Source organism: Streptomyces sp. NPDC001157, assembly GCF_053598255.1.
Genome location: NZ_JBSFJW010000021.1, coordinates 1 through 112809 on the forward strand (window position 1 = coordinate 1; position 112809 = coordinate 112809).

The following is a 112809-nucleotide window of genomic DNA, read 5'->3' on the forward strand; positions in this document are numbered from 1 at the left end:
GCTCCTCAACCGCCGGAGGGGCTGTTTTCAGCCCGTCCGGCGTTTGAGGACGAGGCCGTTCAGGCCGAAAGCGGGGGTCTGGGGGCGGCAGCCCCCAGGGACGGGACGGGTAGGGGCGGCGGGGGCGAGGAAACCCGCGGTGGCTACTCCGCCGACGTCGCCTTCAGCGCCAGCCACAGCTCCATCCGCACATCCGGATCATCCAGCGACCGCCCCAGAATCTCCTCCACCCGCCGCATCCGATACCGCAACGTATGCCGATGCACCCCCAGATCCGCAGCCGCCGCATCCCACTGCCCATGCCGCGACAACCACGCCCGAAGCGAGGCCACCAGATCCCCCCGCCCGGTCGCGTCATGCTCGTACAGCGCCCGCAGCAACCCGTCCGCGAACGCCTTCACCGCATCGTCGGCCAGCAACGGCAGCACAGACCCGGCCGCCAACTGCTCGTGGCCCACGAACACCCGCCCCCGCCGCCGGGCCACCGACAACGCCTGCTCGGCCTGCTTGTACGCCGCCGCGGCCGCGATCGGCCCCACGGGCGCCGACACCCCGACCACCAGCTCGTCCTCCTCACCGCCGGTGGCATCCCGCACCGCGTCCGCCCCACCCCGCGCAGCCTCCACCACCGCCGCGTACTCCCCGCACGCGGTGACCGCCGCACCCCCGTCCGCAGCCAGCACGACCAGCCGCTCCCCCTCGGGTACGACCAGCACCGGCTCCCCCGCCCGCGCGGCCGCCGACTCCACGATCTCGGCGAGCCCGGCCAGCGGATCGCCGCCCGCGTCGGCGGCGGCCCGCGCCGCCGACTCCGCGATGACCAAGCGGAAGGGTGCGTCCAGCAGCCCCCCGTACAGATGGCCCGCGACGGCCCGCGCATGGTCCGGCTCCCCCGCGAGCAGCATGCGCAGCACCGCCGCCCCGATGCGCTGCTCCGCGGCGTGCAGCGACCTCGACCGTTCCGTGGTCAGCGTCAGCAGCGCGATCGCCGAGTGGACGGCGTACCGCTCCGCCGTGCCGAGCGCGGCCGCCGTCCCCACCGCGAGCGCGGCCCGAGGCCGCCTCCCAGTCCCCAGCGAGTGCAGTTCGACGCGGTCCTCGTTGTCCGGCGGGCCGACCACCGAGGACGCGGGCGCGGGCCGCTCCCGCAGCCGCTCCACGTCCGCCGTGAGCCGTGCGGCCCGCCGGCCCGCCCACTCCGGTGCGGTCGCGACGACGGCGCCCGAGGCGTCGTACAGCGCGGCCCATCCGTCGACCTGCGAGGCGAGCGCGGACAGCACTCCCTCGGGTCCGCCCGTCAGCGCCTGCTTGGTCAGTTCGCGCTGGGCGGCGAAGCCCGCCGTCACCGCCCGGTACTGGTCGGCGGCGATCGCCGCGGACACGGCCTTGCTGATGGCGAGGAAGGGCGTGCGCCGCGGCACCTCAAGCAGCGGCAGGCCCTCGCCCTCCGCCGCGTCGACCAGCGCCTTCGGGATCTCCTCGTAGTTGACCCCGACGGCGAAGCCGAGTCCGACGACCCCCGCCCCCACCAGCCGCTTCACATACCGCCGCATCGCCTCCGGATCCTCCGCGTCCAGCTTCAGCGCGGTGATCAGCAGCAGCTCCCCGCCCTCCATGTACGGCACGGGGTCGGCGAGCTCACTGACGTGCGCCCAGCGGACCGGCACGTCGAGGCGGTCCTCGCCCGCGCGCACGGTGAGTTTGAGCGCGGAGTGGTGGACGAGCGAGGCGAGTGTCGGGGGCATGAGGCCTTCAGGTCAGGTTTGCGGGGATCGGGCGAACCTTTTGATCTTTTGGCCGCCAGGTATGAACGGCCTGTGCCGATTCTGCCTCACCGTACGGTCACCCGGTCCTGTGAAGTCCAGACCTAACCCCTCAGATCCACCAGCAGCGGCGGCGCATGCTCGCCCTTCACGGTCGTCAGCGACAGCACCGCATGTCCGGGCGGCACCCCGTGCGCCAGCTCGGACGCCGACCACCGCTCCCGCTCGACCTGCCGGACGGTCACGGCCCGCGCGGTGGGCGCCTTGCCGGTGATGACGCGCCGGAGCATGTGGACGGCCTTGCCGGCCGGGGTCTCGGCGATGATCTGCCGGTCGGTGACGTCCCGTGCCTCGGTCCACTCCTTGCCCCAGACCTCGGCGAAGTCCTGCCCGTCCCACGGGGTGAGCCCGGACAGCGCCATACGGCATCCGGTGGAGCCGAGCAGCGGCCCGCGCAACGGCCTCGGCACATCGTCCAGGGTCCGCAGGGTCAGTACGACACCGGCGTTCCCGGACCGCAGCCGCTGGATCCCGCGCACCGCCTCCGGGGTCACGACCCCCGTCCCGTCGTCCAGCACCAGGCAGGCGAAGAGCGAACGGTCCTCGCGTACCGCCACGCTCGCGGTGAACTGCGCGAGCACCAGCCGCGCCAGCATCCGCGAGGCGTCCGCATGCCCGCGCTCGGGCAGGTCGATACGGACCCGCACCGGGTGGTCGAGGGCCTTGAGGGAGAAGGGCTTGGACTGTCCCGAGGTGTCGAAGAACCCGGCGAAGGCGGGCCGGTCCAGCAGCGCCACCCGGTCCGCCAGCACCGCCGCCACATCCCCCGGATGCCCCAACTGCCGCTCCCGGGCGTCCAGTTCACGCAGCAGCGACTCCTGCCCCGAGCCCTGCAGCGCCGTACGCAGCTCCTCCAGCGGCCCCGGCGCACCGTCGAGCAGCTGCCGCAGCTCCGGCACTGAGGGGAAGCGGCCGTGGACGGCCCGGAAGGGGCCGAGGAGCTGGGCGAGCACGGTCGTGGACCGGCGGCTGTCGCTGCCCGGGTGCGGATCGGCGAGGTCCCCGACCAGCGCCTCGGCAAGCACGGCCGCGGCCTCGTCGGGGTCGCTCGTCCCGCCGTACAGGTCCAGGTCGTACACGGATTCCGGATTCCCGATCCGTACGACGACGTCGTACGCGTCGACCGGTCCGAGCCCGGCGCCCGCCGCGCCGACCACGACGACCGCGGCCCGTCCGGCGAGGGCGTGCAGACAGAGCGACTCGGCGAGCGGCCGCACCACGGTGCCGGTCTTGCCGGAGCCGGCCGGGCCGACGGCGAGCAGGGAGGTGCCGAGCAGATCGGGGCCGAGACCGAGCCCGGCGCCGCGGTAGACGTACGGGTTGCGGGGGTCGTCGGCGGTCGTGCCGAGCCGCACCTGACCGGTGACCAGGTCGTGCCGGGCGAGCCGGGCCGGCAGGTCGCGTTCGCCGGAGGGGTGCAGACAGGCGGCGGCGCCGTCCTTGAGCACGGCGCCGGTGAACGCGGCGAGGGTGTGCCGACCGGTCCGTACGCCCTGCCAGGCGCGCACGATCCGGGCGTGGTCGACGTCCCGCATCAGCCCGGCCCGGGCCTCCTCGGCGAGCCGCTCGGCGGCGTCGGCGGCTCCGGCGGCGCGGAGCTGGGGCCACTCGGCGGGGTCCTGTTCGGGGGTGGGCGGGCGTTCGGCGCGGGGCGCCGTCCGGTTCCAGGCGGGCGGGCCGTAGCGGCGCCAGATCTCGCCCCAGCGGCCGAGCCTCCCGACACCGATCATGATGACCAGGGCGATCAGCACGTAGTAGGCGTAGACGACCACGACCGAGGCGATGCTGTGCGGCTGGGCCCAGGAGTCCGGGATCATCGCGTAGAGCGGCAGCAGCCACCAGCCGCCGAGGTAGCCGTTCCACAGCAGCGACCAGATCAGCCAGCCGACGAGGAACGCGATCACCGCGCCGCTGACCAGCTGGCGAGCGGGGATGAGTTCGGGCTCCTCCTGCGGCCGCGGTCGGTGCCCGAACCGCCACACGCCCGGCGGCGTCTCGGGGCGCGGCGCCCGCAGCCACGCCAGGAAGGCCGAGCCGTCCGGCCGCGGCGGTACGCCGGGTGCGGTCGTGGGCCTCGGCGGTACCTCCGGCGGGCCCGCCGGACGTGGCACAGGATTCGCATGCGTACCCCGCGTGTCCTGCGTCCCGTCGCTGTCCATCACCCTCGCTCCCTGACCAGCCGTTCCGTCCACCGTCAGCGGTCAATCTAACGCCCCGGCACGGGGAGTTCACCGCTTACGCGGCCGGGCCCCGCACCGGCCGCCATGTCCACCGCGGACAAACCCGAACCCCCGACAGCGCCCACATGGAGCATGCCCACCCCCCTCTCCCGGTCCTAACCTGCGAGAAAAGAAGCCAAAAGTCCGCAAGGCCGCACACCCCCAGGAGCCCCTCATGAGTGCACTTCCGCAGGAGCGCCGGATCGTCACCGCCATCCCCGGTCCGAAGTCGCAGGAACTGCAGGCCCGCCGTACCGCCGCGGTCGCGCAGGGCGTGGGCTCCGTGCTGCCCGTGTTCACCGCCCGCGCGGGGGGCGGGATCATCGAGGACGTCGACGGCAACCGGCTGATCGACTTCGGCTCCGGCATCGCGGTGACCTCCGTCGGCGCGTCCGCCGAGGCCGTCGTACGCCGGGCCTCCGCGCAGCTCGCCGACTTCACCCACACCTGTTTCATGGTCACCCCGTACGAGGGCTACGTGGAGGTCGCCGAGGCCCTCGCCGAGCTCACGCCGGGTGACCACGCCAAGAAGTCCGCGCTGTTCAACTCCGGCGCCGAGGCCGTCGAGAACGCCGTCAAGATCGCCCGCGCGTACACCAAGCGCCAGGCCGTCGTCGTCTTCGACCACGGCTACCACGGCCGCACCAACCTGACGATGGCGCTGACGGCGAAGAACATGCCGTACAAGCACGGCTTCGGTCCCTTCGCGCCCGAGGTCTACCGCGTCCCGGTCGCCTACGGCTACCGCTGGCCGACCGGCCCGGAGAACGCCGGCCCCGAGGCCGCCGCGCAGGCCATCGACCAGATCAGCAAGCAGGTCGGCCCGGACAACGTGGCCGCGATCATCATCGAGCCGGTGCTCGGCGAGGGCGGCTTCATCGAGCCCGCCAAGGGCTTCCTGCCCGCGATCCGGAAGTTCGCCGCCGACAACGGCATCGTCTTCGTCGCCGACGAGATCCAGTCCGGCTTCTGCCGCACCGGCCAGTGGTTCGCGTGCGAGGACGAGGGCATCGTCCCGGACCTGATCACCACGGCCAAGGGCATCGCGGGCGGTCTGCCGCTGGCCGCCGTCACCGGCCGCGCCGAGATCATGGACGCCGCGCACGCGGGCGGCCTGGGCGGCACCTACGGCGGCAACCCCGTCGCCTGCGCGGGCGCGCTCGGCTCGATCGAGACGATGAAGGAGCTCGACCTCAACGCGAAGGCGAAGAACATCGAGGCGATCATGAAGGGCCGCCTCACCGCCATCGCCGAGAAGTACGACATCATCGGCGACGTCCGCGGCCGCGGCGCGATGATCGCCATCGAGCTGGTCAAGGACCGTACGACCAAGGAGCCGAACCCCGAGGCGACCGCCGCGCTGGCCAAGGCCTGCCACGCCGAGGGCCTGCTGGTCCTGACCTGTGGCACCTACGGCAACGTCCTCCGCTTCCTGCCCCCGCTGGTCATCGGCGACGACCTCCTGAACGAGGGTCTCGACATCATCGAGCAGGCCTTCGCGCGGATCTGAGCCAAGCGGAATCCCCAGCTCACGCACGGATGCGCGTCCCATGCGCACCACCCGCCCCAGCCCTGGCGTCCGCCGCGATTCCGGGGCCGGGGCGGTGGGCGTCAGGCCATGTGAAGAAGGTGTGCGAGGTGGATGGCGGGACGCGATTCCGTCTGTTTTCCGCCCACCCCCTGCCGTAGGTTCTACCCAGATGAGAGATACACCCCGCTCACAGGGGACTGTGGGCGATTTCAGGCCGTGGCCTCCCCAGCTACGACCTGGTCGTGCCCTCGCGCACACACACGGAGCTTCCGGCTCCGGATCTCCTCACCGATCGGACAGTCGCCCGCCCCAAACCCCCCGGGGTGGGCGTCGATCCGATCTGATCGGCCGCCTCGGAACTACCCCCCCTGTTCCGGGGCGGCCGACCTCCTTTCTTCTCCTTCTCGGGCTTCCCGCCCTCCTCTTTGCGCTGATCACCTGGCAGGTCGTGTCCAACGGCCTGCTGCTGCGCGTGGACCGGCGGGTCAGTGACGCCCTCGCGCACCCGGACCGCTTCTCGGAACTCCTCGCCGACCTGGGCAATGTCCAGGTCGCGGTGCCCATCCTCGTCGTCGCCCTGGTCCACGTGGCCTGGCGGGGACGTGCGGCTGGGACGTACCGCTGGTGGCTGCCGCCGCTCGCGGCCGCGCTGCTGATGGCGCTGGTCCCGGCGCTGATCGTCCCCCTCAAAGAACTGGTCGACCGGCCGGGCACCCCCCTCGTGCCCCCTGCCACCGGCTACTACCCGTCCGGCCACACCGCGACGGCCGCCGTCGCCTACGGGTCGGCGACCCTGCTGCTGCTCCCCTGGCTCCGCACGGTGTACGCCCGCCGTGCGCTGCACGGCGCCTGCGCCGTCGTCAATCTCGCCGTCGGGTACGGGCTGGTGCGGCGCGGCTATCACTGGCCCCTTGACGTCGTGGCCAGTTGGTGTCTGTGTACGGTGTTGATCGCATCGCTGTGGATGTTCCTGGTGCGCGTCGGCCGTGCGGGGGCCGACGCGAGTGCGGTGAGTGCGCGTAGTCCGTCGTGCGGACCGTCCTTGTAGCCGCCGCCTGTGTAGACCTCTGGCCATCAGTGGCCCGTCAGCTGTCCTCCTCGCGCGCCAGGCGCGCCGCCGCCTCGTGCATCGCCAGTTCGAGGAGTGCGGGGTCCGTGAGGGTGCCCGAGCCGTCGGGCGGGACCAGCCAGCGAACGCCGCCGGTCGAGCGTCCCGGGTACGGCACCACGATCCAGGTGCCCGCCCCTGCCGTACGGATACCGGTGCCGAGCCAGCGGGCCGCGGTGCCCGGCGGCACGAGAAAGCCCATGCGGGCGTCCCCGAAGTCGACGAGCACCGGGCCCGGCCGGTCGAGGAACCGGGTGAGGACGTCGAGCGTGGGATAGCCGAGCTCGGCCGGCAGGATGAGCACGTCCCAGGCCTTGCCTGCGGGCAGCAGCGCGATCCCCAGGGGATTGCGCTCCCACTCCCAGCGGCAGGCCTCGGGATCCGGAGCAACGGACGCCAGCCACTCGACCGCCGTTTTCGCCCCAGCCATGAGGAGACCTCCTGTCTCTCCTGGACGCTGGTCGCGTCACAGGAGAGAGGGAGGTCTCCTGGCAGGCATTACGCGGGTTTTCCCGACCATGTGAAGTGAGCTGGATCACAATTTCCGCGGGTCGGGTGTCTCTCAGCTGTCGAAACCGAGTCCGAGTCGGTCCATTGTCCGCAGCCAGAGGTTACGGCGGCCTCCGTGCGCATCCGCGCGGGCCAGGGACCACTTGGTGAGCGCGATGCCGGTCCAGGCGAAGGGCTCGGGCGGGAAGGGCAGCGGCTTCTTGCGGACCATCTCCAGCGAGGTCCGCTCCGTGGTCTCCCCCGCCAGCAGGTCCAGCATCACCTCGGCGCCGAAGCGGGTGGCGCCGACGCCGAGGCCCGTGTAGCCCGCCGCATAGGCGACGTTGCCGTGGTGCGCGGTGCCGAAGAACGCCGAGAAGCGCGAGCAGGTGTCGATGGCGCCGCCCCACGCATGCGTGAAGCGGACGCCCTCCAGCTGCGGGAAGCAGGTGAAGAAGTGCCCGGCGAGCTTGGCGTACGTCTCCGGACGGTCGTCGTACTCGCGGCGCACCCGGCCGCCGTAGTGGTGGACCGCGTCGTAACCGCCCCACAGGATCCGGTTGTCGGCGGAGAGGCGGAAGTAGTGGAACTGGTTGGCGCTGTCCCCAAGTCCCTGGCGGTTCTTCCAGCCGATCGACGTCAGCTGCTCCTCGCTGAGCGGCTCGGTCATCAGCGCGTAGTCGTAGACCGGGACGGTGTACGCCCGTACGCGCTTGATCAGGTTCGGGAAGATGTTGGTGCCGAGCGCGACCTTGCGGGCGCGGACGGAGCCGTAGGGGGTGCGTACGGCCATGCCGGCGCCGTACGGCTTCAGGGTGAGCGCGGGGGTGTGCTCGTAGACGCGGACGCCGAGGGCGAGGCAGGCGCGCTTGAGGCCCCAGGCGAGCCTCGCCGGGTTGAGCATGGCGACGCCACGGCGGTCCCAGAGCCCGGCCTGGAATGTCGGAGAGGCGACTTGTTCCCGTACCGCTTCGGCGTCCAGGAACTCGACGCCCTCGGCGAGGCCCTCACGCTCCATCTCCTCGTACCAGTCGCGCAGTTCCCACGCCTGGTACGTCTCGGTCGCCACGTCGATCTCGCCGGTGCGTTCGAAGTCGCAGTCCAGGGAGTGCCGGGCGACCGCCTTCTCGATCTCGTCGAGATTGCGGGCGCCCAGTTCCTGGAGCTTGTGGATCTCGTCCGGCCAGCGGGCCAGGCCGTTGGGCAGGCCGTGGGTGAGGGAGGCGGCACAGAAGCCGCCGTTGCGGCCCGAGGCGGCCCAGCCCGCCTCGCGGCCTTCCAGCAGGACGACATCCCGCCCGGGGTCGCGCTCCTTGGCGATGAGCGCGGTCCACAGTCCGCTGTAGCCGCCGCCGACGACCAGCAGATCGCAGGTCTCGGCGCCGGTGAGCGCGGGCTCGGGGTGGGGCTTGCCGGGGTCTTCCAGCCAGTACGGGACCGGCTGTGCGTCGGAGAGAGACTTTGTCCAGGTGTTGCCACGGCTCATGGCGCTTGGGGCCATGATTTCAACTCCCTACAGGGTTTCTGCGATTACGCCTTTTGCTTGTTGCGGCGATTTCCGATGAGCATCGAAGAAAGCACCAACAATACGGCGACGAGGAACATCGCCGTACCGATGACATTGATCTGGACGGGCGTTCCGCGCTGTGCCGAACCCCAGACGAACATGGGGAAGGTGACGGTCGAGCCCGCATTGAAATTGGTGATGATGAAATCGTCGAAGGAGAGCGCGAAGGACAGCAGCGCGCCGGCGGCGATTCCGGGAGCGGCAATGGGCAGGGTGACGCGGAGGAAGGTCTGCGCGGGGCCGGCGTAGAGGTCCTGCGCGGCCTGTTCCAGGCGCGGGTCCATGGACATCACGCGTGCCTTGACCGCGACGACGACGAAGCTGAGGCAGAACATGATGTGGGCGATCAGGATCGTCCAGAAGCCCAGCTGGGCACCCAGGTTGAGGAACAGGGTGAGCAGCGAGGCCGCCATGACGACCTCGGGCATCGCCATCGGCAGGAAGATCAGCGAGTTCACGGTGGACCGCGCGCGGAACCGGTAGCGGACCAGCGCGAAGGCGATCATCGTGCCGAGAACGGTGGCGCCGATCGTCGCCCACAGGGCGATCTGGAGGCTGATCGACAGCGAGCCGCACATGTCGGCGACGCCGCACGGGTCCTTCCACGCGTCCGTGGAGAACTGCTGCCACTGGTAGTTGAAGCGCCCCTTCGGTTTGTTGAAGGAGAACACCGTGACGACGATGTTCGGGAGCAGGAGATATCCGAGTGTCAGCAGTCCCGCGATGACGACGAGATGCCGCTTGAGCCAGTTGAGGACGGACATTTAAACCAGATCCTCCGTCCCGGACTTGCGAATGTAGATGGTGACCATGAGGAGAATCGCGGCCATGAGGATGAAGGAGAGGGCCGCTGCGGTCGGATAGTCCAGAATCCGCAGGAACTGCGTCTGGATGACGTTTCCGATCATGCGGGTGTCGGTCGAGCCGAGGAGTTCGGCGTTGACGTAGTCGCCGGCCGCCGGGATGAAGGTCAGCAGCGTCCCGGAGACCACACCGGGCATCGACAGCGGAAAGGTGACCTTGCGGAAGGTGGTCCAGGGCTTGGCGTACAGATCACCGGCCGCCTCGTGCAGCCGCCCGTCGATGCGCTCCAGCGAGGTGTAGAGCGGCAGGATCATGAACGGCAGGAAGTTGTACGTCAGTCCGCAGACCACCGCGAGCGGGGTGGCCAGGACGCGGTCGCCGGAGGTCCAGCCGAGCCAGTTGGTGACGTCCAGGACGTGCAGCGTGTGGAGGGTGCTCACCACCGGGCCGCTGTCGGCGAGGATCGTCTTCCAGGCGAGGGTGCGGATCAGGAAGCTGGTGAAGAACGGCGCGATCACCAGCACCATGATCAGGTTCCGCCAGCGGCCCGCGCGGAAGGCGATCAGATACGCCAGCGGGTAGCCAAGGAGCAGGCACAGGACGGTCGCGGCGGCCGCGTACGCGACCGAGCGCAGGAACTGCGGCCAGTACTCGGACAGCGCGTCCCAGTAGGTGGCGAAGTGCCAGGTGACCTTGTAGCCCTCCTCCAGGGAGCCCGTCTGTACGGAGGTGGAGGCCTGGTAGATCATCGGCAGCGCGAAGAAGACGATCAGCCAGAGGATGCCGGGGAGCAGGAGCCAGTACGGCACCAGGCGGCCGCGTTTGCGCGGAGGCTTGGTCTCGGGGGCGGGCGCCAGGGGTGGCGCCTCGGTGACGGCGGCCATCAGGCGGCGTCCTCCTCGACCTCGGCGACACCCGCGTCGATGTCCTGGGCGGCGTCGAGGCCGAAGGTGTGGGCCGGGTTCCAGTGCAGGACGACCTCGGCTCCGGGCACCAGGCGGGCGTCGCGGTCGATGTTCTGGGCGTAGACCTCGAACTCCGGGCAGACCGGGCTGTCGATGACGTACTGCGTGGAGACGCCGATGAACGAGGAGTCGGCGATCCTGCCGGTGATGCGGTTGCGGCCCTCGGCGATCTCGCCCGCCTCGTCGGCGTGGGTGAGGGAGATCTTCTCGGGGCGGACACCCACCAGGACCTTGCCGCCGGTGGTCGTGGGCGCGGAACATCGCGCCTCGGGCAGCACCAGCTTGCCGCCGCCCGCCTTGAGGACGATGTCGTCGCCGTTCTTCGTGTCGACCTCGGCCTCGATCAGGTTGGAGGTGCCGAGGAAGTTGGCGACGAACGTCGTCTGCGGGTTCTCGTAGAGGTCGGTGGGCGAGCCGAGTTGTTCGACGCGGCCCGCGTTCATCACGGCGACCGTGTCGGCCATGGTCATGGCCTCCTCCTGGTCGTGCGTGACATGGATGAAGGTGATGCCGACCTCGGTCTGGATGCGCTTGAGCTCCAGCTGCATCTGGCGGCGCAGCTTGAGGTCGAGGGCGCCGAGCGGCTCGTCGAGGAGGAGCACCTTGGGCGTGTTGATCAGCGCGCGGGCCACGGCCACGCGCTGCTGCTGGCCGCCGGAGAGCTGGTGCGGCTTCTTGCGCGCCTGCTCGCCGAGCTGGACCAGCTCCAGCATCTCCTCGACCTGCTTCTTCACCGACTTGATGCCGCGCCTGCGCAGACCGAAGGCCACGTTCTCGAAGATGTCGAGGTGCGGGAAGAGGGCGTAGGACTGGAAGACCGTGTTCACCGGCCGCTTGTACGGCGGCAGGTGGGTGACCTCCTGGTCGCCGAGGTGGACGGTGCCGCTGCTGGGCTCCTCCAGTCCGGCGATCATGCGCAGGGTGGTCGTCTTGCCGCAGCCGGAGGCGCCGAGCAGGGCGAAGAAGGAGCCCTGCGGCACGGTCAGGTCGAGCGGGTGTACGGCGGTGAAGGCGCCGTAGGTCTTGCTGATCCCGGAGAGGCGGACGTCGCCGCTGTTGTCTGTCGTCGTCATCTTCGTCACGCCCCTGTGAGCTTCGCGAACTTCTGCTGGTAGGCCGTCTCTTCCTTCGAGCTCAGCGAGCGGAAGGCATGGGACTTCGCCTGCATGGCCTGGTCGGGGAGGATCAACGGGTTGCTCGCCGCCGACTTGTCGATCTTGGCAAGGTACGGCTTCACTCCCGCGACCGGGCTCACGTAGTTGATGTACGCGGCGAGCTCGGCGGCCGGCTCCGGCTCGTAGTAGTAGTCGATGAGCCGCTCGGCGTTCGTCTTGTGGCGTGCCTTGTTGGGGATCAGCAGGTTGTCGGTGGACGTCATGTAGCCGCTGTCGGGGATGACATAGCCGACGTCCGGGTTGTCCGCCTGCAGCTGGACGACGTCGCCGCCCCAGGCGACACAGGCGGCGAAGTCGCCCTTGGTGAGGTCGGACGTGTAGTCGTTGCCCGTGAAGCGGCGGATCTGGCCCTTGTCGACGGCCTTCTGCAGGCGGGCGATCACCGCGTCGTAGTCGTCGTCGGTGAACTTCGCCGGGTCCTTGCCCATGTCGAGCATCGTCATGCCGACGCTGTCGCGCATCTCGGTCAGGAAGCCGACCCGGCCCTTGAGCTTGGGGTTGTCGAGCAGATCGGAGATCGACTTCACCTCGACGCCGTCGAGCGCCTTCTTGTTGTACGCGATGACGGTGGAGATGCCCTGCCACACGTACGAGTAGGCGCGACCCGGATCCCAGTCGGGGCTGCGGAACTGCTCCGAGAGGTTGGCGTAGGCGTGCGGCAGGTTGGACGCGTCCAGTTTCTGGACGTAGCCCAGGCGGATCATCCGGGCGGCCAGCCAGTCGGTGAGGACGATGAGGTCGCGCCCGGTGTCCTGGCCCGCGGCGAGCTGCGGCTGGATCTTGCCGAAGAACTCGTCGTTGTCGTTGATGTCCTCGGTGTACTTGACCGTGATCCCGGTCCGTTTGCGGAACGCGTCCAGCGTCGGGTGGTGCTTCTCGCTGTCGTCCACGTCCATGTACTCGGTCCAGTTGGAGAAGTTGATCTCCTTCTCCTTGGCCGAGTGGTCGTCGGCGGACTGGCCTCCCTGCGTCTTGCCGGCCGCGGGGATGCCGCATCCGCTCAGCGTCGCGAGGCCACCGAGGGCGAGCGCGCCACCGGTGGAGGCGCGCATCAGGGACCGGCGGGTCATCGCCGCCCGGCCGCTCTGCATGCTGCGCCGCATCGCGGCCGCCACGACCGGTGACAGGCGCTCGGGCTCGTACTGCTCCATGCTCGTGATGCCCTTTCGGGAGGGTTCGAGCCGACCGTGGTCGGCGGCCGGTGGTCGCTAGCGGTCCCCGAAGATCGTGCGGTGCCAGTCCTTCCTCGCCACCGCCGTATTGTCGAACATGACGTGCTTGATCTGCGTGTACTCCTCGAACGAGTACGCGGACATGTCCTTGCCGAAGCCGGACGCCCGGTAGCCGCCGTGCGGCATCTCGCTGATGATCGGGATGTGATCGTTGATCCACACGCAGCCCGCCTTGATCTCGCGGGTGGCGCGGTTCGCCCGGTAGACGTCGCGGCTCCAGGCGGAGGCGGCGAGGCCGTACGGGGTGTCGTTGGCGAGCCTGATTCCCTCGTCATCGCCGTCGAAGGGCAGGACCACCAGAACCGGTCCGAAGATCTCCGACTGGACGATCTCGCTGTCCTGGGCGGCGTCCGCGACCAGGGTGGGCCGGTAGTAGGCGCCGTTCTCGAGCTCCCCCTTGGGAGCCTCGCCACCGGTCACCACGCGCGCGTAGGAGCGCGCCCGGTCGACGAAACCGGCGACGCGGTCGCGCTGGACGTGCGAGATCAGCGGGCCGAGATCGGTGCCGGCGGCGAAGGGGTCGCCGAGCCGGACGGTCTCCATCAGGGCCGCGGTCCGCTCGACGAACGCCTCGTAGAGCGGGCGTTGCACATACGCGCGCGTGGCGGCCGTGCAGTCCTGCCCGGTGTTGATGAGCGCGCCCGCGACCGCGCCGTTCACCGCTGCATCGAGGTCGGCGTCGTCGAAGACGAGGAAGGGTGCCTTTCCGCCCAGCTCCAGGTGGAGGCGCTTGACGGTGGCGGTGGCGATCTCGGCCACGCGCTTGCCGACGGCGGTGGAGCCGGTGAACGAGGTCATGGCCACGTCGGGGTGCCCGACGAGATGCTCACCGGCCTCCTTGCCGGTACCGGTGACGATGTTGATGACACCGTCCGGGATGCCTGCGTCGGTGGCGGCCTGCGCGAACAGCAGTGAGGTGAGCGGGGTCAGCTCGGCGGGCTTGAGCACGATGGTGTTGCCCGCGGCGATCGCCGGAAGGATCTTCCAGGCGGCCATTTGGAGGGGGTAGTTCCAGGGCGCGATCGACCCGACGACACCAATGGGCTCACGGCGTACGTACGAGGTGTGGTCCCCGGAGTACTCGCCGGCGGACTGCCCCTGCAGATGCCGGGCGGCGCCCGCGAAGAAGGCGGTGTTGTCGATGGTGCCCGGGACGTCGAACTCGCGCGTCAGCTTCAGCGGCTTGCCGCACTGCAGGCTCTCCGCGCGGGCGAATTCCTCGGCGCGGTCGGCGAGCACGGCGGCGAAGCGGTGCAGTGCGTCGGAGCGCTCGCCGGGGGTGGCGGCGGCCCAGCCGGGGAAGGCCTCGCGCGCTGCGGCCACGGCCGCGTCGACGTCGTCGGGGCCTGCCAGTTCGTACGTGTACACCTCCTCGCCCGTCGCCGGGTCGACGACCGCGTGCGTACGGCCGGAGGTGCCCTTCGTCAGGCGGCCCGCGATGAACTGCGCGCCGTCCGCGAGGCGGTCCTGCGCGGGGAATCGTTCCGGGGTGGCGGTGCCCGGGTTCTGCATGTCGCTCTCCTCCGCCGTCGCCCCGCGGCTCCACGGGGGCGGGTGGCGTAGCTCCAGCTCGATTTGAGTGCCGATCCTGACAGAGCTATGCCACTCCTACAAGGGATTCCGTTGTTGCCTTTCGGTTACGCGACGGAATCTGTCGACCAGGTGTCGAGTGAGCCCCGAAAAGGGGGGACGGAGTGTCAGTGGTGGCTGCGAGACTCGCATGCATGGAAAGGATCACGGGGCGGATCGACTCGCGGGAAGCACTGGTCAAGGCGGTCCGCGAGGGCGAGAAGGTGAAGTACCTGCATTTCTGGGGGCACCGCGCGCGGGCTGACGGCAGGGTGGGGCAGAGCTGTCTGAGTCAGTGGTGGCCGTCGCCGTTCACGGTCGACGGGGTGACGTACGGGACGGCGGAGCACTGGATGATGGCCGCCAAGGCACGGCTGTTCTCCGACGCGGAGGCCGAGCGCCGGATTCTCGCGGCCGGGCACCCCTCGCAGGCCAAGAAGGCGGGGCGGCTCGTGCGCGGCTTCGACGAGGAGATATGGGAGCGCGAGCGCTTCGGGATCGTGGTGGACGGCAGCGTCCACAAGTTCGCCGCCCACGCGGATCTGCGGGAGTTCCTGGTGAACACCGGGGACCGGGTGCTCGTCGAGGCGAGCCCCGTGGACCGGGTGTGGGGCATCGGCCTTGCGGCGGACGACGAGGCCGCGGCCGATCCGGAGCGGTGGCGCGGGCCGAATCTATTGGGGTTCGCGCTGATGGCGGCGCGGGAGCGGTTGCGGGAGGAGTGAGCGGCCCGCCCGTGCGGCGCGGGCCGCGCGGCCGGCGTCAGCCGCCGGCCACCAGCGGTGCCGCCACCCTGGGGGCGGAGTTGTAGGAGGGGCCGTCGTCGACGTTGTCGTTGTTCCTCTCGTCGTGCACGGTTGCCACGATCGCGAAGACCAGCAGGGCGATCGTGGCGATGCCGAGGACGATGCCGACGATGCCCGTGATGAAGCCCGCCTGGGCCTGACCGCGGTTGTTGGCCTCGCCACGGTCCGCCCGCTGCTTCCCCTTGATACCGAAGACCACCGCGAGGACACCGAGGACGACGGAGACGATGCCGTAGATGCAGAACATGCAGCAGGACAGGATGCCCAGCACCAGCGCCGCGGTGCCCATGCCGTTCTGCGGGTACGGCTGCATACCGGGCCAGCCGTAGCCCTGCGGGTAGGCGGGGTAGCCGTATCCGCCGGGTGCCCCCGGGCCCTGCGGGCCGATGCCGGGGCCGGTGGGCGCTATCGGCGGGGGCGGTACGGCGGACTCGGACCAGCCGTCGGGGGCGGGGGGCGCGCCGGGCGGGGCGTAGCCGGGGGCGCCGAATGCGGGCGGGGCGAAGCCGTCGGACGGCACGGACGTCACCGTGGCCTGGTCATGTACCTGAGGCGGCTGCACCGGGGGCTGCTCGGGTGCGGGCTGCTGCCCGCCCTTCTCCAGCGACGTCTTGCGCTCCGGCGGCGCCCACGGGTCGTGTTCCGCTCCTGCGCCCCCGCGCGGCTGTGTCTGGTCCCCCACGTCCCCGTCCCCCTCGTTCGATCGTCACGCCATCGTAAAGCCTTGTCCCGGCGGCTTTGCCGCCCGGCCTACGATGATCCCGACCCACCGATCAGCCGATCACCCGCGTCCCGCCCGGCCCAGCCGCCCGGGGCGCCGTTCCGGGGAGGAACCCTTGACCCAGCACCTGGGCGCTTTCGCCGCCGCGCCGCGTGACCTGCACGCCTTCATCGCCGGACTGCCCAAGGCCGAACTGCATGTGCACCACGTCGGCTCCGCCTCCCCCCGGATCGTCGCGGAGCTCGCCGCCCGGCACCCCGACTCCAAGGTGCCCACCGACCCCGAGGCCCTGGTCGACTACTTCACCTTCACGGACTTCGCGCACTTCATCGACGTGTACCTGTCCGTCGTGGACCTCATCCGCACCCCGGAGGACGTACGGCTGCTGACGTACGAGGTGGCCCGGGATCTGGCCCGGCAGCAGGTGCGCTACGCCGAGCTGACCATCACCCCGTGGTCCTCGACCCGCCGCAACATCGACGAGCGGGCCTTCATGGACGCCATCGAGGACGCGCGGAAGGCGGCGGAGGCCGAGTTCGGGACGGTGCTGCGCTGGTGCTTCGACATTCCCGGCGAGGCGGGCCTCGAGGCCGCCGAGGAGACGACGCGGCTCGCCACCGACGACCGGCTGCGGCCGGAGGGACTGGTGTCGTTCGGGCTCGGCGGGCCCGAGATCGGGGTGGAGCGGCCGCAGTTCAAGCCGTATTTCGACCGGGCGATCGCGGCGGGGCTGCGCTCCGTGCCGCACGCCGGCGAGACCACCGGCCCTCAGACGGTGTGGGACGCGCTCACCCATCTGCGGGCCGAGCGCATCGGGCACGGCACCCACTCCTTCCAGGACCCCGAGCTCCTCGCGCACCTCGCCGAGCACCGGATCCCGCTGGAGGTCTGCCCGACCTCCAACATCGCCACGCGCGCGGTCCGCAGCCTCGACGAGCACCCGATCAAGGAGTTCGTGAAGGCCGGGATCGTCGTCACGATCAACTCCGACGATCCGCCGATGTTCGGCACCGACCTCAACAACGAGTACGCCGTCGCCGCGCGCCTGTTGAACCTCGACGCACAGGGGCTGGCCGCGCTGGCCAAGAGCGCCGTCGACGCCTCCTTCCTGGACGAGGCCGGCAAGGCCGGGATCAGGGACGAGATCGACTCCTACACCTCGGCGTGGCTCGCCCCCTGACGCCCTCCAGAAGGACGACCTCCACAATGGGGCCATGCAGAACGTGACCGCCGTGGCCCATCGCGGCGACCCCTACCGCGTCCGCGAGAACACGATCGACTCGCTGCGTTCCGCGCTCCGACAGGGCGCGGACGCGGTCGAGATCGACGTACGGCTGACCAAGGACGGCGTCCCCGTGCTGCTGCACGACGAGACGCTGAAACGGCTGTGGGAGCACGAGCGGCCGCTCCGCTCGCTGTCCGCGGCCGAGGTGCGCGGTCTCACGGACGGCGGGGTGCCGACGCTGGCGGAGGCGCTGGCCGCCGTCGACGGCACCCGGCTGATGCTGGACCTGCCCGGGACGCGCGACGTCCGGGAGGCGCGCCGCATCGTGGACGCCGTACGGGAGGTCGGGGCGGCGGACCGTGTCTACTACTGCGCCGACGCCGCCGCGATGCTCGCCGTCCGCGCCGCCGACACCTCCGCCGAGATCGCCCTGACCTGCACCAGCCTGGCACCGCCGCGCCCCGCGCTGCTCGATGCGGTGAAGCCGCGCTGGCTCAACTACCGCTTCTCGCTGGTGGACCGCGACCTGGCCGCCCGCGTCCACCACGACGGGTACCTGCTGTCCGTCTGGACGCCGGACACCCGCCGTTCGATGCGCCGTCTCATCGCTCTCGGGGTCGACTCGATCACGACCAACCGCGTCGACGTCCTGTGCGCCCTCCGGGGCGGCGGCTGAGCGGCTACACCCGTGAGCGCTGGGCCACCGTCGCCGGGTCGGAAGGGGTCGCGCGGGTGACGTACTGCGGGACCGGGGTGTCGTCCTTGCCGGTGTCGCGGACCAGGCCGTAGCGGATTGCGTCCCGGCCCGGGCCCGTCGTGACGTCGTTCTCCACCGCGTCCCAGGTGGTCGGGGAGACGAACAGGTTGTAGTCGGCGCCGCGTTCGTTCAGGGTGAGGGTGACGCGGCCGTCGACGTAGAAGTACTCGTTCTGCCACATCTGCTGGGTGCCGGGCGGCAGGACGTCGAAGCCGGTCGCCTTGCTGCCCATGCCGGTGGCCGTCGGGTCGGTGCTGCTGACGCGGTCGTCCATACGGCGGCCGCCGCCCGAGGCCACATGGAAGAGCCTGCCTTTCAGGCCGGTCCAGGTCGGCGGGACCAGGTTGCCGGGCCGGTACTGCGGTTCGAGCTGCCAGACGACCAGGACATAGCCCTGGCCGGTGAGCGTCACGCCGTCGCCGCGGTGGGTCATCATGGCGTGCGCACCGCCGGTGCTGGTGATGCCGGACGCGGGCCGGTGCGGGAGGGCGGCGGGCGGTTTGTCCGGGGCGGGCGCCTTGTCGACGGCGTCGACGACGCTGCCGTAGAGCTCGGTCTTCTGCTTCGTCACCGATGGGGACGGGGACGGAGACACGGACGGGGACGGGGAGGGCCTGGGCGAAGCGGAGGGGGGCGGCGGGCGGTGGGTGCTCGACGCCGTGGGGGTGCTGGACGCGCGCGCGGGCGGGGGGTGCGGAGTGTGTGTGACGACATAAGCGCCGCCCGCGACGATGGTCGCGCTCGCCGCGACGGCGACGGCGGGCTTGGTCAGGACGCCGAGCACCTTGGCGGACCAGCCGACGGAGCCGGCGGCCACGGCCGTCTTGCCCCCGAGGGCCAGCGAGAGCGTGAAGCCGACCGGGACCGGTACGAGCGCGATCCCGACCAGGAGCCTCTCCGCCGGTACGACGGACTCGCGCGCGTCGCCGCAGTAGGCGCAGCCCCTGATGTGCCGGGCCAGCCGCTTGCGCCAGACCGAGTCGGGCCGCCCGTCCCAGCGGCCGGTCAGCTCCCGCAGTTCCGGGCACGCCCCGTCCAGTGCGCGCACGATGCCGCGCGAGGTCTCCAGGCGCTCCTTCATCCGCTGGACGCGTACGGCGGCGTGCTGTCGGCTGATGCCGACGGCCGCGGCCAGCTCGCGCCGGGTCAGCTCGCCCGCGACCTCCAGCCACCACAGCGACAGCAGCTGCCGGTCCTCGTCGTCCAGCCAGCGCACCGCCTCCGCGACCTCGCGCCGCTGCCCCTCCAACTGCAGCCGCAGCACGGTGAGCTCGGCGAAGTCGGTGGCCTCCTGGGCGGCGCTCTCGTCCAGCTGCTGAGGGGACCTGCGGCGCGCCCGGTCCCGTATCTGCCGCATGGCGATCGCGATCAGCCAGGACCGGAAGCTGTCCGGGTCGCGCAGCGAGCCGAGGTTGTCGACGGCGCGCAGCATGGTCTCCTGGACGACGTCGTCCACGTCGGCATGGCCGTTCAGGGCACGGCCGACGACGTTGTAGACCAGCGGCAGCCACCCCGCGACGAGGTCGTCCAGTGCCTGCCGGTCACCGGCCTGTGCAGCCGCGATGGTGGAGCGCCACTGATGCCCGGCCCTCTCGTCCACGTGCGTCCTCTCCCGGGTCATATGCCGTTCGACCGCACCTTCTCAGCCATACCGGGGGTGGTGGCTATGTCGGGGGTCACAGTGGGCGCCGGGTGCGGGCGGGGCATGTGGGGGCTCCCGGGTGTGGGGGGAATGGGGGACGCGAGGGGAGACGCGGTGGAGACGGGCGGGATAACACTTTTTCGCCGAGCCGCGGCCGACGATCGGCGACGGCCGGTGCCCGTAGGGGCGATCCCCCACAACGTCCGCACACCGTAAGGGACTTGCTCCGGGACCGGTCAGGGGGCCATGCCCTCCTCACCGACGATCCGCACCGCCTCCCCCACCCCGAGGATGATCTACGACCCCTGCCACCGAGTCCTCAGGAGCAGCCGATGCGTGCCCGCACCTCGACGATCCTCGCCGCTTCCCTCGTCCTCGCCCTGGCCGCCGGCCCGCTGGCCGCGCCCGCGTTCGCCGCCCCCGCGACCGCCTCCGTGTCCACCCCCGCCGTCACCGGGCCCGACACCGACGCCCTGCGTGCCGCCATGGCGGGGCTCCCCGACTCGGACGCGACCTCCGCAGCCATCCGCGTCGGCGGCAACGGGACGTGGCAGGGTACGGCCGGAGTACGCGACGTGCGGACCGGGGCTCCGGCGCTGGAGAACGGACGCTTCCGGGCCGGTTCCGTGACGAAGGTGGTCACCGCGGCGATCGTGCTGCAGCTGGCCGCGGAGGGCCGTATCGACCTGGACGGCACCGTGCAGCAGTATTTGCCCGGCCTCCTCACCGAGGAGTTCGAGCCCGTCACCGTACGGGAGTTGCTGAACTACACCAGCGGCCTGCGGTCGGGGGCCTCCCTCGGTGACACGGTCGAGGACGGGTACCCGCACCGTTTCGAGACGCTGACCCCGCGGCAGGTCGTGGCGGCCTCCGTCGCCAAGGGCCCGGCGTACGCGCCCGGCACCCGGCAGGACTACGACAACATCCACTACACGGTCCTCGGCCTGCTCATCGAGAAGGTGACGGGCGACTCGTACGCGCACCAGGCCGAGGTACGGATCTTCCGGCCGCTCGGCATGCGGGACAGCTCGTTCCCCGTCGGCGCCGACCCCCGCATCCACGGTCCGCACAACCGCGGGTACGACTGGATCGACGGCAGGCTGGTGGACGTGACCGACTGGAACATGTCCGACCGCCGGGCGGCGGGCGATCTGATCTCCACCACGGCCGATCTGCAGCGACTGCTGGTGGGGCTGTTCCGTGGCAGGGTCGTGCCCGAGCCGCAGCTGAGGGAGATGTTCACGCTTCCCGACGTGCCCGGCGCGCGGTACGCGGCGGCGCTGGAGCGGTTCGAGCTGAACGGCAAGGTGATCTGGGGCAAGACCGGCTCGCGGCCCGGCTATGCCACGGTGATCGCCGCCACTCCCGACCTCTCCCGCACCCTGGTCTACTCGGTCACCTCGACCGACGCCAAGGGCGACGGCCAGGCGACCGCCGAACGTTTCGCCTACCCGGCCTTCAACCGCTGACCCACCCCCTCGACCAGCCCCTGGCCCAGCCCCTCCAGCCGCTTGATCTTCTTCCGTACGACGTACAGCGGAACGACCCCGAAGACTCCGAACGACATGTCGATCACCGACCACCAGAAGGGGATTCCCCGAAGCGGCCCGCAGATCAGGGCGAGCGGGATGATCCCGGCGCAGGCGATCATCGCGAACTCGACGACCCAGATGTTGCGGACCGGATCGCGGTAGGGGCCGTAGAAGGCGACGGCGATGACGAGGTGGGCGAAGGCGAGCCAGTCCGTGCCGTAGAGCAGGAAGGGGTAGTCGGCGTCGGCGGTGTCGAGTCCGCGCCGGACGCGCTCGATCCAGTCCATGAGGGCGTCCGGAGCGGGGAGGTGCCCGAGCAGGTCCTCGGTCCAGCGCAGTTCGTGGACCAGGGGGAAGGCCGTGGCGCCGCTGAGCACCAGGCAGACGACGAAGAAGGCCAGCCAGGCGCGGATGCCCTTCAGCAGGGCGGCTCTGTCGCTCATGGCGGCAGCGTACGCCCCTTATTGAACGTGTTCAAAACTGTTGTCGTTCACCTGCTGGAGGGGATTGCCCTTCCGGTACGGGCCGACTGGGCGACCGTAGGCACGGACCTTGCCGACGGTTCGGCGGTGCGCGGGGCCGACGGACGGTTCGGGACCATGGAGGGACTGGCGCTGGGAGTGGGGGTGACCGGGCCGGGCGCCCTGGTCGACGGCGGCAGCGTCGAGGGGCTGCTCGCGGGCGGCGGGGCGAGAGGGACCACCGGGGAGGCCGGGCCGTCGGATGCGGTCAGATGCAGGGGTAGGACGACGAGTGCGGCGACACCGCAGGTCAGGGCCGCTCCGGCGGCCGCGCGCAGGAGACGGCGGCGGGAGGCGCCACGGCGGATCTCCTCGTAGCGGCCGGGGGGCGCGCCGAGGTATTCGGCCGGGGGTCGCAGGAGGACGGTGAGCGGGTCGTCGGGGTCGCGGTCCGGGCCCTCGTCAGAGTGTGTGATCAAGGCTTCTCCTCAGGTGGGCGCGGAGCAGTTCGCGGGCCGTGTGGAGGTCGGCCTTGACGGTTCCTTCCTTGCGTCCGGTCAGCACGGACACCTCCCGGATCGGCATGTCAGCGTAGTAGTGCAGCAGGATCGGCACGCGCAGTCGTTCCGGGAGGGACTGCACGAGCAGCCGTACCGAGGGGTCCGTCTGTTCGGGATGCGGGGTCACCGCGGCCTCCGTGGTCGCCCGGCGCACGGCTCTGCGTTCGCGCTCCAGCTTGCGCCAGTGGTCCCGGACGAGGTTGGCCGCGGTGACGTAGAGGAAGCCGCGGGGCTCCGCGACGGACGTCCAGCGGGCCCAGAGCCGGGTGAAGGCCTCCGAGGCGATCTCGTGGGCCGTCTCGTCGTCGTCGACCAGCCGGCGGCACCAGCCGGCGAGACGCGGATAGAGGGCGGCGAACAGCTCGGACGCGGCCTTCTCGCGGGACCGTTTCAACGTTCTCCAGGGTCGTGGGGCACTCGTGGGGGGCGCTTGTGGAGGAAGAGCCCGGGCCGACGGCGTACGTTCCGCCGGCCCGGATTCCGAGTGCTCGGGTCAGGGACCGGCGGAGCTCAGCACCGCGAAGACGATCACGTTGTCGAGGTAGCCGTCACCGGTCCGTTTGCCGCCGCAGGTGATGAGCCGCAACTCCGGCCGGTTCACGTTCCCGTAGACCTCGTTCGACGGGAAGTGGGCCTTGGCCACCGTGCGGACGTCGGTCACGGCGAACACCGCAGCCGTGCCGTTCTCCAGGCGCGTCACGATCTTCTCGCCCCGGTGCAGCTCCCCCAGGCGCCGGAAGACTCCGTCCCCGTAGGCGCCGACCGTGACATGGCCGAGGATCACCGACGGTCCCCTCTGGCCCGGCGTCGGCGAGTGTTCGTACCAGCCCGCCCGGTCGTGCGCCGCGATCGGCGGCACCTGCACGCTGCCGTCCGCGGCCAGGCCCAGCCTCATCACCGGGGTGTCGACCCCGATGGCCGGTATCCGGAGCCCGACCGGGACCGATCGCCCCACCGCGGACACCGACTTGGCGGGGGGCGGCGAGGAGGACGGCGTGCTCGCAGGGGTGTTGCCCGCAGAGCTCCCCGTCGTGGCACCCGGGCCGCCGCAGGCGACGAGCAGGGCGGCCAGAGCCATGGCGGCGAGGGCGCGCCCGGAGCGCGGGCTCATGCCCCGTTCGCCTGCCGGCGGCGTACGAGGAAGACGGCTCCGCCACCGAGGACGACGGCCGCGGCGGCGCCCCCGCCGATCAGGGCGCCCGTGTCCGAGGAGTCCGAAGCGGGCGGCACCACACCGGTGTTCGGCGCACCGCTCGGCACGACGGGCACCTGGCGCGAGGACGGCACCCGGCTCGGGGCCGCGCTCGGCACGGCACTCGGAGCGGTGGAGGCGCTGGGCCTGGTGCTGGGGGGCGAGGTGGGTGCCTGGGTGGCGCTGGGGACGGGGCTCGGGGCCGTCTTCGCTCCGTCGGCGAACGCGGGCAGCGCGCCCGCCAGCACGGCGGTGCACGCAAGTGCCATGGCACTGAGGCCGGTTCGGCGCATAAGTCGCTCTCTTTCGTCGGTCCGCCCGGTGGTCGACCGGCGGACTGTGTGACTGATCGAGCGGAGAGACGAGACAGCGGAAGGCCGGGTTGTAAAGAGTCGGCAAAGTCAGCCGGGCGGCGGGATCCGGCCATGGATCGGGGAATTGGTGACGACCGTGTGCGCGGGTCTTGAAGGTGGCTTGCGGCTGTTCTTGTCATGACGTAAGTACGTGAATCATGAACCTGTTCACCCGTGCTGCGTCTCAGCGCCGCCCGGCTCCCCCCACCGCCCCGCAACGCCCCCTCGAACCACCGGCGTTCGCCCCCACGGCGAACCGTCCGGACCCCGCGCTCGCGGCGCTGACCGGAGAGTGGCTGATCGACCCGGCACACAGCCGTATCGGCTTCTCCGTCCGCCATGCCCTGGTGACGACCGTGCGCGGGGCTTTCACCCAGTACCAGAGCCGGCTCTACTTCGACGGCCGCGATCCCTCCCGCTCACGGGCGGAGATCGTCATGTCCACCGCGTCCGTCGACACCGGCGTGGAACAGCGCGACGCGCACCTGATCGGCCGAGACTTCCTGGACGCGGCGAACCATCCGCGGATGCGCTTCGTCAGTACGACGGTGCAGCTCGTGGACAGCGACGTCTATCGCATGACCGGGGACCTCACCATCAAGAACACCACCCGTCCCGTCGACCTGGAGCTCACCTACATCGGGCACGTCATCGACGCGTTCGGGGACGAGCGGGTGGGCTTCGACGGCACGACCACCATCAACCGTTCCGAATGGGGCCTGACGTACAGCCAGAAGCTGGCGGAGGGCGGCGCCATGGTGAGCGAGAAGGTCCGCCTCCAGTTCGACATCGCGGCCATCCGCACCCTGCCCGCCTGACCTGCCCCAGGCACAAGCAGGTTCGGCAACCGGACCCGGTTGTGAGGCGTCGGCTTCAGAGCAACGCCTCGGCCGTGGCGGGCAGCTGACGGAACCGGCGGCCGGCTGCGTCGAACACCGTGACGCCGAGCAGGTTGCGCCGCGGGGGTGGGAGCGGCCGCCCCGGACCGGCAGGCTCTTGTACGTCTCCCCGCTGTGACCAGGATCGGTAGTTGGCATCAGGCAACGCCCGTGACCTGCGCTGATGCCAACTAGGTTCACCGACTGGAGGTCCGGAATCAGAGACATGGTCGGCACTTTGGTACAGCGCCGGTGAGGCAGGGTGTCCCTCGTCGCAGGAGCGTCCATACGCCCAGCACTCTCTGTAAGTGACGCGGAGTTTCGCCTCGGTCTGCCATGTGTGCGGCATCCGGTCCGCGGGCAATGGGCGTCACGCCCCGCTACAGCCAACCCGTTGATGATCTGCACGGTGATACATCCAGAGCACCACGTCACAGACCCGCAGAGCACTGACGGTCTCGGGGAGATCGGCAGCCTGCCGTAGGGCCATTACTGAGGTTGAACGGGTGGTGTCGTGTAACTGCTCAGGCGGGCCTGATGGTCAGGCCAGTCTCGGCAAGGCAGCCGTCTATGAGGTGGCTGCGGTACTGGATGTGCCGTAAGCCGCGTCGGATGTTGGCCCGCCCCATCCTCAGGCTGGCAACAATGCTCCGCCGAGTCATCGGCGCTGGACCCGTTGGAACAGGTACCGTCGCCCGGTCAAGTCTCGAATGGCCTGCCTCGTACGCCGGGTGTCCGAATGCAAGGAACCCAGAACGGACGTCTGACCGGACAGAAGAACCGAATACTCGGTCAGGGCTTCTTCTGTTCTGCCGGTCGCCGCGAGGAGTTGGGCAAGGCTCTCGCGAGTTTGTAATGTCGCCGGGTGCAGGGCACCAAGCACTCGGGCTCGGTCGACCAGGACCTCGCGATATGCGCCTTCAGCGGCCTGGTGTTCACCCTTCTCCGCCAACACCCGGGCGATGTTGTGGCGGGTCGACAGGGTGACCGGGTGATCGGCACCCAGGCTGTCGACCTCCGCACGCAGTGCGATGTTGAACTCATGTGCTGCGTCCTCAAGTTGACCACGACTACGTAAGACTCCCGCCAGGTTGTGACGGGTCACCATGGTCGCTTCATGGCCTGCGCCCAGAACGCGCTGGCGAGCCGTCAGTACGGCTCTGTATTCCTGCTCTGCTTCTTCCAGCCTTCCGAGATCCCACAGGGACCCTGCGAGATTCCCCCGGGTGGCCAGAGTTTCCATGTGTTCGAGACCGTACACGCTCTCCCTGCCTGCCAATGCCTCACGATATTCAACGAAGGCTTCCTCCGGGCGCTGCATCTCACGGAGAACACCGCCGAGGCAGTGGTGCGCAGCAAGGACGTCGGGGTGGAGTGATCCGAGTTCGTCTCCCACGGCAATGGCACGCCGTAGGACATCCTCGGCAATGGAGTAGTCGCCGCTTTCACACAGAGCCCAGGCCAGTTGGTTCACCGAGTCGATCAGGGTGGCACGTATCTCGTTCTCGGCCGCCTGATCGAGAAGCGTGCCCAGATGCGGGGCCATGGCCCGCCACAGCGGCCAGGTCTCCGGTTCCTGTGGCTGGAGTCCTCCGATCAGTGCCGCCGTGGACTGCGCGGCGCGGGCCAGAACAACCTGCAATTCGGCTACCGACATCTTGCGAAGTGTCGTCTCTGCCACCAAGGGGTGTATGAGCAAAGTCCTCATTCTCTCCTCGCCGGTTGCGGGGAGGGAGTCAAGGTCGATCAGTCCCACCGAGCGTAATCCTCGAATGCTTTCGTCGAGCACCTCTCTCCTGGTCGCGTCGTCCGCGAGTTGGACCTGGTCCGAGATGATGTCCTCGGTGAGCAACGCCAAGGGAATGGGGGTCGCCGGAGCGAAGCAGGAGATCACTTGTAATACGCCGTGCACATGGCGATATCCGCGCGTGTTCAGATCGTCCAGGGATATGTCCCAGGTCGTTGTCACCGCCCGTTTGCGATCGGCCTCGTGTGGGCGTGTGCCGGGCTCGGCGAGGAGCACCGCAAATCGGCGCTCCAGTTCCCTCGTATACGCCGAGAAAGTATGAACACCGGTAAGCGGATCGCTGATGTGATGCCCGGCCAGATGAAGGGCCAGCGGCATACCCCCGAGTCGCGCGGACAAGCCTTGCGCATCGGTGACGCTTCCAGCAGTCGGCGCCAGGTCGAGAAGAACCTGAGCGCCGTCGACGTCATTGAGCACACTCAGCGCATGGACGCGGGAGGAGGCTCCCCAGACCTCTTCGTCCGTACGGCGACTTGTCACCACGGTGAGGCCGCTGTTCGAGGGACGTACCCAGCCGGTACCTTCCGCCACTGACCGTTGGTCTCGGCCGAGCAGTTCAGGAGCGTCGGCGTTGTCGATGACGAGCACCCATTTGCGACTCGCCTGGAGGTAGGACCACACCAGGTCCGAAGGGATTCTCCGGCCTTCCCTCGCATCATCCAGCGCACTCTCCGGAGCGCCCAACTCAGCGGCCACTTCGAGCATGTCGGTCATGATTTCCTGGGAGTCCGACGCCACGATCCACCAGGCGCGAAAACCACTCGCCTCCGCCCTCTTGCAGAGTTCGAGAGCCACCGTTGTCTTACCCGATCCCCCCATGGCGGCCAGCACATGGAATGCGGCGGTCGGCCTTCTTGCCGATGCGAGGAGCCCCTTTAGCATGGCTTCCCGACCACGGACGTGAGTGGACAGGAGGCCGTACGGCGGGCGCACTCCGAAGAATCCCGGAGAGCGGGGTCTTACTGCCGAAGATCGGCGCTCGGCAAGGGACGATACCAAGGGCATCAAAAGGCCGATGACCGACACCGGGAATGACAGAACGGTGATCAAGGAGGAAAGTCGCGAAAGGCTGGTGTCGCTTTTACTGGCGAGAGATACTGTCCAGAAGCCGACAGCGGTGACTCCGGCAATGATCGAGATCGCCCACCACACCCGACGCCACATCGGTTCCCCCCGTCACGTGGTGCCTGACACGCGCCCGCGAAGCGAGTGAACCACGCCCCACTGCCACGGGGGAGATACCCGCACCAATTTTGATCGCCCTCCATTACCCGGTGCGGGCCGGTCTTGATCGTCGGTAAAGGGCCTACGAGGATGGCGATTGGGCTCTTCAGAGTGGTCGTCTGACCGGGTGACGGACAGCGAGGTGCAACAGACGAGGTCCTCGGACTGTTGAGCGAGATGTCGAACGTCTCAACTCGCCAGTCAAGGGGCCTCGTTGGTGACCTATCCTTGCGCACTCGACCTGCCGCACGCACTCGTGGTGTGGGTCACCAGGTGAACGCCGTTGCCCTTGAGCCGGCAGTCCCGCAGGATCTTCCCGTTCTTCGACCGGGACAGGGCGTGTTCCACCCGGGCTCGCGCCCGTCGGTGGACGGCATTCTCCGCCTCCTGCTGCGGGCTGAGGTGCGTCTGACCGCGTCGTTCGCGGTGCGGGATGAGCAGACCGGTGCCCTGGTAGCCGCCGTCGGCGATGGTCGGGGGTCTGCGGCAGGCCCGGTCGACACCGGACTCGGTGAAGGCTCGGCAGTCGCCCGGCTGCCGGGCAGCGGCAGGCCTATCGCCACGACCAGGCGGCTGTTGGCGTCGATCACGACCTGCAGGTTGGTCGAGTAGCGATAGTCCTTGCCGGAGGCGGCGATGCTCCGGTCCCGGGTGGGAACCAGGGTGCCGTCGACGATGCAGACGGTGTCCTTGCGCGGCCGCCGGGCCAGCGAGAGGGCCGGCAGCGGGGCGAGGTGATCGAGCATGCGGTCGGCCGCAGACTTCGAGACCCCGAACAGCGGCGCCACCTGCCGCAACGTGTGGTTCGTGCGCCAGTACGTGGCCACCAGCCCGGCGAACTGCACCTCGGTCAGCCCGGAGGACGGCTCGATCCACTTCGGATCATCCGCTGAGATCACCCCACCCATGCCCAGCCGACACACCAACCGCGTTAAGAATCGGTACCCCACCCATTCTTGGGCGAGCCGTTTTCCCTCGGTGAGGAGGCTGATGACTTCATCTCGCTGCGTTGCGGGAAGTCAGCCTGCCGGTTCGGCGGCCTCCGCTGCGCCAGAGGTTGTCCCGTAACCGGTGGAACGCACCCAGCGACGTGTCCGCGACGGTCAGCAGGGACTTCATCTGCGTGTCGATCGAGTAACCGACGATCCTCTTGCTGAAGAAGTCCTTGATCGCGCAGAAGTGCAACTTGCCTTCACGAGTGGCGCATTCGGTGATACCGGTGAGTCACAAATGGTTCATGGTTCGGGTCGTAAGCGGTGAAGCCACGGCAGACGAAGTCGTCGTGCACCGGCGGGCCAGCCTTCTTGATACTGCCTCGCTTCTCGCCGAACAAGCCTCCACCAGTTTGTTGCCTAGAGCTCTTAACACGATCATGATCGCGTTAAGAGCCCTTACGCCCATCTGGAAGAAACGCGATCGAGGAGTTCACCTCCGACAGTGCCGAGTAGGCCTTCTTCCGGTTCAGGTTCTTCATCGGCAGATCTTTTGACCTCGCCGTGCCTGCTTTCAACTTCATCGGTCGGCTTGGGCCGAGAAATTGACCCTTCGGAGGCGGGTTTTTGCATAGCGACCGCGGATCCACCAGCCACTCCGATCGCGGCAAGCAGGACCGGGGTGGCGATCAAGATGGCGAAGACTCTACGTGCGCGCATGGTTTCCTGCCTCGTCTAGGACAACGTCGCCACCAAGCTACCTCGCTAATCATTCCGAAAAACCGCTCAGCGAATTACTCACTCGCATGGCCGACCGCGCTAGCCCTCTGCGAGAGGGTCGAATTCACCGACCTTGGCTCCTTCAAGGACCGCTCATGGAAGCCGCCAAGGAAGTCGGCGCCCACAGGCCCGCGTACGACCCGGAGTACATGCTCGAGCGGCTGCGCCGCGGCGACGACCCGGCCGAGCTGCTCCGGCCCGGCGCGGGCACCCCGCCCGGCATCACACCACGGGCCAATAGGCGGGCGATCACCTGGAAGACTCTGTAGGCCATGCGCACCGCACCGGTCGTGATCGCGGGCGCGGGCCCGACGGGAAGCACCCTCGCACTACTGCTGGCCCGGCACGGTTTCCCAGCATGGTGCTCGAACGCCGCGAGCGACCCCTGATGCACCCTGCGGCTCACGTCATCAACGCCCGCTCACTCGAGATCTGGCACCACACGTCACCCCGACCGGCCACGGAGATCACCGCGCCGGCGCCGCCCAGCGACAGGATCAACGTCATCCGCTGGTGCTCACGGCTCACCGAGTCGCTCAGCGAGATCGACCTGCTGTCCCACCCCTGACGCCGCCACGGGGGGCCGACACCGAGATCGTGTGCCGCTCCTGCGTGACGGCCTCACCAAGGCCATCAGGCAGGAGGCCTCGCTCCCGAACTTCCCGGCGACGCCAGGCCCAGTGAGCTGCTGCTCCGACGTGCACCACGCGATGTCCGTGTCTTGCCACGGCACGGGAACCTCACGGCGAGTCGAGCGGCTTCCCACCGATCAGCAGTGCGGTCTGCGTCTCGACGTAGCGGTCCTGATCGGCGTCGGACCGACGGCTGAGCAGACTGCCCACCCAGCCGAGGAAGAACCCGACGGGACGGTTACCAGAGCGATGTTCTGCAGCGGAAACCAGTGGAAGTCCTGGTGGGGGAAGACAGCCAGTACTCCAGCTGTAGATCGTGATCTCGCTGATGAGGTGAGCCGAAGCACGATAGGTGTCACAAAGGCAGCGTGTTGCCACAAGGGCTGTCGGCCCCTGTCAGCGGTCAGGCGGTGAGTGCCGAGCGCAGGGTGGTCGCCATTAGATCGATGGCTTCCTTCCCAGCCGGTACCGGGCCGGTGTGGGTGAAGTAGTGGTCGACACCCTCGAAGCAACGGTGGGTGACCGGAACGCCGGCAGCTTCCAGGGCCTTGGCGTATGCATCGCCCTCGTCGCGCAGGCGGTCGTTCTCCGCGGTGATGACCAGGGCGGGCGGCAGCCCGGCGAGGTCGTCTGCAAGTCCGGGCGACACCAGCGGATGGGTGAGGTCGGCGGGATCAGGGACGTAGGCGGCGGTGAAGACCCGCATGAGCTGAGGGGTGAGCAGGGGCTTGACGATGGGTGACTGCTTGCTGGCCGGGTCGGCGAGTTGGTCGAGCGGTGCGACGTCGATGATCTGGAGGCGGGGCGTGAAGGTGCCGCGGTCCCGAGCGGTGCGGCAGACCGCGGCGGTCAGGTTGCCACCGGCGCTGTGTCCGCCTACGGCGAGTCGCGAACCGTCCCAGTTGTTGGCAGTGCCGTTCTCGGCCACCCAGGCGGTGACGTCGTACGCCTGGGTGACGGGTACGGGGTACGGCCGCTGCGGGGCGACGGCGTAGTCCACGTTGATCACCACGCAGCCGGCCGTGGCGGCGATGTAGCGGCAGATGTGGTCGTCCTGCTGAGGGCGGGCGATCACGAACCCGCCGCCGTGGAAGTTGACGTACACGGGGGCAGGGGCTGCGGTGGCGGCCGGCGGGCGGTAGACGGTGCACGTCACCGGTCCGGCGCCGGTCTCCACCCGGATGGGTTCCGTGCGCTTCGGGATGTCGGTGAAGCGCAGATCCTTGTGCACGCGGCTCGCAATTCGGCCGAGCAACAGCTGAACCGCTCTGGCCTGGATTCTGCGCCTGAATGACATGGCTGGAACCTCATCGCTACAAACTTAAAGTATCAGGATTCCTGATAATGGAGGCTCTTCGGTGATCACGCAAGGGGCAACCACGAGCCGACTGCCGAAGGGGATGGACGCTTCAGCCGTAGCGCCCCGCCTGTTCGTCCAGGCCCCGTGTGGCTCCAAGCCCTGCTGCCTGCGTCTGTCGAAGGCTGCCGAGGCCGCAGCAGCGGCCTGAGCCGCGGTCGGGTCCGCTCTTCTGTGCCGGTGCGGAGGCGGGTGCGGCCACCGTTGATCATCGTGACTTGCATGGACAAGCGACGAGACGGTGGCCGCAGGCCACGGCAGAGATCCCGTCCGTTGGCGGGAAGCATGGCTCCAGGTCAGCAGCGCGCGTCGGCCACACTGCCCTGCACCGCGGTCGATGGTGATGCGCCGTCACCCGTGAGAACACCCATGATCTTGGTGCCAGCCATCCCTCTTTTGCGCCGACTAAAAATCCTCGTCACACGCCGCGCGCCGGAGCGGTCACAACCCCACGATCTTGTTCCACCGCTTCGCGAACTCCACCCGCTCCGTCGACGTGATGTCCCGGGCGATCACGAGCCGTTTGCGCATCTCGGCGTCCGGGAAGATCAGCGGGTTCTCGGCGAGGGCCGCGGTGTCCTTGTCCTTGGCGGCGGCGAGGACCTCCTGGGCGGCGGGGACGGGGCAGACGTAGTTCACCCAGGCGGCGAGTTCGGCGGCGACCTCGGGTGCGTAGTAGTAGTCGACCAGCCGCTCGGCGTTCCTCTTGTGCGCCGCGCGGTCCGGGATCATCAGGGAGTCGGCCCACAGCTCCGCGCCCTCCTCGGGGACGACGAAGCGGATGTGCGGGTTGTCGGCCTGGAGCTGGATGACGTCACCGGAGTACGCCTGGCAGGCCAGGACGTCACCGCTGACCAGGTCCTTGGTGTAGTCGTTGCCGGTGAAGCGGCGGATGTGGCCCCGCGCGACGTACTTCTCGACCTGGTCGCACACCTTGTGGAAGTCGGCCGCCGTCCACCTGGTGATGTCGACGCCGTTGCCCTGCATCAGCAGCGCGAACGCCTCGTCCAGGCCGGACAGCAGGGTCACCCGCCCCTTGAGGTCGCTCGCCCACAGGTCCGAGACATGGCGGATCTCGCGGCCGAGCCTGCGGCGGTCGTACGCGATGCCGGTGATGCCCGACTGCCATGGCACCGAGTACTTGCGGCCCGGGTCGAAGGCGGGCGAACGCAGCTGCGGGTCAAGGTACTTGGCCACGTTCGGCTGCCCTGCCCGGTCCATCTCCTGGACCCATCCGAGCCGCACGAACCGGGCGCACATCCAGTCGCTCATGACGATCAGGTCGCGGCCGGTCCGCTGATGGTTCATCAGGGCGGGGCTTATCTTGCCGAAGAACTCGTCGTTGTCGTTGATCTCCTCGGTGTACTCGACGGAGATCCCCGTGCGCCTCTCGAAGGCCTCCAGCGTGGGCCGCCGGTTCGGGTTGTCGTCGTCGGTGTCGATGTACAGCGGCCAGTTCGCCCAGGTCAGCCGCTTGTCACTGGCGGACAGATCGGCGACTGCGCGCTCGCCGGGCCGCACATACGCGGCGGGCACCCCGCAACCGGCCAGGCCGCCGAGCACCGCTCCACCACCCAGCGCGCGCAGCAGGGACCGACGGGAGAAAGAGGAGGTCTTCGGCGTGAGGGGCATGGGCGCAGCATGCCGTCCCTGCCCGTACGCCGACAATCGACGCAGCGTCGAGTACGTCCGCACGGGCCGGACACCCTGTCGATCAGCCCGGCCGCCCGCCGCGGACACCTGACCGTCACGGAGGGCGAACGGCGCGGCCCCGGACGGGAGTTGATCCGTCCGGGGCCGCGTGTCACGTCGTGGGGACTAGGCGTCCAGCGAGGTCATCACGTGCTTGATCCGCGTGTAGTCCTCGAACCCGTACCCCGACAGGTCCTTGCCGTACCCGGACTTCTTGAACCCGCCGTGCGGCATCTCCGCGACCAGCGGGATGTGCGTGTTGATCCACACGCAGCCGAAGTCCAGCTTCTTCGACATCCGCATCGCACGGCCGTGGTCCTTGGTCCACACCGACGAGGCGAGCGCGTACTCGACGCCGTTGGCCCACTCCACGGCCTGGTCCTCGTCCGTGAAGGACTGGACGGTGATGACGGGACCGAAGACCTCCTTCTGGATGATCTCGTCGTCCTGCTTCAGCCCGGAGACGACGGTCGGGGCGTAGAAGTAGCCCTTCTCGCCCACCTGGTGACCGCCGGCCTCGACCTTGGCGTGCGCGGGCAGCCGCTCGATGAAACCGGCCACCTGCTTGAGCTGGTTGGGGTTGTTGAGCGGGCCGAACAGCACGTCCTCGTCGTCCGGCTGGCCGGTCTTCGTCTCGGCGGCCGCCTTGGCCAGAGCGGCCACGAACTCGTCGTGGATGCCCTCCTGGACGAGGACGCGCGTCGCCGCCGTACAGTCCTGGCCGGCGTTGAAGAAGCCCGCGACCGAGATGTCCTCCACGGCCTTGGCGATGTCGGTGTCCTCGAAGACGACGACCGGCGCCTTGCCGCCCAGCTCCAGGTGGACCCGCTTGAGGTCCTTGGACGCCGACTCGGCGACCGACATGCCCGCCCGCACCGAGCCGGTGATGGAGGCCATCGCCGGAGTGGGGTGCTCGACCATCAGCCGGCCGGTGTCACGGTCGCCGGTGATGACGTTGAAGACGCCCTTGGGCAGGATCGATCCGATGATGTCGGCGATCAGGACGGTGGACGCCGGGGTGGTGTCCGACGGCTTCAGCACGACCGTGTTGCCCGCCGCGATCGCCGGGGCGAACTTCCACACGGCCATCATCATCGGGTAGTTCCACGGCGCGACCTGCGCACAGACGCCGACCGGCTCGCGGCGGATGATGGACGTCATCCCGTCCATGTACTCACCGGCCGACCGGCCCTCCAGCATCCGGGCCGCACCCGCGAAGAAGCGGATCTGGTCGACCATCGGCGGGATCTCCTCGGACCGCGTGAGCCCGATCGGCTTGCCGGTGTTCTCCACCTCGGCCGCGATGAGCTCCTCGGCCCGCTCCTCGAACGCGTCCGCGATCTTCAGGAGGTGCTTCTGCCGTTCGGCCGGGGTCGTGTCGCGCCAGCCCGGGAAGGCGGCGGCGGCCGCGGCCATGGCGGCATCCACATCCGCCTGGCCCGACAGCGGCGCGGTCGCGTACGCCTCGCCCGTCGCGGGGTTGACCACCTCGGTGGTCCGTCCGTCGGCGGCGTCCCGGAACTCACCGGCGATGTAGTTCTGTAGCTTGCGCAGCCGTCCCAGCTCGGTGCCCACTGCCGACCCTCCAAGTTCGAGTGATCCAACGTGTCCATTGAATGAGACACCCACACTAATCCGATCGCCCACGTTTTCAACACCCCCAGTCGCGCCATGGCTGCGAAATCCGCAGGTCTCAGTCACGTAAACAACGAATTTCATCGGTCCGCCCTTGCGGAACCGTCGAGACGTCGTGCACAGTGAGGTCGTGGCCAGTCGAAGCGCAGAGCAAAGGGACTCGTCCCGCGAGTCCAGGAACGGCACTCCCCATCTGGATGCCGTCTCCCTCGCCATCATCGAACAGCTCCAGGAGGACGGCCGCCGGCCGTACGCGGCCATCGGCAAGGCCGTGGGCCTGTCCGAGGCGGCCGTGCGCCAGCGCGTCCAGAAGCTGCTCGACCAGGGCGTGATGCAGATCGTCGCCGTCACGGACCCGCTCACCGTGGGCTTCCGCCGGCAGGCGATGGTCGGCGTCAACGTCGAGGGCGACGTGGAGAAGATCGCCGAAGCGCTCACCGACATGTCGGAAGTCGAGTACGTGGTGATGACCGCGGGCTCGTTCGACATCCTCGCCGAGATCGTCTGCGAGGACGACGACCACCTGCTGGACGTCATCAACAAACGCATCCGGTCACTGCCCGGTGTGCGCTCCACCGAAAGCTTCGTCTATCTGAAGCTGAAGAAGCAGACCTACATGTGGGGAACCCGATAACCGTGAGGACCCGATAACCGTGAGCTCCAAGGACCTCAGCAAGACCGCGTACGACCACCTGTGGATGCACTTCACCCGCATGTCCTCGTACGAGAACTCCCCCGTGCCGACGATCGTGCGCGGCGAGGGCACCTACATCTACGACGACAAGGGCAAGCGCTACCTCGACGGTCTCGCGGGTCTGTTCGTGGTCCAGGCCGGTCACGGCCGCACGGAGCTCGCCGAGACCGCCTTCAAGCAGGCGCAGGAGCTGGCGTTCTTCCCGGTGTGGTCCTACGCCCACCCGAAGGCCGTGGAGCTGGCCGAGCGCCTCGCCGACGAGGCCCCGGGCGACCTGAACAAGGTCTTCTTCACCACCGGCGGCGGCGAGGCGGTCGAGACCGCCTGGAAGCTGGCCAAGCAGTACTTCAAGCTGGTGGGCAAGCCCACCAAGTACAAGGTCATCTCCCGCGCGGTCGCCTACCACGGCACCCCGCAGGGCGCCCTGTCGATCACGGGTCTACCTGCCCTGAAGGCCCCCTTCGAGCCGCTGGTCCCGGGCGCGCACAAGGTCCCGAACACCAACATCTACCGGGCCCCGATCCACGGCGACGACCCGGAGGCCTTCGGCCGCTGGGCCGCCGACCAGATCGAGCAGCAGATCCTCTTCGAGGGCCCGGACACGGTCGCCGCGGTCTTCCTGGAGCCCGTGCAGAACGCCGGCGGCTGCTTCCCGCCCCCGCCCGGCTACTTCCAGCGGGTGCGCGAGATCTGCGACCAGTACGACGTGCTGCTGGTGTCGGACGAGGTCATCTGCGCCTTCGGCCGCCTGGGCACGACCTTCGCCTGCGACAAGTTCGGCTACGTCCCGGACATGATCACCTGCGCCAAGGGCATGACGTCCGGCTACTCCCCCATCGGTGCCTGCATCGTGTCGGACCGCCTGGCCGAGCCCTTCTACAAGGGCGACAACACCTTCCTGCACGGCTACACCTTCGGCGGTCACCCGGTCTCGGCCGCGGTCGGCCTCGCCAACCTCGACCTGTTCGAGCGCGAGGGCCTCAACCAGCACGTGCTCGACAACGAGGGCGCGTTCCTGTCCACCCTGCAGAAGCTGCACGACCTGCCGATCGTCGGCGACGTCCGCGGCAACGGCTTCTTCTACGGCATCGAGCTCGTGAAGGACAAGGCCACCAAGGAGTCCTTCAACGACGAGGAGACCGAGCGCGTCCTGTACGGCTTCCTCTCCAAGGCCCTCTTCGACAACGGCCTGTACTGCCGTGCCGACGACCGCGGCGACCCGGTGATCCAGCTCGCCCCGCCGCTGATCTCCAACCAGGAGACCTTCGACGAGATCGAGCAGATCCTGCGCGCCACGCTGACGGAGGCGTGGACGAAGCTCTAGCCACCGGCGGTTAGACGGCTTATACGGCCCGCGGTGCACCCGTACGAGTGAGAAGGGTGCACCGCGGGCCGCGTGCTGTCCGGCGTCGGCGCCGCCGCTCCTTAGCGTGCCTGGTAACCGATCGGCCCTGTCCTCGTTCCCCCGCACGGGGGAACAAAGATCACGGGAACCACAGATCCGAACCGAGGTGTACGCCCATGGAGGCCCCGCCGGACAACGACGTGCTGTGGGCACGCTCACTGCACTTCCAGCACAGCGACGGCTCGCCCGCGCTCAGCGGTGTCTCGTTCGGTGTCCGGGAGGGCGAGATCCTCGCCGTCAGCGGCCCCCGGGGCAGCGGGAAGACGACCCTGCTGCGCTGTCTGTCCGGCCTGGTGACGCCCCAGCGGGGCGAGGTCTGGTTCAACAGCGTGCCGGTGCACACCATGGCCCAGCCGGCCCGGGAGCGGCTGCGCCGCGACCGCTTCGGCTGGATCGACCCGGCCCCCGTGCTCGTACCGGAACTGAACGCCTGGGAGAACGCCGCCCTGCCGCTGATGCTCCGCGGCACCGGCCGCGAGCGCGCCAGGACGGCCGCCCTGGAGTGGCTCGAACGCCTCGACGTCGGCGACCGGTCCCATCGGCGCCCGCACGAGATGAAGCAGGCCGAGCGGCAGCGCGTGTCGATCGCCCGGGCCCTCGCCCAGGGCCCCACGGTCCTCTTCGCCGACGAGCCCACAGCCCCCCTGCACCGCGCCGACCGCGCCCATGTCCTGCGCACGCTCACCACGGCGGCCCGTTCGCACGGCATCACGGTCGTCGTGGCCACCCACGACCAGGAGACCGCGGCCATCGCCGACCGCACGCTGTCGCTGCTGGACGGCCGCTGTGTGAACACGGTCCACCTGCCCCCGGTGGCCGAGACGGAAGGCCGGGCCCCGTGCTCGCTCTCCGTCTGACCCGCGGCGCCCACCCGGCCGTACAGCTGCGCCGCCTCCTGGTGACGGTGGCCTCGGCGGGCACGGGCTTTCTCCTGCTGTGCGCCCTCGGTTACGCGATGGGCCACCCCGACAACCCCGGCGGCTCGGCCCTCCGTCTCGCCTGGTGCCTGACCCCGCTGGCCGCCACCGTCCACTTCGCCGTGGCGGTGGCCCGCACCGACCCCGGCACCAGACCCCGCACCGGTCTCTCGGCCATCGGCCTGGGCCCGTTCCGCCTGATGACGGTGTCGGCCACGACGACGGCCCTGTCCTGCACGCTCGGCACGCTTCTGGCCCTTCTGGTCTTCCTCGACCTCCGCGGCGACCTCGCGGGTGCCCCCTTCGACGGCGCGGCCTCGGTGTTCCTGGCCGCCGACCAGCCGCTGCCCGTCCCCGCGGCCCTGACCCTGCTGGCGGTGGTCCCGGCGACCGCGTCGGCGACGGTGGCGCTGGTCCTCCTCCCACGGGACGCGAGGCCGGCCGCGGCCCGGGCGGTGGCACGGCACTACGGCCGCTTCGGGGCGTACGGCCGGACGGTGGCACGGGAGACCTTCGGGACGTACGGCCGCTTCGGCGCCCGCCTGCGCACCCAGCCCACGGGCAGCCGTACCGCCGACGCGGCTCCCGGGCCGAAGACAGGCGGCACCCCGCACGCGCGGGCAAGCGAACCCACCCCCACAACACCGCCCCCCGGCGACGACTCGGCCGCTACTCAGCCGAACCCCTCTCCTGACCACTCCCCCGCGCCCGGCACCGCCCCCGCGGGCCTCCCCTGGGGCGTCGCCGTCCTCACCGCGGGCCTGGCCGTGCAGGCCTATGCCACCGGCGCCCCGACCACCGGGCCCCGCCTCCCCGGCGGCCTTGCCACCGGCGCCCCCGCGGTCCTCGTCGGCTGGGTCCTCACCGCCCTCGGCCTCGCCGTCGCCGGGCCGGGCCTGGCCCATCTCTGCGGCCGCCTCCTCCAGGCGGGGCGGCCCGGCGCCCTCCGGCTGCTGGCCGGCCGCGTCCTCATGGAGGAGGCCACCCGCATCGGCCGCCCCCTCGGCATCGTCTGCGCGGTCGCCTCCGGCACCTATGCCATGGCCGCCCTGTACGAGACGAGCACCCCCGTCTTCGGGCCGCTCACCACCCTCGGCACGCTCCTCGTGTCCGGCTGCACCGTCGCCACGCTGCTCACCGCGGCCGTGGAGGCCAAACACGCCCGGGCCGACACCACGGCCACCCTGCTGCGCCTCGGCGCCCCCGCCGCGATGCTGCGCAGTGCCGCCGCCCTGCGGGTGGGCGCGCTGCTCGCCCTGTTCGTCCCGCTGACCCTGATCGTGGCGGAGCTGGCGGCCCTGCCACTGGCCCGCTGAAAACTCGTACGGCCGGAATTCCCGCGAACCGATGAGTTCCGTACGAGCCGCCGGTCTACCCCTGCGAACAACACACACCCGAGGGAGAGACCGCATGTACCAGCAGATGATCTTCGTCAACCTGGCCACCGACGACGTCCTCGCGTCGAAGAAGTTCTTCACCGAGCTCGGCTACACGATCAACCCGCAGTTCAGCACCGACGACTGCACATGTGTCGTGATCAGCGACACCATCATCGCGATGCTGCTCAGCAAGCAGCGGTACGCGGACTTCACGAAGAAGGAGATCGCGGACTCGACGAAGACCAGCGAGGTGCTGATCTGTCTGAGCGCCGAGAGCCGCGAGAAGGTCGACGAGCTGGTGGGCAAGGCGGTCGCGGCCGGCGGCACCGCCAATGACGACGTCCAGGACCACGGCTACATGTACGGCCGTTCCTTCGACGACCTCGACGGCCACAGCTGGGAGGTCGTGTGGATGGACCCGGCGGCGGTCCAGGGCTGAGCGGAACCCCCGACGAACGGCGTGCCTAGCATGGGCCCGTGCAGACGAGCCCGGCCCATGCGGCCCACCACGACGAGCGCGAGATCGAGACGCTGGAGGACTTCGACGCGACGGTGTCGGCCCGCGGCACCCTCGCCGGTTACCGCGTACAGGCCGTCGACCTGACGGACCGTACAAGGGAGTTGCTCACCAGCGACACCGCCGAGGCGGTCTTCCTCGGCTGTCCGATGCGCGAGGAAGCGGCCGCGAAGGTCCGCGCCGACGGGGCGCTGGTCTTTCCGCCCGTCCCGCATCTGCCCTTCGACCCCTACCGCGGGCACCTGTACACGCCTGACGAGCTGTTCGCCTCGCTGGAGAAGGGGTACGAGCAGACGCCGGACGCCCTCGCCTACGCCTGGTTCCAGCGTACGAAGGCCGACGGCGACATATTCGCCTCCATGCTGCGTGCCGTGCACGACGACTCCATCTCCGATGCCCTCGACGAACTGCTGCGCGGCGCACGGGTGGTGGGCGTGATGGGCGGCCATGCCATGGCACGTGGGACGGAGGCCTACGCGGGTGCCGCGCGCCTCGGCCGCGAGCTGAGCCGCGCCGGGTTCGTGGTGGCGACCGGCGGCGGTCCGGGCGCCATGGAGGCAGCGAACCTGGGTGCGTACGCGGCGCCGTACGAGGACGACATGCTGGACGAGGCCTGCCGACTCCTCGCGAAGTCACCTTCCTTCGTCCCCTCGATCACCGACTGGGCGCGGGCCGCCTTCGAGGTGCGCACCCGCTGGCCGAAGGGCAACCACTCCATCGGCATCCCCACCTGGTTCTACGGCCATGAGCCGCCGAACCCGTTCGCCTCGCACATCGCCAAGTACTTCGCCAACGCCACCCGGGAGGACGGCCTGCTGGCCCGCTCGAACGCGGGTGTGGTCTTCCTGCCGGGTGCCGCCGGGACCGTACAGGAGATCTTCGACAACGCGACGCCCAACTACTACGAGTCGCGTGGCGAACCGACGCCCATGGTGCTCGTCGACCGCACGCACTGGACGGAGCGTCTGCCGACCTGGCCCCTCTTGCAGTCACTCGCCCGGGAACGCTCGATGGAGTCCCGTATCGCCCTCGTTGACCGGATCGAGGAGGCTCCGGCGGCGCTGAAACGTCTCGGCGGTTAATAAGAGTGCAAAGCCAACGCCCGCGAGACGCCTGCGCATTGACACTCCTTATCGAACGCTTATAAACCTTTGAGTCTCCTGGGGAGTGTGAGGCTTCACCTCCACAGTCGCGTCACGTTCCTCGTCAGCCCCCCGCAGTTGCACCTCCCGTGAAGGGCAAACGTGTCCATATCTCGCCGTACCGCACGTCGTTCCGTGCAGATCCTGGGCGTCGCCGCCGCGTCCTCCGCGCTCGCGCTGAGCGCCGCGGGCTCCGCGCTCGCCTGCAACATCAGTGAGTTCTCCGCCGCACCCAAGTGCGACGGCGGCAAGGGCGTCATCACCGTCACCGACCAGGACGCCTCCGGTACCCCCGCCACGGTCACTGTGTTCCTGGAGAACAACGGTGCCGACGTGAAGACGGTCGGTTCGAAGGACGTCACCGGCTCCCGTGAGGGTGTCACCATCACCTTCGACGAGAACTGGTCGCCGAACGCCGAGTACCGCATCCGCGTGCAGGCCGGGCGCGACAAGGACCACCTGATCGTCGACAAGGACATCACGCCGAACCTGACGACTCCGTCCGAGGGCTGCTCGAAGGGCGAGTCGACCCCGCCCGCGACCCCACCGCCGTCGGAGTCCGCCTCGACCCCGGCCGAGTCGCCGAGCCCGACCCCGTCGGCCTCGGACAGCACTCCCCCGGCGGACACCTCGTCCAACGCCCCGTCCCCGGCGGCCGGTGGCTCGAACCTCGCCGAGACCGGTGCCAGCTCCAACACCGGCCTGATCGCCGGTATCGCGGGCGCGCTGGTCGTGGTCGGCGGCGGCGCCGTCTTCTTCGGCATGCGCCGTCGTGGGGCGAACAGCGGCCGCTGACGCCTCTCGCAGAACAACGCTGTGGCCCGTCCCCGTATCCCCGGGGACGGGCCACAGTCGCTTCAGAAGCTCGCCCGCTCCAGCCAGAACTCCAGCAGCTCCCGGTCGCCGAGGATCTCCAACTCCGGGCTGTCCAGCGGAAGTCGGTTGTTGAAGGCGAGGAGGACCTGGGTGAGGGGGCCACGCAGGGCGACGTCCGCCTTCTCGTGGCCGCGGCGCCAGGAGACGCCGTCCTCGGTGAGCTCGACGACCCACTCGGCGTTCAGCTCGGGGGCGGTGTCGGTGGCATGGAGATGGATGCTGCGACCGGGTCCGCGCAGCTCCCGCAAAGCCGCCTCGTCCGGCTCCGCCCGCTGGTTCCATTCCACGATCTGCAGCCACTCGTCGATCGTGTCCGTGGCCACCTCGGGCGCGACCTCGTACGGCAGCCCGGCGGCCAGTGCGGCGTCCGCCCGATGGATGGTGATCTCGTGCGCCATGCGTCGTGCCCAGAAGCCGGACGTGTTGATCCAGGACCAGGACCACACCTTCGCGTCGGGCCCGGCCTCGCGCAGTGCGCCCACCGCCAGCTCCCCGGCCTCCGCCAGCCAGGCGTCGAGGGCTTCGGCGTTCCCCGGTGTCTCGGGGCCGTCGCCCCGCGGGATCTCCTCGTCGGCGACGTTCTCCTCGGCCCGCTTGCTCACCAGCGTCCCCGCCCAGCGCAGGACGCCGCCCATGTGCAGGTTGAGCATTTCCAGGGTCCAGTCCGGACAGGTCGGGACGGTCGCGGACAGATCGGCGCCGCTCGTCACCACCGCCCTCAACTGCTCGACCTGGTGGGCGATCTCGTCGCAGTAGCGATCATGCGTAAGAAGTGTCATCCCGCGCAGCTTATGCGGGAACTCCTCAGCCGAGCACCACGATTTCCGCCGCGTCGAACTCCACCCCGACCGCGTCACCTACCTCCGGCGCCTGCCGCAGCGCCACCGCCGCCTCCAGCCGCGGCGCCTCCTCCGGCTGCACCTGTACGGAGACATGGGTGCCCTTGAAGGTGCGGGCGGCCACGGTGCAGCGCAGGCCCTCGTCGGCGGGAACGAGCCGGACACCGGCGGGCCGCACGAGCAGCGTGCGGGTGCCCTGCGGGGCGTCCTGGGGCACCGGCAGCTTGCCCCAGGGGGTGTCCGCCGCCTCACCCGTCACCATGCCCTCGACCACGTTGTCGAAGCCGAGGAAGCGGGCCACGAACTCGTCCGCGGGACGCTGCCACACCTCCAGCGGCGTACCGGACTGGGCGATCCGCCCGTCCCGCATCACCACGACCCGGTCGGCGAGCGCGAAGGCCTCGCCCTGGTCGTGCGTCACGGCGAGCACCGTGGTCCCCAACTGCCCGAAGAGTTCACGGAGTTCGACGACCAGCCGCTCCCGCAACGAGCGGTCGAGCTGACCGAGCGGCTCGTCCAGCATCAGCAGCCGCGGCCGGGGCGCGAGCGCGCGGGCCAGCGCGACGCGCTGCTGCTCACCGCCGGAGAGCGAGGCGACGGCCCGGCGTGCGGCGCCCGGCAGTCCGACGAGGTCGAGCAACTCCCGTACGCGCTCGCCCTGTTGAGTGCGTGCGGCCCCGTGCATCCGCAGCCCGAAGGCGACGTTGCCGCCCACGTCCCGCTGCGGGAACAGCTGATGGTCCTGGAACATCAGGCCCACCTCCCGCTTGTGCGCGGGCACGCCCGACTGGTCGCGTCCGTCGAGCAGCACCCGCCCGGAGGACAGGGGCTGGAGCCCGGCGACCGCCCTCAGGAGCGTCGACTTGCCGCTGCCGCTGGGCCCGAGCACGCACACGATCTCGTGTTCGGCGACATCGAGGCCGACGGCGTCGAGCACGGCCCGCCCGCCGAACCGCACGGTCGCGTCCTCAAGGCTCAGCAGCATCTAGAACTCCCCGCTCCGGTCGGTGCGCAGCCGCTCCAGGGCCAGCAGCGCCACCGCGCACACCACCATCAGAATCGTCGAAAGGGCCATCGCCTGCCCGTAGTTGAGGTCGCCCGGCCGGCCGAGCAGCCGCGCGACGGCGACCGGCAGTGTCGGGTTGTCCGGCCGTGCGATGAACACGGTCGCCCCGAACTCCCCCAGTGACACCGCGAACGCGAACCCGGCCGCGACCAGCAGCGCCCGTCGCACCATCGGCAGATCGACCTCCCGCCACACCCGCCACGGCGACGCCCCGAGCACGGCCGCCGCCTCCCTCAGGCGCGCGTCCACGGCCCGGAGCACGGGCAGCATCGTCCGTACGACGAAGGGGGCGCCCACCAGCGCCTGCGCGAGCGGCACCAGGATCCATGAACTCCGCAGATCCAGCGGCGGCTTGTCCAGCGCGATCAGGAACCCGAAGCCGACGGTCACCGCGGAGACGCCCAGCGGCAGCATCAGCAGCGCGTCGAAGCCGCGGACCAGCCGGCCCGCGTCCCGGCGCGCGAGCGCCGCGGCGGCCAGAGCGCCGATGGCCACAGCGATGGCGGTCGCGGCGAGGGCGTACTGGAGCGAGTTGCCGATCGCCTCGATCGGGGGCACGAGGAAGGTCCCGCCGTCGTCGCGCGTCAGCGCCCGGTAGTAGCCGAAGCCGGAGGCGCCCAGGGACCGCTGCACCAGCACCGCGAGCGGCAGTACGAGCAGGACGGCGACGGTGGCGAGGACCCCGGCCAGCAGCGCCCACTGCCCGGCCCCGCGCGGCCGCCGCGCCGTGACGTTCGCGTCCACCAGCCGCAGGGCACTCTCCCGCCGCCGTACCGTCCAGGTGTGCACGGCGAGGATCGCGCCGACGGCGACGAACTGGATGATCGTGAGCACGGCCGCGGTGGACAGGTCGAAGATCTCCGAGGTCTGCCGGTAGATCTCGACCTCAAGGGTGGAGAAGGTCGGGCCGCCGAGGATCTGCACCACGCCGAAGGAGGTGAAGGTGAACAGGAAGACCATCAGCGCGGCGGCGGCGACGGCGGGCGCGAGCGCCGGCAGGGTCACCTTCCGCCAGGCCCTGAACGGCGACGCCCCCAGCATCCGCGCCGCCTCCTCCTGACGCGGGTCGAGCTGGCCCCACAGTCCGCCGACGGTCCGTACGACCACGGCGTAGTTGAAGAAGACGTGCGCCAGCAGGATGGCCCAGACGGTGGTGTCCAGCCGTACGCCCCACAGCTCGTCGAGCAGTCCTCCGCGCCCGACCAGCGCCAGGAACGCCGTACCGACGACGACCGTCGGCAGTACGAAGGGGACGGTGACGACGGCCCGCAGCAGTTGCTTGCCGGGAAAGTCGAGGCGTGCGAAGACATACGCGCCGGGGAGCGCAATCAGCAGCGTGAGCGCGGTGGAGGCGAGCGCCTGCCAGGTCGTGAACCACAGGACGTGCCGGATGTCGGACTGCATGACGACATCCGCGATCCGCCCGAACCGCCACTGCCCGTCGACCTTGAGCCCGCGCGCCACGATCGCGGCGACGGGCCAGGCGAAGAAGACGGCGAAGAACAGGGCGGGCACGGCCATCAGACCGAGCCGCACCGCGCTCCCGGTACGCCTTCCGCGGACGGCTACTTCAGTACGAGTGACGTCCACGACTTGACCCACTGGTCACGGTTGGCGGCGATCTTCGTCGGCGCCATGGTCTCGGGGTCCTTGGCCGGCTGTCCGTACTTCACGAACTCCGGCGGCACCTGGGCGCCCTCGATCACCGGGTAGACGAACATTTTCAGCGGCATGTCCTCCTGGAACTCCTTGGTGACCAGGAAGTCGAGGAAGGCCTTGCCGCCCTTGGTGTTCCGGGCGTTGCTGAGCAGCCCCGCGTACTCGATCTGCCGGAAGCAGGTGCCGTACGACGTTCCGATCGGCGCGGTCTTCGGCTTCGGGTTGCCGTAGATGACCTCGGCGGGCGGCGAGGAGGCGTAGGAGACGACGAGCGGCCGGTCCGCCTTGGCCTTCTTGCCACCGGCCGATCCGGAGAACTCCTCGTTGTAGGCCTGCTCCCAGCCGTCGACGACCTTCACGCCGTTCGCCTTGAGCTTCTTCCAGTAGCCCTGCCAGCCGTCGTCGCCGTACTTGGCGGCGGTGCCGAGCACGAAGCCGAGGCCGGGCGAGGAGGTGGAGGCGTTCTCCGTGACGAGGAGGTTCTTGTACTCGGGCTTGACGAGATCGTCGAACGACTGGGGCGGGGTCAGCTTGTGCTTGCTGAAGTACGCCTTGTCGTAGTTGACGCAGATGTCACCGGAGTCGATCGGCGTGACCCGGTGCTTGGCCTGGTCGACCCGGTACTGCGCCTGGATCCGGTCGGACCCCTTCGCCTCGTACGACTGGAACAGCCCGTTGTCGAGCGCCCGCGAGAGCAGGGTGTTGTCGACGCCGAAGAAGACGTCGCCCTGCGGGTTGTCCTTGGTGAGGATGGCCTTGTTGACGGCCTGCCCGGCGTCGCCGCTCGGGAGGACCCGGACCTTGTACCCGGACTGCTTCTCGAAGTCCTTGAGGACGCTCTTCGAGACGGCCCACGAGTCATGGCTGACGAGCGTGACGGTCTTGGACCCGCCGGACCCCCCGCTGCCGGACGACGACGAACCGCAGGCGGACAACGTCATGAGACCGAGGCCGACCGCGGCGGCCACGAACGTCTTGGTGTGCACTGAATTCCTCCTGGCTGACCAGGAAGAGACGCGGCCCTGCCCGGACCGCCGGAGAATTCCACCGGCTCCCGGGCAGGGCGCAACAGCTTGAGTGAAGACCGAACTTCCTACCCAGAATGACCTGGGCAAGGTTCAGAGGGTCTGCGGCCTGGTTGCCGCACTCTCAGCGCTGTGGCGCTCCCCTGTCGGAATATGAAGATGTACGTACGGGCTCAGGTTACCGCTCGGTGGCCGCGAGCTGGCCGCAGGCCCCGTCGATCTCCTGCCCCCGGGTGTCCCGGACGGTCACCGGCACACCATGCGCGGCGATGGCCTCGACGAAGGCCTTCTCGTCCTCGGGCCGGGAGGCGGTCCACTTCGACCCGGGCGTCGGGTTCAACGGGATGAGGTTGACGTGCACGGGCTTGCCGCGGAGCAGCCGCCCGAGCCGGTCCCCGCGCCAGGCCTGGTCGTTGATGTCGCGAATGAGCGCATACTCGATGCTGAGCCTTCGCCCGCTCTTCTCGACGTACTCGAACCCGGCGTCGAGGACCTCGCGCACCTTCCACCGCGTGTTGACGGGCACGAGGGTGTCCCGCAGCTCGTCGTCCGGCGCGTGCAGCGAGATGGCGAGCCGGCACTTGAAGCCCTCGTCGGCGAACCGGTGGATGGCGGGCACCAGGCCGACGGTCGAGACGGTGATGCCGCGCTGCGACAACCCGAGCCCGTCGGGCGCGGGGTCGGTGAGGGCCCGTACGGCCCCGACGACCCGCTTGTAGTTGGCGAGCGGCTCACCCATCCCCATGAAGACGATGTTGGAGAGCCGCGCAGGCCCGCCGGGCACCTCTCCGTCCCTGAGAGCCCGCATCCCGTCGACGATCTGGTGCACGATCTCGGCGGTGGACAGATTCCGGTCGAGCCCGGCCTGCCCGGTGGCGCAGAACGGGCAGTTCATCCCGCACCCGGCCTGCGAGCTGATGCACATGGTCACGCGGTCCGGGTAGCGCATCAGCACCGACTCGACGAGCGTCCCGTCGAACAGCCGCCACAGGGTCTTGCGCGTGGTCCCCTGGTCGGTCGACAGATGCCGTACGACGGTCATCAGCTCGGGAAGCAGCGCCTCCTGCAGCTTGCCGCGCGAACCGGCCGGGATGTCGGTCCACTCCGCCGGGTCGTGCGCGTACCGCGCGAAGTAGTGCTGCGAGAGCTGCTTGGCACGAAACGGCTTCTCGCCGATCTCGGCCACCGCTTCCTTGCGCTCGGCGGGCGTGAGATCGGCAAGATGCCGCGGCGGCTTCTTGGCTCCGCGGGGGGCGACGAAAGTGAGTTCTCCGGGCTTCGGCATAACCCTTCCAGTGTCGCAGATCATCTACGGGGGCCCAGGCCAGAGCGGGGTGGGGGTGGTCACCCGAGGGCGCTGACTGTCAGCGTTGGTCGGCCTCGCACGGCCCAGGGACGGCCCAGGACCCCGCATCTATCCCACTGCACCCGGCCCCGTCTGGTCGGCTTGGGCGTGCGGCTACACCCGGCCTCACTCACAGTGTGGGTATGTCGGCGCTGGAGTGGCTTGGGGCTGTGGGCGGGCTCATAGGAGCCATCGGTGGTCCAGCTGGCCTGTGGGCAGCAGTCCAGTTGCACCAAGATAGAGCGCGCAGAGAGCCGCAAGAGCAGCTCGCGAAGCTCCGCGATCACGCCTTTAGGCTGCGCCGTATCGGCTTGGATGCGGTCGATGACTATCGGAATCGCGCTTGGTGGACGGCAGCGAACGGCTTGGAGTCAAGGAACTGCATCAAAGAAATGCGCCCGTACGTCACGAGGGAGTGGCCACAGCTCGAAGCTCTTCTTGTGGAGATCTGCACGGCGTACGACCAAGCATCCACGACATTCCACCAGCCACGCGCCGATCCTACTGCTCGTGCCCGGGCTGCAGCCAGGCAGGCCCGTTACGCCAATATGCTCACCGAGAAGGCGAATGACTTGGCTACCAAGATCCACGACATGAACTAATAACAAGCTGGCTCGCAGCCTGCACTGACCGCTTCGCCCCAAAGCATGGCAACCCTGCCTCGGGACGAAGCGCCGATCCAACTGCGGTGGTCCGCACCTCCGCCCTTCTAGCTCGCGCTACGCGCCGGCCCCTGCGATAACTCAGCCAAGGTCGTCGAGGGCCATCTGCTCAGACCGTGAAGCCTGACCGGGGATATGAGGTCCCGGAATTCCAGAAGATCGAAGCATGTTAATTCGATCAATAATAGCCGCAGAGAATGCGGACCAGCCAACCGAAGGAACGAGCTCACTGAATGATCCGCTACCCTTGGGGGCAGTGATGTAGCAAACGGCGTCATAGAGGTGGTCCGCCAGAAGCCTTTCGCAAAAAACTCCGCCGCGTTCCTGATAGGACAAATTCAGCCATGTATCACTTACAGGAAGCGGCGATTTAGCTGTCTTCACTGGACGGCGTGAGCCCGCATCATCTTCCATAAGGAAAAAATAGCCAAGCCAGGGCGACGCTTCTCGATGCTCCTCAGAAAAAGCTCGACGAACATCAGTCGCACTCCCCACGGCTTCTTCTACTCGGTTATTAAAGTTGTTTCCGTAAGATGGGCCGCCGAGCGCCTTCAATTCAAATGCTGCAACGAGATTTTTTCCCCAAGTGACGACCACATCCCACTTTTTCTGAGGTCGATAGAAACCTGGTAGCTCCAGCTGCGACGCGGTCTGAATGCACGAATCAGGGTATCCGGCGTCGCGGAAGAAGTTTGCCACCAGGCTTACAATCGGGTCAAACTGCTTGCCGCCTCTAACTGACCCCTCGGTGCCTGCATCTTCATCGTCGCTTTGATCTACGGACTCACCGTCAACTTCGCCAGACTCCGCAATAGAGACATCTTCGGCAAGTTCGTGCACGTCCACATCGGGATCGCCGCCAGCAAGAATTGCTTCTGCCTTTTTCTTTGCAGCGGCCTTGGCCGCTTTTTTGGCGCGCGCTTTCCTAGCTTGCTCTTCCTTTATCTCCCAATACGAGCTGATTGCGACCTCAAGGTTGCCGCGATCGACAGGCAATTTCCTTCTCCTACTCTGGTAGCTCGCTGAGTCCGTACACGCGCAGCGCAGCCGCCGTCGCGGCCTCGACGTCGCGCTGGTCGAAGGCGGCCACCAAAGCAGTCCGATCTTCCTCGGTGATATCAGAGGGCGAAGGGACACGGATGCGACGCAAATATTGAGCCTGGAAGCGCAGCGTGCCTCCTCGCATTTTGACCGCGTATGCTTCCACGAAGGCCTCTGCGACCTTGGATAGCAACAGGCCGCCAAGGACACGCATATCCCAAACATCAGAAATGATGTAATACAAGTTGTGGTGTGGATAGAAGTCACCTTTATCCAGCACCGGATGGATCGTCAGCTTCATGTCCGGGAACAGCAGCTTAGGTCGACCAGTTAGCTCGTGATCAACCTTATCGATCGTCTTATACCAGCGGTGAGGCTGCTTCGCTGCCACATACCGCTTTCGCAAGGTCGCCCCGTGCTTTTCAAAGTAAGACGTGAGCCGCGGGTACTGCCTCAGATCAACCAGGTCACCGTCAGGCGTCCAAGGGTTAACAAGGTAAGTGCCGTGCCAGTCCAGACTGCCGCTGGTGGTGTCTCGGACCATAGCCATGGGGAGGAGTCGGTCACGCTCTACGAGGTCATTTTTCGCCGTGAGAAACACCTTGTCAGCACCGGTAGCGATGCCAATTCCGACACGCGTACCGGTCCGTGGGTCCTCAAGCAGACCGAAGCGCTCGGTGAGATCTTCCAGCATGGCCAGTCGTGCTGGCGACGCGGCAGGCCAAGAGGCGTCGTCATCGAACCAATGCGGCAGACGAGCGCCCTGGAATGATTTTGTTTCTGTCGACTTCTTCTCTGCGTCGAGGTACCAGGCGGCGAAATCGCGTGCTTGCTCGGCTCCGAAGTGTCGATTGGTGTCGGCCGCCACTGCTACGCCTTGTGCCCGGTTAGAAATGATTGTGATGGCTGGGTAGGCGGAGACCTGGTCATCGAACGCGTCGACATCATGCATGACCAGGACGAGATCCATACTGAAGCAGCTGTTCACCAGCTCACGCAGGCGGCGGCCATACTGATTTCGCATCCATCGGTCCGCACAGATAAAGCCCAATTTACCGTCGGGGTTAAGGCTTCGTAGAGCGATCTCGTAGAAGCCGACGTAGATGTCGGCTCGGCCGCCCATGGTGGAACAGCGGCTGCGGTAGGTCGCCATGCGATCATCGGGTACGTCTTCGAGCCGGATATACGGAGGATTCCCGACTACGTAGTCCGCACCGTGCTCCGAAGCGGGCTGCAGCAGGTAGTCACCTTGCTGGACCCAAGCGGTTGCTACCTGAGCTGCTTCCTCAGGCCGCCAGCCTTCATTCAACAGCTCCTTCTCCACCACGCGACGGCTCGCTTGCACATTGGGGGAGAGCAGGTCGAACGCTCGGACCGATGCCAACGCATCAGTGATCGGGCGTCCGTATGCGCGGCAAGAGGCACTGATCCGTGTTGCAGCGGCAGCCAAAAACGCTCCGCTACCGCAGGCTGGCTCGACAAGGCGCACCGTGCTGAGGTCCTTATCGGCCGTGTAGCCAAGGAGGTCAAAGATGAGATCGACCACCCAGCGCCGTGTGAACACCTCACCATGTCCCACAGCTTGTGGTGGGAGTTCTGAGATGGTGCGTACGCCGGTGCTATTGGTGGAGAGAGTGGTCACGGCGATGACCCTACTAGCCGGGAGCAACTGCCGTGGCCTCTGCCGCCCGGTGTGGCACTTGCCCACGCTGGCCGGGTTATGCAACCAGCAGAGTGAACCTACGGCGGTGCACCTAGCGGAGCGCCCATGGCGGGCTCAGCCACAGCGCGGCAGCAGCTGCTCCCCCTCAGCCACTCTCCCGGCGCTGATCCGCTCACGCTCTCGCACCGGTGACGGCGACGGTACGGCGCTCAGCCTCCGCCGGCCTTATCTGCCCGAAGACATCGCTCGGCCCGGCCGCCACCCCTCCGCAGCTTGCCCGTATCAACAGGACAACTGCTATGGCCGCAGTCGGCCGTGCTCGCGCCACGTATACCGCTCAGCGATGCCGCCATGCGAACCTCCGATCTGCGCAGGGTTCCCTTACTTGACCGCTGTACGCAGCGCGCCGCCGGGCGCGGCCAGCCGGGGCGCAGACAGGAGGCAGGCCGCGCCGCAGAGGCGGCGCGCGCCCGCGCCGTGCGCGGGCCTTGATGAAGTAGGGAAAGTTGTACCGCACCCATGATCGGGAACCGCTAGATCGTGGCCTGTCGGCTCAGCACTCGCCTCGGCTACCGTTCCATCCATGCCTTCTGCACTGGACACGCCTCAGGGAGCGGCTGAACTCGCCGAGTCTCTGCTTCCTCAGCTTGGGAACCGTTGGCTGCACACTCAGGCTGTGGCCGCCCGCGCCCAAGAGGCTGCCGCGGCGGTGTCGGAGGCTGATCGTGATCTCCTCGTCGCCGCAGCTTGGCTCCATGACATCGGCTACGCGCCCGAGCTGCGGGAAACCGGGTTCCACCCGCTCGACGGTGCTCGCTTCCTGGAAACGCTGGGGGCGCCGGCGCGTCTCGTGCGGCTGGTTGCCCACCACTCAGGGGCCGTGTACGAAGCAGAGCAGCGCGGTCTCTCGGCAGAACTGGCCGTCTACGAGCGGGAAGACTCTCCCGTCCTGGACGCGTTGATCTTCGCCGACATGACGACCGGCCCCGCCGGAGAGCCCTTCGACTTCGACACACGGATCGACGAAATCCTCGTCCGCTACGAGCCGGGCAGCGAAGTGCACAACGCGATCAGCAAGGCGCGACCGTACCTGGGTGCCGCTGTCCAACGGACACGCGATCGCCTCGGCGTCGGCTCCTGATCACTACCTCAGCGCGAGTGCCCGTGCTTGTGCAGCGCCGCGCTGGCGCGGAACCGCAGACGTCCACAGCGGTCTTTCTCCTCATCGGATGCGTCCTCGGGGCAGCAGCAGTGGCTAGTCAGCCATCGCAGGTCATCGGGGTCTAGCCAGAGGGGCACTCGGCCCTTTTGCCGCTTCTGTCGCCGGGTCGGTTTCGTTCATGGCGGGACCCTACCGAGGGCATCAACCGATGTAGGGCTCGCTCCGGTTGGCCAATCCGTGGTCGATCCGCATGCGCATCGACGGGTGGATGGTCAGCTCGTCCAGCCTGCTCGGATCGACGAAGGCGACTTCCTTGCTCTCGCTGCTCGTGCGCAGCTCGCCGCCGACGATGCGCGCGTGGAAGCAGATGGAGAACTGTTGGCGGACCTCGCCGTCGTCGTACACCATGACGTGCCCGGGGTTCGTGTAGATCCCGACCAGGCCGGTCACCTCGACGTCGAAGCCGGTCTCTTCCTTGGTCTCGCGTACGGCCGCATCGGGGGCTGACTCGCCCAGGTCGATACCGCCGCCAGGCAGAGCCCACAGGTCGTTGTCGGTCTTGTGGATGAGCAGCACTTCCCCGGCCTCGTTGCGGGCCACGGCGGTCACGGAGGGGACGAGGCTGTTCGCCTTCGGGGCGTTCGGATCGTTGAAGTAGTCGACGCGTGCCATGCGTTCAGCCTCGCACGCCGGATGCGGTTCACGCCTTCCGGGCCTGGTCCCAGGCGTAGTCGAAGCTCCGCATGTAGTGGCGGAACGTCCTTGCGCCCGGCAGGTACTTGAAGTGCATCACCGGGTTCTGTCCGGCGGGGGCTCCCAGCACGTGAGGGTTGACCAGCACGTCGTCATCGAAGCGGTAGATCGAGTTGTAGAGGATTGTGTCGTGCAGCCGGATCTCAACGCCGGGCGTCGACATGGCGGGCTGCAAGTACCGGCGAGTGATCCGCGCTCGCGCGGCCAGGTCGTCGCCGATGCCCTCCTCCTCGCCGCGCTGGCGAACAGCCGCGGACTCAGGGTCGCCCAGCAGGATGCGGACCTGAGCGCCGGCCTTCGCCTTCTCGGCCAACTGGTCCGGCAGGTCCGGGTGACTGTCGAAGAGGAACAGCCCCGCGTACACGAGGATGTCGACCTGGTCCGTCGCCTTCTCGATGAGCGACGACCACAGCGGTGCAGGGACGGCCCCGCGATGCGGGTAGTACGTGATCAGCTCGGACGCGCTCGCCTTCTCGGCCTGCTTCGCTACTGACGGCCAGACGTAGACCTCGTCGACGTCGAGGAAACTCGCCGCCTTCCAGCGGTGCCCACGGTGCGGCGTTCGGTCGGCGGTGATCCAACGCTCGACGCTCTTGGGGTCGACCCCGACGTGCTCGGCAACGGACTGGATCGTCTCGCCCTTCGCCGAAATAGCCGCGCGTAGACGCTCGTTCGCCATGACGCTCCCTTGCTTGGGACCTTAGGGACGTTTTGACGGTACATCAGACGTCCCTAAAGTTCCATACGGGCCGTGATGCGTCCAACCCCTCTCGCGGTCTCCTGAACTCACCGACGAGATGTCGGTCAAGAAGCCACCACAGCAGGAGACAAGACGATGCGTCAGATCCCCGTGGACACCTCCGCCGCGACCGTGATGGTCGCCAAGACCCCGCAGCCGAAGGTGAAGGACCGCCGTACCGGCGAGATCGCCATGGACGTCGAGACCGGGGCGAAGCTGATGACCGTGGACGTGATGTTCGCGGCCAACGACGAGGTGGAGATCCTGTCCATCACCGTCCCCGAGCCGGGCATCTCCGGTGAGCTGGCCATGGGCACCCCGGTCGCGCTCACGGGCCTGGTCGCCCGGCCGTGGGAGAACGACTTCAACGGCCAGAAGCGGCACGGCATCGCCTTCCGCGCCGTCGCGGTCACGTCCCTGGTCGCCGCTACCTCGAACGCCAAGGCTGCCTGATCATGACCACCTTCACGGTCGCTCTGGTGCTGGTCGTCGCTACTGCGGGTCTCCTGCGGTGGCGGCGCCCCGCCTGGTACTGGATGACCTTCGGCGTCACCCTCGCGAGCCTGCGGGTCCTGGTCCGCTACGCCTCCGTCATGGACGCCTGCGGCCTGACGGTCCCGCCCTCGCGCTGGCGCCTGGCCCTGGCCCGGGTCACCAACCGGCCCGTCCCGGCCTCGCGTCCGCCGCGCATCCTGCGCTTCCGCCCGACGAGGACCGGTCTCGTTCTGCGGCTGGGCCTGCGCCCCGGACAGGACGCCTTCGACGTCGCCGCCGCCTCCGACCGGCTGCGCCACTCCTTCTCGATGTACGGGGTCACCTCCCGTGAGGTGCGCTCCGGTGTCGTGGAAGTGCGGATGACCGGCTACGACGTCCTCAAGCGCGTGCAGATGCCCGCCAAGGTCGACACCCGCCCCATGCGGGTCCCGGTCGCCCTGCGCGAGGACGGCTCCGTGCACTACCGCAACTACCGCGCCGTCCCGCACGCCCTCACCCTCGGCGCCACCGAGTCAGGCAAGTCCGTCTACCAGCGCAACCTGGTCGCCGGGCTCGCCCCGATGGACGTCGCCCTGGTCGGCATCGACTGCAAGCAAGGAGTCGAGCTGTTCCCGCTGGCCCGACGCTTCTCCGCGCTGGCCGACAACCCCGACACCGCCGCCGACCTCCTCGACGCACTCGTGACCCGCATGGAGGGCGTCTACCAGCTCATCCGCGCCGAACAGCGGGTCACCTCGGACGTGCCGGATGCGGAGATCGCCGCCGACATCTGGGACCTGGCCGACGACCTGCGGCCGACCCCGATCGTGGTGCTGGTCGACGAGGTGGCCGAGCTGGCCCTCAGCACGAAGAAGAACGATCCGCGCCGGGACCGCATCATCAGGGCCCTGGTCCGCCTCGCCCAGCTCGGCCGCGCGGCCGGCATCTACCTGGAGATCTGCGGGCAGCGCTTCGGCTCCGAACTCGGCGACGGCATCACCATGCTCCGCGCCCAACTCACCGGCCGCACCGCCCACCGCGTCAACGACGAGACCTCCGCCAAGATGGCCTTCGGCGACATCTCCCCGGACGCCGTCCTGGCCGCCATCCAGATCCCCGCCGAACTGCGGGGCCTGGCCATCGCCGGGGACTCCACCGGCGGCTGGCACCGCATCCGCGCCCCGCACACCTCCCTGCGCCAGGCCGTCAACACCTGCAACCGGCATGCCGACCGCACCCCGGCCCTGCCCGAACTGGCCGCTTTCCGGCCCGAGCTGAATGTCACCACTGAGGCCCCGGTGTGCCTGTCCAAGACGGCTCCCGTCACGGCCTGACCCTCCCCGCCTCCCGGTCGGCGCGACCGTCCTTCGCGCCAGGTCCCTACCCCTGCCATGCCTGATGAAGGGAGAACCCCCGCCATGTGCCCCGACTGCGAGGACTTCGCCCGCACCGTCCTGCTCCTGGGCCAGCTCGCCCTCTACGCCGACACCACCGACGCCGACCTCGACTTCGTCGACATCGTCAGCCCCTCCCTGGCCGCCTCCCTCCCGCAGCCTCCGACCGGGGAGGAGTCCTGATGGCCGCCCGCCACGGCCTGCGCATCGACGCCGTCCTGGTCCAGGCCGTCATCGCCGGAGCCCTGTCCTTCGCCCACCTACACGACCTGGCCGCCGCTGCCGGACAGGACGGCTGGAAGGCATGGGCCTACCCGATCTCGGTGGACCTGCTCCTGGTCGCCGCCTGGCGACGGCTGCGCTCCGAGGGCCCGTCCCGGCTGGCCTGGTGCTGGTTCCTCATCGCCCTGATCGCCTCCCTCGGCGCGAACATCGCCACCGCCGGATTCCTCGACCTGGACCAGCCGCCCGCCCTGCTCCGCCTCGGCATCGCCGGATGGCCCGCCCTCGCCTTCCTCGGCGGCACACTCCTCGCCCACTCCAACGACCACCGGCCCCCGGATGTCCAGGCACCGGCCCCGGCCCCGGAGTCCGAGGTCGTGGACGACCGCGAATCGGCCCCCGCCCCCGTGCCGAACCCGGAGCCTGTCGCGGCCCCGGTCGAGGAACCGCCGGCACTTCCGCCCGCCGACCCGGCGCCCGCGGTTCCCGCCGTCCTCGTCGACCACGCCCGCAAGGTCGCCGCCGACTACCGCGACCGCCACGGCGCCCCGATCGACACCGACACCCTGCGCGCCCGCCTTGGCGTCCCGCCGCACCTCGCCGACGCGATCGCCGCCCAACTCGCCTGACCCGGAAGGAGAACCGCCATGCCCGCCCGTGACCACTTCCACTCCGTGATGCGGATCGGCCCCGTGCAGATCGGCACCCACCGCGACCGCCACGGCCGCACCGCGCACGCCGCCGTCTGCACCGCCGACCGCTGCGGCTGGTCCGCCGACTACTCCAGCCAGAGCGCAGCCCAGCTCGCCGCCCGCACCCACCGCTGCCGCGTCCGCTAGGAGACACCCGTCATGCAGGTCCCCCTCTGGTTCGCGCTCGCCGTCGTCGGCTACCTCGGCGTCAAGTTCCTCCGCCCGCCCTGGTGGCTCGTCACCGTCCTCCTCCTGGGCGGCTACCTCCTCGCCGACAGCGTCCTGGCACCCGCCATCGACACCGCCCTGACCAAGTAACCGCGAAGGGACAACCGCCATGCTCCGCCCGAAGATCCCCACCATGCCCACCCCGACCGGGCTCACCACCCCGCCCGCCGTCGTCGAACCGACCACCGTGATCCAGCACCACCCGACGCCCGCCCCGAACCCCCAGGTCTCCACCCGGCCCACCGTCCAGCTCACCCCCGGCTCGGTGCTCGCCCTCGTCGGCGGCGGCACGGCCGTGGTCCTGGTCCTCGGCGCCGTCCTGGTCTCGATGCTCCTGGCCGTCGCCATCACCGGCGCATCCGTCGCCGTCTGCGCCCTGGTCATCCGCTCACTGATCACCGCCGACGCCAAACGCCGCTAAAGGGCCGCCGGGTGGCGCACAAGCCGCCAAGCACGCCGCCACCCGGGGCCGTTCCTTCCAACCGCAATCGAAAGGAACCACCATCATGGCCCACCGCACTTCGCCCCCGCCGAGGATCTGCCCGGCCTGCGACGGCTTCGCCTCCGTCGCCATCACCCTCGGCGGCCGCGACCGCAACGGTCACCTGCGCACCATCACCGCGCACTGCCCGGCCTGCAACGGCCTCGGCATCAGCCGCACCCGCGCCCACCGGGAGGGTGCCCGTGCATGAGCAGCTGCTCGACCGTGCCACCCTCGGCGACCTGCTGAGGGTGGCTTCGGCCGATGACTTCGACCGCTGGCACGAGCAGATCCGCCGCACCGGCGGCTGCTCCGACCCCATCCACCTGACCGGCTGGACCCTCACCAAGGACAAGACGACCGGCGAGACCCTGCACCACTACTCCACCGAGAACGAGCCCGGCGGACGGCTGCGCCTGGCCTGCGGCAACCGCCGCGCCTCCCGCTGCCCGTCCTGCGCCTCGACCTACGCGGGCGACACCTACCACCTCATCCGCGCCGGTCTCGCCGGGGACGACCGCCGCGACATCCCCTCCACCGTCCGCGACCATCCCCGCGTCTTCGCCACCCTCACCGCCCCCTCCTTCGGCCGCGTCCACAACCGGCCCGACCGGGGCCTGTGCCGCTGCGGCACCCACCACCCCGCCAACGATCCCGCCCTCGGCACGGCCATCGACCCGGACACGTACGACTACGCGGGCGCGGTGCTGTTCAACAACCACGCGGGACAGCTCTGGCAGCGCTTCACCAACCGCCTCCGCCGGGAAGTCGCTGCCCGCGCCGGCATCACCCAGCGGGAGTTGAAGGAAGCCGCACGGCTCTCCTACGGCAAGGTCGCCGAGTTCCAAAAGCGCGGGGCCCTGCACTTCCATGCCGTGATCCGCCTCGACGGCCCGGACGGACCCGACACCCCACCCCCGGCCTGGGCCACGGTCGACCTGCTCACCGACGCCATACGGGCCGCCGCCGCGCACTCCTACACCTCGGTCTCCGTCCCGGCCGCCGAGAACCAGCCCGCCCGGACCTTCCGCTGGGGCACCCAGCTCGACGTCCGCCCGGTCAAGGCCTTCGGCGACGGCTCCGACATCACCGAACAGGCCGTCGCCTCCTACGTCGCCAAGTACGCCACCAAAGCCGCCGAGAACACCGGCACCCTCGACCGCCGCATCGGCGAACTCTCCGAACTCGACCGCCACCACGTGCCCGACCACACCCGCCGCCTGATCGAAGCCTGCAAACTGCTCGACCCGCTGTACCCGGACCGGCGCCTATGGGCCTGGGCGCACATGCTCGGCTTCCGGGGCCACTTCTCCTCCAAGTCCCGCCGCTACTCCACCACCCTCGGCGCTCTCCGCCAGGCCCGCGCCGACTACCGCGCCGCCCAGGAACACGCCGCCCTCGGCCTCGACGACACCGAGCCGGACACCGTCCTGGTCCTCGCCGACTGGCAGTACGCGGGCCACGGCCACACCCCCGGCGAATCCGTCCTGGCCGCCACCATCGCCCGCGACCTCCAACTCAACCGCGAAACCGCCCGCGAAGCCCTACGCGACCAACTCGCCCTGGAAGGAGCTGCCGCATGACCGTTCGCACGCTTCCGGAGCGGTACCTGACCCCGGCCGACGTCGCCGAGCTGCTCGGCGTTCCAGTCGAAACGCTGTACCAGTGGCGGCGCAAGCGCACAGGTCCTCCGGCATTCCGCGTCGGCCGGCACCTTCGCTACGACCCCGTCCGGCTCCGCCAGTGGGTCGACGGACTGACCGAGGTGGCTGCCTGATGCCGGGGCACGTGCAGGATCGCTGGTACAAGACCGAGTTGGGCCCGGACGGTAAGCCGATCAGAGTGAAGACCGACCGCTACGGCAACGGCCTCCGCTACCGGGCCCGGTACGTCGGGCCTGACGGCACCGAGAAGAGCCGGTCCTTTCCCGACCGCCAGAAGCGCCGAGCGGAAGAGTGGCTGGCCGAGACGGCTGCCGACATGTCGCGTGGCCAGTACGTCGACCCCAAGGCCGCCCAGGTCACCTTCCAGCAGTACGCGGAACGCTGGATCACCGGACAGACCACCGACCTGAACACGCGCATCGGAGTGGAGACCCGGCTCCGGCTGCACGCCTTCCCGCGCATCGGGGCGCGTCCGCTCGGATCCTTCCGTCCGGTCCACATCCGCGAGTTCGTACGCGATCTGGAGAACTCCGCGATAGGCGGCACCTACGCCCGCAACATCTACGCCAACGTCCGCGCGGTGCTGTCGGCCGCCGTGGACGACGGCCATCTCGCCCGGAATCCATGCTCGGCGGCATCTGTCCGCCCACCCGCCGCGTCGGCAGCCCGCGTCGTGCCGTGGCTCCCCTCCCAGGTGCTCGCGGTTCGCGACGCGCTGCCCGAGCGCTACCGGGCCATGGTCGACGTGGGGAGCGGCTGCGGTCTCCGGCAGGGCGAGATCATCGGCCTGGCCGCAGACACCTTGCGCCTCGACAGTGACACCCTGCGGGTCACCACTCAGGTCAAGCTGATCCGGGGCACAGCCGTCTTCGCACCGCCCAAGGGCAACAAGGAGCGGGACGTACCGCTGCCGTCCTCGGTGGCCTCCGCCCTGCGCCGGCACATGGACAGTCACCCGCCCGTGGCCCTCAAGCTGCCGTGGATGAGGCCGGACGGTCCGCTCATGGAGCGACGCCTGATCTTCACCAACAGGGCCGACGGGGTCGTTTGGCGAAGCAACTTCAACATCCAGGACTGGAAGCCCGCGCTTGCAGCTGCCGGTCTCATCCCGACGCCCGAGCAGGGCCAGCCGCACGCCTCGGCGCGGCAGCACGGAATGCACGCCCTTCGCCACTTCTACGCCTCGGTCCTCCTGGACGCGGGCGAGAGCATCAAGGCCGTGAGCGAATACCTCGGGCACTCCGATCCGGCGATGACGCTGCGCGTGTACGCGCACCTGATGCCGAGCAGCAGCGAGCGTGCTCGCCGGGCCTTGGACGGTGTGTTCGGCACGGCCCAGGAGTCCTGACGGCCCGGGGACGGCCCAGCGGTTACAGGACAGCCCCCTACTGGCGACAACCTCGCTGGTAGGGGGCTTCTTCGTGGCCGGAGCACATCAGTTCTCCGGGCTTAGGCATGGCTGTACCAGTGTCGCAGATCGAATCGGGTGACCTGGGGCTGCGAGTTGGGACGCCTGTCACTGGTGGTCGTCATCCGTCGCCGCTGAGCGCCCTCGGACGGCCCGCAGACGGCCCGAAATTCTCGGATCCCCCAGGGTCTGACCAGCTAGCATCGCTGCCAGTCCAGGGGACGGGGGTGCGCCATGGCGATCGGCCGCAAGGGTTCGCGACGCATCGTCGTCGACGGCACGACTTACCGCTGGCGCCTGCGTCGCCGCCCCACATACGACCAGGCTCTCTGTGATCGACCGTGTACGTACGCGGTGCAGCACGCGGACACCCCTGGTACCACCCTGGTCGTCACCACGAATCAGCCTCATGCCGGCAACTGGTTCGGTGCGCCGAGTATCGCGGTTCTGCCCAGTGACGTCGCCGCCGCTGTCGCATCGGCTCTCCGTCAGGGCTGGTCCCCTACGCAGCAGGGCTCACCTTTCCACCTGGACCATGCGTCAGAAGCCGGCAGGGCCGATCGGCGGCTGCCCCGGCGCTCCGCCCTCCTGGTGGCGCCCGGCTATGGCTGCGGCGAGCGCCAGGAGCGCCTCCACTTGAGCCATCTGCAAGCGGTAGTCCGGCTGAACCCTTCCTCCCATGGCACCCCTTAGCGGCGCCAAGAGTTCGATGGCAGCCTGCTCGTGCTCTTCGTAACTGGCCACGTAATACCCCCAGGTCAAGTGGTGCGGTGCGGCACGCTACCGCGCGCTCAACGGAGTCTCAATGATCGGGTCAAGCCGGACCGGAGGGGCGCCGTCCATGAGCCGAGAACGGCGCCCCGTGCAGGACTTGCGTCAAGCTGCAATCGCTGAGGCCTACCCGGCCGATCAGACCTTCGCCGGCAGGTGGCGTTGGTCGGCTGCGGTCGCGATGGTGGCCGCAAGTGCTTCCCAAGCTCCCTTGTCTCCACGGCGCGGGATGGCAAGGTCGAACCCGGCATTGATCATCGCGGTGCGGCAGCGCGGGCACGGATGCGCTCGCGGCGGTAGCGGGCTCTGCCTGAACGACGCAGGTCTGGCGTGCGGATTCCCTACCTTGGGCACAGTCCGGTGGAACTCACCCCTGCGGGCCCCGGTTCTCCACTTGTGGCTGCTGCGGTTGCTGTACGTCACTGCTGTACACACTGGATGCTTCGATCAGAGGGTGTCGATCTGCCACGCGATCACGCCTGTCGATCCTTTGGCACCATCGACATCGATGTGTACCGGCAGCTTGTGTGCGGTGATCCGTTGCTCCACCACTGACTGATCACACGGCACCTCGGCCTTTGACCCGGTGTTGGTCGGCGTAAACGTCAAGTGCGCGTTGCCGCTGCCGAAGCACACCAGGTTCAGCTTGTATGACTTGCCCTGTTTCAGGGTGGGCACTGTGTGGATGCCGTCGGTCACGCGCTCCGCGCCGGCCTCAACCATCGTCCCGGTGTGAAAGCCGGCAAGGGCCGCCTGGGCCTGGTCGGTGAGCTTCTTCTCCTGCTTGGCCGCAGCCTGAGACGCGCTCACCGTGGGCGGTGACGACGTCTTGTTGGCGGCCTCACCTTCACTGCTACCGGACGTACACGAGGTCAGCAGCAATGCCGCCACTGCCATAGCGGATCCAGCGAACCAGGCCCGCGGCTTGAAAGGGGCAGCGCCGGTCACAGCGCGCCGTGAGCTGATGCCCATGTGACACCTTTGCTGGTGGACCGCTCCCGTGGCGATCGAGCACTTGGACCATACGGGCGGGACACGTCCGCGACAATAACAAGATCGAAGTTCTGAGGAGAACTTGAGGGTGCAAACACATTCCTTCATTGTTCTCAGCAATGACCGAGTCAACCGAAGCCGGTTGTGCCGACCGATCAGGCGCGTGTGTGCCTCGCTGCATCCATCGAGTCAGGAGCGCACGCGCGACGCCGTTGACCGGGTGTTCCTGCCGCCGCCTTCCGGGCCAGACGGCCCAGAGACGGCCCAGTAACCCAGAACAGGCCCTCGATCTGCGCCGAAAGCGCAGGTCGAGGGCCTTCTTGATGCCCGATCACTGCCAGTTCTCACCCGCTCTTGAAAGAGCTAGGCGGTGGTGTGCTCCAGCTTGTCCTTGAGCAGTTGTTCGTTGCGCGGCATCTCCTTGCGGACCTGCGGGCGGACCACCAGCGGAAGCAGGACCTTGCCGATGCCGTGTCCCTCGAAGTCCAGGTCCATGGTGACGTGGGTACGGCGGCCGTCGTCCAGGGGCGCGATCTCGCCGTGGAAGTTGCCCCTGATGGGGCCGTCGATCCCGCGCACGGTCCAGGAGCGCTGCGGCTCGTACTGGGTGCACTCCATGGTCATCGGGATGTCGCGGCGGCCCACGTGACGCGTGACGCGGACCCGGGATCCGAGTCCGAAGGGACGGTCGTCGAGCTGTTCGGTGGCGACCGCGCTCAGCTGCCACTCCGGCAGGTGCGAGGGATCGATCATGTACGCCCAGACATCCTCGGGACGGCGGTCCACGTCGAACTCTTCATGGATGGCGGACATGGCGCCTCCTCTTCGGGAGATCCCCTTTGAGGGCTTACACCGGAATCGTCCCACTCGGCCGACCGGTGCGCCATCGTCCGAAAAGCGTGGAGCCCCCGCCCTCGTAAGGACGGAGGCTCCACGCGTCACGGCCGGTCAGCCGGACCCCACGAACAGCACCATCAGCAGCCACACCACGGGCGCCGTCGGCAGCAGCGAGTCCAGCCGGTCCATGATGCCGCCGTGGCCCGGTAGCAGCGTGCCCATGTCCTTGATGCCCAGGTCCCGCTTGATCATCGACTCCCCGAGGTCGCCCAGCGTGGCGCTGGCCGCGACCGCGAGGCCCAGGAGCAGGCCCTGCCACCAGGAGCCGTCGTCGATCAGGAACTGCATGCACAGCGCACCCGCCACCATCGCGAAGGTGACCGCGCCCAGCAGGCCCTCGCGGGTCTTGCCGGGGCTGATGCGCGGCGCCAGCTTGTGGCTGCCGAAGCGCCAGCCGACGGCGTACGCGCCCGTGTCGCTGACCACCGTCAGCAGCAGGAACGTCAGTACGCGCCACGGGCCGTCCTCGGCCGTCAGCATCAGCGCCACGAACGTAGCCAGGAAGGGCACGTAGAAGGCCGCGAAGACACCCGCCGTGACGTCCTTGAGGTAGCCCTCGGGTGGCTCCGTCATACGCCATACGAGGACGGCGAGTGCCGTGAGTGCCATGGCGACCCACGCGCCCTCGGCGCCCCGCACATAACCGGCGACGACCATCGCTCCGCCGCCGAGTGCCAGCGGGACCAGGGGCGCCTTGATGCCCTTGCGCTCCTGGAGGCGGCTGGTCAGCTCCCACAGGCCGACCACGACGGCGACCGCGACGACGCCGACGAAGACAGCCTTGACGATGAACAACGACGCGATGATCACCACACCGAGCGCGACACCGACCCCTATGGCCGCGCCCAGGTCGCGGCCCGCGCTCTTCTTCTGCGGGCGGGGCGCCGGCTGAGGGGCGTCGGGCATGGGCTCCGGATTCTGCCGCGCCGCCGGGTAGGGCGGCGACTGAGGGGGTTCGTCGCGGAACAAGGGGCCGCTCAGCCGAGCGGCCCCCCGGTCGTCATCCTGGTCACCGCCGTACGCGGGTACCTCGGGCACGATGGGCATGGGGCGAGTCTGCTGCGCCTTGGGCGCATCGTACGCGGGACCCGCCGGGGCAGCCCCCTGGACAGGTCCGTGGTCGGACGGCCCCCAGTACCCCGCCTGCGACCCGGTGTGGGGCGGCGTTCCCCAGGAAGAGTCGTTCATCAGACCTCGAGCAGCTCCGCTTCCTTGTGCTTCAGGAGCTCGTCCACCTGGGCCACGTACTTGTGGGTGGAGTCGTCGAGCTCCTTCTCGGCGCGGCGGCCCTCGTCCTCGCCGACCTCGCCGTCCTTGATCAGCTTGTCGATGGCGTCCTTGGCCTTGCGGCGCACGGAGCGGATGGACACGCGCGCGTCCTCGGCCTTGCCCTTGGCGACCTTGATGTAGTCGCGACGGCGCTCCTCGGTGAGCTCGGGGAACACCACCCGGATGATGTTGCCGTCGTTGCTCGGGTTGACGCCCAGGTCGGAGTCGCGGATCGCCTGCTCGATGTTGCGCAGCGCCGTCTTGTCGAACGGGGTCACGACCGCCATGCGCGGCTCCGGCACGGAGAACGAAGCCAGCTGGTTGATCGGCGTCGGCGCGCCGTAGTAGTCGGCCACGATCTTGTTGAACATCGCCGGGTGCGCACGACCGGTGCGGATCGCGGCGAAGTCCTCCTTGGCGACCACGACGGCCTTCTCCATCTTCTCCTCGGCCTCGAGGAGGGTCTCTTCGATCACCACTTGCTCCTGCGTGTCTTGAGTAGGCCCGGCTGCTGTTCCGTATGCGTGGGGCGGCGGCCGGCTGCGTCGCGTCTTCTTCCTGCACGGTTCCCGACCGGCAGGACATTGTCCATCCCCCGGTCAGGGTCCATGAGTGTTGCTGGTCAGTCCCGGCTGTCCTGGTCACCCACAAGCGTGCCGATCTTCTCACCCTTGACGGCGCGGGCGATATTGCCCTCGGCCAGGAGCTCGAAGACGAGGATCGGGAGCTTGTTGTCGCGGCACAGCGTGATCGCGGTGGCGTCGGCGACCTTGAGGTCGCGGGTGATGACCTCGCCGTAGCCGAGGGAGTCGAACTTGACGGCGTCCGGGTTGCGCTTGGGGTCGGAGTCGTAGACCCCGTCCACGCCGTTCTTGCCCATCAGCAGCGCCTCGGCGTCGATCTCCAGGGCGCGCTGGGCGGCGGTGGTGTCGGTGGAGAAGTAGGGCATGCCCATACCGGCGCCGAAGATGACGACCCGGCCCTTCTCCAGGTGGCGCACCGCGCGCAGCGGGATGTACGGCTCGGCGACCTGGCCCATGGTGATGGCGGTCTGCACCCGGCTGTCGATGCCCTCCTTCTCCAGGAAGTCCTGGAGGGCGAGGCAGTTCATCACGGTGCCGAGCATGCCCATGTAGTCCGAGCGGGCCCGGTCCATGCCGCGCTGCTGGAGCTCGGCGCCGCGGAAGAAGTTGCCGCCGCCGATGACGACCGCGACCTGTGCGCCGTCACGCACGACGGCCGCGATCTCACGGGCGATCTTGTGCACCACATCGGGGTCCACACCCAGGCCCCCGCCACCGGAGAAGGCCTCACCGGACAGCTTCAGCAGAAACCGGCCGCGTACTTTGCCGTCGTCGCTCTTCTGGGGCTTGGTGGTGGTCATGGAGATCCCGCCTCTTTCACGTGTTGCACATACGAAGAAGGCCATTGCCGCTGGGGTGTTGGCATCCCATGCTCGGCAATGGCCTCCTCGTCAGATCTGCTGTCGTCCGTCACGCGCGTGCGTGACGGACGGCCGGACGGCTGCTCTCGACCCTATCGGGCCGAGACGCCGATCGCGGCACGGACTCAGATGCCGACCTTGATACGCGTGAAGCGCTTCAGGGTGACACCGGCCTCGTCCAGGACCTTCTGGACGGACTTCTTGTTGTCGAGCGCGTACGGCTGGCCGAGCAGCGTGGCGTCCTTGAAGAAGCCGTTGAGGCGACCCTCGACGATCTTCGGCAGGGCGGCCTCGGGCTTGCCCTCGGCGCGGGTGGTCTCCTCGGCGACGCGGCGCTCGGACTCGACGACCTCGGCCGGCACGTCCTCCTTGGAGAGGTACTTCGGCGCGAAGGCGGCGATGTGCTGGGCGACACCCTTGGCCAGCTCGGCGTCGGCCTTGTCCAGCTCGACCAGGACACCGATCTGCGGGGGCAGGTCGGGCATGGTGCGGTGCATGTACGCGAAGACGAAACCGTCGGCGAACTGCGCGAAGCGGTCCAGGACGATCTTCTCGCCGAGGTTGGCGTTGGCCTCGTCCACGAACGCCTGGACGGTCTTGCCGGCCTCGATCTCGGAGGCGAGCAGGGCCTCCAGGTCGGCCGGGGAGGTCGCGGCGACGTGCTGCGCGATCTGGTTGGCCACGGCCTGGAACTTCTCGCCCTTGGCGACGAAGTCCGTCTCGCACTTCAGCTCGACGAGGACGCCGGAGGTGTTGTCGTCGGCGATGAGGGAGACCACGGCGCCGTTCTCGGCGGAGCGGCCCTCGCGCTTGGCGACGCCCTTCTGGCCCTTGATGCGCAGGGCCTCGACGGCCTTGTCGACGTTGCCCTCGGCCTCGTCCAGCGCCTTCTTGCAGTCCATCATGCCGGCGCCGGTGAGCTCACGAAGCTTCTTGACGTCGGCGGCGGTGTAGTTCGCCATGAGTCTGTGAATCTTTCTCGAAGTCTGGAAGATCGAAGATCTACGGGGTCCACGGCCCCCATGTGGTCGGGGGCCGCTGACTCTCCGCCGACCTACGGGTGAACGGCGGGAGCGGTTCTCACCGCGCCGGAGGCGCTGTGAGACGCAGTACCGCTCCCGCCGTCAACTCTGACGCTGACGGGTCAGGCCTGCTCGGCGTCCGCGGCCGGAGCCTCGGCGGCCGGAGCCTCAGCCTCGGGGGCCTCGGCGGCGGGGGCCTCGGCAGCCGGGGCCTCAGCAGCGGCCTCGGCCGGCTTCTCGGCCTCGGCGGCCGGAGCCTCGTCGGCCTTCTTCTCACCCTCGAGCAGGTCGCGCTCCCACTCGGCGAGCGGCTCGCCCGCGGCCTTCTCGCCCTTGTCACCGGTGGCGACGCGCGAGCGGCTGATGAGGCCCTCGGCGACGGCGTCGGCGATCACGCGGGTGAGCAGGGTGACGGAGCGGATCGCGTCGTCGTTGCCCGGGATCTTGTAGTCGACCTCGTCCGGGTCGCAGTTGGTGTCGAGGATCGCGACGACCGGGATGTTGAGCTTCCGGGCCTCACCGACCGCGATGTGCTCCTTCTTGGTGTCCACGATCCAGACGGCGCTGGGCACCTTCTGCATCTCGCGGATACCACCGAGGGTCTTCTCCAGCTTGGCCTTCTCGCGCGAGAGCACGAGAAGCTCCTTCTTGGTCAGACCCGAAGCGGCGACGTCCTCGAAGTCGATCTGCTCGAGCTCCTTGAGGCGCTGCAGACGCTTGTAGACGGTGGAGAAGTTGGTGAGCATGCCGCCCAGCCAGCGCTGGTTGACGTAGGGCATGCCGACGCGGGTGGCCTGCTCGGCGATGGCCTCCTGCGCCTGCTTCTTCGTACCGACGAACATGACCGTGCCGCCGTGGGCGACGGTCTCCTTGACGAACTCGTAGGCGCGGTCGATGTACGACAGCGACTGGAGCAGGTCGATGATGTAGATGCCGTTGCGCTCGGTGAAGATGAAGCGCTTCATCTTCGGGTTCCAGCGACGGGTCTGGTGACCGAAGTGGACGCCGCTCTCCAGCAGCTCCCGCATCGTGACGACGGCCATGGCCGTTCTCCTTGAGTTTCTCGGTTGTACCGCGGATGCCGGTGGGCACTCGCGCCTGACGCCCACATGCGCCGTGCCGCAAAGGACCGAGGGGCGCTGACACCGGCTTTTGATCACCGGATGTCGGGGCGTGCGAAGTCGACCCGGTGACCCGGATCGCCAGAAGAAGTGTACGGGACCCGCGAGGCACCGGGTGACGCCGCTGTCCACAACCCGGGAGTAGTCCACAGACCCCGGCCGTGATCGAGGGCGGCGCGGGAGGGTTCTCGCATGCGAGCGAGGCGATACGTGCAGATGACGTGGGTGGCACTGCTGGGACTGGCATTGACCGTCCTGTCCCCCTGGGCATGGGCGGACGACCCGCCACCACGGGCACCGGGCCCACCGGTCCCCGCAGTCGGCCGCGCCTGGCCGGTGGGCACCCACCCCACCGTCCTACGGGGCTGGGAACCCCCGGCGACGGTCTACGGCCGCGGCCACCGGGGCGTGGACCTGGCCGCCCCGGCCGGCACACCGGTGAGAGCGGTGGCGGCCGGCCGCGTGTCCTTCGCGGGCCGCGTGGCGGGCCGCGGCGTGGTCTCCGTACAGCTGACGGACACGAACCTGCGAACGACATACGAACCGGTGAAGGCGTCGGTGCAGAAGGGGGACGAGGTGACGGCGGGCGAGGCGGTGGGGACGGTGGAGCCGAGGGCGGGGCACTGCGCGGTCACATGCGTGCACTGGGGTTTGCTGAGAGACGACACCTACCTGGACCCGCTGTCTTTGCTCCCCCCATGGCTGCTGCACCGGGGCCCATCGAGACTGCTTCCGGTACTCGGGGTACCGCTGCCCTCGTAGCCGCCGCACCTTACGGGCAGTCGCACCGTCGGCGCAGCCTGCGGGCAGTCGTGCCGCCAGGGGCGGCTCCCGACCCAAAGAAAAGCGGCACCCCGCACGCGCGGGCCGGCGACACTCACCCGAGGGCAACCCCCACCACCGTCAGCCGCGAACCCCCCGCAACGCCATGGCCACCGCAGCCTCAGTGATCGCCGAAGGCTCCTCCGCCGCCCCCAGCTCGATCCGCCGCACAGCCGCGTCCACAACCCCCTGCACCAACATCGCGGCCAACCGAGGCGACGAATGCCCCATCTCCCCGAGCGCCTCGACGATCATCGCGACCAGCCCCCCGTGCGCGGCCCGGATCTTCTCCCGAGCCCCCGCATCCAGCTCACTCGCGGAGATCGCCACGACGGCCCGGTGCCGCCGGTCCCCCACCAGCACCAACTGCTGCCGCACATACGCCTCGACCTTGCCCTCGGCCGACCCCGCCCGCTCCATCGCCGCCGAGACCTCCGCGGCCCACACGGGGAAGTCGACCGCGCACAGTTCCTCGACGACAGCCGCCCGGGACCGGAAGTACTCGTACACGGACGACCGGGCAAGCCCCGTCCGCTCGGCCAGGGCCGGGAACGTCAGCGCCTCCGTCCCACCCTCGGACAGCAGAGACCGAGCCGCGTCCAGCAGGGCGGCTCGCTGCATCGACCGGTGTTCGGCCACGGAGGCCGCTCGAATCCTTGGCACGTCAACCACTTTACGGACGGACCACCCCCGAGGGGAGTGAGTCGGGCCGCTCAGCGTCCGAAGCTCGCCAGCTTCGCGCGCAACTGCAGCACCGACTTGGTGTGGATCTGGCTGACCCGGCTCTCGGTGACTCCGAGCACGTTGCCGATCTCGGCGAGCGTGAGCCCCTCGTAGTAGTAGAGCGTGACGACGGTCTTCTCCCGCTCCGGCAGGGTGTTGATCGCCCGGGCCAGGAACCGTCTGAGCTCCCGGTCCTCGGCCACCTCCACCGGGTTGTCGGCGGCGGTGTCCTCCAGCGTGTCCATCAGACTGAGCCGGTCGCCGCCCTCGCCCCCCACATGCAGCAGCTCTTCCAGGGCCACCACGTTGGCCAGCGACAACTGGCTGAACACCGCATGGAGTTCATCGACGGGGATGCCCATCTCGACGGCCACCTCGCTCTCCGACGGTGTCCGCCTCAGGCGCGCCTCCAGGGTCGCGTACGCCCGCTCGACGTTCCGCGCCTTCTGCCGCACCGATCGCGGGATCCAGTCCAGCGCCCTGAGCTCGTCGATCATCGCGCCCCGGATCCGGGTGATCGCGTACGTCTCGAACTTGATCTCCCGGTCGATGTCGAACTTCTCGATCGCGTCGATGAGCCCGAAGACCCCGGAGGAGACGAAGTCGGCCTGTTCCACGTTCGGCGGCAGACCGACGCTCACCCGGCCCGCCACGTACTTCACCAGCGGCGAGTAGTGCAGGATCAGCTGCTCCCGCAGCCGCTCGTCGCCCGTGTCCTTGTACGACCGCCACAGCTCGTCGAGCGTCGAGGGAGCGGGCGGCCGCACGCTGCCACCGTCACGGGCGGCTGGGGGGATCGCCGCCCGGTCGGACCCGGAGGTGTGCTGGGGCATTCGTTGCCTTGTGCCGTTCTGCCGTGAAGTGGGGGTGCCTGGGTGAGCTGTCGGTCTGATGTCGAGATGCCGGTCTGCGCCGGAATCCTCGTGAGCGTAGCGTGACTGAAGTGTCGCGGTGCGCGAAGGTGGGCGCGGATCGGGTGCGCAGATACGTTCCGCAGGACGCCCCACGGAGTCACGGCGATTGCTGTGCGTCACCGCCGAGGGACGCCAACTGCGGGTATTTCCACAGGTGTCAGGCTTCCCCCGGACGGCCGAACACGCTCGGTCAGCATGGACTGCGACCCCCGCGGACGGAGATCATCGCCTGGCGTGTCAACTTCCAGCCGTCGCCGTGTCGTTCGACGTAACCGAGTGATCGGAGTTCGTACAGTCTCGCGATCGCGTCGTCCTGCGTGGTCTGCGCGCCCCTCGCGATGACACCGGGCGGCGCCGCCCCGCGGCCGGGCAGCGCGGCCAGGACACGCCGGGCGGCGGGCTCCAGCAGATCGCGGGGCAGCACGGGTCCGCGCCGGTCCGGGGCCAGTTCGCCCATGTCGCCGACCAGCTCGACGACTTCCGCCGCGTCGGTGACCAGCACGGCGTCGCCCCGCAGGAGCTCGTGCACTCCCGCGGACAGGCCGCTGGTGGCCGGCCCGGGCACACCCATCGTGTGGCGCCCCAGCCGCTGCGCCGCCCGTGCAGTGACCAGCGAGCCGCTGCGGTGCGCGGCCTCCACGACCACGGTGCCCCTGGTCAGGGCGGCGATCACCCGGTTGCGGACGATGAACCTGCTCGGCGTCGGATGCTCGCCGGGCGGCAACTCCCCGATCACCAGTCCCTGTTCCGCGATCCTGCTGAGCAACTCGGTGTGCCCGCGCGGGTAGGCCCGGTCGGCCCCGCAGGCCAGCACCGCGACGGTGGCTCCGCCGGCGCCGAGTGCGCCCCTGTGGGCGGCCCCGTCGACCCCGTAGGCGCCACCGGACACGACCACCCACCCGTGCTCGGCGAGCCCGGCGCCGAGCGTGGCCGCCATGTGCGCCCCGTACTCGGTGCAGGCCCGTGCCCCGACGAGGGCGACGGATCTGAGCGCCCACATCCGCAGACTGGGGCGCCCCCGCACCCACAGCCCCACCGGCCGTGCGTCCCCGAGGTCGTCGAGCTGACCCGGCCACTCGCCGTCCCCGGGTGCGACGAACCGCATATCGGCCTCCTGGGCGACGGCGAGATCCCGCTCGGGCTCGGCCTGCTCGGCCCGGTCCAGCAGCCCGGCCCACCGCTTGTCGGTGATCCCGGCGAGCTGCGGCCCGCCCTCGCGCAGGCGTCGCGCCACTTCCACCGCGCCGAGCTCCCGCAGCCACCGCCCGCCGACCTCGTCCCCGGGTTCGAGGACACGGCTGAGAAGGACTCGGGCGAGCAGCTCGCCGGCCGGTTCGTCGCCGGGGCTCATGTCAGTGCCCCGATCGCCATGGGCACACCGCGCGGCACGCCGGTACGCAGCTGCAGCGCCAGGGCGACGTCCGTCGCGTCGGGCCGGTCGTGTCCCACGAGGTCCGCGACGGTCCAGGCGACGCGCAGCACGCGGTCGAGCCCGCGGGCGGTCAGCACGCCCCGCTCCAGGTTCCGTTCCGCCTCGTCCATCGCACCGCTCGCGGCATGCCAGCGGCTGCGCAGCTCCCGCCCGGGGACTTCGCTGTTGGTCCGCCACGGCGTGCCCACGAGCCGTGCCGCCGCGCGCTCCCTGGCCGCCCGTACCCGGTCGGCGACGGTCGTGGTGGACTCGCCGCCGGCACCTCGCTGGGCCAGCTGGGCGCGGGTCACCCGCTCGACCTCCACGCGCAGGTCGACCCGATCGAGCAGCGGGCCGGAGAGCCTCGCCTGGTAGCGGCGGATCGCCGAGGGCGGGCACTCGCAGAAGTCGTCCGCCTGCGAGAAACGGCCGCAGGGACAGGGGTTCGCCGCGAGCACCATCAGGAATCGCGCCGGGAACCGCACGACACCGGCACTGCGCGCGATCACCACGTGCCCGGACTCCAACGGCTGCCGCAGCGCGTCGAGGGCGTGACTGCTGAACTCGGGCGTCTCGTCCAGGAAGAGGACACCCCGATGGGAGAGCGAGACGGCGCCGGGCCGCGCTACGCCCGGGCCGCCGCCCACCAGCGCCTGCATGGTGGCCGAATGGTGCGGGGCGCAGTACGGAGCGACGTCGATCAGGGGTTTGCCCGGGGGCAGCAGGCCTGCCACCGAGTGCACCGCCGTGACCTCCAGCGACTCCTGCCTGCTGAGCAGCGGGAGGATCGCGGGGAGCCGCTCCGCGAGCATGGTCTTCCCGGCGCCGGGCGGGCCCTCCAGGAACAGGTGGTGGCCACCCGCCGCGGCGACCTCCACCGCCGTCCGCGCCGAGATCTGGCCCACCACGTCGGCGAGGTCATGACCCTGGTCGTGCTGTGCGGCGCCCAGGCTGCGCATCCCGGTGGCCGCGCCGGTGCCGGGCACCCGCAGACCGGCGAGCAGCGGATCCGGACGGCCCTGCTCGTCCGGTTCCTCGTCGGGTACGGGCTCGTCGGCCAGGACGGCGATCAGCTGGCGCAGGCTGCGCACACCCAGGACGGAGACACCGGGCACCAGGGAGGCCTCGGCGGCCGCGCACTCGGGCACGACCACCTGCTCATAGCCGGCGTCCGCCGCGGCCAGCACCGCCGGCAGGATGCCCCGCACCGGCCGGACCCGGCCGTCCAGGCCCAGCTCCCCGATCATCACGATGTCGGCGAGCACCCGTGGGTCGATCCGCTCGCAGGCGCCGAGCACGGCGCAGGCGACGGCCAGGTCGAAGCCGCTGCCGGCCTTCGGCACCGAGGCCGGGCTCAGCCCCACCGTCAGCTTCTTCTGCGGCCACTCGCCGCCCGAGTTGACGACCGCCGCCCGCACCCGGTCCCGGCTCTCGCTCAGGCTCTTGTCCGGCAGCCCCACCAGGGTGAACGCCGCCACCCCCGGCTCCAGATCCGCCTGGACCTCGACCACCACACCCTCGACGCCGACGAGCGCCACCGAGCACGTACGCGCGAACCCCATCAGGCCACCCCCCGCGCGTGCTCCACCACGGGTGCGCCGCGGTCGGGGAGCAGGACACCCACCAGGTCGATACGGACACCGCCCGGCGGAGCCCCTCCATGTGCCTGCGCCCAGCGCTCCGCCAGACCGCGCAGGCGCTGCGCCTTCGTCGGCGTGACCGCGGCCATCGGGTGCTGGAAGGTGCCCGCCCTGCGGGTCTTCACCTCGCAGACCACCAGGACGTCCCCGTCCCGGGCCACGATGTCGATCTCCCCCGTCCTGCCGGAGCGCCAGTTGCGCTCCAGGACGGTCATACCGGCGTCCGCCAGCCGCCGCGCGGCCAGATCCTCGCCGTACCTGCCCATGCCACTGCGTTGTGCGTTGCGTGTACTCATGTCGGCACCACCTCCGGCGCCAACCGTCACGCATCCGCTCCGACCAAGTGGATCTTGGTGGACTACTCGGCAGTTGTGGACAAACCCGTCACCCGCACGAGCGACCTACCGTGGCCGTCAGCCACCCGGCAGCTCGAGATCGCTCTTGTTCAGCTCCTCGATGTTCACGTCCTTGAACGTGAGTACCCGCACCTGCTTCACGAACCGAGCCGGCCGGTACATGTCCCAGACCCAGGCGTCCGCCATCGAAACTTCGAAGAACACCTCACCCTGAACCGAGTGCACCTGCATCTCGTAGTCGTTGGTCAGGTAGAAGCGCCGCTCGGTCTCGATCACATATTTGAACAGACCGACGACATCGCGGTACTCCCGGTAGAGCTTCAGCTCCATCTCGGTCTCGTACTTCTCGAGGTCCTCGGCGCTCATGGCAGCTTCCCCTTCAGCCGTGCGATCCCACCATTGTGCGCCAGTCCCGTCAGCCCCTAGACGATTTCGGGGTCAAGGGTCACGGGCCCGGCCGGGGGACCTTCGTCGAGCAGTCTGCGGAGCAGCTCGGCGAGTCTGGTCGGATACACGGTCTCATGCGCCCGGGCAAGTTCCCGACACGTCCACCAGCGTGCTCCGGCGACACTGCGCCGCTCCAGTTCCGTGAGGCCCGTGGCCTCGGGCACCGACCTGGACGTGTCCGCGGTACGGGCCAGGTAGTACCACTCGTCCTGGTCCCAGCGGCGGCCCGCGAACGGGAAGGAGCACATCCGCCGCCACAGCACCGGACCGAGTTCGACATCGGTGATGCCGGTCTCCTCGGCCAGTTCCCTGAGGGCAGCCTCCTCGCGGCTCTCGTCGCCCTCCAGGCCGCCGCCGGGCGTGAACCACCAGTCGTCGGCCGGATCGTCCGGCTCATGGCCGTGCAGGAGAAGGATGCGGTCCTCGGGGTCGAGCAGAACCACCCGGGCCACCTTGCGCAGCCCGCCCCGGTACGAGTCCTCGTACCCGCCCGCGGCCTCAGCGGGCACCCACGGGCTCCGTCCGCGCACGGGCGCGTCGCCCGCCCGTCAGCTTGGCGATCGGGCCGTACGCACCGCCGCCGAGGACGAGGACGGCTCCGGCCACGATCAGGATGACGATGATCCGCAGCGGGCCCGGCTGGGAGAGCACGCCGAGGGTCTTGAAGCCGGTGGGGCGTTCCAGCATGCCCTTCATGGGCCACACGACGGCATCCACGCGAGCCGTCACGGCGGAGCGCGCGATGGTGCCCTGGGCGGCGTCGCTGAGGTGGGCGGAGGAGTCCAGCGACCCCTGGCGCTCGTCGCCGAGCAGGAAGAGCCGCCCCTGGGGGACCTTCACGGTCGGGATGTTCTTGTCCTCGACGACGCTGCCCTTGAGATAGCCCTCGTCGATCTGCTTGCCGTTGACGGTCAGCTTGCCGTTGGTGCAGCAGGAGACCGTGTCACCGCCGACCGCCACCACTCGCTTGACCACGGAGGCGTTGGTGACCCAGGACTTGTCGTTGAAGACGACCACGTCGCCCCGGCGGATCTCACTGCCGTCGACGCGCTGTGCCAGGACCCGGTCGCCGGCGTCGATCGTCGGCGTCATCGAGGTGGTCGGCACGGTGTACGGCCGGTAGACCACCGCTGCCCAGCCGAAACCGCCGAGGAACAGAACGATGCCCAGTGCGACGGCCAGTCCGGACAGTCGCTGCCCGGTCCTGCTGCCGACCGGGGCCGTGCTCTTGCCGCCGCTGCGCGGGGCCGTACGCGTAGTGCTCTCGCCACCCATGGGTCCGCACCCTACCCGGCGGTACCTGACCCGGTCAGCCCCTCATGGCCGACCGAGGTCACAGCTCCACCAGGGCTTCACCAAGGCACGGTCACGCGGAGTGCTCCGAGCTCGCTTCGCGGGTCTCGGCCGCCGCGATCCGCCTCCGACGCCACAGGGCCACCGGCACCACCCCGGTCAGGGCGAGTGCGTTGGGGGCGGCCGTCAGGGCGGCGGACGCCGAGGACTGGTCGTTCAGTCCCTGCTGGTCGAAGGTGTCCGGGATCGGGAGGGTGTCCCAGCGGGTGATGGGCCAGGCGATGACGATGGCGCGTCCGACGACCTTGCTCACCGGAACCATGCCGTTGTGCTTGTCGCTCTGGTTGTAGCGCGAGTCGCGCGAGTTCTGACGGTGATCGCCCATGACCCAGATGTAGCCCTTGGGGACCTTCACCGTGAACTGACCGCCCTGGTCGTCGACGCTGCACGGAGTGTTGCCGGCGTACACGAACGACGCGTCGTTGAGCGCCTTGCCGTTGACCCTGAGCGGGCCGGAGCCCTTGCAGGAGACGGTGTCGCCGCCGACGCCGATGACGCGCTTGATGAGGTCCTTCTCCTCGGCGGACGGCATCAGGCCGATCCAGCTGAGGGCCTTCTGCAGCGGGTTCGGATTGGCCGTGGGCTCGCCCGCCAGCCAGTTGTCCGGGTCGTGGAAGACGACGACCTCGCCGCGCTCCGGCTTCGAGCCGAACCACGGGGTGAGTTTGTCGACCAGGACCCGGTCGCCCTGCTGGAGGGTGTTCTGCATCGAGTCCGAGGGGATCGAGAACGCCTGCACCAGGAAAGTCTTGATCAGCAGCGCCAGCACGAGCGCGATGCCGATCAGAATGGGCAGCTCCTTCCAGAAGGAGCGTTGCTTCTTGGCCTTGGGGGGTGTCCCGTCCGACCCCTGTTCCTCGGTCCGGCTCCGCTCGCCCGGCGTCGTTCCGTCGTCGGTCGCCCCGGAGTCACTCCCGGAGGTCACGGCGCTGTCCGCGGCCGGGACGGCTGCGGAAACCCCGTGGACGGGCTGTCCGCGGTGCTCCTCGCCGTCGTGTCCGGACCGTGCGCCAACCGCCACATCCCCCACGCCAACTCCTTACTCTGTGCCGCTGCCTGCCCCAGACGCGGTGCAGGCCCACCACTCCCATAACGAGCGGGAGTTCCGCAGGGCTCGGGAGCTGGACCGTTCCGTTGAAATAGTCAGGAGCAACCCTATGCGACAGCCGAGGGGACGCGGTCGTCCCCGACACGGAGTTGGAGACGGAGGAGAAAGTTTTAGGTTCTTTCAAGGAAGTCCAGTGGCCGAAGGGCCAGGCGATGACCATCGCCCGCCCCACCACGGAGTCCTCGGAGACCGTGCCGCCGTAGGGCGTGTTCTGATGCGCGCGGGAGTCCGCGGAGTCGCCCCGGTGATCGCCCATCACCCACAACCGCCCCTGGGGGACGGTGATGTCGAACGGCTGCGTGGAGGGGGCGTTTCCGGGATACAGATAGTCGCCCTCGGTCAGGGGGACGCCGTTGACGGTCACCCGCCCCTGCGTGTCACAGCACTTGACGTGGTCGCCTCCGACGCCGATGACGCGCTTGATCAGGTCCTTCTCGTTGTCGGACGGCAGCAGGCCGATGAAGGTGAGTCCCTCCTTGACCTGCTTGACGACGACGGGGTCGCTCTTCTTGGTCGTGGTCTGCTCGCCCGCGAGCCAGCCGCCCGGGTCCTTGAAGACGACGACGTCCCCGCGCTTGGGCTTCGAGCCGAACCACGGGGTGAACTTGTCGACGAGGACACGGTCGCCGATCCGGATCGTCTGCTCCATCGAGCCGGACGGGATCACGAACGCCTGGACGAGGAACGTCTTCAGGACCAGGGCTATGAGGACCGCGACGCCGACGAGGAGGGGTATCTCCTTGACCGCGCTGCGCCTGCGCTTTCGTTTGACCTTGCGCTGCAGCTTGCGCCGCTCGGCGCGGGTGCGTCCGCCGCCTCCCGGAGCCGGGCCGGAGGCGCGGCGGGAGCCGGTGGGCAGCAGGCTCTCGGCCGGGCTGCTCGCGGCACCGCGCGGTTTACCGCGGTTACCCATGTGCACCGTCCGCGGCGGGCACGCGCGCGTAGGCGCCGGGACGCTGCAGGCGGGTCCAGTGGGCGGTGGGCCAGACGATCCAGTCGGCCCGTCCGATGACATCCGAGAGGGGGATCATGCCGCCGCCGGGCGAGCCCAGGTGGTCGCGGGAGTCGCTGGAGTCGCTGCGGTGGTCACCGAGGACGAAGAGGGTGCCGTCGGGCACGGCGACATGGAAAGACACTGTGGACGGGCTGTCCCCGGGGTGCAGGAACGACGACTCGTCGACCGGCCGGCCGTTCACCTCGATCCTCCCCTCCTTGTCGCAGCAGACCACTCGGTCGCCCCCCACACCCACGACGCGCTTGATGTAGTCCGCGTTCCCGAAATACCCAGTTCCGTCGAACACCACAACATCACCGCGCCGCGGCTCGGCACCGAAACGGTACGCCAACTTATTTACGAGAACCCGGTCCCCGATCCTCAATCCGTTCTCCATGGATCCGCTGGGGATCTGGAAGGGTTGCACCACGAAAGCGTTGAGGATCAGCAAAAACACCAGGCAGACCAGCAGGAGCAGCGAGATCCGGCCACCGGGCAGCCAGGCCGTGATCCGCGACACCAACGCGAAACGCGACCGTCCCTCCGCAGCCACTGGTTCAGGGCGGGAGGAGCGGTCGCGCTCGGTCGGCTGTGCTTCGGTGTCCATCGAGGCCAGATGCTATCCGGCCTCGACAAGAACGCCTGCGCGAGCTCAGCTGTCGCGCTTCTCCTTGATCTTCGCGGCCTTACCGCGCAGCTCGCGCAGGTAGTACAGCTTGGCGCGACGCACGTCACCGCGGGTGACGAGCTCGATCTTCTCGACGATCGGGGTGTGCACCGGGAAGGTGCGCTCGACGCCTACGGAGAAGGAGACCTTGCGGACCGTGAAGGTCTCGCGGACACCGGCGCCCTGGCGGCGGATCACAACGCCCTTGAACTGCTGCACACGGGAGCGGTTGCCCTCGATGACGCGGACGTGGACGTTGACGGTGTCACCCGGGCGGAAGGCCGGGACGTCGCTGCGCAGCGACGCGCTGTCGACGGAGTCGAGCAGGTGAGACATTTCGTCTGCTTTCTTCGCTGATGCCACAGGTCATCAACGGGAGTTAGATGTTCCAGAAGGATGCTGTCCGTGTCGGGGCGGGCGTCGTGTCCCCCTGTGGCAGGGGCGCACGCCGGACGACGCACAACAGCGGTCTATTCTTCCACGCCCTCGGTCCTGCGCCAAAATCGGCCGTACGGCTCCCCCTCCGGGTCCGGGGCCCAGCCCAGGATGGAGAGCATCTCGCGGTCCTTCTTGTCGAAGGCCTTGGGGTCGCAGCGCTCGATGAGGTCGGGCCGGTTGGCCGTCGTACGTCTGAGGGCTTCGTCCCGTCTCCAGCGGGCGATCTTGCCGTGGTGGCCGCTGAGCAGCACGTCGGGGATGCCCCGGCCGCGCCACTCGGGCGGCTTGGTGTAGACGGGGCCTTCCAGGAGGTTGGCCATGGCGCCGGGTGCGAAGGAGTCGTCGCGGTGCGACTCGGCGTTCCCGAGGACTCCGGGCAGCAGACGCGCCACGGCTTCCGTGATGACCAGTACGGCCGCCTCCCCACCGGCGAGGACGTAGTCGCCGATGGACACCTCGTGGACGGGCATCCGGGTGGCGTACTCGTCGATCACCCGGCGGTCGATGCCCTCGTAGCGCGCCGGCGTGAAGATCAGCCAGGGGCGCTCGGAGAGTTCGACGGCGAGTTCCTGGGTGAAGGGGCGGCCGCTGGGGGTGGGGACGATCAGCGCGGGCGCGTGCGAGCCGGTTTCGTAGCCGTCGGCGAGGGCGGAGTCCAGGGCGTCGCCCCAGGGGTCGGTTTTCATGACCATGCCGGGGCCGCCGCCGTAGGGGGTGTCGTCGACGGTGTTGTGGCGGTCGTAGGTCCAGTCGCGCAGATCGTGCACATGGACGTTGAGCTGTCCACGCGCGCGTGCCTTGCCGACGAGGGAGACGTTCAGGGGCTCCAGGTACTCGGGGAAGATCGTGACGACGTCGAGGCGCATCTCTTACGACTCTTCCCTGGTGGAGGCGATCTCCGCCCTGTCGTCGATGAGGCCGGGCGGCGGGTCGATGACCGCCTTCTGCTCCTCGAGGTCGATCTCCGTGACGATCTCCTCGACGAAGGGGATCAGGACCTCGCTGCCGTCCGGGCGCTCCACGATGAACAGGTCCTGCGAGGGCAGGTGCGAGATCTCGGTGATGCGGCCGACCTCGACGCCGTCCTTGGTGACCACGTCCAGGTCCATCAGCTGGTGGTCGTAGTACTCGTCCTCCTCCTCGGGGAGCACCTCCGGGTCCACCTCGGCGATCAGGAGGGTGTTGCGCAGCGCCTCGGCCGCTGTGCGGTCGCGTACGCCCTCGAAGCGCAGGAGCAGGCGGCCGCTGTGGACGCGGCCCGTCTCGATGGTGAGCGGGCCCGCCGAGGCGGGATCGGTGGCCAGTACGGCGCCGGGTGCGAGCCGCAGTTCGGGCTCGTCAGTACGGACCTCGACGGTGACCTCGCCCTTGATGCCATGGGCACGGCCGATCCGTGCGACTACGAGCTGCACTTCCCAGGATCTCCTGTCGTAACGGCTGGTAACGACTACGGGCCGGGGACGGCGCAGTGGCCCTCCCCGGCCCGAGCCGGTGTTGCGTTTGGCGTCAGCGGACGTGGTCCACGTCGACGAGGTCGACGCGGACACCGCGGCCGCCGATGGCGCCCACGACGGTACGCAGAGCGCGCGCGGTGCGGCCGTTGCGGCCGATCACCTTGCCGAGGTCGTCGGGGTGCACCCGGACCTCGAGCACGCGCCCACGGCGCAGGTTGCGCGAGGCGACCTGCACATCGTCAGGGTTGTCGACGATGCCCTTCACGAGGTGCTCGAGAGCCTCCTCGAGCATGCTCAGGCCTCGGTCGACGCGGACTCGGCAGCAGCCTCGTCCTTCTTCTCAGCCTTCTTCTTCTGGGTGATGGCCTCACCCTTGCCCTCGTCGTCGCCACCGAGGGCGTCGAACACCGGGCGAGCGGCCTTCGGCTCGGCCACGAGCAGCGGAGCCGGGGCGGGCAGACCCTTGAACTTCTGCCAGTCGCCGGTCAGCTTCAGGATGGCGAGAACGGGCTCGGTCGGCTGCGCGCCGACACCCAGCCAGTACTGCGCGCGCTCCGAGTCGACCTCGATGCGCGAGGGGTTCTGCACCGGGTGGTACAGACCGATCTCCTCGATCGCACGGCCGTCACGACGGGTGCGGGAGTCGGCGACGACGATGCGGTAGTGAGGCGAACGGATCTTGCCCAGACGCTTCAGCTTGATCTTGACTGCCACGGGAGTGGGTTCTCCTGGTTTTGACGTGGTTGGGCACGGCGAGATTGCCGCGTGGGGTTGCGGTACCCGAGTGCCCGATGGACGCGTCAGCCGGAGGCGAGAGGGTTCCTGTGCGGCTGTCGAGTACAGCTAGCCATTGTGCCACACCCTGCGGGTCGCTTTTGGCCGAGGGTGCGGTGAGGGTGCCCGGGCATGACTGAGCGGCGCCTGACCCTCCAGGCGCCGTCACGGCGTTGCGCGGTCCGGCGGTGGGGAGTGCCGCCCGGGTTGCGGCGGCACTCCCGGCGCCTTGCGTTCCGACCGGCAGCCACGAGATGCCGGTGTCGAACGCCGCGCGACTATGCCGCCCCCACGACCTCCGGGATCCGGAACGGCTTGCCGCAGCCGCCGCAGACGATCGGCGCCTGGGCCAGCACCGAGGGGACGACCCGTACGTTACGGCCGCAGTCGCACACCGCCTTCACTCGCACCCCGCCCCCGGACGAGCCGTGCCGGGCCGCCGGGCCGCGGAAGCTCTTCGGGGTGTCGGCGGAGGTGGCTGCCGTGTGCGCCTTGAGGGCGCGCTGGAGCCGCTCGATGGTCGGGCGGTAGCGGCGCTTGGCCTCGGGGTTGAGCGTGACCAGCGAGAAGCCGCTGCTGGGGTGCGGCTCCTCGGGGTGGTCCAGGCCCATCTCCTCGGCGATCGCGAGGAATCTGCGGTTGTGGTACCGGCCGGCGCGGGACGTGTCTCGCACGCCGCGCGCTGCGGCGATGCCATGGACTGCCTCATGGAGCAGTCGCTCGAAGGAGAGCTCGTGACCGCACGCGGACGACGACTCTCCGATCAGGGACTCTGGCGCGGCAAGGTCCGGCAGCTCGGGGTGGTACCGCTGAATGTCGGCCCACGCCTCTGCCAGCTCTGCGGCGAGAACAGGTGGTGTCTGTGTCGTGCTCACGTAATGACAACGAGCGGGGCCTCGAATGTGTTCCTATTCCGGGGCATCCCAAATAATTTGCACGTACCCGTCAGTTGCCGCTGATGCGTCCCGAGGAGGGCGGGTGCGCTGATCTGCGGAGAAACCTCACAGCTCGTCCCAAGCCGGTACGTAGCCCGCTCTACGACCCGGCGCGTAGACGGTGTCCACCCGCCGGTGCGGGTGTGATCCGCAGGTGCGCAAGGGGCCTTTCGGTCGCGTCCGCGGCGGAAGGCCCTGTATCAATAAGCGCGCGCGACGACCGCGACGTTACCGGGCGCGTCGTCGGCCTCGGGCACCGACCCGTCGGCAGCGACCAGACACCGTACGGTCACCGCGTGCTCGGCCAGTCCGGCCTCGCCTTCTTCGCCGAGATCCGCCCAGGGGATGCGCGCCCAGCCGCCGGCCCCGACCGCCTCGACGGCTTCCTCGATCGTCGACACGTCGGACGTACGGGACTCGCGGCGCTCACGGGACTGGGTGAGCAGGAGCGCCTGGTCCTCGTCCAGGAACGCGGGGACTAGCCGCACGAGGGAGTCGACCGGCATCGGCTCCTTGCCTCCGGGGATGCGGCGGGCCACCATCGCCGTGCCGTTCTCCAGGTCACGGGGCCCGACCTCGATGCGTACGGGCACGCCCTTCAGTTCCCAGTCGACGGCGCGGCGCCCGAAGGGGATGTCGGTGCGGTCGTCGATGTGGACGCGGAGGCCCGCCGCCTTCAACCGGTCACCGATCTCACGGACCTTGGCCAAAACCGCCTCCTCGCCCTTGATCGCGAGGACGACGACCTGGATCTGTGCCAGCCGCGGCGGGACCCTGAGGCCGTTGTCATCTCCGTGAGTCATCACCAGGGCGCCGATCATGCGGGTGGTGGAGCCCCAGGAGGTCTGCCAGACGAGTTCCTGCCTGCCTTCCCTGGACAGGTACCGGGTGTTGAAGGCCTTGGCGAAGTTCTGGCCCAGCTCGTGGCTGGTGACCATCTGGAGGGCCTTGCCGTCGCCCATCATGCTTTCGAGGGTGAGGGTGTTGACGGCGCCGGCGAAGCGCTCCTTGGCCGTCTTGCGGCCGGAGACGAAGTCCGTCGCCAGGATGTTGGTGAGGAAGTCCCCGTAGACGTGCTCCTGGATGTGGGCGGCGAAGTCGCGCGCCTCCTCATACGTGGCGTGCGCGGTGTGGCCCTCCTGCCACAGGAACTCGGTCGTACGCAGGAAGAGACGGGGCCGCAGTTCCCAACGGACCACGTTGGCCCACTGGTTGATCTTCAGGGGCAGGTCGCGGTAGCTCTGCACCCACTTCGAGAAGTAGTCGTTGATGATCATCTCGGAGGTGGGGCGGACGACCGCGGGCTCCTCCAGCTCCTTGCCTCCGCCATGGGTGACCACGGCCAGTTCGGGCGCGAAGCCCTCGACGTGGTCGGCCTCCTTGGCGAAGTAGGACTGCGGGATCAGCAGCGGGAAGTACGCGTTCTGGGTACCCGTCTCCTTGATCCGGGCGTCCATCTCGGCCTGCATCCGCTCCCACAGCCCGTACCCGTACGGTCGGATCACCATGGTGCCGCGCACCGGGCCGTTGTCGGCCAGCTCGGCCTTGGTGATCAGATCCTGGTACCAGCGCGGGAAGTCGTCCGCGCGCGGGGTGAGAACGGGAGCCTTTGCCATGGGCGCGATGGTAGGGGCCCACGTTGCCGGGATGTGAATTCTTTTCGCCTGCACAGGCAAGCCACAAGCCGGGCCCCACGACCCCTGGACGAGCGGTCGAGTGCGGAGTTATCTGGCATACGGGGGGAGTGCGAGCGCACGTCACGGGGGCCATGGAACAGGGCACAGCGGCAACTCTCGGCGGATTGGGGCGCTTTACATGACACCTACGCTCGTGCGGCAGCACCCGTCCCATACGGGCCAGGCGCCCCGTGTGAACCTGTGTGCACGCGCGCGTGACTGGTCCGAGATCCAGGAGCGGATGCTGGTCCCGCTCTACGAGACCGTCTACGAGCGACTGGAAGTGGGCCCCGGCACACGGTTGTTGGGCCTCGGCTGCGGCAGCGGGCTGGCCCTTCTGATGGCGGCCTCCAGAGGCGCGGCGGTCACCGGTGTCGACCACTCCTCCCCCGAACGACTGGCTCTCGCACGGGAGCGGCTGCTCCCGGACGCATGGGGCACGGGCGCGCGTGCAGGCACCCGGATCGTCGACGGCCCACCCGGAGACATCGCGAACGCGGGCGACGCGGAGACGCCCGCGTTCACCCTGGTGACGGCTTTCGAGCCGATCGGGTGTCTGGCGGGCGACTCGGAGGGGCTCGGCGGGCTGCTGCAGGCAGCGACACCGCTCGCCGGGCACGGGGCGCCCGTGGTGCTCGCCGGCTGGGGTCCGCCGGAACGTTGCACCACGTCGTCCGTGCTGCGGGTGGCCACCAGGCTGGCGGATCCGCTGCGCGGCACGGGCAGTTGGCGCCCCGCCCTCCGCGACGACCTGGAGGAGGTCGCCCAGCGGGCGGGCCTGAAGCCCGACGGCTCCGGGCGGGTCGCCTGCCCGTTCGGGTACGCGGGCATGGACAGCGCGGTACGGGGCCTGCTGTCGACGGGCCTGTTCGACGCGGCGATCTCCGCGACCGACCAGGCGCAGGTGGACAAGGAACTGGCGGAGGCCCTCCACCCGTATCAGCGCCGGGACGGGACGGTGTGGATGCCGAACGTGTTCCGGTACCTGATCGCCCGTACGCCTTAGGGCTTGTCCGGCGGATCAGCGCCGCTCACGGGCCCCGGCACACCACTGCCGAAGGAGGTGCCCCCAGCGGCGTGGTCGCCACTCACCGACGCCGCACTCACCCCCAAGCCCCCGTTCGGGGCGGCCGAGAAGCGCCGTTCCCCACAGCCGACCTGATCCGCCGGACACGCCGTAGGTCGCCGTACACGTCAGCCGGCGTCGCCCTTCGCCAACCGTGTGATCCCCGCGATCCGGTATGCGTCCGTCTCCTCCAGGGTCTCCCGCTCCAGCAACGCCTGGGCGAGGGCGTCCAGTTGGTCGCGGTGGTCGCTCAGTTTGCGGCACGCCTCCTCGTAGCACTCGTCGACGATCCGGCGCATCTCGCCGTCGATCACGTCGAGGGTCTGCGGGGCGGCGGCCAGGCCGTATGCCTGCTGGGCGTCGCTGGGCAGGGCGGACAGGCGGCCGACGCGCTCGCTCATGCCCCAGCGGGCGACCATGCCGCGCGCGATGTTGGTGACCTGCTCCAGGTCGTTCTCCGCACCGGTCGTGACGACCCCGTAGACCACCTGTTCCGCCGCCATGCCGCCGAGTGCGCCGATGATCCGGCCGCGCAGGTACTCCTCGGTGTACGCGTACTTGTCGGACTCCGGGGTGGAGAGTGTGACGCCGAGGGCCCGGCCGCGCGGAACGATGGTGATCTTGCGGACGGGGTCGGCGCCGGGCTGGAGCATGCCGAGCAGGGCGTGGCCGCTCTCGTGGTAGGCGGTGCGGCGGCGCTCCTCCTCGGGCATCACCAGGGGCCGTTCGGCGCCCAGTTGGACCTTCTCCAGGGCTTCGGAGAGGTCGGTCTGGGTCACCCGCTCCTGCTTGCGTTTGACGGCGAGCAGGGCCGCCTCGTTGGCGAGGTTGGCCAGTTCGGCGCCGGTCATGCCCGGGGTCGTACGGGCGACCTGGCCGAGGTCGACGTCCTTCGACAGCGGGATCTCGCGGGTGTGGATCTGCAGGATGGCCTCGCGGCCTCCGCGGTCCGGGGGCGAGACCATGACCACCCGGTCGAAGCGGCCGGGGCGGGTCAGGGCCGGATCCAGGACGTCGGCGCGGTTGGTGGCGGCGATGACGATGACGCCCTCCGAGCCGCAGAAGCCGTCCATCTCGGTGAGGATCTGATTCAGCGTCTGTTCGCGTTCGTCGTGGCCGCCCATGCCGGAGCCGCCGCCGCGGGCCCGCCCGATGGTGTCGATCTCGTCGATGAAGATGATCGACGGGGCCACCTTTCGGGCCTCGGCGAACAGTTCACGCACGCGTGAGGCACCGACGCCGACGATCATCTCGATGAACTCGGAGGCCGACGCCGAGAAGAACGGCACGCCCGCCTCACCGGCGACGGCACGCGCGAGAAGGGTCTTGCCGGTGCCGGGCGGGCCCGCGAGCAGGACGCCCCGAGGCATCTTCGCGCCCATCCTGCGGTAGGCGTCCGGGTTCTTCAGGAAGTCGACGACGTCGTTGAGTTCGCCCTCGACCTCGTCGATGCCCGCCACGTCCTCGAAGGTCGTGCGCTGGGCGCCCGGCTCCAGTTCGACCGGCTTGGGCGGCGCCTTGCGGCCGAGCATGCCGCCCGCGCCGCCCAGCCCCGCGCTCATCCGCCGCGCGACGAACACCCACACCGCGATCAGCAGCAGCATCGGGGCCAGCGAGATCAGCAGATTGGCCAGAAAGCTGCGGTGCTGGACGACCGGCTCCGCCGTCACGGTGACGTTGTGCCTGGTCAGGTCGTCCCAGATCTTGTCGCTCGCGAACGTCGGCCGCTCGGTGCTGAACTTGGTGTACTTGCCGCCGCCGTCCGGGTTCTTCTGCCCCTGCTTGAGCTGGCCCTGGATCGCATTGCCCTTGGCGTAGATCTTGCTGACGTTGCCCGCGTCGACCTGCTTGCTGAACTCGGTGTACGAGATCGTCGGCTCGTTGCCCTCGTTGAAGAACGACAGGATCAGATTCGCGATCAGGTACACGATCAGCGCGGTCAGGATCAGGCTCCACCAGCCGCCGCGCATCTTCCGCCCACCCGGCGGCCTGGACGGCTCCTCGGGAGTGCCCTCGGTACGCCAGGGCTGGTCGGGCGACTTGCGCGGCGGGGCGGGGTTGGTCATAAGCGGACGTTACGACAACACCCCACCCCTGGCACGCGCACGGGGCGAACTCAGCCCATGAACTTCTTGAACTCGTCCGGGAGCTCGAAGTCCTGCGGCGCCTGCTGACCGGGCACGCCGAAGGCGCCCCCGCCCTGAGCGGCGGCGGCCCGGCGTGCGGCCTCCTCCTGCTCCTGCTGCTTGCGCTTCATCGGGTTGCCGGAGCGCTGCTTGCCCTTGGCCTTCTTCGGCTGCTTCTTGGCGCGGCCGGGGCCCCCACCCATGCCCGGCATCCCGGGCATACCGGGCATGCCGCCGCCCTGCGCCATGCGGGACATCATCTTGCGGGCCTCGAAGAACCGCTCGACCAGGTTCTTGACCGCGCTGACCTCGACACCGGAACCCTTGGCGATACGGGCACGGCGCGAGCCGTTGATGATCGTCGGCTCCTGGCGCTCGGCCGGGGTCATCGACTTGATGATGGCGGCGGTGCGGTCGACGTCCCGCTCGTCCAGGTTGTTGATCTGGTCCTTGATCTGGCCCATGCCCGGGAGCATGCCGAGCAGCTTGCTGATGCTGCCCATCTTCCGGACCTGCTCCATCTGGGCCAGGAAGTCGTCCAGGGTGAAGTCCTGGCCCTTCTTGGACGCCAGCTTGGAGGCCATCTTCTCGGCCTCTTCCTGGCTGAACGTCTTCTCCGCCTGCTCGATCAGGGTGAGCAGGTCACCCATGTCGAGGATGCGGGAGGCCATCCGGTCGGGGTGGAAGGCGTCGAAGTCGTCGAGCTTCTCGCCGTTCGAGGCGAACATGATCGGCTTGCCGGTGATCTGGCGGATCGACAGGGCGGCACCACCGCGGGCGTCACCGTCGAGCTTGGAGAGCACCACGCCGTCGAAGCCGACGCCGTCGCGGAAGGCCTCGGCCGTGTTGACCGCGTCCTGACCGATCATCGCGTCGACGACGAAGAGGATCTCGTCCGGGCTGACCGCGTCCCGGATGTCCGCGGCCTGCTGCATCATGTCCTGGTCGATGCCCAGGCGGCCGGCGGTGTCCACGATCACGATGTCGTGGACCTTGGCCTTCGCGAACTCGATGGAGTCCTTGGCGACCTTGACCGGGTCGCCCACGCCGTTGCCCGGCTCGGGGGCGAAGACGGCCACGCCCGCCCGCTCGGCGACGACGCTCAGCTGGTTCACGGCGTTCGGGCGCTGGAGGTCGGCGGCGACCAGCAGCGGCGAGTGGCCCTGCTCCTTCAGCCAGCGGCCGAGCTTGCCCGCGAGGGTCGTCTTACCGGCACCCTGCAGACCCGCCAGCATGATCACGGTGGGCGGCTGCTTGGCGAAGCGCAGGCGTCGGGTCTCGCCGCCGAGGATGGTGACGAGCTCGTCGTTGACGATCTTCAGGACCTGCTGGGCGGGGTTCAGCGCCCGGGAGACGTCGGCGCCGAGGGCACGCTCCTTGACGTTCTTGATGAACGTCCGCACCACGGGCAGGGCCACGTCCGCTTCGAGCAGTGCGATACGGATCTCGCGCGCGGTGGCGTCGATGTCCGCCTCGGAGAGCCGTCCCTTGCCGCGCAGGTTCTTGAAAGTCGCTGAGAGGCGATCGGAGAGAGTATCGAACACGGCGGCGTCGGTCCTCGGGGTCGGTGGCAGTGTGAGCGTCTTCCAGGGTATCCGGCCGCGCAAGACAATCGTCCCCGCCCGGTGCACACGCCGGACGGAACGGCAACCAGCGCCGGTGCCGGCGGTGGTCGGCGCCGGAGGGGGCAGCGGGGCCGACGCCCACACGGGCGGGGGCGAAACGGGGCCGACGCCCGCGCCCGCGGGGGCAGAGCGGGACCGACACCCCACCCGCGAGGGCAGAACGCAGCCGACACCCCCACCCGCGAGGGCAGAACGGAACCGACACCCCCACCCGCGAGGGCAGAACGCAGCCGACACCCGCGCCGCAGGGCAAACCGGGACCGACATCCACACCCGCACGGGCAGAACAGCACCGACGCCCCACCAAGTGCCTGCACTGCGTGAAGACGGGATGAGGTCCAGACCCGCACTCGCGGAGACAGGATGACGCCCAGGCCCGCACCCGTGCAGCCGAGATGCCTCCCCCACGCCCGCACACGGGACGCCGCCCATACCCGTCTCGGACAGGCACCCCGGCTCGCCCCTCCGTGGGCGGGCCGGACACCACGGTCAGCGCCTGGGACGGCTCTGTGTCACCCGCCTCACCCCCGCAGCGTCTCCTCCAGTTTCCGGGCCACGGCGGACGCCTCGTCGCCCGGCAGGGGCGCGCCCTCGGGTCCGGTCACGTAGAAGGCGTCCACGGCGTTCGCGCCCAGCGTGGAGACGTGTGCGCTGCGCACCCGTACGCCCGCGTCCTCCAGTGCCCGCCCGATCCGGAACAGCAGGCCGGGGGCGTCCTGCGCCCGCACCTCGATCACCGTGGCCAGCCGGGACGCGGCCGACGCCACCGTCACCCTCGGCGGTGGCGCGACGACACCCCGGCGGCGCGGATACGCGGCATCGCGCTCGGCGAGGCGGCCCGCGATGTCCAGGGATCCGTCCAGCGCCCGTACGAGATCCGCGCGCAGCCGGGCCGCCTGGGGCAGTGAGCCGTATTCGGCGGCGACCCGCCAGTTCAGCAGCAGGACCGAGCCCTCGACGCCGTCCGGCAGGTCCAGGGTGCGCAGCTCGGCGGTGCGCACGGTCAGCCGGTGCATGGCGAGGACGCCGGCCACCGCGGGCAGCACACCCGCCTGGTCCGGTACGGCGATGAGCAGTTCGACGCCGAGCGGCTCCGGGTCGCCGGACGGCTGTTCCTCCGTGGGCGGCTCGGTCTGCGCGCGCAGGGACAGCACCGGGCTGCCCGTGGCCACCGCCTCGATGGCGAGCCGTTCCTGCTCGGCAGTGGGTGCGGCGGCCTCGGGCTCGTCGGGGGCGTCCCCGGCGAGGACGGCGGCGACGCGCTTGACCAGGTCGGCGACGAGCGAGCCGCGCCAGGACGACCAGGCGGCCGGCCCGGTGGCCAGGGCGTCCGCCTCGGTCAGCGCGTGCAGCAGCTCCAGGGTGGACTCCGAGCCGACCGCCTCGGCCACCGACCGGACCGTGGCCGGGTCCTCCAGATCGCGGCGGGTGGCCGTGTCCACGAGCGTCAGATGGTGGCGTACGAGGGTGGAGAGCACGGCCACGTCGTCGCGGTCGAAGCCGATACGGGCGGCCACGTCCTTGGCGATGATCTCGCCGGCCACCGAGTGGTCGCCGGGCCAGCCCTTGCCGATGTCGTGCAGCAGCGCGGCCACCAGGAGCAGGTCGGGGCGGTGGACCCGGCGGGTGAACTCGGAGGCACGTACGGCCGTCTCGATCAGGTGCCGGTCGACGGTCCAGATGTGCACGGCGTTGCGCTGTGGCCGGCAGCGCACCCGCTCCCAGTCCGGAAGCAGCCGTGTGATCAGGCCTTCCGCCTCCAGCGCCTCCCAGACGTCGATGGTGGGGTGTCCGGAGCCGAGCAGGGTGACCAGCTGTTCGCGGGCCTCGGCGGGCCAGGGCGTGGGCAGGGGGCGCACGGTCGCCGCCATACGCCGTACGGCGTGCAGGGAGAGCGGGAGGCCGGCCTGCGCGGCGGCGGCCGCGGCGCGCAGCGGCAGCACGGGATCGCGCTCGGGGCGCGCGGCACGGGCGAGCACCACCTCGCCGTCCTGCTCGACCACGCCCTCGGCCAGCGGGGAACGCTCGGGGACGGGCTTTCCGCCGCCGAGCATGGCGCGCAGCCGCGGCCGCACGGCGCGCGACCGCAGCACGCGCGCCACTTCCCGCCAGGTGACGTCACTGGCGTACGAGATGACCCGCGCCGCCTCGTACACCTGCCGCAGCAGCGTGTCGGCGTCGAGCAGGCCGAGCTCGGCGGCGACCTGGTCCTGCTCCTGGAGCGCGAGCCGGTCGGTGGCGCGCCCGGTGGTGAGGTGCAGGGCGTCGCGTACGTCGAGCAGCCGGCGCCGGGCGTCGTCGAGACCCTCGCGCGGGGCGTCGGCCAGCCAGGAGGCGGCGACGGCACGCAGGATGGTGGCGTCGCGCAGACCGCCCCGGGCCTCCTTAAGATCCGGCTCCAGCAGGTACTGCAGCTCGCCCTGGCGCTCGGCGCGCTCGGCGCAGAGTTCCTGGAGTTCGGGGAGACGTTTCGGCGCCTGGTTGCGCCAGTCGGCGAGGACGGCCGTCCGCAGACCGGCCGTCAGGCCCAGATCGCCGGCGATGTGGCGGGCGTCCAGCAGGCCGAGTTGGACCTTCAGGTCCTCGCCGGCCGTCTTGCGGGCCTCGGCGGGGGTGCGGACCGAGTGGTCGAGGGCGAGGCCCAGGTCCCAGACGGGGTACCAGATGCGGTCGGCCAGGGCGGCGACCGCCTTGGGGTCGCCGCCGTCGTGGAGGAGGAGCAGGTCCAGGTCGCTGCGTGGGGAGAGCTCACCGCGGCCGTAGCCGCCGACGGCGACCAGGGAGACCCCGCGCAGTCCCTCGGCCCCCGCGGCGAACAGCCCCGTCAGCCAGTCGTCCGTCAGCTTGGACAGGGCGGTACGGCGCGGCGGCCCGGACTGCGCCCCCTCGGTGAGGAGGTGCAGCCGGGCCGCCGCGTAGCCGCTGGGTCCCGAGTCTTCCGTTTCCTTGTGCACGTCCGTGCTCGACACCCAGCAGCTCCTGTCGTTCTTCTTCTGTTAGAGCGCGTCCGGGCCGCGCTCGCCGGTCCGGACCCGTACGGCCGTCTCGACCGGGAGGGACCAGACCTTGCCGTCACCGATCTTGCCGGTGCGGGCCGCCTTGACGATGACGTCGATCAGCTGCTCGGCGTCGTCGTCCTCGGCCAGTACCTCTATACGGATCTTGGGAACCAGGTCGACGGTGTACTCGGCACCGCGGTAGACCTCGGTGTGGCCCCTCTGACGACCGTAGCCGCTCGCCTCGGTGACCGTCAGGCCGTGGACTCCGAAGGCCTGCAGGGCCTCCTTGATCTCGTCGAGCCGGTGGGGCTTCACGACGGCGGTGATGAGCTTCATGCGTCCACCTTCTTGCTGTCGGCGCCGACGCCGGCCGGGACGGTCGCCTTGACGGCACCGCCGCCCGCGCCGCTGAAGTCGTATGCGGTCTCGGCGTGCTCGGCCTGGTCGATACCGGAGATCTCCTCGTCCTCGGTGACCCGCATGCCGATGGTCTTGTCGAGGAGGAAGGCGAGGACCGCGGAGGCGATCAGGGAGTAGGCGAGGACCGCGCCGACACCGGCGAACTGCTTCCACAGCTGGGTGAAGGAGTGGTCGCCGTAGAAGACGCCCGTCGCGGTCGACTGGCCCTTGCCGGTGGCGAAGAAGCCGATGAGCAGGGAGCCGATGATGCCGCCGACCATGTGGACGCCGACGACGTCGAGGGAGTCGTCGTAGTTGAACTTGTACTTCAGGCCCACGGCCGCGGCGCAGGCGACACCGGCGATGGCGCCGACGGCGATCGCGCCCAGCGGGGAGACGGCACCACCGGACGGGGTGATCGCGACCAGACCGGCGACCGCGCCGGAGGCGGCGCCCAGCGTGGTGAACGCGCCGTGGCGGATCTTCTCGTAGGCGAGCCAGGCCAGCATGGCGGCGGCGGTGGCGACCTGCGTGTTGACGAACATCAGCGCGCCGACGCCGTCGTCGTTGCCGAGCCACGAGCCCGCGTTGAAGCCGAACCAGCCGAACCACAGCAGACCGGCACCGAGCATGACCAGCGGGAGGCTGTGCGGGCGCATCGGGTCCTTCTTGAAGCCGACGCGCTTGCCGATGACGAGGATCACGCCGAGGGCACCGGCACCGGCGTTGATGTGGACCGCGGTACCACCGGCGAAGTCGATCACGCCGAGCTTGAAGGCCCAGCCGTCGGCGCCCCACACCCAGTGGGCGACCGGGACGTAGACGACCGTGAGCCACAGGGCGACGAAGAGCGCCCAGGCCGAGAACTTGACGCGGTCAGCAAGGGCGCCGCTTATCAGGGCCGGAGTGATGATGGCGAACATCATCTGGAAGACCATGAAGACGAAGATCGGGATGGTGTAGCCGGGCCACAGCTCCGTCAGCCCGACCTTGCGAAGGCCGAACCAGTCGGAGTCCCAGCCGATCAGGCTGTTGTTCGTACCGAAGGCGAGGGAGAAGCCGTACAGCACCCACAGAATGGTGACGATGCCCATGCTGATGAAGCTCATCATCAGCATGTTGAGGGTGCTCTTGACGCGGACCATGCCTCCGTAGAAGAAGGCGAGGCCCGGCGTCATGATCAGCACCAGGGCAGAAGCAATGAGCATGAAGCCTGTGTTCGCGGAGGACAGCTTGGGTGCCTCCGCGGCAAGCGTGATGGCTGGTGCCATCGGCGTCTCCTCGTCGTTGGTACGGCCCCGTGCGGGCGAAGCCTGAAGCGGTCATGAGGGGTGGGCCGGTTATGCGCCATGAGATTGGCGCAGCGCGGTTTCGTTGGAAGCCCCTCGTTGTTTCGCCGCCGTGACGAAGGCGCCCTGTGTGTTACGCCTCGATGAACTGCCGGATGTCGGGTGCGTTCATCGTTATCGTGGCGCAACCTTCACCGGAGGAGAAAACCGGCCACGGGCGGCCTTCCGATGACCTGGCATGGGGGGAGCCGAGTCGGGCAGTTCGGGAGGGCCGGCCGCGGCCGGGGTCAAGGGTTTTCAGACCGCCTCGGCGGTCTCCGGAAGCTCGACGGCGAGCTTCTCGGTGAGGTCCACGACCTCGGCGACGTCCCCGAAATCGCGTACGGCCGTGTCGACCGTCTTTCGGATACGAGTGTTCACGCGCTCGGAGCGGACCTTCTTGGCGATGTGCATGGCCTGTTCCGCCAGCACCGCGCTCCGCTCGGGCTCACGCTGCAGCAGATGCACCGTGGCCATGCCGATCAGGTTCAGTGCATACGAGCGCTGGTGCTCGGCGTCCCGGGAGAACAGCTCGACGGCCTGCTGCATCACGGGCTCGGCCAGGGACGCGTAGGTGGGGCTGCGGCCCGCGACATAGGCGAGGTCGCGGTACGAGTGGGAGTTCTCGCCGTGCAGCTCGGCCTCGGAGAAGAAGCGGATCCAGTCGGGGTCGGGCTCGTCCCACTCGTCCACGTCCGCGAAGGTGTCCTCGGCCATCCGGACGGCCCGCTTGCACTTGCCGGGCTGCCCCATGTTGGCGTAGGCGCGGGCCTCCATCGCATACAGCATCGACTGGGTGCGGGGGCTCGCGCAGTCCCGGCTGCCGTACTGCGCGAGGTGGATCAGTTCCAGCGCGTCGTCGGGCCGACCGAGGTGGATCATCTGGCGGCTCATGCTGGAGAGGATGTACGAGCCGAGCGGCTTGTCGCCCGCCTCCTTGGCTGCATGCAGGGCGAGGACGAAGTACTTCTGGGCGGTCGGCTGGAGCCCGACGTCGTACGACATCCAGCCGGCCAGCTCCGCCAGCTCCCCGGCGACCTTGAACAGCTTCCTGGTGGTGGCCTCGGGCTGGGGCTCCTGGAGGAGGTCCGTCACCTCGTGCAACTGGCCGACGACCGCCTTGCGGCGCAGGCCGCCGCCGCACTGGGCGTCCCACTGCCGGAACATCACCGTCGTGGACTCCAGGAGGTCCAGTTCGGGCTTGGAGAGCCTGCCGGGCCGGCGGGGCGCGGCCGGCGGCTCCGGCTCCGACTGCGGGGCCTGGGGCGAGGGCACGAGCCAGCGCTGCATGGGCTCGATGAGGGACGGGCCCGCGGACAGGGCCAGCGAGGTCCCGAGGAAGCCGCGCCGCGCCAGCATCAGGTCGCTGCGCGAGAACTCGCTGAGCAGAGCCACCGTCTGCGGGCCCGTCCAGGGCAGGTCGACGCCGGACACGGAGGGTGACTGACGGGCCGCGCGCAGGCCGAGGTCCTCGACGGAGACCACGCAGCCGAAGCGCTCGGAGAACAGCTCGGACAGGATCCTGGGGATCGGCTCGCGGGGGTTCTCGCCGTCCAGCCAGCGGCGCACCCGGGAGGTGTCCGTGGAGATGTGGTTGGCGCCCAACTGGCGTGCCCTGCGGTTGACTTGACGGGCGAGTTCGCCCTTCGACCAGCCGCTGCGCACGAACCAGGACGAGAGCAGCTCGTTGGGGCGCTTGTCCGTGCTGGTCGCGGTCGTCCCGCTTCCGCCGTTGCCGCTCACTGGAACGCCCCCATCCCTGAGACCACTTGTCGCCGAGTGCGCCAAGCCCTATCAGAATGCCGGTAAATGCAGCCGCCCGTCCGCCGGTTCTCACCCTTCGAACGGGATGCCTACTTGCCTCCGGCATACCCACGAGTGCATGTGCCCCCAGGACTCGTGCACTTACAGTAATCCTACGATCACCCGTCCAGCCATGGCGGTCCAAGAAACGCCACCATTCGCCACCCCTTCGAATGAACTCAGTGTCGCCTCGACGCGATTCACTTGACATAGACCAACCCGGAGTAGGCGGAGCGATGCACTCAGGGGCGTGCGCCGCCGAGTTCACCACCCGGGGCAATTCGAGCGCCGCCCGGACCGCGCGGGGCCGATGCATCCGGAACACAGGGTCACGATCCGCATCCGCGTCGTAACCAGCGACGCGTCGGACCCGTTGGAGGGGGCATGGGCTTCACGATCGGCGGCATCCGGGAGATCCGCTCCGGCTCGCGTCGGCGCGGCCGCTCCTCGGAGTGCACCGCCGTCGCCGAGTTCACGGGGCTCTGGGGCTGGGACGCGGTCCCGGGAGCCCGGGCCGCGGCGGGCGACTGTTCCTGCGGCCGGGCGGACTGCAGCGCACCTGGGGCGCACCCCCTGGAGTTCGCGCCCCAGGTCCAGGCCGGCGCCACACTCGACGAAGTGACCAGGGCATGGGGCGAGTTCCCCGGGGCGTCGGTCATGCTCGCGGTCGGCCGGGCGTTCGACGTCATCGAGGTGGCCGAGCCCGCCGGCCGCCGCGCCCTGGTCCGCCTGGAGCGCATGGGCCTGCCCGTCGGCCCGGTCACCGCGACCCCCGAGGGCCGCGCCCAGTTCTTCGTCGCCCCCGGAGCCGCCGCCGAACTTCCCGAGCTCCTCTACCGCATGGGCTGGGACGACCCGACCTCCCTCGACCTGCACGGTCTGGGCCCCGGCACCTACATCACGGCCCCACCGTCCGACCGGGGCGGCCTGGGCCCGGTGCGCTGGCTGCGGCCACCCGCCCTGGACTCGGCCACGAAACCGCCGGCGGCACGGCTGCTGCTGGGGACGCTGGCTTATGTGGCGCACCGCTCGCGGGCGTGACCCTGCGGCCCACCCGAACCGCGACGGACACGGCGAAGCGCCCGCCCCCCATTGCATCTTGGGGGCGGGCGCTTCTTCACGGCGGGTGATTCGACCCGGCCTCTAGTCACCGATAAGCGCATCCACGAATGCCTCCGGCTCGAACGGCGCCAGATCGTCGGCGCCCTCGCCGAGACCCACCAGCTTGACCGGTACGCCCAGCTCGCGCTGGACCGCGACGACGATGCCGCCCTTCGCCGTACCGTCGAGCTTGGTGAGCACGATGCCGGTGATGTCGACGACCTCGGCGAACACCCGGGCCTGCACCAGGCCGTTCTGGCCGGTCGTCGCGTCGAGGACGAGGAGGATCTCGTCCAGCGGGGCGTGCTTCTCGACGACGCGCTTGACCTTGCCGAGCTCGTCCATGAGGCCGGTCTTGGTGTGCAGGCGCCCGGCGGTGTCGATGAGGACGACGTCGGAGCCCATCTCCTTGCCCTCCTTCACCGCGTCGAAGGCGACGGAGGCGGGGTCGCCGCCCTCCGGCCCGCGCACGGTGTGGGCGCCGACCCGCTCGCCCCAGGTCTGGAGCTGGTCGGCGGCGGCGGCACGGAAGGTGTCGGCGGCGCCGAGGACGACGCTGCGGCCGTCGGCGACCAGGACGCGGGCGAGCTTGCCGGTGGTGGTGGTCTTGCCGGTGCCGTTGACACCGACGACCATCACGATGCCGGGCTTGCTGTTCTCGGGCTCGGTCTTCACCGTGCGGTCGAAGTCGGTGCCGACCAGCTTGAGGAGTTCCTCGCGCAGCAGGCCGCGCAGCTCGACCGGGGTGCGGGTGCCGAGCACCTTCACGCGCTCGCGCAGGCCCTCGACCAGCTCCTGGGTGGGGGCCACACCGACGTCGGCGGTGAGCAGCGTGTCCTCGATCTCCTCCCAGGTCTCGTCGTCGAGGTGCTCGCGCGACAGGAGCGTGAGCAGACCCTTGCCGAGCGCGTTCTGGGAGCGGGAGAGGCGGGCGCGCAGCCGGATCAGACGTCCGGCCGTCGGCTCCGGGACCTCGATCTCGGGGATTTCGAGGGCGGGCGGTTCCTCGACGGCGACCGGGGCCGAGCCGTCCGGTAGATCCACCTCCTCTATCGTCCGGCGCGGTTCGTCGCGGGGTGTCTCGGCCTCGTCGCCGACGTGCGGCTCGGCCGGAGGGGCGGTGATGTCGGGCGCGGCGGGCGGCGGCGGGGGCAGCGACTTCTTCCGTCGGCTGCCGATGACGAGTCCGCCGAGCGCGCCGAGCACGACCACGGCGATGACTACAGCAAGGATGACGGTTTCCATAACCCGTCCAGTATCAGTCATGGAGTCCTGCGACACCCCTCTGGATGTCTGACACACCGTCAGCTAACGTCCCCCTGCACACCCGCCCGGTGAAGGGAGACCCCCATGCCCGTCTCCGTCGTACGTTTCAACCTCGTCGAACCCGGCGCCACCCCCGCCTCGCTCGGCGCCCGCTACCGGGCCGCCCTGGAGATGGCCGCTTACGCCGACGACCACGGGATCACCACCGTCCAGACGGAGGAGCACCACGGCGTGGCGAACAACTGGCTGCCGTCGCCGTTCGCCTTCGCGGGCGCGGTCTTCGGTGCCACCCGGCGGATCGCGGTCACGGTCTCGGCGGTGATCGGCCCGCTGCACGACCCGCTGCGGCTGGCCGAGGACATCGCCGTACTGGATCTGCTGAGCGGCGGGCGGCTGGTGACCGTGGCCGGGATCGGATACCGGCCCGAGGAGTACGCCCAGTTCGACGTGGACTGGAAGCGGCGCGGCAGGATCCAGGACGAGCTCCTTGAGACGGTGCTGAAGGCCTGGACCGGTGAGGAGTTCGAATACCGGGGCCGTACGGTACGGGTCACCCCGCGCCCCTTCACCGAGCCGCACCCCTTGCTCCTGGTCGGCGGCTCCTCGAAGGCCGCCGCCCGCCGCGCGGCCCGCCTCGGCCTCCCCTTCTTCCCCAGCGCGCATCTGCCGGAGCTGGAGGCGTACTACAAGGAGCGGCTCGTCGAGTACGGCACCGAGGGCTGGACGATGATGCCCGCCGCCGAGACCCCGCTGCTGCACCTCGCCGAGGATCCCGACCGGGCGTGGGCCGAGTACGGCGAGCACTTCCTGCACGAGGCGCGGACGTATGCCTCCTGGCAGTCCGGTGACATCCGGTCGGCGGTGAGGTCGGCGGCCACGAGCGTGGCGGAGCTGCGCGCCGAGGGCGTGTACCGGATCCTCACGCCCGACGAGTGCGTGGCTCAGGGCCTCGACAGCCTCGTACTGCATCCGCTGGCCGGTGGGATGCCGGTGGAGGAGGGGTGGCGAAGCCTGCGGCTGTTCGCGGAGCGGGTGATCCCGGCGCTGGGGGCTGAGCCAGGGCGGTAACCGGTGGTCGGGCGGGGCCCGGCGGTGGCCCACTGCGGCCATGAGTCTGCTGGTGGAAGTGTTCGTCCGGGAGCCGGACGGCGAGATACGGATGCTCGACGTGCCGGACGACGTGTACCAGTCCGGTGAGTTCGAGTCCTGGCGTACGACGGTGTGGGGGTCGGAGTTCGTACGCTCGCCGGGTGCCCGCTTCCTGCCGACTCCGGCAGACGACGACCTCTACGCGACGAGCTCGCCCACGGCACCGAGCGGCCGCGGACCGTCGAGGAGCACCGGCACCAGATCGAGACCCGACTGCGGATCATCGAGGAGAGCATCCGCAAAGCCCTGGAGATCGGCGGTGGCGTCCTCATCCGGTGAGACAGGAGACCGCCGCCCCCGCCCGGACGGTGCCGGGCGGGGGCGGCGGACGGTACGAGGAGAGGGGCAGCGGGGACTTGGCCCTTCTCCCCGAGTATGCGGGGCTGCTCAGCCCATCTCCTCCAGCGCCTTGCCCTTCGTCTCCTTCACGAACTTCAGGACGAACGGGACGGAGAGCGCCGCGAAGACCGTGTAGATCACATAGGTCACGGAGAGGTTCCAGTCGGCCAGCGACGGGAAGCTCGCGGTGATGGCCCAGTTGGCGATCCACTGCGCGGCGGCGGCCACGCCCAGGGCGGCGGCGCGGATCTTGTTCGGGAACATCTCGCCGAGCATGACCCAGACGACCACACCCCAGGACAGGGCGAAGAAGAGGACGAAGATGTGCGCGGCGATCAGGGCGGTCCAGCCCTGCGCGGCCGGCAGCTTGCCGTCGACCAGGTGGTACGAGAAGGCCCAGGCCTCCAGTGCGAGACCGACGACCATGCCGACCGAGCCGATCAGGGCCAGCGGCTTACGGCCGACGCGGTCGACGAAGACCATGGCGATCACGGTGCCGACGATGTTGATGATCGACGTCGTGAAGGAGTAGAAGAACGAGTCCGTCGGGTCGACGCCGACCGACTGCCACAGGGTCGAGGAGTAGTAGAACGCGACGTTGATGCCGACGAACTGCTGGAAGACCGAGAGGCCGATGCCGATCCAGACGACCGGCTTGAAGAAGAAGCCGCCGCCGAGCAGGTCCTTGAAGGCGGACTTGTGCTCGCTCTTCATCGCGTGCTCGATCTCGTTCACGCGGGCGTCCAGGTCGCCGTGCTCGCCCTCGACCTCGGCGAGGATCTCGCGGGCGCGCTCGTGCTTGCCGACGGAGATCAGGAAGCGGGGGGACTCGGGGATGGCGAAGGAGAGCAAGCCGTAGAGGACGGCCGGGACCACCATGACGCCGAGCATGACCTGCCAGGCCTCCAGGCCCATCAGCTTGCCGCGCTGGTCGCCGTCGGCGGCGTTCAGCAGACCCCAGTTGACCAGCTGCGAGATCGCGATGCCGATGACGATCGCGGCCTGCTGGAAGGAACCGAGACGGCCGCGGTACGCGGGCGGGGCGACCTCCGCGATATAGGCGGGGCCGATGACGGAGGCCATGCCGATGGCGAAGCCACCGACGACGCGCCAGAGGGCGAAGTCCCACAGTGCGAAGGGCAGCGCCGAACCGACGGCGCTGACGGTGAACAGCACGGCGGCGATCTGCATGACCCGGATACGGCCGATCCGGTCGGCGATGCGGCCGGCGGTGGCGGCACCGATGGCACAGCCGATCAGGGCGATGGCGATGACCTGGGCCAGGGCCGCGGAGCCGATGCCGTAGCGGTCCCGGATGGCCTCGACGGCGCCGTTGATCACGGAGCTGTCGTAGCCGAACAGGAATCCGCCCATCGCGGCCGCCGCCGCGATGAAGGTGACGCGCCCGAGGTGCTCGGGACGAGCCGTTCTGGCTCCTGACTTCTGTGCCTGCACTGTGCTGGTCACGTTCAACTCCTCGGGCCACCGGCAGCGCTGCCGGGTGGGGGACCCTTCCAGGTAGGTAATACCTGAAGGTAAAAACAACGTTGCCGAGACTATGCCTTCAAGTTTCGAAGTCAAGGGGGTGTGACTGTGACTTTTCAGTGCACGTGTGACGGGAATGTGTTCAAGTGTTGAAGTCTTGACCGGGGGGTCTTGGTCGAGTGCTCAGCGCAGCCGCTGGCTGATGACCTTCGAGACGCCGTCGCCCTGCATGGAGACGCCGTACAGCGCGTCGGCGACCTCCATGGTCCGCTTCTGGTGGGTGATCACGATCAGCTGCGAGGCTTCCTGCAGCTCCTGCATGATGCGGATCAGCCGCTGCAGGTTGGTGTCGTCGAGCGCGGCCTCGACCTCGTCCATGACGTAGAACGGGCTCGGCCGGGCCTTGAAGATGGACACCAGCAGCGCCACGGCGGTGAGCGAGCGCTCACCACCCGAGAGCAGCGACAGCCGCTTGACCTTCTTGCCCGGCGGACGCGCCTCGACGTCGACGCCCGTGGTGAGCATGTTGTCGGGGTCGGTCAGGATCAGCCGCCCCTCACCGCCCGGGAACAGCCGGCTAAAGACACCCTCGAACTCCCGGGCCGTGTCCCGGTAGGCCTCGGTGAAGACCTGTTCGACGCGCTCGTCGACCTCCTTGACGACCTGGAGCAGGTCGGCGCGGGTCTTCTTCAGGTCTTCGAGCTGCTCGCTGAGGAACTTGTGGCGTTCCTCCAGCGCGGCGAACTCCTCCAGGGCGAGCGGATTGACCTTGCCGAGCTGCTGGTAGGCCCGCTCGGCGGCCTTGAGCCGCTTCTCCTGCTCGGCGCGGTGGAACTGCTTCGGCTGGTTGCGCGGGTGCTCGGGATCCTCGGGCAGTTCCTCGCCCTCGGCGGGCGGGGAGGGTGGTACGAGCTGGTGCGGGCCGTACTCGGACACGAGCCCGGCCGGCTCCACGCCCAGCTCCTCCAGCGCCTTGGTCTCCAACTGCTCGATGCGCATGCGCTTCTCGGCACCGAGCACCTCGCCGCGGTGCACGGAGTCGGTCAGCTTGTCGAGCTCGCCCTTGAGGTCACGGCCCGCGCCCCGGGCCGCGGTCAGCTCCTGCTCGCGCCGGGCCTTGGCGGCGTCGGCCGCGGTGCGTTCCTCCTCGGCCCGGGCGAGGGAGACCTCGACGTGCGCGAGCAACTGGCGTGCACCGGAGGCGACGGCTTCCGCCACGGACGCTTCGTGCCTGAGGCGCGCCCGGCGCTGCTCGGCACGCGCGCGTGCGTCACGCTCCGCTCGGGCGGCGCGGTCGAGGGAGTCGGCGCGGCCGGCGAGCCCTTTGACGCGCTCTTCGTGCGTACGGACCTGAAGCCGGGCCTCCATCTCCGTCTGGCGGGCGTTGGCGCCGTCGGCGGCGAGACGGTCCCGTACCGACGTGTCCGGCTCCTCCTCGACGGGCATCTCCTCGGCGACGGCCAGGCGTTCGGCGAGGACCTCGACCTCCTCGAGGGCCTTGTCCAGCGCTTCCTGCGCCCGCGCGGCAGCGGCGACGGTGCGTTCCGCTTCGCCCGCCGCGCCCCGTGCCTGCCCGGCGAGCCGGCCCAGCTGCTGGGCGACGGCCGACTTCTCCCGGTCGGCGGCCCTGCGCTTCTCCCCCAGCTCCTCTACGAGCGCTGCGCATTCCCTGCGGCGCTCGGTCGCCGCGTGCTGTGCCTCGGTGAGTTCCTCGCAGCGGACGGCCAGCTCCTCGAGCTCGGCGGCTGCCTCGTCGACGGAGGCCTGTACCTCCAGCAGGCTGGGCGCGCCTGCGGAGCCGCCGTGTGCGAAGTGTGCGCCCAGCAGGTCGCCCTCGGCGGTTACGGCGGTGAGGTCTGGTCGTCTGTAGACGAGCTCTTCTGCTTCTTCGAGGGTGGCGACCACGACGATGCCGGCGAGGAGGCGGCGAATGGCAGGCATGAGGTCGGAAGGCGCGCGGACGAAATCTGCCGCGTGAGGTTGTTGGGCGTCTGCGGGTTCGCTGTGGCCGGTCGCGCCGTTCCCCGCGCCCCTTTGGGACGCTTCCGGCGCACCCGCCAACAGCAGTGACGCCCGGCCGCCGTCCTGTTTGCGCAGCAAGCGGATCGCGTCCGCCGCGGCCGACGGGGACGTGACCGCGAGGGCGTCCGCCGCCGCGCCGAAGGCTGCCGCCAGGGGGACCTCGTACCCCGGAGTGATCGTGAGCAGCTCGGCGGCCGGCCCCAACAGTCCGGAGAGACGATCCTTCGCCCCGAGCAGCGCGCCCGTGCCGTCCTTGCGCCGCAACCCCATCGCCAGGGCTTCATGCCGGGCCTGGGTCGCGGCTCGTTTCCGCTCCGCCGCCGTGGCCGCCTCCCGCGCGGCCGTCAGGGTGGCCTCCGCCTCGGCCAGCTGCTGTTTCGCCGCCGTGTGCTGCTCGCCCAGCTCCGCGTCGCCCGCGTCGAGGCCGTCGACCTCGGCCTTGAGCGCCTCGTACTCCTCCTGGGCCGCGACGGCCCGCTCCTGTGCCTCGTCCCGGGCAGCGGCCAGGCGGTCGATCTCCGCCTGGGCGGAGGCGGCGCGCGAACGGGCCGCGCCCACCTGCCCGTTCAGGCGGGCGAGGCCCTCTCGGCGGTCGGCGATGGCGCGGGCGACGTCCTTCAGGCGCCGTTCTTCCTGCGTGAGTTCGCGCTCCAGCTCGGCCCGGTGCGCGACCGTGTCCTCCAGAGCCCGCTCGGCCGCCTCCAGGGCCGCTTCGAGTTCGGCCTCCTGCTCACGGATACGGGCGGCCTCGCGCTCCATGTCCTCGGGGTCGCGGCCCCGCCGCTCCTCCGGCGGCGCCGACGTCGCGCTCTTCACCCGGGCGTCGGCCAACGAGATCGTGCCACGCACCCGCTCGGCCAGCTGCGACAGCTCGTACCAGGTCTGCTGGGCCCGCTGGAGCCGGGGAGCGAGCTGCCGTACCTCGTCCTCCAGGAGCGCCTCGCGCTGCAGGGCCTTCTTCAGCTCCTGCTCGGCGGCTTCCTTGCGTTCCTTGAGCGCGGCCTCGTCCGCGACCTCGGCCTTCAGTGCCTCCCGCAGCCGTACGAGATCGTCGGCCAGCAACCTCAGGCGCGCATCCCGCAGATCCGCCTGGATGACCGCGGCCCGGCGGGCGACGGCGGCCTGGCGGCCGAGGGGCTTGAGCTGTCTGCGCAGTTCGTCGGTGAGGTCCTGCACGCGCGCGAGGTTGGCCTGCATCGCGTCGAGCTTGCGGAGGGCCTTCTCCTTGCGCTTGCGGTGCTTGAGGACGCCGGCCGCCTCCTCGATGAAGGCGCGGCGGCCCATGGGGTCGGCGTGCAGGACGGAGTCCAGCTGGCCCTGGCCGACGATGACGTGCATCTCGCGGCCGATGCCGGAGTCGGAGAGGAGTTCCTGGATGTCGAGGAGACGGCAGGTGTCGCCGTTGATCTGGTACTCGCTGCCGCCGTTGCGGAACATGATCCGCGTGATGGTGACCTCGGCGTACTCGATGGGCAGGGCCCCGTCGGAGTTGTCGATGGTCAGGGACACCTCGGCGCGGCCGAGCGGCGGGCGCCCGGTGGTGCCGGCGAAGATGACGTCCTCCATCTTGCCGCCGCGCAGCGACTTGGCACCCTGCTCGCCCATCACCCAGCTCAGGGCGTCCACCACGTTGGACTTGCCCGAGCCGTTCGGTCCGACGACACACGTGATGCCCGGCTCGAACCGGAGCGTGGTCGCCGAGGCGAACGACTTGAACCCGCGGAGGGTCAGGGCCTTGAGGTGCACGCCGCTGGACTCTACCTTCCGCCGGTATCCCACTCCATGAACCCGCGGTTTCACCCTTGAACGTGCAGGGCACACCAAACGTTAAAGAGGGTGAAAGGATGCACGGGGGAAAGAAAGAAGGGACGCCGAAGCGTCCCTTGCAAACTCTGACAACTTTGCGGTTGATACGGGCGGCCCAACCACTGCTGTCGTGGTTCGATGCAGTGATCAGGTGAGCGCAGGCTCCGCCTGGTGTGCGTCGATGCTCTCCATGATCCTGTCGTGAGAAGCGGCAGCCGCGAGCGCGTCGTTCTCCGCCTGGATCCGTACGAGCTCGGATTCCAGGTCCTGGACGCGCTGCTGGAGCCGTCGCATCTCGGCGAGGAGTCGAGGGTCGGAGCCGCCGACGTAACCGAGAAGCGCCTTTGCCATGATGGATGGTCCTCCACACTGAGTGACCGACCGAAGCGGTGTGGGTCGTGAGGGAATCGCACCCGCGGTGCTTGACACTATGGAGTTCATGCTGCCGTTCATCCATGCCAAACAGCTAAGGTGCGCGGGGTGCTTTCAGCGTCTCACCAAAAAGTTTGACGGTCAACACGATCACGCCCTGTATTGGCGGGCAACCCGGGGGCGCGCGGCCTGAAGGCGGCGGCGCTGCGACTCCTGCGGGGCCCTCAGGGCGTGGCGATCATTCTTGGGTGCGCAGCCTGCCACGACAAGCGATTCTTGGCAACCACCAGGCAATTTCCGCTTGGGACGGCTGTCGGTGGCATGTCCGTCCGCTTTCACCGGGGCCTCTTTACAGAATCGGCTCAGCGGATGGCGAAGCCGTCGTACCCCCCGCGAGGTGTGTCCCAGATCTCGGTGACGCCCTCGACTCTGCCGGGCGTGTCGTCGCCCTGGAGCCAGCCGAGGAGTCCCTCGCACCGCTCCCGGGGGCCCTCGGCGACCACCTGGACCCGTCCGTCGCCCAAATTGAGAGCAAAGCCACTCAGTCCGCCGAGCTCCAGGGCCTTGGCCCGCGTGAACCAGCGAAAACCCACACCTTGGACGCGTCCCCGCACCCAGGCAACCAGTCGCACATCCTCGCTCATGGGTGCAACCTAACCGGCCAATGTCTCTCGGGACACTTCCTCCCCTGACGCCATGCGGTACCGTCCCCACCCAATGAATCTCATATGAAACTCACTCGATCGAGTGATTTGGATCACTCGAAAGATCATATGGGACACGTTGATCGCAAGACGAGGAAGGCCAGGACATGGGACGCCACCGACGCTCCGCCGCCGGCCGCGCCGCCACGGGCCGCGCCACGGGGGTCACAGGTAGGGACGGCTCGTACGCGAGCAGCTACGACCCCCAGCAGTACTCGTACAGCTACGACCCTCCCGAGGCCGGCGCGGGCGACGAGCGGCCCACCTTGGGCAACGCCCCGTATCTGCAGTCCGAGGGGTACGCCGAGGCCTCCGCACGGAGTGCGGCGTACCTGTTCGCCACCGAGGACGACTACGCGACGGTCTTCCCTGAGCACGCGTTCGCGCCCGACCAGGGCTCCCGGCGCGGAGGCTCGCGCCGTCGCCGGAAGAAGGCCGTGACGCCGGTGCGCACCGGTCTGCTCGGGGTCTCGGCCGCCGTCGCCATCGGCACGGTCGCGGTCGCCACGGGTTCGATGCCCGGTCTCGACAACTACAGGCTGGGCGGCGGCTCCGACAAGGTGCAGGCCGCGAACACGCCCAGCAACTCGGCGACCGAGCAGGGTGGCACGTCCGGCAGCGCCGACGGCCGTGACGAGGGCTCCTCGACGAGCCGCGACGCCGACCGCTCGGCCTCGCCCTCGACCTCGCCGAGCCCGTCGACCTCCTCGGCCGCGCCGAGCGAGGCGCCGTCGAAGAAGCCGAAGGCGACGCCCACCAAGAAACCGAAGACGATTCCTCCGCAGAGGGCGACCAAGCCGCCCAAGGAGACCACCCCTCCGGTGGCGGTCCCCGCGGCGGCCGCCGCCGAGGCGGAGGTGCTCAAGCTGGTCAACGAGGAGCGGGCCAAGGTGGGCTGCAGCGCGGTCTCCGCCAACAGCACCCTGTCGGAGCTCGCGGAGAAGTTCAGCGACGCCATGGCCGCCGACGGCTTCTTCGACCACACCGACCCCAGCGGCGCCTCGCCGTGGGACCGGGCGGCGAAGCTCGGCATAACCAACCTCGGCGGCGAGAACATAGCCCGGGGCCAGGCCGACGCGGCCGCCGTGATGGAGGCCTGGATGAACAGCCCCGGCCACCGCGCCAACATCCTGAACTGCGACTTCAAGACGCTGGGCGTCGGCGTGCACTTCGGGTCGGGTGGCCCCTGGTGGACACAGGACTTCGGGTACTAGACGAGGGCCGAGGACGGCGCTGCACTAACTCATGGTTAGTGCAACCTGTTGGTTAGCGCTGAGCTCAAGTACGCTTGAGGGATGGACACCACGCAGGAGCTCATGGAGGCGGACGACCTCCCGTTCAACGTGTTCGCCAAGGCCTGTCCCTCGCGCGGCACGCTGGAGCACGTCACGGGCCGCTGGGGTGGCCTGACGCTCTGCGCCCTGTTCGAGGGTTCGCTGCGCTTCAACGAGCTGCGCCGCCGTGTCGACGGTGTGAGCGAGAAGATGCTCTCCCAGACGCTGCACGCGCTGGAGCGCGACGGCCTGGTGCACCGCGAGGCCCAGCCGACGAACCCGCCCCGCGTGGACTACGAACTCACCCCGCTCGGTCACGAGGTCGCCGAGCGGCTGCTGTCCCTCGTCCATCTGCTGGAGGGCCGCATGGGCGACGTCCTCGCAGCCCGCGAGCGTTACGACAGCGCGCGCGGCGGCCTCTGACACTTCGGGCAGAAGTAGCTGGACCGGTTCATCCAGGGGCGCCGCCACATCGGCGTGGCGCACCTCTTGCAGGGCAGACCCTCACGGCCGTAGGCATCCAGCGACCGGTCGAAGTAGCCCGACTCCCCGTTGACGTTGACGTACAGGCTGTCGAAGCTGGTGCCGCCCACGGCGAGCGCCTGGTTCATCACATCCCTTATGTGGCCGAGGAGTTCGGCCGTGCGCGGGCGGGTGAAGTTCGCGGTGGGGCGTTCGTAGTGGACGCGGGCGCGCCAAAGGGCCTCGTCCGCATAGATGTTGCCGACTCCGCTGATCAACGACTGGTCGAGCAGGGCCCGTTTGATGGTGCTGCGCTTGCGGCGCAGCGCCTGGTGGAAGGCCTCGTCGTCGAAGAGCGGGTCCAGGGGGTCGCGCGCGATGTGCGCGATGACGTCGGGCAGGCCCTCGGGGGTGTTGTCGTGCAACGACAGGCCGCCGAAGGTGCGTTGGTCGACGAAGCGGAGCTCGGTCTTCAAGTCGTCCGCGAACCTCACGCGGATCCTGAGGTGCTTCTCGTCGGGGGCCGCGTTCGGCTGGACCAGCAGCTGGCCGCTCATGCCGAGGTGGGCGAGGATCGACTGGTGGGTGTCCTCCAGGGGCAGCCAGAGATACTTGCCGCGGCGGCTGGGGACGCCGACGCGGTGGCCCTTGAGGCGGTGCGTGAAGTCGTCCGCCCCGGCCACATGACGGCGTACCGCACGCGGGTGCAGCACCTCGGCGTCGGCGACGACGCGGTGGGCGACCCACCGCTCCAGGCCGCGCCGGACGACCTCGACCTCGGGCAACTCGGGCATCGCAACCCCCGTAACGGACCGGTATGAGCCGAGCGCCCGCCCCCGGGGAGGGACGGGCGCTCGGGTGCGCTGTGCGTCGGAGACTTCCGGATGATCTCAGACCCTCAGATCATCGGAGGCTCACAGGGACTTCGTCAGGCGGAGACGGATGACGGGCTTTCGCCGTCCTGGGCAGCGTTCTCGGCTGCGGCCTTCTCTGCCGCCGCCTTGGCGCGCTCGTCCGCCGCGGCCCTGATGGACCGCCACGCGGATTCCGCGGCCTGCTGCTCCGCCTCTTTCTTGCTGCGGCCGGTGCCGGTGCCGTACGAGACGCCTCCGACGCGGGCGGCAGCAGTGAAGGTCTTCTCGTGGTCGGGGCCGGTCTCCGTGACCAGGTACTCGGGCACGCCGAGGCTCTCGGTCGCGGTGAGCTCCTGGAGGCTGGTCTTCCAGTCCAGGCCGGCTCCGAGGTTGGAGGACTTCTCGATCAGCGGGTCGAAGAGCCGGTGGACGAGCTCGCCCGCCGCTTCCAGACCCTGGTCGAGATAGACAGCGCCGATCACCGCTTCAAGGGTGTCGGCGAGGATGGACGCCTTGTCCCGGCCGCCCGTGCCCTCTTCGCCCCGGCCGAGCCGGATGAAGGAGCCAAGGTCGAGCCCACGGCCCACCTCCGCCAGCGCACGCGAGTTGACCACCGCGGCCCGCAGCTTGGCCAGCTGGCCTTCGGGCAGGTCGGGGTGGGTGCGGTACAGCGTGTCCGTGACCACGAGACCGAGCACGGAGTCCCCGAGGAACTCCAGCCGCTCGTTGGTCGGCAGACCGCCGTTCTCGTACGCGTACGAACGGTGGGTCAGCGCGCGCACCAGAAGGGCGGACTCGAGCTTGTACCCGAGCCGCCCTTCCAGAAGCGTGTGGGACGAGGCTGTGTTGTCCGACTTTTTCCTGGCGGTTGGGTCCGCCATGGCGTCATCCGCCTTCTTGGCAGTGGACACGGTGCCTCTCACCAGCCGCTCAGACCTCGAGGACCTGGCGCTTGTTGTAGGTGCCGCAAGACGGGCACGCGATGTGCTGCAGCTTGGGCTCGTGGCAGCGCTCGCACGCAACCAGGGTGGGGACCGCAGCCTTCCACTGCGACCGGCGGTGGCGCGTGTTGCTGCGCGACATCTTCCGCTTCGGAACAGCCACGGCTACTTCTCCTGCTTCTCGTCGACGCCCGCTTCCGCTTCGGCGCCGCTCATCTCGTCCTTCTCGCCGTCTCCGAGTGAACCGGCGAGTCCCTGCAGTGCCGCCCAACGGATGTCGACGGCGTCATGGTGGTGGTCCGGGTCGTCCGCCAGGCGCGCTCCGCACTCGGAGCACAGGCCCAGACAGTCGTCCTGGCACACCGGCTGCATCGGCAGTGCGAGCACCACCGCATCACGCAGCACGGGCTCGAGGTCGAACAGGCCGTCCTCGATGAAGAGCCTGTCCTCGTCTTCCTCGGCGTCGTCGGTCGGCTCCGCCTTGGGGCGGCCCCGATCGTCGGCGTCAGGGTACGAGAACATCTCCTGGAAGTCCGCTTCGAGCGCCAGCTCAAGCGGCTCCAGACACCTTACGCACTCCCCCTCGGCCTGTGCACGGGCGGTGCCTGTGACAAGCACCCCTTCCATGACCGACTCGAGGCGGAGGTCGAGCTCCACCGGGGCGCCTTCCGGCACTCCGATGACTCCCGCGATACCGAGGTCCTTGGGAGCGTCGACCGTGCGGGTCAGGCGCTGCAGCGCACCGGGCCGCCGCCCCAGCTCGTGTGTGTCGAACACGAGAGGCTTGCGGTGGTCGAGGCGGGCGTTCAGAGCCATTCCTGCTTTCGGTCTTCCAGCTCAGGGGGACGCTGCCCCTCGGTGTCCCTGGGCAGCGCTGATCGCGGACGTACACGCGACCGAAGAGCCAGGATACTGGACCTTTCGCTCACGGCCCAATCCGGTGGCTGCTTACTGGCCGCGCCCCTGTTCATAGGCTCTCAGCTGCTCGGGCGTGATCATCCCGGTGTCGAAGAGGCTGGTCTCGTCGAGGGCGTACGACTGCTGCGCCTGCTGCGCCTGGCCGGGGTCGTACCCGGCCTGCTGGGCGTCGTAGCCCTGGTAGGCATAGGGATCGGCCTGCTGGTAGCCGTACGCGTCCTGCTGGCCGTACGTCTGCTGCTGGTAGGCGCCGCCGTACGGATCGGTCTGCTGCTGATAGCCGTACGCCGGCTGCGGCTGGCCGTAGTCCTGCTGCTGGGCGGGCTGCTCGGCCGGGGCCTTCGGCTCCGCGACGGCGGCGAGGTCGGCTAGGTAGTCGGCGTCGCTGGAGTGCTGGAAGGACGTGGGGTCGTCGGCGAGGGCGCCGAGGTCGTCGGTGGCGATACGGCCGTGCAGCTTCTGGCGGCCGCGGCCGACGGCCTCCAGGGTCTTGGCGAGGACCGCCTCGAAGGCGCCGAGCTTGGCGTCGACGTAGGCGTCGGCGTCCTTGCGCAGGATCTCGGGGTCGTGGCTGCGCTCGGGGGCGTCCTCGTCCTCGCAGCCCTGCTCGTCGACGCCCGGGCCGGTGCCGAGGAGCTTCTCGCGGCCGCGGCCGACGGAGCCGAGGGTCTTGGTGAGGACGACCTCGAAGTTGGCGAGCTTGGAGTCGACGTAGTCGTCGGCCTCCGCGCGGACCTCCTCCGCCTCCTGGCGGGCCTCGGCGAGGATCCGGTCGGCCTCTGCCTGGGAACGGCGGGCGACCTCGGTGTCGGAGATGAGGGAACCGCGCTCGGCGTGCGCCTGCCCGATGATCCGGTCGGCCTCCTGACGGGCCTGCTCGACCATCTGCTCGCGGTCGCCGATCAGCTCCTGGGCCTGGGCGAGGGAGCCGGGCAGTGCCTCCCGCAGCTCTTCGAGCATCGAGAGCAGCTCGGCGCGGTTGACCACGCACGAGGCCGACATGGGCATCGACCGGGCGCCGGAGACCGCGGCGACGATCTCGTCGAGCTTCTTCTGCACGTCCACCGTGTGCTCGCCACTCTCTACAGCTGGGTTGGAGACGGACGGGACGACTGTAGCCCCATCAGTCCTTGCGCAGGCGCTGGTTGAGGGCCTCCAGGACCATCGGCGGCACCAGGTGGGAGACGTCTCCGCCCCAGGTCGCGACCTCCTTGACGAGCGAGGAGGACAGGAAGCTGTAGGTGGGGTTGGTCGGCACGAAGAGTGTCTCGACGCCCGAGAGGCCGTTGTTCATCTGGGCCATCTGGAGTTCGTAGTCGAAGTCGCTGACCGCCCTGAGGCCCTTGACGATGGCCGGGATGTCCCGTTCCTTGCAGTAGTCGACGAGGAGACCGTGGAAGGCCTCGACGATCACGTTGCCGTACTCGGCGGTGACCTGACGGATCAGATCGATCCGCTCGTCGATCTCGAACAGGCCCTTCTTGGACTTGTTGATCATGACCGCGACATAGACCTCGTCGTACAGACGAGAGGCGCGGGAAATGATGTCGAGGTGTCCGTTGGTGATCGGGTCGAACGACCCGGGACAGACGGCGCGGCGCACTTGTGATCCCTCGCTCTCCGGTCCGGTCATCGTGCGTCTTCGCACGTAGAGGCGGCGCGACCGTACCAAAACGTTCCCTCGCCGTAGCGACGGGCCTTGACCGCGTCGAAACCCTCGGGCCACCTGAATTCGCCGCCTCTGGTGCTGCGCTCCACGGTGACGATCGCCTCCGGCGCGAGCCAGCCTCCCGAGCGGAGTGTGAGGAGAATCTCGCGAAGATCGTGATCTGTGACTCGGTACGGGGGGTCGAGGAAGACGAGGTCGTACGGGTCTGCCGGCGCCGGCGTCTGGATGATCTGTTCGGCTTTGCCCGCCCTCACCTCGGCGCCGGGGAGGCCGAGAGATTTCACGTTCTCTCGGATGACGCGGGCGGCGCGGGCGTCTGCCTCGACGAGGAGGGTGTGGCTTGCGCCCCGGGAGAGGGCTTCCAGGCCTACGGCGCCTGAGCCTGCGTAGAGGTCCAGGACTCGTTCACCTTGCAGGGGGCTGCCCAGGAGGGATTGCCAGGTGGAGAAGAGACCTTCGCGTGCGCGGTCGGAGGTGGGGCGGGTGCCGGTGCCTGGCGGCACGGCCAGGCGGCGTCCACCGGCTGCGCCGGCGATCACGCGGGTCATCTTTGGTCCTTGGTTGTGGTCGACTTCAGGTACCAGTGTGGCTGGTCGCGCCCGCGCGGCGGTAGCCGCATATGGACCACGGCCCCGCGCCCCTGAAGAAAGGGCGGCTGCCCACTAGCCCTTTTCCAAGTACTGCTCCCTCTCCTCGTCCAAAAGGGCGTCCAGGGCCGTCCGGAGGCCGGGGAGTCCCGTCAGCTCCGGGTCGGCCGCCACCACCGCTGCCGCTTCCTCCCTCGCCTCCGCGATGACCTCCTCGTCCTCGATGACCGCCAGGACGCGGAGGCTGGTGCGGGCACCCGACTGGGCCTGGCCCAGGACGTCGCCCTCGCGGCGCTGTTCCAGGTCGATGCGGGAGAGTTCGAAGCCGTCCAGCGTGGAGGCGACCGCGGTCAGGCGCTGGCGGGCCGCACTCGCCTCGGGCATCTCGGTGACCAGGAGGCAGAGGCCGGGGGCCGAGCCGCGGCCGACGCGGCCGCGCAACTGGTGGAGCTGGGAGACGCCGAAGCGGTCGGCGTCCATGATCACCATGGCGGTGGCGTTCGGGACGTTGACGCCGACCTCGATGACCGTGGTGGCCACCAGGACGTCGGTGTCGCCGGCCGCGAAGCGGCGCATGACCGCGTCCTTGTCGTCGGGGTGCATCCTGCCGTGCAGGACCTCGACGCCCAGGCCCTGGAGCGGGCCCTTGGCGAGTTGGTCGGCCACTTCGAGGACGGCGAGCGGGGGGCGCTTCTCGGCCTCGTCCTCCGGGGACTTCTTCTTGCCGGACTTCTTCGGGTCGTCCTCCTCGTCCCCGATGCGCGGGCAGACGACGTACGCCTGATGGCCGCCCTCGACCTCCTCGCGGACCCGCTCCCAGGCACGGGACAGGAAGTGGGGTTTGTCGGCGGCCGGGACGACGTGCGAGGCGATGGGCGAGCGGCCTGCGGGGAGCTGGTCGAGGACCGAGGTCTCCAGGTCGCCGAAGACGGTCATGGCGACCGTGCGCGGGATGGGGGTGGCCGTCATGACGAGGAGGTGCGGGGGCTGCTTGCCCTTGCCGCGCAGGGCGTCGCGCTGTTCGACGCCGAAGCGGTGCTGTTCGTCGACGACGACCAGGCCCAGGTCGTGGAACTGGACCTTGTCCTCGATCAGCGCGTGCGTGCCGATCACGATGCCGGCCTCGCCGGTGACCAGGTCTAGCAGGGCCTGACGGCGGGCGGCGGCGCC

At 69.4% G+C, this 112809-nt stretch carries 109 protein-coding genes and 4 pseudogenes (1 of these 113 only partly in view); 36 read left to right on the plus strand and 77 right to left on the minus strand.

Annotated elements, in window-relative coordinates; genetic code table 11:
• Positions 1–143 precede the first annotated feature (143 nt).
• Positions 144–1745, minus strand: a complete 1602-nt coding sequence (locus ACWDAG_RS29800; RefSeq protein WP_450698645.1) for a PucR family transcriptional regulator — start codon at positions 1743–1745, stop codon at positions 144–146.
• Between the two features lie 122 nt (positions 1746–1867).
• Positions 1868–3982, minus strand: a complete 2115-nt coding sequence (locus ACWDAG_RS29805; RefSeq protein WP_450698646.1) for an ATP-binding protein — start codon at positions 3980–3982, stop codon at positions 1868–1870.
• A gap of 235 nt (positions 3983–4217) precedes the next feature.
• Between ACWDAG_RS29805 and gabT the strand changes: the two genes are divergently transcribed.
• Together gabT and ACWDAG_RS29815 are read left to right on the plus strand one after the other, a co-directional pair.
• Complete coding sequence (gabT, locus tag ACWDAG_RS29810; protein ID WP_450698647.1) at positions 4218–5552, plus strand: 4-aminobutyrate--2-oxoglutarate transaminase; 1335 nt, start codon at positions 4218–4220, stop codon at positions 5550–5552.
• A gap of 220 nt (positions 5553–5772) precedes the next feature.
• Complete coding sequence (locus ACWDAG_RS29815) at positions 5773–6621, plus strand: phosphatase PAP2 family protein (RefSeq protein WP_450698648.1); 849 nt, start codon at positions 5773–5775, stop codon at positions 6619–6621.
• A gap of 37 nt (positions 6622–6658) precedes the next feature.
• Here ACWDAG_RS29815 and ACWDAG_RS29820 read toward each other — a convergent pair whose 3' ends face one another.
• The 7 genes from ACWDAG_RS29820 to ACWDAG_RS29850 all read right to left on the minus strand — a co-directional run bounded on the left by ACWDAG_RS29820 (position 6659) and on the right by ACWDAG_RS29850 (position 14425).
• Positions 6659–7111 carry a hypothetical protein gene (locus ACWDAG_RS29820; protein WP_450698649.1) on the minus strand — a complete coding sequence of 151 codons (453 nt, stop codon included), beginning with the start codon at positions 7109–7111 and terminating at the stop codon, positions 6659–6661.
• 132 nt (positions 7112–7243) lie between these two features.
• The gene (locus ACWDAG_RS29825; protein ID WP_450698650.1) at positions 7244–8671 is read right to left on the minus strand and encodes an NAD(P)/FAD-dependent oxidoreductase; all 1428 of its coding nucleotides are present in this window, start codon (positions 8669–8671) and stop codon (positions 7244–7246) included.
• A 29-nt stretch (positions 8672–8700) separates the two neighbouring features.
• Positions 8701–9501: an ABC transporter permease gene (locus ACWDAG_RS29830; RefSeq protein WP_450698651.1), complete on the minus strand. Its 801-nt coding sequence runs from the start codon at positions 9499–9501 to the stop codon at positions 8701–8703.
• Positions 9502–10425: an ABC transporter permease gene (locus ACWDAG_RS29835; RefSeq protein ID WP_232650921.1), complete on the minus strand. Its 924-nt coding sequence runs from the start codon at positions 10423–10425 to the stop codon at positions 9502–9504. It lies immediately after the preceding gene.
• Positions 10425–11579: an ABC transporter ATP-binding protein gene (locus ACWDAG_RS29840; RefSeq protein WP_450698652.1), complete on the minus strand. Its 1155-nt coding sequence runs from the start codon at positions 11577–11579 to the stop codon at positions 10425–10427. Before ACWDAG_RS29840 ends, ACWDAG_RS29835 begins: the two co-directional genes overlap by 1 nt.
• A gap of 5 nt (positions 11580–11584) precedes the next feature.
• Positions 11585–12832 carry an ABC transporter substrate-binding protein gene (locus ACWDAG_RS29845; protein WP_450698653.1) on the minus strand — a complete coding sequence of 416 codons (1248 nt, stop codon included), beginning with the start codon at positions 12830–12832 and terminating at the stop codon, positions 11585–11587.
• A 57-nt stretch (positions 12833–12889) separates the two neighbouring features.
• The gene (locus ACWDAG_RS29850; protein ID WP_450698654.1) at positions 12890–14425 is read right to left on the minus strand and encodes a gamma-aminobutyraldehyde dehydrogenase; all 1536 of its coding nucleotides are present in this window, start codon (positions 14423–14425) and stop codon (positions 12890–12892) included.
• Between the two features lie 212 nt (positions 14426–14637).
• Between ACWDAG_RS29850 and ACWDAG_RS29855 the strand changes: the two genes are divergently transcribed.
• Positions 14638–15207 carry an NADAR family protein gene (locus ACWDAG_RS29855; RefSeq protein ID WP_450698655.1) on the plus strand — a complete coding sequence of 190 codons (570 nt, stop codon included), beginning with the start codon at positions 14638–14640 and terminating at the stop codon, positions 15205–15207.
• A 37-nt stretch (positions 15208–15244) separates the two neighbouring features.
• Here ACWDAG_RS29855 and ACWDAG_RS29860 read toward each other — a convergent pair whose 3' ends face one another.
• Complete coding sequence (locus tag ACWDAG_RS29860; protein ID WP_450698656.1) at positions 15245–15970, minus strand: DUF4190 domain-containing protein; 726 nt, start codon at positions 15968–15970, stop codon at positions 15245–15247.
• 154 nt (positions 15971–16124) lie between these two features.
• Here ACWDAG_RS29860 and ACWDAG_RS29865 point away from each other — a divergent pair, with 154 nt between their 5' ends.
• Both ACWDAG_RS29865 and ACWDAG_RS29870 read left to right on the plus strand, forming a co-directional pair.
• Positions 16125–17189: an adenosine deaminase gene (locus ACWDAG_RS29865; protein WP_450698657.1), complete on the plus strand. Its 1065-nt coding sequence runs from the start codon at positions 16125–16127 to the stop codon at positions 17187–17189.
• A 34-nt stretch (positions 17190–17223) separates the two neighbouring features.
• A complete protein-coding gene (locus tag ACWDAG_RS29870) occupies positions 17224–17910 on the plus strand; it encodes a glycerophosphodiester phosphodiesterase (RefSeq protein WP_450698658.1) in 687 nt (228 codons plus the stop codon).
• A 4-nt stretch (positions 17911–17914) separates the two neighbouring features.
• On the opposite strand, the gene ACWDAG_RS29875 is transcribed toward ACWDAG_RS29870, so the two are convergent.
• Positions 17915–19612 carry an RNA polymerase sigma factor gene (locus ACWDAG_RS29875; protein ID WP_450698659.1) on the minus strand — a complete coding sequence of 566 codons (1698 nt, stop codon included), beginning with the start codon at positions 19610–19612 and terminating at the stop codon, positions 17915–17917.
• Positions 19613–19965: 353 nt separating this feature from the next.
• Here ACWDAG_RS29875 and ACWDAG_RS29880 point away from each other — a divergent pair, with 353 nt between their 5' ends.
• Positions 19966–21102 (plus strand): serine hydrolase domain-containing protein, encoded by a 1137-nt coding sequence (locus ACWDAG_RS29880; RefSeq protein WP_450698660.1) that lies wholly within the window; start codon positions 19966–19968, stop codon positions 21100–21102.
• On the opposite strand, the gene ACWDAG_RS29885 is transcribed toward ACWDAG_RS29880, so the two are convergent.
• The 5 genes from ACWDAG_RS29885 to ACWDAG_RS29905 all read right to left on the minus strand — a co-directional run bounded on the left by ACWDAG_RS29885 (position 21081) and on the right by ACWDAG_RS29905 (position 23671).
• On the minus strand, positions 21081–21608 hold the full coding sequence (locus tag ACWDAG_RS29885) for a hypothetical protein (RefSeq protein ID WP_450698661.1): 528 nt from the start codon (positions 21606–21608) through the stop codon (positions 21081–21083). The genes ACWDAG_RS29880 and ACWDAG_RS29885 overlap by 22 nt on opposite strands.
• Before the next feature lie 47 nt (positions 21609–21655).
• Positions 21656–22105, minus strand: coding sequence for a hypothetical protein (locus tag ACWDAG_RS29890; RefSeq protein ID WP_450698662.1), 450 nt, complete (start codon positions 22103–22105; stop codon positions 21656–21658).
• On the minus strand, positions 22089–22580 hold the full coding sequence (locus ACWDAG_RS29895; protein WP_450698663.1) for an RNA polymerase sigma factor: 492 nt from the start codon (positions 22578–22580) through the stop codon (positions 22089–22091). The genes ACWDAG_RS29890 and ACWDAG_RS29895 overlap by 17 nt, the downstream gene beginning before the upstream one ends.
• Before the next feature lie 99 nt (positions 22581–22679).
• Positions 22680–23297, minus strand: a complete 618-nt coding sequence (locus tag ACWDAG_RS29900; protein ID WP_450698664.1) for a class F sortase — start codon at positions 23295–23297, stop codon at positions 22680–22682.
• Positions 23294–23671 carry a sortase-dependent protein gene (locus ACWDAG_RS29905; protein ID WP_450698665.1) on the minus strand — a complete coding sequence of 126 codons (378 nt, stop codon included), beginning with the start codon at positions 23669–23671 and terminating at the stop codon, positions 23294–23296. The genes ACWDAG_RS29900 and ACWDAG_RS29905 overlap by 4 nt, the downstream gene beginning before the upstream one ends.
• A gap of 218 nt (positions 23672–23889) precedes the next feature.
• Between ACWDAG_RS29905 and ACWDAG_RS29910 the strand changes: the two genes are divergently transcribed.
• A complete protein-coding gene (locus ACWDAG_RS29910) occupies positions 23890–24549 on the plus strand; it encodes a YceI family protein (protein ID WP_450698666.1) in 660 nt (219 codons plus the stop codon).
• Between the two features lie 430 nt (positions 24550–24979).
• Here the strand turns inward: ACWDAG_RS29910 and ACWDAG_RS29915 are convergent.
• The 5 genes and pseudogenes from ACWDAG_RS29915 to ACWDAG_RS29935 form a co-directional block, all read right to left on the minus strand.
• A pseudogene (locus ACWDAG_RS29915) lies at positions 24980–25108 on the minus strand (DUF6308 family protein); the annotation flags it as partial.
• Between the two features lie 25 nt (positions 25109–25133).
• Positions 25134–25223: pseudogene (locus ACWDAG_RS29920) on the minus strand (transposase); the annotation flags it as partial.
• 44 nt (positions 25224–25267) lie between these two features.
• Positions 25268–27130 (minus strand): tetratricopeptide repeat protein, encoded by a 1863-nt coding sequence (locus tag ACWDAG_RS29925; protein ID WP_450698667.1) that lies wholly within the window; start codon positions 27128–27130, stop codon positions 25268–25270.
• A gap of 732 nt (positions 27131–27862) precedes the next feature.
• A pseudogene (locus tag ACWDAG_RS29930) lies at positions 27863–28548 on the minus strand (transposase).
• Positions 28549–28735: 187 nt separating this feature from the next.
• Positions 28736–28973: pseudogene (locus ACWDAG_RS29935) on the minus strand (IS3 family transposase); the annotation flags it as partial.
• A gap of 474 nt (positions 28974–29447) precedes the next feature.
• On the opposite strand from ACWDAG_RS29935, the gene ACWDAG_RS29940 reads away from it, so the two are divergent.
• Genes ACWDAG_RS29940 through ACWDAG_RS29950 form a run of 3 tightly spaced genes read left to right on the plus strand, consistent with a single transcriptional unit; the run spans position 29448 to position 29920 of the window.
• On the plus strand, positions 29448–29621 hold the full coding sequence (locus ACWDAG_RS29940) for a hypothetical protein (RefSeq protein ID WP_450698668.1): 174 nt from the start codon (positions 29448–29450) through the stop codon (positions 29619–29621).
• Between the two features lie 3 nt (positions 29622–29624).
• Positions 29625–29741 (plus strand): FAD-dependent monooxygenase, encoded by a 117-nt coding sequence (locus tag ACWDAG_RS29945; RefSeq protein WP_450698669.1) that lies wholly within the window; start codon positions 29625–29627, stop codon positions 29739–29741.
• On the plus strand, positions 29711–29920 hold the full coding sequence (locus ACWDAG_RS29950; RefSeq protein WP_450698670.1) for a hypothetical protein: 210 nt from the start codon (positions 29711–29713) through the stop codon (positions 29918–29920). Before ACWDAG_RS29945 ends, ACWDAG_RS29950 begins: the two co-directional genes overlap by 31 nt.
• A gap of 467 nt (positions 29921–30387) precedes the next feature.
• Here ACWDAG_RS29950 and ACWDAG_RS29955 read toward each other — a convergent pair whose 3' ends face one another.
• The 3 genes from ACWDAG_RS29955 to ACWDAG_RS29965 all read right to left on the minus strand — a co-directional run bounded on the left by ACWDAG_RS29955 (position 30388) and on the right by ACWDAG_RS29965 (position 34608).
• On the minus strand, positions 30388–31281 hold the full coding sequence (locus tag ACWDAG_RS29955) for an alpha/beta hydrolase (protein ID WP_450698671.1): 894 nt from the start codon (positions 31279–31281) through the stop codon (positions 30388–30390).
• A gap of 501 nt (positions 31282–31782) precedes the next feature.
• The gene (locus tag ACWDAG_RS29960; protein WP_450698672.1) at positions 31783–32973 is read right to left on the minus strand and encodes a polyamine ABC transporter substrate-binding protein; all 1191 of its coding nucleotides are present in this window, start codon (positions 32971–32973) and stop codon (positions 31783–31785) included.
• 186 nt (positions 32974–33159) lie between these two features.
• Positions 33160–34608, minus strand: a complete 1449-nt coding sequence (locus ACWDAG_RS29965; protein WP_450698673.1) for a gamma-aminobutyraldehyde dehydrogenase — start codon at positions 34606–34608, stop codon at positions 33160–33162.
• Between the two features lie 175 nt (positions 34609–34783).
• Between ACWDAG_RS29965 and ACWDAG_RS29970 the strand changes: the two genes are divergently transcribed.
• From ACWDAG_RS29970 to ACWDAG_RS30000, 7 genes are all read left to right on the plus strand, one after another.
• The gene (locus tag ACWDAG_RS29970; protein WP_450698674.1) at positions 34784–35302 is read left to right on the plus strand and encodes an Lrp/AsnC family transcriptional regulator; all 519 of its coding nucleotides are present in this window, start codon (positions 34784–34786) and stop codon (positions 35300–35302) included.
• Between the two features lie 19 nt (positions 35303–35321).
• The gene (locus ACWDAG_RS29975) at positions 35322–36686 is read left to right on the plus strand and encodes an aspartate aminotransferase family protein (RefSeq protein ID WP_450698675.1); all 1365 of its coding nucleotides are present in this window, start codon (positions 35322–35324) and stop codon (positions 36684–36686) included.
• Positions 36687–36883: 197 nt separating this feature from the next.
• On the plus strand, positions 36884–37624 hold the full coding sequence (locus ACWDAG_RS29980; protein ID WP_450698676.1) for an ABC transporter ATP-binding protein: 741 nt from the start codon (positions 36884–36886) through the stop codon (positions 37622–37624).
• Positions 37606–39000: a hypothetical protein gene (locus tag ACWDAG_RS29985; RefSeq protein ID WP_450698677.1), complete on the plus strand. Its 1395-nt coding sequence runs from the start codon at positions 37606–37608 to the stop codon at positions 38998–39000. Before ACWDAG_RS29980 ends, ACWDAG_RS29985 begins: the two co-directional genes overlap by 19 nt.
• Before the next feature lie 94 nt (positions 39001–39094).
• A complete protein-coding gene (locus ACWDAG_RS29990; RefSeq protein ID WP_450698678.1) occupies positions 39095–39502 on the plus strand; it encodes a VOC family protein in 408 nt (135 codons plus the stop codon).
• A 38-nt stretch (positions 39503–39540) separates the two neighbouring features.
• A complete protein-coding gene (locus ACWDAG_RS29995; protein ID WP_450698679.1) occupies positions 39541–40662 on the plus strand; it encodes an LOG family protein in 1122 nt (373 codons plus the stop codon).
• Between the two features lie 162 nt (positions 40663–40824).
• Positions 40825–41517 (plus strand): LAETG motif-containing sortase-dependent surface protein, encoded by a 693-nt coding sequence (locus ACWDAG_RS30000; RefSeq protein WP_450698680.1) that lies wholly within the window; start codon positions 40825–40827, stop codon positions 41515–41517.
• 62 nt (positions 41518–41579) lie between these two features.
• Here ACWDAG_RS30000 and ACWDAG_RS30005 read toward each other — a convergent pair whose 3' ends face one another.
• The 7 genes from ACWDAG_RS30005 to ACWDAG_RS30035 form a co-directional block, all read right to left on the minus strand.
• Complete coding sequence (locus ACWDAG_RS30005; RefSeq protein WP_450698681.1) at positions 41580–42377, minus strand: maleylpyruvate isomerase family mycothiol-dependent enzyme; 798 nt, start codon at positions 42375–42377, stop codon at positions 41580–41582.
• A gap of 25 nt (positions 42378–42402) precedes the next feature.
• Positions 42403–43422, minus strand: a complete 1020-nt coding sequence (locus ACWDAG_RS30010) for an ABC transporter ATP-binding protein (RefSeq protein ID WP_450698682.1) — start codon at positions 43420–43422, stop codon at positions 42403–42405.
• Positions 43423–45024 (minus strand): ABC transporter permease, encoded by a 1602-nt coding sequence (locus ACWDAG_RS30015; RefSeq protein WP_450698763.1) that lies wholly within the window; start codon positions 45022–45024, stop codon positions 43423–43425.
• A gap of 44 nt (positions 45025–45068) precedes the next feature.
• Positions 45069–46103, minus strand: coding sequence for a thiamine ABC transporter substrate-binding protein (locus tag ACWDAG_RS30020; RefSeq protein ID WP_450698764.1), 1035 nt, complete (start codon positions 46101–46103; stop codon positions 45069–45071).
• 262 nt (positions 46104–46365) lie between these two features.
• Positions 46366–47472 (minus strand): 23S rRNA (adenine(2503)-C(2))-methyltransferase RlmN, encoded by a 1107-nt coding sequence (gene rlmN / locus ACWDAG_RS30025; RefSeq protein WP_030943230.1) that lies wholly within the window; start codon positions 47470–47472, stop codon positions 46366–46368.
• A gap of 803 nt (positions 47473–48275) precedes the next feature.
• Entirely contained in the window at positions 48276–49190 is a 915-nt protein-coding gene (locus tag ACWDAG_RS30030) for a PaeR7I family type II restriction endonuclease (RefSeq protein WP_450698683.1), read from the minus strand.
• 10 nt (positions 49191–49200) lie between these two features.
• A complete protein-coding gene (locus ACWDAG_RS30035; RefSeq protein WP_450698684.1) occupies positions 49201–50877 on the minus strand; it encodes an Eco57I restriction-modification methylase domain-containing protein in 1677 nt (558 codons plus the stop codon).
• Between the two features lie 604 nt (positions 50878–51481).
• Here ACWDAG_RS30035 and ACWDAG_RS30040 point away from each other — a divergent pair.
• Entirely contained in the window at positions 51482–52039 is a 558-nt protein-coding gene (locus tag ACWDAG_RS30040; RefSeq protein WP_450698685.1) for an HD domain-containing protein, read from the plus strand.
• A gap of 222 nt (positions 52040–52261) precedes the next feature.
• On the opposite strand, the gene ACWDAG_RS30045 is transcribed toward ACWDAG_RS30040, so the two are convergent.
• Together ACWDAG_RS30045 and ACWDAG_RS30050 are read right to left on the minus strand one after the other, a co-directional pair.
• Positions 52262–52732, minus strand: a complete 471-nt coding sequence (locus ACWDAG_RS30045) for an NUDIX hydrolase (RefSeq protein ID WP_450698686.1) — start codon at positions 52730–52732, stop codon at positions 52262–52264.
• 28 nt (positions 52733–52760) lie between these two features.
• Positions 52761–53492, minus strand: coding sequence for an XRE family transcriptional regulator (locus ACWDAG_RS30050; protein ID WP_450698687.1), 732 nt, complete (start codon positions 53490–53492; stop codon positions 52761–52763).
• A 156-nt stretch (positions 53493–53648) separates the two neighbouring features.
• On the opposite strand from ACWDAG_RS30050, the gene ACWDAG_RS30055 reads away from it, so the two are divergent.
• The 11 genes from ACWDAG_RS30055 to ACWDAG_RS30105 all read left to right on the plus strand — a co-directional run bounded on the left by ACWDAG_RS30055 (position 53649) and on the right by ACWDAG_RS30105 (position 60055).
• Complete coding sequence (locus ACWDAG_RS30055) at positions 53649–54005, plus strand: SCO3933 family regulatory protein (protein ID WP_450698688.1); 357 nt, start codon at positions 53649–53651, stop codon at positions 54003–54005.
• A gap of 2 nt (positions 54006–54007) precedes the next feature.
• The gene (locus ACWDAG_RS30060) at positions 54008–55360 is read left to right on the plus strand and encodes an FtsK/SpoIIIE domain-containing protein (protein ID WP_450698689.1); all 1353 of its coding nucleotides are present in this window, start codon (positions 54008–54010) and stop codon (positions 55358–55360) included.
• Positions 55361–55444: 84 nt separating this feature from the next.
• Positions 55445–55603 carry a hypothetical protein gene (locus ACWDAG_RS30065; protein ID WP_450698690.1) on the plus strand — a complete coding sequence of 53 codons (159 nt, stop codon included), beginning with the start codon at positions 55445–55447 and terminating at the stop codon, positions 55601–55603.
• Positions 55603–56271, plus strand: a complete 669-nt coding sequence (locus ACWDAG_RS30070) for a DUF2637 domain-containing protein (protein WP_450698691.1) — start codon at positions 55603–55605, stop codon at positions 56269–56271. Before ACWDAG_RS30065 ends, ACWDAG_RS30070 begins: the two co-directional genes overlap by 1 nt.
• Before the next feature lie 18 nt (positions 56272–56289).
• On the plus strand, positions 56290–56481 hold the full coding sequence (locus ACWDAG_RS30075; RefSeq protein WP_360212052.1) for a mobile element transfer protein: 192 nt from the start codon (positions 56290–56292) through the stop codon (positions 56479–56481).
• A gap of 12 nt (positions 56482–56493) precedes the next feature.
• Positions 56494–56652 (plus strand): hypothetical protein, encoded by a 159-nt coding sequence (locus ACWDAG_RS30080; protein WP_106971953.1) that lies wholly within the window; start codon positions 56494–56496, stop codon positions 56650–56652.
• Positions 56653–56671: 19 nt separating this feature from the next.
• A complete protein-coding gene (locus ACWDAG_RS30085; protein ID WP_450698692.1) occupies positions 56672–56983 on the plus strand; it encodes a SpdD-like protein in 312 nt (103 codons plus the stop codon).
• Between the two features lie 85 nt (positions 56984–57068).
• Positions 57069–57254, plus strand: a complete 186-nt coding sequence (locus ACWDAG_RS30090; protein WP_450698693.1) for a hypothetical protein — start codon at positions 57069–57071, stop codon at positions 57252–57254.
• The gene (gene repSA, locus ACWDAG_RS30095) at positions 57247–58626 is read left to right on the plus strand and encodes a replication initiator protein RepSA (RefSeq protein ID WP_450698694.1); all 1380 of its coding nucleotides are present in this window, start codon (positions 57247–57249) and stop codon (positions 58624–58626) included. Before ACWDAG_RS30090 ends, repSA begins: the two co-directional genes overlap by 8 nt.
• The gene (locus ACWDAG_RS30100) at positions 58623–58820 is read left to right on the plus strand and encodes a helix-turn-helix domain-containing protein (protein WP_093474319.1); all 198 of its coding nucleotides are present in this window, start codon (positions 58623–58625) and stop codon (positions 58818–58820) included. The genes repSA and ACWDAG_RS30100 overlap by 4 nt, the downstream gene beginning before the upstream one ends.
• Complete coding sequence (locus tag ACWDAG_RS30105) at positions 58820–60055, plus strand: tyrosine-type recombinase/integrase (protein ID WP_450698695.1); 1236 nt, start codon at positions 58820–58822, stop codon at positions 60053–60055. The genes ACWDAG_RS30100 and ACWDAG_RS30105 overlap by 1 nt, the downstream gene beginning before the upstream one ends.
• Before the next feature lie 1278 nt (positions 60056–61333).
• Here the strand turns inward: ACWDAG_RS30105 and ACWDAG_RS30110 are convergent.
• The 7 genes from ACWDAG_RS30110 to rpsB all read right to left on the minus strand — a co-directional run bounded on the left by ACWDAG_RS30110 (position 61334) and on the right by rpsB (position 67554).
• Positions 61334–61858 carry a hypothetical protein gene (locus tag ACWDAG_RS30110; RefSeq protein ID WP_450698696.1) on the minus strand — a complete coding sequence of 175 codons (525 nt, stop codon included), beginning with the start codon at positions 61856–61858 and terminating at the stop codon, positions 61334–61336.
• A 384-nt stretch (positions 61859–62242) separates the two neighbouring features.
• Entirely contained in the window at positions 62243–62692 is a 450-nt protein-coding gene (locus ACWDAG_RS30115) for an SRPBCC family protein (protein ID WP_450698697.1), read from the minus strand.
• A 135-nt stretch (positions 62693–62827) separates the two neighbouring features.
• Entirely contained in the window at positions 62828–63964 is a 1137-nt protein-coding gene (locus ACWDAG_RS30120; RefSeq protein WP_450698698.1) for a phosphatidate cytidylyltransferase, read from the minus strand.
• On the minus strand, positions 63964–64521 hold the full coding sequence (gene frr / locus ACWDAG_RS30125) for a ribosome recycling factor (RefSeq protein WP_030943211.1): 558 nt from the start codon (positions 64519–64521) through the stop codon (positions 63964–63966). Before frr ends, ACWDAG_RS30120 begins: the two co-directional genes overlap by 1 nt.
• Positions 64522–64667: 146 nt before the next feature.
• Positions 64668–65429 carry a UMP kinase gene (pyrH, locus tag ACWDAG_RS30130; RefSeq protein ID WP_450698699.1) on the minus strand — a complete coding sequence of 254 codons (762 nt, stop codon included), beginning with the start codon at positions 65427–65429 and terminating at the stop codon, positions 64668–64670.
• Positions 65430–65614: 185 nt separating this feature from the next.
• Positions 65615–66451, minus strand: a complete 837-nt coding sequence (gene tsf / locus ACWDAG_RS30135) for a translation elongation factor Ts (protein ID WP_450698700.1) — start codon at positions 66449–66451, stop codon at positions 65615–65617.
• 182 nt (positions 66452–66633) lie between these two features.
• Positions 66634–67554 carry a 30S ribosomal protein S2 gene (gene rpsB, locus ACWDAG_RS30140; protein WP_450698701.1) on the minus strand — a complete coding sequence of 307 codons (921 nt, stop codon included), beginning with the start codon at positions 67552–67554 and terminating at the stop codon, positions 66634–66636.
• 270 nt (positions 67555–67824) lie between these two features.
• Here rpsB and ACWDAG_RS30145 point away from each other — a divergent pair, with 270 nt between their 5' ends.
• Positions 67825–68394: a murein hydrolase activator EnvC family protein gene (locus ACWDAG_RS30145; protein ID WP_450698702.1), complete on the plus strand. Its 570-nt coding sequence runs from the start codon at positions 67825–67827 to the stop codon at positions 68392–68394.
• Positions 68395–68535: 141 nt separating this feature from the next.
• Here ACWDAG_RS30145 and ACWDAG_RS30150 read toward each other — a convergent pair whose 3' ends face one another.
• The 18 genes from ACWDAG_RS30150 to proS all read right to left on the minus strand — a co-directional run bounded on the left by ACWDAG_RS30150 (position 68536) and on the right by proS (position 83284).
• Complete coding sequence (locus ACWDAG_RS30150; protein ID WP_115905632.1) at positions 68536–69093, minus strand: TetR/AcrR family transcriptional regulator; 558 nt, start codon at positions 69091–69093, stop codon at positions 68536–68538.
• A gap of 74 nt (positions 69094–69167) precedes the next feature.
• Entirely contained in the window at positions 69168–70010 is an 843-nt protein-coding gene (whiG, locus tag ACWDAG_RS30155) for an RNA polymerase sigma factor WhiG (RefSeq protein WP_450698703.1), read from the minus strand.
• Between the two features lie 271 nt (positions 70011–70281).
• Positions 70282–71442 carry a DNA-processing protein DprA gene (gene dprA, locus ACWDAG_RS30160; protein WP_450698704.1) on the minus strand — a complete coding sequence of 387 codons (1161 nt, stop codon included), beginning with the start codon at positions 71440–71442 and terminating at the stop codon, positions 70282–70284.
• On the minus strand, positions 71439–73064 hold the full coding sequence (locus tag ACWDAG_RS30165; RefSeq protein ID WP_450698705.1) for a YifB family Mg chelatase-like AAA ATPase: 1626 nt from the start codon (positions 73062–73064) through the stop codon (positions 71439–71441). Before ACWDAG_RS30165 ends, dprA begins: the two co-directional genes overlap by 4 nt.
• Positions 73064–73468 (minus strand): YraN family protein, encoded by a 405-nt coding sequence (locus tag ACWDAG_RS30170; RefSeq protein ID WP_450698706.1) that lies wholly within the window; start codon positions 73466–73468, stop codon positions 73064–73066. Before ACWDAG_RS30170 ends, ACWDAG_RS30165 begins: the two co-directional genes overlap by 1 nt.
• An 87-nt stretch (positions 73469–73555) precedes the next feature.
• Complete coding sequence (locus tag ACWDAG_RS30175; protein ID WP_003965949.1) at positions 73556–73864, minus strand: DUF2469 domain-containing protein; 309 nt, start codon at positions 73862–73864, stop codon at positions 73556–73558.
• Between the two features lie 56 nt (positions 73865–73920).
• Positions 73921–74454, minus strand: a complete 534-nt coding sequence (locus ACWDAG_RS30180) for an NUDIX hydrolase (protein ID WP_450698707.1) — start codon at positions 74452–74454, stop codon at positions 73921–73923.
• A complete protein-coding gene (gene lepB, locus ACWDAG_RS30185) occupies positions 74444–75220 on the minus strand; it encodes a signal peptidase I (RefSeq protein WP_450698708.1) in 777 nt (258 codons plus the stop codon). The genes ACWDAG_RS30180 and lepB (ACWDAG_RS30185) overlap by 11 nt, the downstream gene beginning before the upstream one ends.
• Before the next feature lie 91 nt (positions 75221–75311).
• Complete coding sequence (gene lepB, locus ACWDAG_RS30190; RefSeq protein WP_450698709.1) at positions 75312–76319, minus strand: signal peptidase I; 1008 nt, start codon at positions 76317–76319, stop codon at positions 75312–75314.
• Positions 76207–77319, minus strand: coding sequence for a signal peptidase I (lepB, locus tag ACWDAG_RS30195; RefSeq protein ID WP_450698710.1), 1113 nt, complete (start codon positions 77317–77319; stop codon positions 76207–76209). The genes lepB (ACWDAG_RS30190) and lepB (ACWDAG_RS30195) overlap by 113 nt, the downstream gene beginning before the upstream one ends.
• On the minus strand, positions 77312–78007 hold the full coding sequence (gene lepB / locus ACWDAG_RS30200) for a signal peptidase I (protein ID WP_450698711.1): 696 nt from the start codon (positions 78005–78007) through the stop codon (positions 77312–77314). Before lepB (ACWDAG_RS30200) ends, lepB (ACWDAG_RS30195) begins: the two co-directional genes overlap by 8 nt.
• Before the next feature lie 45 nt (positions 78008–78052).
• A complete protein-coding gene (rplS, locus tag ACWDAG_RS30205) occupies positions 78053–78403 on the minus strand; it encodes a 50S ribosomal protein L19 (RefSeq protein WP_030866123.1) in 351 nt (116 codons plus the stop codon).
• Between the two features lie 134 nt (positions 78404–78537).
• Positions 78538–79371 carry a tRNA (guanosine(37)-N1)-methyltransferase TrmD gene (gene trmD / locus ACWDAG_RS30210; protein WP_450698712.1) on the minus strand — a complete coding sequence of 278 codons (834 nt, stop codon included), beginning with the start codon at positions 79369–79371 and terminating at the stop codon, positions 78538–78540.
• A 3-nt stretch (positions 79372–79374) separates the two neighbouring features.
• A complete protein-coding gene (gene rimM / locus ACWDAG_RS30215; protein ID WP_450698713.1) occupies positions 79375–79917 on the minus strand; it encodes a ribosome maturation factor RimM in 543 nt (180 codons plus the stop codon).
• Positions 79918–80011: 94 nt separating this feature from the next.
• Complete coding sequence (locus tag ACWDAG_RS30220) at positions 80012–80251, minus strand: RNA-binding protein (protein ID WP_003973401.1); 240 nt, start codon at positions 80249–80251, stop codon at positions 80012–80014.
• A gap of 2 nt (positions 80252–80253) precedes the next feature.
• Positions 80254–80673 carry a 30S ribosomal protein S16 gene (gene rpsP / locus ACWDAG_RS30225; RefSeq protein ID WP_099931567.1) on the minus strand — a complete coding sequence of 140 codons (420 nt, stop codon included), beginning with the start codon at positions 80671–80673 and terminating at the stop codon, positions 80254–80256.
• Between the two features lie 338 nt (positions 80674–81011).
• Positions 81012–81608, minus strand: a complete 597-nt coding sequence (locus ACWDAG_RS30230; protein ID WP_450698714.1) for a hypothetical protein — start codon at positions 81606–81608, stop codon at positions 81012–81014.
• 260 nt (positions 81609–81868) lie between these two features.
• On the minus strand, positions 81869–83284 hold the full coding sequence (gene proS, locus ACWDAG_RS30235; protein ID WP_450698715.1) for a proline--tRNA ligase: 1416 nt from the start codon (positions 83282–83284) through the stop codon (positions 81869–81871).
• A 199-nt stretch (positions 83285–83483) separates the two neighbouring features.
• Here proS and ACWDAG_RS30240 point away from each other — a divergent pair, with 199 nt between their 5' ends.
• Positions 83484–84350, plus strand: a complete 867-nt coding sequence (locus ACWDAG_RS30240; RefSeq protein ID WP_450698716.1) for an SAM-dependent methyltransferase — start codon at positions 83484–83486, stop codon at positions 84348–84350.
• 188 nt (positions 84351–84538) lie between these two features.
• Here the strand turns inward: ACWDAG_RS30240 and ftsH are convergent, their stop codons facing one another.
• The 6 genes from ftsH to nsdA form a co-directional block, all read right to left on the minus strand.
• The gene (gene ftsH / locus ACWDAG_RS30245; RefSeq protein ID WP_450698717.1) at positions 84539–86476 is read right to left on the minus strand and encodes an ATP-dependent zinc metalloprotease FtsH; all 1938 of its coding nucleotides are present in this window, start codon (positions 86474–86476) and stop codon (positions 84539–84541) included.
• Between the two features lie 50 nt (positions 86477–86526).
• Complete coding sequence (ffh, locus tag ACWDAG_RS30250; RefSeq protein WP_450698718.1) at positions 86527–88080, minus strand: signal recognition particle protein; 1554 nt, start codon at positions 88078–88080, stop codon at positions 86527–86529.
• A gap of 602 nt (positions 88081–88682) precedes the next feature.
• The gene (locus ACWDAG_RS30255) at positions 88683–91130 is read right to left on the minus strand and encodes a [protein-PII] uridylyltransferase (protein ID WP_450698719.1); all 2448 of its coding nucleotides are present in this window, start codon (positions 91128–91130) and stop codon (positions 88683–88685) included.
• 27 nt (positions 91131–91157) lie between these two features.
• Positions 91158–91496 (minus strand): P-II family nitrogen regulator, encoded by a 339-nt coding sequence (locus ACWDAG_RS30260; protein ID WP_003997576.1) that lies wholly within the window; start codon positions 91494–91496, stop codon positions 91158–91160.
• Positions 91493–92830 carry an ammonium transporter gene (locus ACWDAG_RS30265; protein WP_450698720.1) on the minus strand — a complete coding sequence of 446 codons (1338 nt, stop codon included), beginning with the start codon at positions 92828–92830 and terminating at the stop codon, positions 91493–91495. Before ACWDAG_RS30265 ends, ACWDAG_RS30260 begins: the two co-directional genes overlap by 4 nt.
• A gap of 315 nt (positions 92831–93145) precedes the next feature.
• Positions 93146–94630: a transcriptional repressor NsdA gene (gene nsdA / locus ACWDAG_RS30270; RefSeq protein ID WP_450698721.1), complete on the minus strand. Its 1485-nt coding sequence runs from the start codon at positions 94628–94630 to the stop codon at positions 93146–93148.
• Between the two features lie 444 nt (positions 94631–95074).
• Here nsdA and ACWDAG_RS30275 point away from each other — a divergent pair, with 444 nt between their 5' ends.
• Complete coding sequence (locus tag ACWDAG_RS30275; protein ID WP_450698722.1) at positions 95075–95731, plus strand: bifunctional DNA primase/polymerase; 657 nt, start codon at positions 95075–95077, stop codon at positions 95729–95731.
• A 102-nt stretch (positions 95732–95833) separates the two neighbouring features.
• Here ACWDAG_RS30275 and ftsY read toward each other — a convergent pair whose 3' ends face one another.
• The gene (gene ftsY / locus ACWDAG_RS30280; RefSeq protein WP_450698723.1) at positions 95834–97036 is read right to left on the minus strand and encodes a signal recognition particle-docking protein FtsY; all 1203 of its coding nucleotides are present in this window, start codon (positions 97034–97036) and stop codon (positions 95834–95836) included.
• 105 nt (positions 97037–97141) lie between these two features.
• Here ftsY and ACWDAG_RS30285 point away from each other — a divergent pair, with 105 nt between their 5' ends.
• Both ACWDAG_RS30285 and ACWDAG_RS30290 read left to right on the plus strand, forming a co-directional pair.
• Positions 97142–98125: an LLM class flavin-dependent oxidoreductase gene (locus ACWDAG_RS30285; RefSeq protein ID WP_450698724.1), complete on the plus strand. Its 984-nt coding sequence runs from the start codon at positions 97142–97144 to the stop codon at positions 98123–98125.
• Between the two features lie 153 nt (positions 98126–98278).
• On the plus strand, positions 98279–98485 hold the full coding sequence (locus tag ACWDAG_RS30290; protein WP_450698725.1) for a hypothetical protein: 207 nt from the start codon (positions 98279–98281) through the stop codon (positions 98483–98485).
• 108 nt (positions 98486–98593) lie between these two features.
• Here the strand turns inward: ACWDAG_RS30290 and ACWDAG_RS30295 are convergent, their stop codons facing one another.
• The 4 genes from ACWDAG_RS30295 to ACWDAG_RS30310 all read right to left on the minus strand — a co-directional run bounded on the left by ACWDAG_RS30295 (position 98594) and on the right by ACWDAG_RS30310 (position 104874).
• Positions 98594–100012, minus strand: a complete 1419-nt coding sequence (locus ACWDAG_RS30295; protein WP_450698726.1) for a sugar porter family MFS transporter — start codon at positions 100010–100012, stop codon at positions 98594–98596.
• 201 nt (positions 100013–100213) lie between these two features.
• Positions 100214–103798 carry a chromosome segregation protein SMC gene (smc, locus tag ACWDAG_RS30300; protein ID WP_450698727.1) on the minus strand — a complete coding sequence of 1195 codons (3585 nt, stop codon included), beginning with the start codon at positions 103796–103798 and terminating at the stop codon, positions 100214–100216.
• Positions 103799–104005: 207 nt separating this feature from the next.
• A complete protein-coding gene (locus ACWDAG_RS30305; protein WP_016432419.1) occupies positions 104006–104209 on the minus strand; it encodes a hypothetical protein in 204 nt (67 codons plus the stop codon).
• A 383-nt stretch (positions 104210–104592) separates the two neighbouring features.
• Positions 104593–104874 carry an acylphosphatase gene (locus ACWDAG_RS30310; RefSeq protein WP_078912750.1) on the minus strand — a complete coding sequence of 94 codons (282 nt, stop codon included), beginning with the start codon at positions 104872–104874 and terminating at the stop codon, positions 104593–104595.
• A gap of 167 nt (positions 104875–105041) precedes the next feature.
• On the opposite strand from ACWDAG_RS30310, the gene ACWDAG_RS30315 reads away from it, so the two are divergent.
• Together ACWDAG_RS30315 and ACWDAG_RS30320 are read left to right on the plus strand one after the other, a co-directional pair.
• On the plus strand, positions 105042–106148 hold the full coding sequence (locus ACWDAG_RS30315; RefSeq protein ID WP_450698728.1) for a CAP domain-containing protein: 1107 nt from the start codon (positions 105042–105044) through the stop codon (positions 106146–106148).
• 81 nt (positions 106149–106229) lie between these two features.
• The gene (locus ACWDAG_RS30320; RefSeq protein ID WP_450698729.1) at positions 106230–106631 is read left to right on the plus strand and encodes a winged helix-turn-helix transcriptional regulator; all 402 of its coding nucleotides are present in this window, start codon (positions 106230–106232) and stop codon (positions 106629–106631) included.
• Here ACWDAG_RS30320 and mutM read toward each other — a convergent pair.
• From mutM to recG, 8 genes are all read right to left on the minus strand, one after another.
• Entirely contained in the window at positions 106604–107464 is an 861-nt protein-coding gene (mutM, locus tag ACWDAG_RS30325) for a bifunctional DNA-formamidopyrimidine glycosylase/DNA-(apurinic or apyrimidinic site) lyase (protein ID WP_450698730.1), read from the minus strand. The genes ACWDAG_RS30320 and mutM overlap by 28 nt on opposite strands.
• Positions 107465–107598: 134 nt before the next feature.
• Complete coding sequence (rnc, locus tag ACWDAG_RS30330) at positions 107599–108447, minus strand: ribonuclease III (protein ID WP_450698731.1); 849 nt, start codon at positions 108445–108447, stop codon at positions 107599–107601.
• Positions 108448–108454: 7 nt separating this feature from the next.
• Complete coding sequence (gene rpmF, locus ACWDAG_RS30335; protein ID WP_007493396.1) at positions 108455–108628, minus strand: 50S ribosomal protein L32; 174 nt, start codon at positions 108626–108628, stop codon at positions 108455–108457.
• Between the two features lie 2 nt (positions 108629–108630).
• Positions 108631–109281: a YceD family protein gene (locus ACWDAG_RS30340; protein ID WP_450698732.1), complete on the minus strand. Its 651-nt coding sequence runs from the start codon at positions 109279–109281 to the stop codon at positions 108631–108633.
• 132 nt (positions 109282–109413) lie between these two features.
• Positions 109414–110448, minus strand: a complete 1035-nt coding sequence (locus ACWDAG_RS30345; RefSeq protein WP_450698733.1) for a cell division initiation protein — start codon at positions 110446–110448, stop codon at positions 109414–109416.
• A 58-nt stretch (positions 110449–110506) separates the two neighbouring features.
• On the minus strand, positions 110507–110986 hold the full coding sequence (coaD, locus tag ACWDAG_RS30350; protein ID WP_450698734.1) for a pantetheine-phosphate adenylyltransferase: 480 nt from the start codon (positions 110984–110986) through the stop codon (positions 110507–110509).
• Positions 110987–111012: 26 nt separating this feature from the next.
• Entirely contained in the window at positions 111013–111600 is a 588-nt protein-coding gene (rsmD, locus tag ACWDAG_RS30355) for a 16S rRNA (guanine(966)-N(2))-methyltransferase RsmD (RefSeq protein ID WP_450698735.1), read from the minus strand.
• 114 nt (positions 111601–111714) lie between these two features.
• Positions 111715–112809, minus strand: partial view of an ATP-dependent DNA helicase RecG gene (gene recG / locus ACWDAG_RS30360; protein WP_450698736.1) — the 3' end only. It continues 1125 nt past the right edge of the window; 1095 of the gene's 2220 nt are visible here — the last part of the coding sequence; its start codon lies beyond the right edge, outside the window; the stop codon is at positions 111715–111717.

Coding starts and splice junctions, on each gene's coding strand:
- ACWDAG_RS30165 (WP_450698705.1), bottom strand. CDS start 73,064: ATGGGGTTCGCGCGTACGTGCTCGGTGGCGCTCGTCGGCGTCGAGGGT.
- ACWDAG_RS30315 (WP_450698728.1), top strand. CDS start 105,042: ATGGGACGCCACCGACGCTCCGCCGCCGGCCGCGCCGCCACGGGCCGC.
- ACWDAG_RS29845 (WP_450698653.1), bottom strand. CDS start 12,832: ATGGAGCAGTACGAGCCCGAGCGCCTGTCACCGGTCGTGGCGGCCGCG.
- ACWDAG_RS29855 (WP_450698655.1), top strand. CDS start 14,638: ATGGAAAGGATCACGGGGCGGATCGACTCGCGGGAAGCACTGGTCAAG.
- ACWDAG_RS30055 (WP_450698688.1), top strand. CDS start 53,649: ATGCGTCAGATCCCCGTGGACACCTCCGCCGCGACCGTGATGGTCGCC.
- ACWDAG_RS29820 (WP_450698649.1), bottom strand. CDS start 7,111: ATGGCTGGGGCGAAAACGGCGGTCGAGTGGCTGGCGTCCGTTGCTCCG.
- ACWDAG_RS30045 (WP_450698686.1), bottom strand. CDS start 52,732: ATGGCACGCGTCGACTACTTCAACGATCCGAACGCCCCGAAGGCGAAC.
- gabT (WP_450698647.1), top strand. CDS start 4,218: ATGAGTGCACTTCCGCAGGAGCGCCGGATCGTCACCGCCATCCCCGGT.
- ACWDAG_RS29925 (WP_450698667.1), bottom strand. CDS start 27,130: ATGACCGACATGCTCGAAGTGGCCGCTGAGTTGGGCGCTCCGGAGAGT.
- ACWDAG_RS30060 (WP_450698689.1), top strand. CDS start 54,008: ATGACCACCTTCACGGTCGCTCTGGTGCTGGTCGTCGCTACTGCGGGT.
- ACWDAG_RS30175 (WP_003965949.1), bottom strand. CDS start 73,864: ATGAGCGCCGAGGACCTCGAGAAGTACGAGACCGAGATGGAGCTGAAG.
- ACWDAG_RS29835 (WP_232650921.1), bottom strand. CDS start 10,425: ATGGCCGCCGTCACCGAGGCGCCACCCCTGGCGCCCGCCCCCGAGACC.
- ACWDAG_RS29950 (WP_450698670.1), top strand. CDS start 29,711: ATGGTGCTCGAACGCCGCGAGCGACCCCTGATGCACCCTGCGGCTCAC.
- rplS (WP_030866123.1), bottom strand. CDS start 78,403: ATGTCTCACCTGCTCGACTCCGTCGACAGCGCGTCGCTGCGCAGCGAC.
- ACWDAG_RS30310 (WP_078912750.1), bottom strand. CDS start 104,874: ATGAGCGAGGATGTGCGACTGGTTGCCTGGGTGCGGGGACGCGTCCAA.
- ACWDAG_RS30265 (WP_450698720.1), bottom strand. CDS start 92,830: ATGGCACCAGCCATCACGCTTGCCGCGGAGGCACCCAAGCTGTCCTCC.
- ACWDAG_RS30010 (WP_450698682.1), bottom strand. CDS start 43,422: ATGCTGCTGAGCCTTGAGGACGCGACCGTGCGGTTCGGCGGGCGGGCC.
- ACWDAG_RS29960 (WP_450698672.1), bottom strand. CDS start 32,973: ATGCCCCTCACGCCGAAGACCTCCTCTTTCTCCCGTCGGTCCCTGCTG.
- lepB (WP_450698710.1), bottom strand. CDS start 77,319: ATGGGTAACCGCGGTAAACCGCGCGGTGCCGCGAGCAGCCCGGCCGAG.
- ACWDAG_RS29940 (WP_450698668.1), top strand. CDS start 29,448: ATGGAAGCCGCCAAGGAAGTCGGCGCCCACAGGCCCGCGTACGACCCG.
- ACWDAG_RS30105 (WP_450698695.1), top strand. CDS start 58,820: ATGCCGGGGCACGTGCAGGATCGCTGGTACAAGACCGAGTTGGGCCCG.
- ACWDAG_RS29805 (WP_450698646.1), bottom strand. CDS start 3,982: ATGGACAGCGACGGGACGCAGGACACGCGGGGTACGCATGCGAATCCT.
- ACWDAG_RS30115 (WP_450698697.1), bottom strand. CDS start 62,692: ATGTCCGCCATCCATGAAGAGTTCGACGTGGACCGCCGTCCCGAGGAT.
- lepB (WP_450698708.1), bottom strand. CDS start 75,220: ATGGGTGGCGAGAGCACTACGCGTACGGCCCCGCGCAGCGGCGGCAAG.
- mutM (WP_450698730.1), bottom strand. CDS start 107,464: ATGCCCGAGTTGCCCGAGGTCGAGGTCGTCCGGCGCGGCCTGGAGCGG.
- ftsH (WP_450698717.1), bottom strand. CDS start 86,476: ATGACCAACCCCGCCCCGCCGCGCAAGTCGCCCGACCAGCCCTGGCGT.
- trmD (WP_450698712.1), bottom strand. CDS start 79,371: ATGCGCCTCGACGTCGTCACGATCTTCCCCGAGTACCTGGAGCCCCTG.
- ACWDAG_RS29905 (WP_450698665.1), bottom strand. CDS start 23,671: ATGCGCCGAACCGGCCTCAGTGCCATGGCACTTGCGTGCACCGCCGTG.
- ACWDAG_RS30220 (WP_003973401.1), bottom strand. CDS start 80,251: ATGCTCGAGGAGGCTCTCGAGCACCTCGTGAAGGGCATCGTCGACAAC.
- dprA (WP_450698704.1), bottom strand. CDS start 71,442: ATGAGCCCCGGCGACGAACCGGCCGGCGAGCTGCTCGCCCGAGTCCTT.
- ACWDAG_RS30305 (WP_016432419.1), bottom strand. CDS start 104,209: ATGGCAAAGGCGCTTCTCGGTTACGTCGGCGGCTCCGACCCTCGACTC.
- ACWDAG_RS30110 (WP_450698696.1), bottom strand. CDS start 61,858: ATGGGCATCAGCTCACGGCGCGCTGTGACCGGCGCTGCCCCTTTCAAG.
- ACWDAG_RS30065 (WP_450698690.1), top strand. CDS start 55,445: ATGTGCCCCGACTGCGAGGACTTCGCCCGCACCGTCCTGCTCCTGGGC.
- ACWDAG_RS29900 (WP_450698664.1), bottom strand. CDS start 23,297: ATGAGCCCGCGCTCCGGGCGCGCCCTCGCCGCCATGGCTCTGGCCGCC.
- ACWDAG_RS30070 (WP_450698691.1), top strand. CDS start 55,603: ATGGCCGCCCGCCACGGCCTGCGCATCGACGCCGTCCTGGTCCAGGCC.
- rpsB (WP_450698701.1), bottom strand. CDS start 67,554: ATGGCCGTCGTCACGATGCGGGAGCTGCTGGAGAGCGGCGTCCACTTC.
- ACWDAG_RS30090 (WP_450698693.1), top strand. CDS start 57,069: ATGGCCCACCGCACTTCGCCCCCGCCGAGGATCTGCCCGGCCTGCGAC.
- rsmD (WP_450698735.1), bottom strand. CDS start 111,600: ATGACCCGCGTGATCGCCGGCGCAGCCGGTGGACGCCGCCTGGCCGTG.
- ACWDAG_RS29945 (WP_450698669.1), top strand. CDS start 29,625: ATGCGCACCGCACCGGTCGTGATCGCGGGCGCGGGCCCGACGGGAAGC.
- ACWDAG_RS30005 (WP_450698681.1), bottom strand. CDS start 42,377: ATGACACTTCTTACGCATGATCGCTACTGCGACGAGATCGCCCACCAG.
- ACWDAG_RS30015 (WP_450698763.1), bottom strand. CDS start 45,024: ATGGCCGTGCCCGCCCTGTTCTTCGCCGTCTTCTTCGCCTGGCCCGTC.
- ACWDAG_RS29880 (WP_450698660.1), top strand. CDS start 19,966: ATGCGTGCCCGCACCTCGACGATCCTCGCCGCTTCCCTCGTCCTCGCC.
- ACWDAG_RS29840 (WP_450698652.1), bottom strand. CDS start 11,579: ATGACGACGACAGACAACAGCGGCGACGTCCGCCTCTCCGGGATCAGC.
- tsf (WP_450698700.1), bottom strand. CDS start 66,451: ATGGCGAACTACACCGCCGCCGACGTCAAGAAGCTTCGTGAGCTCACC.
- ACWDAG_RS29885 (WP_450698661.1), bottom strand. CDS start 21,608: ATGAGCGACAGAGCCGCCCTGCTGAAGGGCATCCGCGCCTGGCTGGCC.
- ACWDAG_RS29825 (WP_450698650.1), bottom strand. CDS start 8,671: ATGGCCCCAAGCGCCATGAGCCGTGGCAACACCTGGACAAAGTCTCTC.
- ACWDAG_RS30260 (WP_003997576.1), bottom strand. CDS start 91,496: ATGAAGCTCATCACCGCCGTCGTGAAGCCCCACCGGCTCGACGAGATC.
- ACWDAG_RS30120 (WP_450698698.1), bottom strand. CDS start 63,964: ATGAACGACTCTTCCTGGGGAACGCCGCCCCACACCGGGTCGCAGGCG.
- ACWDAG_RS30080 (WP_106971953.1), top strand. CDS start 56,494: ATGCAGGTCCCCCTCTGGTTCGCGCTCGCCGTCGTCGGCTACCTCGGC.
- proS (WP_450698715.1), bottom strand. CDS start 83,284: ATGGCAAAGGCTCCCGTTCTCACCCCGCGCGCGGACGACTTCCCGCGC.
- ACWDAG_RS29875 (WP_450698659.1), bottom strand. CDS start 19,612: ATGACCCGGGAGAGGACGCACGTGGACGAGAGGGCCGGGCATCAGTGG.
- ACWDAG_RS30275 (WP_450698722.1), top strand. CDS start 95,075: ATGGGCTTCACGATCGGCGGCATCCGGGAGATCCGCTCCGGCTCGCGT.
- ACWDAG_RS29910 (WP_450698666.1), top strand. CDS start 23,890: ATGAACCTGTTCACCCGTGCTGCGTCTCAGCGCCGCCCGGCTCCCCCC.
- ACWDAG_RS29870 (WP_450698658.1), top strand. CDS start 17,224: ATGCAGAACGTGACCGCCGTGGCCCATCGCGGCGACCCCTACCGCGTC.
- ACWDAG_RS29980 (WP_450698676.1), top strand. CDS start 36,884: ATGGAGGCCCCGCCGGACAACGACGTGCTGTGGGCACGCTCACTGCAC.
- ACWDAG_RS30040 (WP_450698685.1), top strand. CDS start 51,482: ATGCCTTCTGCACTGGACACGCCTCAGGGAGCGGCTGAACTCGCCGAG.
- pyrH (WP_450698699.1), bottom strand. CDS start 65,429: ATGACCACCACCAAGCCCCAGAAGAGCGACGACGGCAAAGTACGCGGC.
- ACWDAG_RS30100 (WP_093474319.1), top strand. CDS start 58,623: ATGACCGTTCGCACGCTTCCGGAGCGGTACCTGACCCCGGCCGACGTC.
- ACWDAG_RS30320 (WP_450698729.1), top strand. CDS start 106,230: ATGGACACCACGCAGGAGCTCATGGAGGCGGACGACCTCCCGTTCAAC.
- lepB (WP_450698711.1), bottom strand. CDS start 78,007: ATGGACACCGAAGCACAGCCGACCGAGCGCGACCGCTCCTCCCGCCCT.
- ACWDAG_RS30075 (WP_360212052.1), top strand. CDS start 56,290: ATGCCCGCCCGTGACCACTTCCACTCCGTGATGCGGATCGGCCCCGTG.
- ACWDAG_RS29955 (WP_450698671.1), bottom strand. CDS start 31,281: ATGTCATTCAGGCGCAGAATCCAGGCCAGAGCGGTTCAGCTGTTGCTC.
- ACWDAG_RS30145 (WP_450698702.1), top strand. CDS start 67,825: ATGCGAGCGAGGCGATACGTGCAGATGACGTGGGTGGCACTGCTGGGA.
- ACWDAG_RS29850 (WP_450698654.1), bottom strand. CDS start 14,425: ATGCAGAACCCGGGCACCGCCACCCCGGAACGATTCCCCGCGCAGGAC.
- ACWDAG_RS30285 (WP_450698724.1), top strand. CDS start 97,142: ATGCCCGTCTCCGTCGTACGTTTCAACCTCGTCGAACCCGGCGCCACC.
- ACWDAG_RS30085 (WP_450698692.1), top strand. CDS start 56,672: ATGCTCCGCCCGAAGATCCCCACCATGCCCACCCCGACCGGGCTCACC.
- whiG (WP_450698703.1), bottom strand. CDS start 70,010: ATGCCCCAGCACACCTCCGGGTCCGACCGGGCGGCGATCCCCCCAGCC.
- ACWDAG_RS29830 (WP_450698651.1), bottom strand. CDS start 9,501: ATGTCCGTCCTCAACTGGCTCAAGCGGCATCTCGTCGTCATCGCGGGA.
- ACWDAG_RS30240 (WP_450698716.1), top strand. CDS start 83,484: ATGACACCTACGCTCGTGCGGCAGCACCCGTCCCATACGGGCCAGGCG.
- ACWDAG_RS29990 (WP_450698678.1), top strand. CDS start 39,095: ATGTACCAGCAGATGATCTTCGTCAACCTGGCCACCGACGACGTCCTC.
- ACWDAG_RS30340 (WP_450698732.1), bottom strand. CDS start 109,281: ATGGCTCTGAACGCCCGCCTCGACCACCGCAAGCCTCTCGTGTTCGAC.
- rlmN (WP_030943230.1), bottom strand. CDS start 47,472: ATGCCGAAGCCCGGAGAACTCACTTTCGTCGCCCCCCGCGGAGCCAAG.
- ACWDAG_RS29800 (WP_450698645.1), bottom strand. CDS start 1,745: ATGCCCCCGACACTCGCCTCGCTCGTCCACCACTCCGCGCTCAAACTC.
- ACWDAG_RS30020 (WP_450698764.1), bottom strand. CDS start 46,103: ATGACGTTGTCCGCCTGCGGTTCGTCGTCGTCCGGCAGCGGGGGGTCC.
- ftsY (WP_450698723.1), bottom strand. CDS start 97,036: ATGGAAACCGTCATCCTTGCTGTAGTCATCGCCGTGGTCGTGCTCGGC.
- ACWDAG_RS30050 (WP_450698687.1), bottom strand. CDS start 53,492: ATGGCGAACGAGCGTCTACGCGCGGCTATTTCGGCGAAGGGCGAGACG.